Source organism: Paenibacillus sp. FSL W8-0187, assembly GCF_037969755.1.
GTDB lineage: Bacteria > Bacillota > Bacilli > Paenibacillales > Paenibacillaceae > Paenibacillus_AQ.
Map to the genome: position 1 here is coordinate 837,058 of NZ_CP150206.1, position 115,343 is coordinate 952,400.

The following is a 115,343-nucleotide window of genomic DNA, read 5'->3' on the forward strand; positions in this document are numbered from 1 at the left end:
TATGCTGCGAACCGATGCTAGAAATTTGCAGGTGATGGGGAAGAACGGCGCCCTCCGCCAACTGCCTCGATTTAACGGCCCCCGGCTGTAAATGATCGACGCCAACACTGTCCGGCTGCAGGTGGACATGACCGACAGACTGATTTCCTAGATGTGCTGCGTTGACCGAGTACGGCGCCAAATGATGGCTCTGAATCGAGAACAATTCAACATGCTTGGAGCTCACAGCACCTTCGGCGATATGTCCGCTCTGGATCGATTCTCCGGCGACATGCTCAGGAAGGACGGCGCCGTTTGTAATATGTGCGGATTCTATGCTCTCGGCTTGAATGTGCCGGGCAGTGACAGAGCCGGAAGCAAGATGGCGGCCGGTCACAGATCCTTCATCCATATGCTGTGATTTGACAATATCCACGCCCAGGTGGTCAGACTGGACGCTCGCTTCTTGCAGATGCACTGCTGAAATGGAGAGAGGCTTGATCTTATCGCCGCTCACGGCATTCGCTTGCAATGCGGTTCCCGAGACCGACGAAGGCGAGAGATGGGCTTCTGAAATGGATTGTGATCTGATTTTTACGCCCGGGATGCTGCCGTCTGCAAACAACGCTTCTGCAGAGCGGCTTTCGTCAGCCAGATGGCTTAACGTGATGGATTTTTTCTTCAAGTGATAGCCATGAATGGCTTCCTGCACGATATGTTTGCCCAGGATGGATTCCAGTCCCAGATGCGCGCCCTCTACAGCTTGCGGAGCAATTTTCTCCGAAGTAACGGCCTTATTCTGAATCGCTTCTGAAGTTACCGAATACGGCGAGAAGTGAGTGGATTGAACCGCTTTTGGAGCTATTTTGCCAGCGGAGACACTGCTCTCAGCTAGTTTATTTGAAGTTACAGCCAGGTCTGTCAATTTATCCGTGGACACGCTTTCCGGAGACAGCTTCAGCGAGGTTACCGCATGGTCCCCCAAATGTCGTGGTGCAATGACCCCATCGCCGATTGAGGACTCCACAATGCTGCCTGCAGCAATTTTATCTGTTGTTACCGCTCCCTGGGCGAGCGCTTGTGACCGTACGCTTCCCTTCTGCAGATGGCGGCTGGCCACAGAGCCATCGGTCAGATGCGGCTCGCGAACCGCACCATTTTGCAGGGCTTCAGCACCTACACTGCCTGCTGACAAGTGCTGCTGTTGAATGGCTTCGCTGGCAATATTTCCGGAGGTTACGCCATGTTTAGCAATAATGGCTCCGCCAACCGATCCAAGCGCAAGCTTTTGGCTGGTCACGCTTTCGGGTGCCAGCATCTCTTCGCCGACGGATGCAGGCTGAAGATGCTGCTTCCCGATCGCTCCGTCTGCCAGATGTTGTTCTGCGATCGTTTTGGGCTGAATGGCACGCCCTATGACGCTCTGAGGCGCGAAATGCTGAGGTAAGATGCTGCCCTCTGCAATATGCTCTGCATTTACAGTATCCGCAGCGAGATGCCGGGTTTGAATGGCATCCGATGCAATCTGATCCGATTCTACCGCACCCTTAGCCAAATGGCGTGTTTGAACGGCTTCATTGGCAATTTTGTTAGGGAGTATGCTCTGATCCGCGATTTTCGAAGCCGTAACCGCTTGTTCAACCAGCTTTACCGTGTGGACGGATTGATCGGCAAGCTTGGAACTGGTGACACTGGAATCAGACAGATGGCGGGCGGATACAGCGTTGATGTTGATCTGATCGGAACCGATGGAGCCGGGCTGGATTTGCTCTGATCCTATGGCTCTGTCCGCTAAATGTCGGGAGCTGAGCGAGCCTTCTTTAATATGCCCGGCGTTGATGGCACCGTCTGCAATTAGGCCTGGCCCGATGCTGCCGGCAGCAATGTGCTTCGCAGTTACGGCCTCGCTGGTCAAATGTTTGCTTTCGATGCTTTGCGGTTTTATGTGAGAACCTGAGATGGTGTCATCGGCGATTTTTTTGCCTGTTACGGCTTCGTCACGGATTTTGGTTGAAGTGACTGCATCCTCTGCAATCTTGGAGCTATGGACGCTCTCATTAGCGAGATGTCGGGTTTCTACGGCGCTGGATGCGATTTTGTCCCCTTGAACCGATTGGTCTTCGAGCAGGTCGCTTGTCACGAGGAGCTGTTGCAGATGACGTGCAGTAATAGCCCCATCTGCGATTTTGTCGCTGACCACGGCGTGGTCTGCCAGTTTTTGTGAAGTTACACTACCATCCTTGATCTTGCTAGCATTTACGGAACCGTCCCGAAACTTGCGCGTAGATAAGATGCCATCCATCAAATGTTCTCCTGTGACTGATAATGGTGCGATTTTTCCGGAAGTTACAGATTCATCGGCAAGGTGCAGACTAGTGATGCTGTAATCCTGTATAGCTTCAGGTCCGACGGCACCACGTGACAGCTTGGATGCTGTGACAGCTCTCGAAGCGATCCGGCTTTCGGTTACCGCATATTCCCCTATGTCCTCTGTATATATGAATGCGCCCTTAATTTCAGGCATTTCCTTTTCCAAAATCAACTGCACATGCTCGTTCTCCATCTCTGGAAGGGATGGGGGATCGTTAGGCATGGTCGGGGGTTCAGCGGCTACAGCATCTTCTGTAGGTATGATAGCCTCTTCGTCAGAAGTCGATAGTGGGGTGTTTTCTTTATTTTCTTTGTTTTCTTCTTGTTTTAATTCCATGAGGCCGATAAGATCCTCATCCAGATCCATAATGGTTGCTGCTGAGAGGATATGGGCATCTTTATCTTTTTTGTGGCTGCGTCCTTTATTTCGCTCAAGCAGATCGAATTCCCTTGTAGTGGGATCTACCCTGTAGGGCTGGGAAGAGGAAGATGATGGGCTTTTCTTCTTTTTCTTCAAAACAACACGCTCCTTCCGAATACTCATCGTCTTCGGTATCATATGCAGCCGTTTAGGCGGCTGTCACTGGTCTTTTGGGATTCGACACACGAAAGGGCAGCGTAACATGGAAAAGGACCCGGCCAAAGGCCGAGTCCTTGATTGAGCGCTAAAAAGCACATATAAAATTTAACCCCTGACGGCCGATAACGGCTGTACAGTCGGTTCCGTATTTGAAGTATTTTCAAGAATCTTTGCTTCTAAAACGACAAAAGCCCTGCCTCTCTTTCGTCCTTGCGGCTCCGATGACCGCGCCAGTGTGAATCAGAAATCCGTTCCATAAAACTCATACTCTAGGGTCATAAAATAGGAATTTGCACTTCAACAGAGATGTAAATAACCATGTTTCGAGGAACTAACGGGGTTAAACTTCATGTAACAATTACTTATTATAGCACAGTTGCTCGCAATAAGCAAAGATATTCAAATGTATATTAGAATGTTATGCAAAAACGCTTGATTTTTTCTGGAAATCCAACGATATTCATATTAACAGTTTTTTCTTGCAAATTCTGCTGTTGGGCTCTTAAGCTTGTAGCATCATGTCGAATACGTTCGGATTCACACCTGCCTTGCCGATGTTTATTATCTGTTAATGAAAGTAGGCGTTCCATGCAACTGTATAAGTCTTTTCTTAAACAGCTAATCCGGAACTATATGATCGGGTCCATTGCAGCTGTGCTTGTTGTGGGTGGCGTATTAATGGTAACAACTCTGGAAATTCCTTTTGAGGAAGGCGCGCGTCTTGTGGTCATACTGGCTATTTCGTTCATGGTGATGATGGCGTCGGAGCTGACCGTCTTTCTTCGGTATTTACGACCGATTCACGCGGGCTTTGATGAAGGCCATACGGATTTGGAAACGTTGGAAAAAGCATATTTGAGTATACACCGCATGCCGCGTATGGTGGTATACCGCATATTCGGACCTCATCTGCTCGGTTTGTCACTTCCGGCTATACTGCTTACGGTTTGGATGATGGAGCAGGGAAAACTGAATTTTCCGCCGTTCTATATATGGCTGGCTTGCCTGGGGGCGGTCTTGCTAGCCAGCTGTCATGCCATGATCGAATTCTTCCTGACGATTGCTGCTATCCGTCCGCTGATCAAGGAGATCCGGCGGCAGGCGTTGTCGCGATATGGCGTGGATTTTTCCCTTGAGGGCCATGTATTCATGGCGATTCGGACGAAGTTTCTGCTGAGCACGATGCTGATCGGCACCTTTCCGCTGTTTCTGTTCAGTCTAGCGGTGCAGATCCGCCTGGAGGGGCTCAGTCAGATTGTAGCTCAGCAGTACTGGGGTTGGGCGGGATTTATATTGCTGCTGGGTGTCGGTTTTGCTTATATCGGCGCTTGGCTCTTGACCCAGGATTTACAGCGGCCGATCCGGCAGCTGTACCGGGCGATGAATGAGATTAAGGAAGGACGTCTGATCCAGACCTCCAATCTCTATTCCGATGAATTTTCCAATTTGATCGCTGGTTTCAATATGATGGTTCGCGGTCTGCAGGTGCGGGAGGAGCGGAACCGCAAGCTGCTGGACAGCTACTTTGCTGCCCTGGCAGCGGCGCTGGATGCCAGAGATCCTTACACAGCAGGACATTCGCTTCGGGTGGCGGAATACTCGGTATTAATCGGCCAGCTGGCGGGACTCAGCGAAGTGCAGGTTGATCTTTTGCACAAGACGGCATTGCTGCATGATATCGGTAAAATCGGGGTCCGGGACAACATTTTGCTGAAGGAAGGAAAGCTGACGGCAGAGGAGTTCGATCAGGTAAAGGCCCACCCGGCTCAAGGAGAGAACATTCTGCTGCAGATCGAGCCTGCCGATGCGATGGCGCCTTATCTGGAGGGAGTGCGATCCCATCATGAGCGTTATGACGGGGGCGGATATCCTGATGGGTTGAAGGGGAAGGAAATCCCGCTGTTTGGCCGGATTATTGCTGTTGCCGATGCCTATGATGCCATGACGTCGGATCGGCCCTACCGCAGCGGCATGAAATCCGTTGATGCCTTGAACATATTAGAAGCCGGTAGGGGAACCCAGTGGGATCCCGATTATGCGGGCATGTTCGTTAAATATATGAAAGCGGAGAAGAAGGTCATTACGATCCGCTAGAGGTGACAAGCAGGGAATCGCAGCTGGGTCTGTGGAATAGGAATAAGAAGGAGACCGTACCTTGCAGGTAAACGGCCTCTTTTTTGTGTGGCTGTCGTTAACATATCACTGGACCCCAGGGCAGCCAGACAAGTGTTGCGATTTTCATGCTGCTTCTGCCAGTTGGCTAGAGATGAATGAAATATGGATATCATATCATCTGGTGAGTCGCATACCGTCTCATCGTGATGACATCGTTTGCCAGGATTCAGAGAAACTTCTACGGGGTATACACAAGTACAGGCAATTCTACATTTCATCATTCATTACTCTAAGAGGAGCTGATATTTATGGATAGCAACGTATTTAAAGGGAAATGGAAACAGATGAAGGGTGAAGCGAAGAAGCAATGGGGCAAATTGACGGATGACGATCTTGATGTGATCGACGGCGAGAAAGATAAATTGGTTGGCAAGCTGCAGGAACGCTACGGACATACGAAGGATGCGGCGGAGCGTGAATATACGGATTGGAGTTCAAGATACCGCGACTAGTCTTGAGGAAGATAAGGGAGGCAGAACGAATCATGTTGGAATCCCGGGTTGTGACCGGCAAGGTGATCGATATTCGTGACGGCAAGGTGTTTACCTTACACGGAGACATGGTCAGCACCTATCATTTGGGATACTATGAGATGATGAATGAGGAAGTTCTCCCTGTCGCAGACAGTCAGCAGGCGGCATTGTCCACCGCGGGGCTTATGGCGGAGGAAACGGCCGAATCCTCCGGCCGGCTCCGCAGGGAGTGGAAACCGCTGACCAGCTTCATAACCGCTTGGAGAAAGAGTGCAAATCGAGCCTGATTTGCGCTCTTTTTTTTTGTCTTTTTATGCTTGGATGTTCAGGTTATGCGCCATGAGAAATTCATGTGAGTTTTATATTTAAAAAGTCATATTGACTTGGGTCCGATGCGGTGTAGAATGGGGTCAAAAGGAAGTATGATCAGCCCATTTGAAGTCATCGAAGGAGTGTATCACCATCAAGGCTGTCCAGGTTATTCACAAGCCGCACAAACAGGTTTCGCATCAGCGTAAACATTTGATGACGGCCACATGGGAAGGGGTGCCGGCTGTCATCTTGCAGACACTGTTGGGCGGTCCCTTCTTGACAGGGTATTTATTGTACTTAGGTGCGGAATCCAGTGAGGTTGGGTTTGTTCTGGCTGTCACTACGCTGTTCAACGTACTTCAGATTCTGGTTGCGTACCTGATCCAGCGCCTGCAGTACCGCAAGAAGGCGATGATTGTCTTCACCTTTATGCACCGCATTTTGTGGGGGGCCACGGGGATCATCCCGTTGATCTTCCCGGAACGATGGTGGATTCCGGTGTTTATGATCCTCTATATGGCCGCCTTTATTGCCAATACCGTATCCGGTATGCTCTGGACCTCGCTGATCAGCGATATGGTGCCGTCCAAGGTCCGGGGACGTTATTTTGGCATACGTAATACCATCTTGAATGCGCTCGGCGCCTTGACCCTGTTTGTTGGCGGGATCATCCTGGACCGTGTTCCCGGCGGCGGGGGCTTTCTTATTCTGTTCATCATCTCTTGGATCGCCATTGCTTCGAACTTATCCTTATTCTTTTTATACCCTGACCCTCCCTTCGAGCACTCGAGCGAGCGTCAGTTTAAGGCGATGATCCGAAAGCCGCTGTCGGATACCACATTTATCAAATCTACACTGTTTCTGGCGGGCTGGCTCTTTCTGCAGACGTTGATTGTTCCGCTCTACTCGTATGCCATGCTGGACATCCTGCATATCTCGTATTCGGTCGTATCCATTATGACCGTTGCACAGACCGTGATCATGATGATCGGTTTCTACGTATGGGGGAATTTGAATGCGCGCTACCGCAACAGAACCTTGCTCTATTGGACATTGCCGCTAATTGCGGGGTCATGCTTGACATGGGGCTTGCTGTCCGTCCTGCCCATGATTCCGGTGCTGCTGCTGTCTCATATGCTGCTTGGTGCCGGCGTAGGTGGCTTTAACCAGCTTGCCTTTAACTTTATGATCGGGGATACGCCGAAAAGCGAACGACCAATGTTTATCGCCGTATACTCCGCCATCACGGGGTTTACCTCTTTTCTAGGTCCCGTGCTGGGCGGGTTCATATTCAAAAGGATCGCAGATGCACCGGACTGGGTAGCCCGATATGGCTTCCAAACCACAGTGGGCCTGCTGATGGTGCTCATTGCTTTGACGGTGGGGCGGAGAGTGCTTCGTGCTGCTTAGAAGAGCGGCAGGCTGCAGAGGCCTTTCATGTTATTCATATTTCATATCATGAATTGAGGGAGGGTGTGAGGTGGAGTGGTTGCACTCGTAGTCGGGGCCACAGGGCTTGTGGGTCGTATGGTAGCCGAAGAACTGCTGGGCCGTGAGGAGGTGGAGGAGGTCCGCGTGCTGGTACGAAGACTTCCTGATGTTGCGCATCCCAAGCTGTTGCCTATTCTGGTGGAATGGGATCAGCTAGATCGATATAGCGAAGCTTTTTCCGGCGTCCATAGCGTGTATTGCTGCCTGGGAACAACGATCAAAAGGGCCGGTTCCCAGCAGCAGTTCCATAAAGTGGATGTGGACTATGTCATCAAGACAGCGGAGCTGGCTAAGCGGCACGGGGTAAGACAATTTATGGCGGTCAGCTCCGCAGGCGCCAATCCGAAGGTGCGTAATTTTTATCTTCGGACCAAGGGAGAGGTTGAAGAGAAGCTGGCGAAGATTGGTTTTTGGGGGCTGCATCTGTTCAGACCGTCATTACTGCTGGGCGAGCGGCCCGAGTGGCGGTTTGGAGAGCGGGTGGCATCGGTTCTCATGACTTCCCTCGACTTTGCATTCAAAGGTCCGAAGCTGGCCCCATACCGGGCTATACCTGCGAGAAAAGTAGCCAAGTCGATGGTGAATATCGGCTTAACGGATATGAAAGGCCACCATGTGTATACCAATGAAGTCATCCATGTTCTCGGCGAGGCTGCCGATTAAATTTGCCAGAGTACCTGTGGCAGATTACAATGTACACAGATAGGAATACATAGAAAGGGTGACAAAACATGAGTAAACATATCATATCGACCAACAAAGCCCCTGGAGCTATCGGACCATACAGCCAAGCTGTTGAAATCAATGGATTTGTGTATACTTCAGGCCAACTGGGATTGAATCCGGAAACAGGGGAATTCGGTGAAGGGGTTCAGGAGCAAGCGAAGTTGTCGCTCAACAACGTAAAGGCGATTCTTGAAGCAGCCGGGACAAGCCTCGACCACGTGGTGAAAACCACCGTATTTTTGAAGGATATGAACGATTTTGCAGCGGTGAACGAAGTGTACGGCAGCTTCTTCTCCGAGCCATACCCAGCACGCAGCGCCGTTGAGGTTGCTCGTTTGCCGAAGGACGGACTGGTTGAGATTGAGGTCATCGCCGTTAAGCAATAAGCGATTATCAATGTAAAAAGGAGCTTTGCCTGCATTGGCAAAGCTCCTTTTTTAAGAGACAAGAAAGTATAAAGATCCGAGGCTCAGCATCCTTATCTCGCAAGAAAAACTTCCTGTCTTCTGAGAAAGTACGTCGATGGACGTTTTTCTTATGTTTATTGGAGATCGTGCACATTGAGTAATACGAACCTACGTTCTATAATAAACGGAGAAGCAAGTATATAGGTCAAACTAATAATAGGGAGGGGATATCTTGGGGATGGAGCCTAATATGAATAAGAATATTCGAGAATGGATGGAGCAATATCAGGTATCCGGTTTAAGCATGGCACGGATTGCTGAAGGTCATATTCGGGTGGCAGAAAGCTACGGCACTTTGGAAGCTGGAACCGGCAACATGGTAACCGGACATTCAATATTTAATGCTTGTTCGATCAGTAAATTCGTTACCTCGATGCTCGTTATGAAGCTGGTTGGTCAAGGGCTGCTGGATTTGGATGAAGATGTTAATGTTAAACTTACCACCTGGAAAGTTCCAGAGAACGAATTCACCCGGCATAGCAAAGTGACCCTCCGAACATTATTGTGCCATCAGTCGGGAATCATGGATCCTGAAGGCAGTTTTGGCGAATGGGACTCCGCGCATGGTTTCCCTTCTATGGTAGAACTGTTGGAGGGAAGGACGCCATATTGCAATGAAGCGATTCGTGTCACATATGAGCCCGGGAGTGAATTTGCATACTCGGATGCCGGTTTTTGCATCATTCAATTGCTGATCGAAGACGTGTCTCGTAAGCCATTTCAGGTGCTGATGAAGGAGCAGGTATTTGAACCGTTAAATATGAAGGACAGTATACTGAATCCGACCATTTCCCAATCCATAAGCGGACAGTTATCATGTGGCCATAACAAGAACGGGGAGTTAGTTCAGGGCAAATATCCGATGTACCCCTACGCGGCAGCATCCGGTTTATGGACCACACCATCCGATCTAGCCATCTTGGCGATTGAATTCATGGATTCTTTAAATGGCAGAAGCAGAATAGGGTTATCCGAGGATAGAGCGAAGGAATGGATTACTCCTCAATGCAGCAAGGAATGGACCGGGCTGGGTGTTTTTTTGGGTGAGTCTGATCAAGAGGTTGAGGTTTCATCACTCGGATGGGGTGTAGGATTTCAATGCATGATGACCATGCGGCCGTATTCAGGGAAGGGGATCATAATCATGACAAATACAGATCTGGGTGTTCATCAATCCAAGGGGATTATAGGAGATATTCAAAGATCAATGGAATAGAACCCTTTCAACCCCTTGGATTAGATCAACAACAGTCTTTACGTTTGATCGAGTAGGAAGCGAATCGAAAGCAAGAAACTTCTCTTTTGCGTAAGATCCGGTCTCGGTTTAATACCGGGATCTTCTCCGATTGCGCGTAAAGAAGAGCCATATGGCATATACAAGCAGGACGATAGAGAGTACAAAGGCGGTCATTAAGATGCTGTCGGTCTCCCGGTGCTCGGCTGCGATGGCGATGTAAGCCCAGGTGAAGACCAGCGGCACGATGCTGTCCCGGTAACGTTGACCGATCAATATGGCGAGTAATGCACCAATACAGAGCAGCACAATCCCCAAAGTGGTCTCGCGCAGGCCAAAGAGGCTCCAGTCATTCTTCTGAAACACGATCCCGACATTGACGATAAAGGCAGGGCACACCCAGCCGATATATAGGCTGAACGGCAATTTCAGACAGAACTTCTCGCCTGTCGTCGGATAATCTATCGTATGCGTACGCACATACAGAACCCACAGGGTTAACAGCAGTAAGAACATCATCACGACAGACCATTCAATATACAAATAGTGCCACAATACAAGCCACGCCATATTAAATACACAGCTAAGTATAAACCATGGTCCGATGGATCTTACGGAATCGCGGTTTCCGGTATCACGACGCAGCTGGTAGATGACAAAAAAGAACAGCAGCACATAGATGACGGACCATATGGAAAAGGCATATCCTGCGGGGGTGATCGCCGTATAATACATATCCGATATCTCCCCGGTTGTTCTGCCGCCAAGCGGCAGCATGCCTGATAACACATTCATGGCGATTACCCCGGCGAAAAACAGCAGATTCCACCAGCGGTACGGGTTGTTGCGGTACATATAATCTCCTCCTGATATCAGTCTGGAATATATAGAATATACCCAAAAGAATGAATATCGAGCCAGCAGCTAAGAAAGGGGCACCGGCCCTTCACTTAACTCATATGTTTCTTGCGGTATTCGTTGGGCGTGAACCCCTCCATCTTCTTGAACACTTTGCTGAAATACTTCTCATCCTGGTAACCGACCATCTCCGCGATTTGGGCGATCCGGATCTGGGGATTGAGCAGCAGCGTTTTAGCCTTGTCGATTCGAATCCTCCCGAGAAAATCCGATAGCGTCACACCGAATTCCTGCTTGAATTTGCGCGAAATGTATTCCCTGCTAAGAAAGAACTTCCCCGCAATTTGCTGAAGTGAAATCTCCTCATGATAGTGCTGCTCCAAATAGCGGGCAATGTCATGAATGATATGATTGTCCTTGGAATGAATCTGAGTAAGAACGCGGGATGCCGCATAAAGCCTTCCGCTGATCTGTTCGCGCCAGCGATCCCAGCAGATCATGCCATCCTCGCTGTAAGGAAGCGGGAAGGGAGGGTCTTGCGAGATTTCAGCGTCTTCGACGGGTTCTTGCGTGCTGCTTACCTCATTTTCCGTCCAGTGATACTGAATCCAGTCCCATTCTGAATTCCACCTTGCCAGATGCTCAGGCGATACGAGATCCCTCTCCCGAACATCCTGCAGCCACTCTTCCGTGGCTGTCTCGATGCGTTCCTTACTCCCGCTGAGTGCAGCCAGCTTGAATTTCTCCTCGTAGGAGGAGAGCCGCAGGGTGCGCGAGCCTTCGCTTTCAACGGCACGTTCGCGATGAATACGGCATTTGCCGGTTAATAAATTGCGGCTGTATAAGGCTTGGACGGCATTTAGATAAGCCTTCGGCAGATCGTCGGGAAAGGCGCCTGCTTTGGCGGCACCGAAATGGCTCCGCCTGCGAAGGGTAGAGAAGAACCCGTCATTTATTCGATCCAGTACGTCGTTAAAGGGAAGCCGCGGATTCCAACAGAGAATAATGATTTCCCCGGGTTTGTCGATATGTCGAAAGGCAACCCCCTGATCCATTAACAGCTCATTGCAAATATTAATGAGCGTGAAGGATAACAGATGGCGCCTGTTGCGGAATTTGGACAGCAAAGCTTCGTCAAATTGATCATCGCGTAGCACCGCAACATTATAGACCATGCTGGTTACTGGCAGCGTCATCCGGTTCCGCAATTGAGAAACCACGCTGTCCTTGTTGCCATAGCCGTTAACTAGATCCGAGAGCAGGCGGTCCATATAGAAAGGGGTCATCTGATTCATTTCGATATTCTGATTGGTAATCTGCTGCCGTTTCTCTTCCTCGAGCTGCCAGGTTTGAACCGCTTTGGTCAGTGCCTCGTTCAAGCTGTCCGGTTCAACGGGCTTGAGAATATAGTCAATGCCTCCCGAACGGATCGTATGACGTACATATTCAAAATCATCATATCCGCTAATGACGAGCACTTTAATATCCGGTTTCGTGTTATGCAGCCAGGTGAGCAGCTCCAGTCCGTTTTTGCGGGGCATTCGCATGTCGGTCATGACAATTTGCGGTTTGTTCTCCTCGATTAAGCGCACCGCTTCCTCACCGTCAGCGGCCTGATCGATTTCCGTGATTCCATGCCGCTCCCAGTCTGCCAGGAGCCCTATAGCCTCCCGCACATGCTGTTCGTCATCTACGATCAATACTCTCATTCTACTGTTCACTCTCCCATATGTTGATATCGAGCGTGACCCTGACGCCGTGTGGCACTACATTCTCTATCGTTAACCCAGCCTTGTTGTCGGAGTATAAGTTCAAACGCATCAATACGTTTAAGAGCCCGATCGAATCATTGCCGGCATCGTGTCGGTCAGGGTGGCCGTAAGCAGTTGCAAGCTTGCTGCGAATCGAAGCGAGCTCGGCCTCTTCGATGGATGACCCGTTATTTTCAACGACGACGATCAAGCGGAGATCTTCCGAGATGAGGGAAGATATGGATATATGTCCGACGCCGGCGTGTGTATTCATGCCATGCTTGAAATAATTCTCGACAATCGGCTGCAGGATCATTTTTGGAACCGGAGCCGTAAGGCTCTCCGGATCCAAATCCCATGTGATGTCCAGTTGGTCCCGGAACCGTTGCTTCTGCAGCTCAAGGTACAGCCGCACATGGTTGATCTCATCCTGGAGCGTTACTTTGCCCTCGCTGTTGCGCATATTGTAGCGCATCATATTCGCCAGTGAAGAGAGCAGGGAATAGATTCGCGGCACATTGTGCTGCAGGGCCAAGGTACCAATCGACTGAAGCGAATTGTATAGGAAATGCGGATCGATCTGAGCTTGGAGTGCCTTCAACTGATTGGTTTTATTGGCGATTTCCAGCCGGTACTCACGCAGGATCAGGTTGTTGATGGTGTCCATCATGGTTCGGAAGCGGCGGGAGAGAATCCCGATCTCATCCGGGCTTGTAACCTCAATATCCACGTCAAGCCGCCCGGTTTTCACCTGATTCATATAGCTTGTGAGTTGTTTAATGGGTTTTGTAATCCGAATGGATATCCATAGCGTGCCGAATATGACAATGAACAGTGCTAATATCGCAATAATCGCGTTAATGCTCGTTAGTTCTGTCGAATGTTTGTACAGCGTTTGATGCGGGATTTGTTTGACTAGCGTCCAGGGAGCATAGGGCAAATCCAGCTTCTCGTAGACGATCATCGCGTCTGCGCCATCGTAATATCCATGATCCGCTTGAGCGATTTTGCCCATAAGCACAGGGTCGTCCAGACGTTGCCCTCTCTGCTGCGGATCCGGACCGTAGATGATGCTTCCCTTGTCATCAATCAAGTATAGCTGTTCTTCCCCTTTAGCATACAGCTGATCGCAAATAGCCAAAATACTGTCAAGTTTCACATCGATGGCCATAAGGGCATATTGGTCGGGTGACGGTACGTTGGTGATGGATCGATAGAAGGTGAAAACTTCAAAATTCAGAATGTCCGCAGGCCGCGGTGGGAACCCGTAACTGTGCACCTGATGGACGGGCTCGATGGCCGTATTGCCCGTGCCGAACTCTTCAATTTTGTGATAGGGCGCCTGTCGGAATTCCCTGCGAGGCAGATTGCTGGATACTTGGGTGGACTGTCCAGTCAAATTATTGTGCAGATAGATTTGATGCACGTCTTGCGTGCCCGTTTGAATGGCCTGCAAGGTCGTATATAGCTCGGCTACAACCCGGTGATTATCGGGATCCAGAGCAAGATTGCGCAGAAAATGGGGATCGGAATATACGGACAGGGAGGCGCGGTCGATGCCGCGCAAATAGTTCATCAGATTGGTCGCTCCTTGATAAATCAACCGTATATTTTCATTCACCGTCTGCTCCTTCACGGACTCGCGGGTATGCGTAAAAGTAATGAATAGCGAGAGCAGGAGCGGAATGGTAGTGACAGCGAGCATGAACGTGATCAGCCGGGTCTGGATGCTGCGGTATTTCATGAAGGATCACCCCCTGGATTATCGAATGGGCATAAGCGCGTATGGTCAATATTTTACACCTAACGGTTCATGATTCTCCGTGTTTATTGTTTACAGGTTACCGCATAATGGCTGTACATCATACAACAACTTAACGAAAAGGGGAGATCAAGGGATGAATCGAAAAAAATCTTCGGCGCTGCTGCAGCAGTTTCTTTTCGTGGGACCTTCCACTATTTTTTTCATCCTGATCATGATCATTCCGTTCCTTCTGGGTCTTTATTATTCCTTCACGAACTGGAATGGCGTGTCAAGCAAAATCGACTTTGTCGGCTTTGATAATTTTGTTACCATCTTTACCAATGATGATAAATTCCGTGATGCCTTCTGGTTCACAACCCGGTTTACGGTGCTTGGCGTCATCCTGACGAATCTGCTCGGATTTTTACTGGCTTACTTCCTGACCAAGCCGCTTAAGACGCGAAACATCCTCAGGACGATCTTCTTCATGCCAAACGTGATCGGCGGCTTGCTGCTCGGTTTCATATGGCAGTTTATCTTTGTCAAAGGGTTTGCAGCGATCGGCAATGCCACGAACCTGGGATTCTTTAACCTGCCGTGGCTTGGCACCAAGGGGACTGCCTTCTGGGCAATTGTAATCGTTTTCGTCTGGCAGACGGCCGGTTACCTGATGGTTATCTACATCTCCTCACTTAACAACGTGCCGAAGGATATTCTGGAGGCTGCCGAAATTGACGGTGCGAGCAGAGGGCAGGTCCTGCGGTCCATTATTATCCCGCTTGTCATGCCGGCGGTTACGGTATGTTTGTTCCTGGCGATTTCCTGGTCCTTCAAAATGTTCGATTTGAACCTATCCTTAACTAAAGGCGGGCCGTTCGGTTCCACGGAGTCGGTGGCCATGAATATTTACAACGAGGCTTATACGAATAACCGTCTCGGACTCGGAACGGCGAAGGCAGTCATCTTCTTCATCGTGGTTGCCATCATAACAAGTCTGCAGGTTCGATTCACGAAGAGCAAGGAGGTTGAGGCGTAATGGAGACCACGAGAAAATACCGGCTGAACACCATGGCCACCGAGATCATCATGATCATCGTAGCCTTGCTCTTCCTGGTCCCGTTCTACTTCCTGTTCGTGAACTCCGTCAAAACCTTCGGCGATCTGTTGACGGACTCAGCAGGGCTTCCGACCACTCTTGAATGGAGCAACTATTCGCGGGCGTGGGATATCACCAACTTTCCGCAGGCGTTCTGGAACTCGCTGGTCGTTACGATTGCGAGCAATCTGCTGCTGGCGATGTTAAGTGCCATGACCGCCTACCAGATGGTTCGCCGGAACACGCGATTTAACCAGATCATGTTTGCACTGTTTGTGGCGGCGATGGTCATTCCGTTCCAATCGATCATGATTCCGCTCGTGAAAGTGACGGCAACGCTTGGGATTAACAACAGCTTGTATGGACTTATTATCTGTTACTTGGGCTTTGGAGTTCCGCTGAGCGTATTCCTGTTCCATGGGTTCGTGAAATCGATTCCGATGGAGATCGAAGAAGCCGCAACTGTAGATGGATCCAGCGGATACGGCGTCTTCTTCCGGGTGGTATTCCCGCTGATGAAGCCGATGTTCGTTACAGTCATCATCCTGAACACCCTGTGGATCTGGAATGACTATCTGCTACCATCCTTGATCCTGCAGTCCGCAGAGCTTCGGACCATTCCAATTGCTACTTTTGCCTTTTTTGGGCAGTATACGAAGCAGTGGGATTTGGCTCTTCCGGCGCTGGTGCTGGGGATCATGCCGGTCATTATTTTCTTCCTGGCCATGCAGAAATACATCATTGAAGGCATCACGCAAGGAGCGGTGAAGGGATAGCCGTCAATCGGTCAATTCCCTCCCCCTCAAAGATCAATATAATACCTGATTTAACGAAAAAAGGTTGATTATACTGAAAAAGAAAACGCTATCAATGAATGCTGCACACAATTTATAGAAAAAAAAAGGGAGGATTCACAATGAAGAAATACGGTAAGCTGCTCCTGGTCATGGTTCTGGCTTTCTCCACGCTTCTTGCGGCCTGCGGCGGCAAGAGTGAGGACAATCAAGGCGCTGATGGTGGCGCCGAAGGCGGAACGAAAACAATTAAGATTTTCCAATTTAAAGTCGAAATCGCCGAGGCTCTGAATAAACTGAAAGCTGAATACGAAAAAGAACATCCCGGCATTAAGCTGGACATTCAAACCGTTGGCGGCGGCTCCGATTATGGCGCGGCGCTGAAAGCGAAGTTCGCTTCCGGCGATGAGCCGGACATTTTCAACGTTGGCGGATATCGCGATCTCGAAACGTGGTTCGAGAATGTCGAGGATCTCTCGGATCAGCCATGGGTCAAGGACGTGGTTGACGTTGCCAAAGAGCCTATGACCAAAGACGGTAAACTTTACGGACAACCGATGACTATCGAGGGTTATGGATTCATTTATAATAAAGACTTGTTTGAGAAAGCGGGTATTACCGAGCTTCCTAAGACGCTTACGGAGCTTGAGGAAGCGGCCAAAAAACTGCAAGCGGCTGGCATTACGCCATTCGTTAATGGATACCAAGAGACCTGGATTTTGGCCAACCACTTGTTGAACATTCCATTCGCCCATCAAGAAGATCCGGGTTCATTCGTCAAAGGAATGAATGAAGGTACGGAGAAACTGGTAGGCAACGCGAAATTCGACGAATGGATGAGACTGTTCGACCTTACTGTTCAGTACGGTCAGAAGAACCCGCTGACGACAGATTACAACACGGAAATCACGACCTTTGCCAGCGGTGAAGCAGCCATGACCCAGAACGGGAACTGGACGCAAGTGCAAATCGACGGCATTAATCCGGATCTGAACATTGGCCTTCTGCCAATGCCGATCAATGACAATGCCGAAGAGAATGACAAGCTTCCGATCGGTGTGCCAAACAACTGGGTCGTGAACAACAAATCCAAGGTGAAGGATGAAGCCAAGGAATTCCTGAACTGGCTCGTTACTTCGGAGACCGGTAAACGTTATATTACAGAAGAGTTCAAGTTCATCCCGGCACTGACCAGCATCGAGGCGAATAGCGAGACGCTTGGCGATCTGGGTAACGATGTCGTGAAATACAGTAAAGAAAACAAAGCGCTCAGCTGGGAGTTCAACAAATTCCCTGATGGCGGTATGAATGAATTCGGCAGCCAGATGCAGGGTTATGTTGCTGGCAATGTGGACAAGAACCAATTGTTCGAAGGCATTCAGAAATCATGGGAAAGCTTGAAGGCGAAGTAATCACGAAGGTGACGTCTACCATGCTATACCATCGAAATGATCCATTGACGTGAATAGGGGCTGTCTCAAAGATATATCGTCTTTTTGAAAACAGTCCCGACGTCATTCATGCATCATAAAAGGTCGAAGACAGACTCATTTAGAGCGCTGGTCTTCGACCTTTTTGTTTGTCACATACCTTAGCTTTGGGGCAACGTCTTTATAGTTGATAAGTATGCCCCGTCCCAAGGGGAAGAAGAAGCGGAGCATGGTTATTACTAATAATTATTTCGGATCAGTAAATAAATAATGAGACCGACAATAGGGAAGAACAACAAGCCCAGCACAACCAGAATCGCAAATTCGGGGCTGCGGCCTTTTCGCCTGGCGTCATTATAACCCCATACGCAGACGGCAATGTGAAGAAAGAACAAGAAGAATCCCAGTAATAACGTCACAATTCCTAAGATACCAAAGCCAACAAAACTCATAATAAAATACCCTCCCGAACTCTAAATGTATGATTTACATACGGTCGATCAGCAGAAGGGTCGCAAAAAAACAAAAAGATTTGGAATTTTCCTGCCGGGGGTAACCGGAGATTGCATAAGAATAGGGATATTTTATTAACCTATATAGGAGAATTCTGCAATACATAGATCACAACGAAATAGTAAATACATGGTATGATAAAGGTTGACGTTATTTTGGCGTGGGAACGATTTCGCCATCGTTTTGAAATGTTGAAGCTATCGTATAAGATAGTAATAATATCTATAAAGCAGGAAAAGACGGGAGACAACGATGAATCAACCGCTCTATGGCGTATGGCTAGGTGACGTATTCTTTTGTTTTTCCGGTGAGGTTTCGGAACCGAGAGTGGATGCTTGGAGCCGCGTGGTCCGTACCTTTCGCAAACCGGATGGAACCCGTCCCTTCGCTAACGCTTCCCTCCGGCTTGCCGAGCTCAGATATCCGGCCAAAGTCCTCGGATCGAAAAGCACACGGCGTCCGGAACGGAAGACACTTGGCGGACGGACGATGGAAGGGCTTGCTCTGACACCGGGAGACGCATTTCAATTGCTGATCTCGCTGGATTCTGAGTATTATCAGACTCAGGGACTAAACGTCGGTGAAGAAATGGAATATTGGGTACAAGTGAGCAGATTTGCATTGGAGCTGCTCCTGCAAGGGAAGTTTGCACCGGGGACAGCCGAGGTGCCTTCCGTGGGCAGGCGCCGGACAACGATGCAAAATATAAAAGCGGTATGGAAGCCGCAGCTGTCTGCCGAGGATACAGCACGCTTTTTGCAGCTGGCAGCGAATATCCCGCCCATTGCGATTGGGACGCCCGCAGCTCTTGCCGGATTCGATCCTTCAACCCGTGAGGAAGCAGGGGCTATTGTGCTGTATTCTTTTCTGTGCGGCGTGATCGACAGCCAGGCCCGGGCAGCTGTCCGTGAATCGGAGGATAAGCTTCGGACCTATCTGGCGAATTACCGGCGGGGACAATCTCCCCTGGCCGAGCTGTGGTGGAACAGCCTGTTGACCGTCAGTCGGGATATTCCCATTCAAGGGACGGCTGAGGAAGTTAGCGAGCTGGAGGAAGCTGTTGAACGTGTTGGAGGGACAACGTTTCCTTATGCCAGCGGGGAGGATCAGCCTCCCGAGAACGGAACCGTTGGACTAGGACTGCGGCTTGAGCCGCCTTTGGACGAGACCCAGAAGGACTGGAAGGTGTCCTTCTGGGTACGAAGCCAGGAGGACGAAGGCTTATCAATGCCAGTCCGCAGCATTTGGGGAAATCCGGAATCGGATCAGCTGATCCGTGGGCGGATGTATTCTAGGATTCAGCTGCAGCTGTTAATGAAGCTGGGAGAAGCAGTAGAACTGGCACCGGAGCTGGCCGCAGGCTTGTACGGGCGTGCTCCCGAGAGCGTGTCGCTATCGCTTGACCGCTTGTCCACGTTTATGAAGGAATCGGTTCCGAAATTAACGGCGAGCGGAGTCACGGTCCAAATGCCTTCACGATGGAGCAGGGAAGGGCGCCGCCGCGTCGGCTTATCTCTCAAAATGATGCCGGATGCAAAATCATCCGGTGAAGCGCATCGACTGCCGGTGTTAGGCATGGAGCATCTAGTCAGCTTTCAGATATCTGCAGCGATGGGAGGCCAATCCCTGACGCGCGAAGAGTTAAAGTTTCTGGCCGAACAGAATCTGCCCTATGTCCAGTTCCGCGGGGAATGGGTTGAGGTGGATCTGAAGGAGATCAACCAAGTGCTGCGGTTCATGAAGCGCCATGAGAAGGGCGAGATGGAGCTTGCGGAATGGATGCACCTTAGCGCTGATATGGATGGAGAACGCCTGTGGAAGGGTCTCTTTATCGAAGAAGTGGAGACAACGGGTTTGCTATCTTCTTTACTGGATGGAGAGACGTCCCGCAAGCTGCCATCCCGCCCGATTCCTTCCTCGCTTCACGGCGAACTGAGACCGTATCAGGAACGGGGATATCAGTGGCTAAGCGTGATGCGCGATTTGGGATTTGGTGTTTGCCTTGCCGACGATATGGGACTTGGAAAAACGGTACAGGTCATCACCTGTCTGCTGGAGCGTCTCAATACGGAATCCGCTGGCGGTCCGGTGCTGATTATTTGCCCGACCTCGCTTCTGGGTAACTGGCAGCGGGAAATTCAGCGATTTGCACCGGATCTGACCTTGCATGTGCACCATGGCGTTCGACGCCTGCGTGGCGAAGACTTTTTGCAGGAAGCGGCCAATCATGATATCGTGCTGACCACCTATCACTTGGCGGGAAGAGACGGCGGTGATTTATCCGCTATCCAGTGGTCGAGTGTGGTGCTCGACGAAGCACAATATATTAAGAATTACCGTACGAAGCAAGCGCAGAGCGTCATGAAATTATCCGCGCCTCACCGTATTGCCATGACCGGAACACCGGTGGAGAACCGTTTGGCGGAGCTGTGGTCGATCTTTCATTTTCTCAATCCGGGATATCTCGGCTCCTTTAACACCTTCCGTCAGCGCTATGCGCCAGGAGAGGGGCAGCAGGAGAGATTCCGTGAGCTTCATAAGCTGGTATCTCCATTCATGCTGCGCAGACTCAAGAGCGATCCGGATATCCGCAAGGATCTGCCGGAGAAGCTGGAATTGAAATCATATTGCCCGCTGACCGAGGTTCAAGGCGCGATGTACCAAGCGGTTGTCGATGAGATGATGGGGCAGATCGAGAGCCGATCGGGCATAGCCCGCAAGGGACTCGTGCTTTCGTCCCTCACCAAGCTGAAGCAAATATGCGATCATCCGCAGCTGCTTCGACATGACGAAGGACGCGCGGTGCGTGCGGAGTCCTCGGGCAAAATGGAGCGTATGCTTGAAATTCTCGACAACATCGCAGATGTCGGAGAATCGGCGTTGATCTTTACCCAGTATGTGGGCATGGGTGAACTGCTGGTAAGCATGCTTGGACGTAAATACGGGAAGGAGCCGTATTTCCTTCACGGAGGGGTGCCCAAGCGGGAACGGGATGAGATGGTACGGGCATTCCAGGCAGGCGAGGGGCCCGAGTTCTTTGTTCTCTCGTTAAAAGCCGGGGGCGTAGGCCTGAATTTGACCCGCGCGAACCATGTGCTTCACTATGACCGGTGGTGGAACCCGGCGGTCGAGAATCAGGCGACGGACCGTGTATTCCGGATCGGGCAGCACCGTAACGTTCAGGTGCACAAGCTGATTTCTCAGGGAACGCTGGAGGAGCGGATTGACGAGCTGATCGAACAGAAGAAGGCGCTATCCGAGCAGGTTGTCGGGTCAGGCGAAACATGGCTGACAGAAATGTCGGACGGTGAGCTCCGCCAGCTGATTGAGCTGCAGGAGCAAGACTGGATGTAACCGGATTGCGTACGGCGCATGGAGCAGCTGATAAGACATACAAAAATGGATGCCAGGGAGGTGTGGGCTATGGAATCTGCGGAATCGGCCGAACGAATCAGGCTGGAGATCGAACCTGGATGGTTAAAGGGGAAAGTGGATGGAGCCGATGAATCATCGGGGACGTATGAGGTCAGCGTTCAGGTGAAGACGCTGAACCCCGCTGCCCGTGAGGCGGTGCTGGCTTATCTGGAGGAAGACCCGCAGGCGCTGTACCGCCTGCTTGCAGGGCAGGACGCCCTTTGGCTGGCCGAGCTGGCGCCATCGCCCCTGCAGGGCGAAGAGCCGGCCGCCGATGCCCGCTGCACCTGCGGCCAAAGGGCCTGCGGGCATGCCGCAGCCTTGCTGGCTGCCGCGGCCCTGCGGCTTGCGGCAGAGCCGCTCCAGCAGCTGACGCTGCTGGGGCTGCCGCGGGAAGCGCTGCTGGCCGGCGTCTTCGACGCCTGGGCCAAAGCAGCCCCGCCGCCAGCAGGCGGCTCTGCCGCAGAGCAGGCCACCCGGGCGAAGGAGAAGGGACCGTCCGGTCCTTCTCCGGGCGAATGGGTGGCCGAAGCGGCGGCCGAGGGCCGACTGCACCGGCCCGGCCCGCAGCTTAGCGAGCTGGCGGTGCAGCTATCACCGCCGCCTCCGGCAGATCAGCTAGGTCCAGTCGGCGACTGGACAAGCTTACTGCCTGGCGTTCGCGGCGCTTCCAAAGCGCTCAGCGTGATTGCCCGCGGAGCGGCCAAGCAAGCCGAGCAGAAGCGTCGCAATTTGAAGTCGCCGTAAGGTTGGAAATCCATCACAGAATTGTAATGGATTTGATAGAAGCGGCGCCATAAATCGAGGGAAACGGCCGGATATTTGACGTAAACGGAGATTATCCGGCAGGATTCGACAGCCGCTCGTTTGTTCTGTTCATTCTGAATAAGGTACAATGGGGTCAGGACAAACCGTGGGAAAGGAAGAAGTAATAGATGAATGCATTTTCGGGAAAACGAACACGATTTACAAGCGTAATGCTGTCATCCTTGATGTTAGCAGGAGCCATTCTGGCAGGATGTCAATCGAATGATACCGGTTCCGGTAAGGAACAGGGTCAGGAATTGCAGTCGCCGGCCGAGGGCCAGGAAGGAAACACAATTCCTGAGGGTGGCGCGGGTAATGGACAGGCAGGGGCTGAGAATCAGCCAGCGGATCCGGTTATGGCGAAGCGCAGCGAGAATGCACTTCAAGCCACGATCCAGGAGAGCGGCGGCAAGCAGGTCGTAACCAACGCGGAGGCTATGACGGTGGTTGTAAATAAGCAGCGCAGCTTGCCTGATGGTTATGAACCAAGTGATCTCGTGGAGCCGAATGTCCCATTTTCTTTTGATGAGCCGCATGAAAAACGGCATCTGAGAAAAGAAGCGGCTGACGCGCTCGAGGAATTGTTCGATGCGGCCAAAGCGGATGGCATCGAACTGCGCGCCGTATCGGGATACCGTTCCTATGCCCGTCAGAAAAGTATATATGAGAATAATGTTCGTACCAAAGGGGAAGTCGAGGCTAATCGTGTAAGCGCGGTGCCGGGTACGAGTGAGCATCAGACAGGCCTTACGATTGACGTGTCCAGTCCAAGCGCAGGTAATGCGCTGGAGGAAACGTTCGGTCATACGGCGGAAGGGCAGTGGCTGGCGCAACACGCGTCGGAATTCGGCTTCATCATTCGTTATCCGGAAGGAGCCGAGAATATTACCGGTTATGTATACGAGCCATGGCATATCCGTTATGTAGGCAAGGATCTGGCGCCGGATATTGCCGACAGCGGCATGACGCTGGAAGAATACCTCGATGAGGCGAACATTAAACTGTAAGCTGTGCTAATAGTCGTAGGATAAACGGGACTTTTTATCCTTGTACACCGGCTTGCGAATCTATAAAGTAGAACAGGACCTGCGCAAGGCCGGGCGATGTTCTTGTTATACGAATGAATCCCGGGGCCGCTTGGCTCCGGGATTCATTCGTATTTTAAGAGATAAGAAAGCATCAACTTCAGAGGCTTACCATCCTGATCTCGCAAGAAAAACTTCCGCTAAATACGGTCTGTCATCTGAGAAAGTTTGTCGATATACGTACGGACTGATAGTCTTTACTTATTTAATGGCGAGTCCTCATAACCGGGATCATCGTAGCCGGTGTCGGTCAGCTTGCCGAGGATATTCATGTCCTCAATGGTTTTGCGCGTGCGTTCATCACCATGTTCATGGAGAAAGTGGTAGAGGTTCATCGTTCGTTCATCATATTGCTCGGCAGCATCGTCATGATCCGCCGACTTGTAAGGGACGAAAGTACGTTTAAACGCATACCGATCGCTGCTGCTGACTTCATACAGCAGCCCCCTCAGCTTGGAGACCTCTTCATCATCCATATATACGACATATTCATTCGTATCGTTCGGTACATCCTGGATCAGATTGTGATTGACTGAAACATAATACGTCTTTTTATCGTTTCTCATATTAAATCCCTCCAGACTTCGGCAGCTAAGGGCTGCTCGGAATAGGACGAGGCTGCAAGCCGACAGTATAATGGCATGGTACTGACCAGTTTTCTAATCATATACACGTTCGGGACACGGATGAATCAGCAGCGGGGTTGGAAGGTGCTTCCTTTTTCACATGGGGCAAGGAATTTGGTATGATAGAATCACCATGGTGGCAGTATACTGGACGATGAGGAGCATATCATCACAATGAGTAGTATGCGAAACGGTAAAAAAACATGGGATAGCCGGTTTATGGCTAGCTAAAAATCGTTAATAACCTTAATGAAGAGATATGACAATGCGCCGGCGGCTCGCTGGTGAATCGGGATATGAGAAAGAGGAGGATTCATAAATGAATATTTTACAAAAGCTCAAGGATGGAGCCAACCGCGCAACGGAAAAGGCTCAGCACGTGGTGGAAGTGAATAAGCTCAACAGCCAAATTTCCGAAATCGAACAGCAGAAGAACACATATTACTTGCAGATGGGTAAAGTGTTCTATGAGGGCTACCGTCAGCAGGACATGGCGATGGCTGAAAAAGAAATGGTCGAGCTTGCGCAAACCTGCGATGGATTGCAGGAGCAAATCGAAGCAATTCGGAACCGCATTGCGGTCCTCAAGAATGAGCGGGTCTGTGAATGCGGGCGGGTGGTCGCGCTGGATGCAAATTTCTGTCCATACTGTGGGAATAAGCTTGATAATTTAATTCACCCTGAGAAGTCAACAGCGGAAGAACCAAGGGAGCCTGAGCGTAAGATCATGTTTGATAAACATGAATATGCAGCGGCTGAAGAACAACAGGAGCAGGACGAATTGCATACCTATGATTTCCGTTCGAATCCGGATCCATACGAGCCGGATATGTATGAACCGGAGCCGGAGCGGCAGCACGAGGAAATGGAGCTGTCTGAACCGGAGGTTGATCCGGAACAGCTGCGTATCGAGCAGGAGGAGCAGGAGAAGGAGCGTCGTCACTGGGAAGAACTCGAGCGGGAGCGGGAGAGGCAGCTGGAACTGGACCGCCGCATTCGTTTCTGGCAGGAGAATAACCAAAGTCAGGACTATGTTGGTGATGATGAGGCGGTGCGCGATATGGTGAAGTGCCAGATTTGCAGTGTCGACCTGCCAAAAGGCTCAAAATGGTGTCCGCGCTGCGGAGCTGAACAGATTTAAGATATAGGGATTCGGACGATCATGCCCTTAACGCGAGTGTTAATATGACAGTATGAATGATAGAGCAAGCGTTCGAGCATCTTGGGAGGACTAATATTATGGAACAATTGCTGCATCATTTGCGGAATTTGGGATTTACGGAGATTGAATCGAAAATTATGGTGGACCTTGCCGAGTATGGGCCGGCGGGTGGTTATGAGGTAGCTAAACGACTTGGAGCTTCGCGCTCTAATGTCTATGCAGCCATGCAGCGTTTGGAGCGGCAAGGGGCACTTGAGCGAATGGACGGGGAACCCGTCCGTTACCGTTCGTTGAAACCGGAGGAACTGACGCGAATGATATCCGGCCGTGTGGAGGCATCACTCGCTTTTGTTGAGAAGAGCTTGCCGCGAGGAAGCGGTACCGCTGCTCCCTTCCTTAGTATGGAAGGAGATCAGGCGGTGCTTGATGTGCTCGTCCGGGAATTGAAGCGAGCGAAACAAGAGATCGTGGTTGACGTCTGGCGTGAAGAGGCATCGCTTCTGCGTGAACCGCTGGCGGAAGCGGAGGCTAGGGGAGTCAAGGTGCTGTGGGCTTGTGACGGCCCGGACCAGGGACTCTCAAGAACGCTGGCATGGTCTGGCTGGAACGGCCTTGCGGAGCGCAGAGGAGGCGGCCGGAAATTTTCCTTTGTTGTGGACCGGCAGTGGTGCATATTAGGGATGCGCGGCGGGGAATATGATACAGGAGCGGTCATCACGGAGCATCCGGTACTAGCGGAGCTCCTGCTGCATCATTTTACTCAGGAGATGGTATTGTTCCAGCTGGAACAGGACATGGGTGAGCAGCTGGAGGCGCGTTATGGAGAGCACTTTGGTCTGATCCAGAGCCTGTATCTTAATGCGGAAGCCGATGCCGAAGCTCAGGAAGACCAGGCTCCAGAACCGAAATCCAAACTAGTGGAGTATGAAGCTGATTCTAACTCAATGGACGGGGATAGCAGTCGAAATACGGCCTAGGGTTTCGGCTCAGCTCATGGGAAGCTTTTCTAGAAGTGACTTTTGTCACAGTTAGACATTATGGTTCATCGTACAATGTAATAAACATATAGATAAGGAACGCCGGGATTTATCTTGGCGTTTATTTGCTTAAGATCCAGCAACACGTGGGAATGAAGGTATGTAGCTGGTAGGAGAGCATGAATGAGACGGTTTTTAATCGCAATCATGACAACCAAGAGAAGGGGGATGAATGAGCATGGAATGCATCGTTCATTTTACAGTGGGACATAAGGAAGAACCTAAGAAGCTTCGGGGATTGATTTTTGTGGATAAAGGAGAGAATCCTACAGGTCAGCAGCTGCTCGATATGTTTCATGAAATGGAGTATAAGGTGGTACCTGACCCGCATGATGAACTTCTTTTTAAACCGGAGAATCCCACGGAAAGTTATACTTATATACGTGTGAATGAACTCGATATGGGTCAAGAAAAATATACGGAAGACCGCAATCTGAAATCACTGCTAAACGAGCTGCTGCCTAAACAGCGCACCGGCTTGTAACGGCTTGCTGGAGACATCATACTTGCGAAGAAATGAATAACCCCATCTGCCTTTCGTAACGTCCGCTGGGATTCGCAAAATCCGCTTGTTATAATGGATGTACGGAAGGGGATGGAGATGTTTATTTTTGCAGGAATCGTTGCAATATTGATTTACGGCTTGCTGGTTTATTATATTGGTCGAAGCGTATGGAGCTGGATGAAACCGGGTCCATCCCTTGTGCTCAAATGGACATACATAGTCGTACTGACGGTGGCATCGACATCGTTTATTTCAGGACGGTTCTTTGGTAACCTCACCTTGCTGAGTGTGATAGGATCGTATTGGATGGCTATTTTCTATGTCCTGATCATCCTTCTCCCGTTGATGCATATCATGTTGTGGCTGCTGAGATTGACGGCATTGCGAAGAGATGGCCTGGAGAAGGCGGCGGGTTCTATCGTGTTGGTGCTCATGGTGATTGTGATCGGTTTCGGCTCATTTAATGCGTATAGTCCAACGGTTCGAGCTTATGATATTCACGTAGATAAGAACGCCGGCACACTTGAGCAGCTGAATATCGTTATGGCATCCGACATGCACTTCGGCGTCTTGTCAGGTAAAGCCCATGCTGCGCGCATGGTGAAGGAGATCAATGACTTAAAGCCGGATCTGGTATTGTTTCCAGGCGATATCATCGATGACGACCTGGATGCTTATTTACGCCAGGGAATCGATCAGATTCTGACCGGTATCCAGGCAACGTATGGTGTGTATGCCTCACTGGGCAATCATGACCGATTCGAAGGGGAAATTCCGGAACTGATCGCAGCACTTGAGCATAGCGGCATGACCGTGCTGTATGATGAGAAATTGACGGTGGAGGGCCTGACGCTGGTTGGCAGACGGGATAAACAGGATCAGGAGCGGGCCGAATTGTCCACGATCATGGATGGGACCGATCTATCCCAGCCGATCCTTCTGCTTGATCATCAGCCGAATGCGCTGGAGGAAGCACAGCAGCAGGGCGTAGACCTTATCGTTTCTGGGCATACGCACCGTGGGCAGGTATTCCCGACACATCTGATTACGGAGGCCATGTTCGAGAATGATTGGGGATATCTGCAAAAAGGCCAGATGCATTCCATCGTGTCCTCGGGCTACGGCTTCTGGGGACCGCCGATTCGTCTGGGTTCCCGCTCCGAGATTGTTCAAATCCATGTTACATTTCAATAGATGATATTGAGGGTTGAGGGGTATACCGAGTGAACGCAGGTTTAACCGCTGGTGACATGGAAATGGAAGGGAATGGGAATGATATCTTATTCCCCTAGCAGCAAGCTCATGGTGGAACTTATACGCTCCGTATCCAGCTGGTTGATCTAAACGGCGATGTGTCGGTGCCCATCGGTGATCCTATGGAATCGATTATGGAGGTTTTTTAGCGGATTTAGTGCCTCTGCAGGCTGTCCCATGAAACTTATGGGGCAGCTTTTTTTCCTTTAATTGACCGGCAGTTTATTATTTCCGTAAATTTTCACTTTATTTTTTCATAGGGAATGCGTTATACTTCATTCATTCGGAAATATACCATTTACACGTAAGCATTCTAAGGAATTTGGATATTATACATTTTCTCGTATAGGTGCAGGAATTGGCCTGCATGTCTCTACCCGATCACCGGAAATGATTGGACTACGGGTTATAGCAGCAGCGGACAAGCCAGGTCAATTCCATTTGACCTCAGGTGGCTCACGGTGCGTTTTTGTTGCTTATGCCCACTTGTTTCTTTCCCGGCGATTCGGTGAAAGGAGGAAGTGGGCTTTTTTTGCTTGGAATGTAAACAAATTTAAGGGGGAGCATCATGCAATTACTGCAGAACAAAGTGAAAGAGGAAGGCATTGTATTAAGCGGACAGGTACTTAAGGTGGATTCATTCCTGAACCACCAGATGGACCCGGTATTGATGAAAGAGGTGGGGAAGGAATTTACGCGATTGTTTAAGGAAGCGAACGTGACTCGTGTATTGACCATTGAATCCTCCGGCATCGCGCCCGGCATTATGACCGCCCTTGAGATGGAAGTGCCTCTCATCTTTGCACGGAAGCAGAAGTCGCTGACCCTCCGTGAGGATATATTCGTGGAGAAGGTGTATTCCTTCACCAAGCAGGAGACGAACGAAATTACGGTCGCGAAGAAATTCATCAAACCCGGCGATAAAGTGCTGATCGTGGATGACTTCCTTGCTAACGGCGAGGCGGCATTCGGGCTTGCTCGAATCGTAGAGCAGGCGGGCGCCGAGGTGGTAGGCATCGGGATCGTCATTGAAAAGGCATTTCAACCAGGAGGACGCTTGTTAGCCGAAGCGGGCTACCGGGTAGAATCGCTCGTACGGATTGCATCACTTGAAGATGGCGTAGTGACATTCGCATAGACCGAAAGCTGACAATTTAATTGGGGGGAATCAAGGAGCCATGGAACAACAGAAACAAGCGGTGCAAGAACCGATTTTTGATAAAAATCGGAGTCCGGGCAAAACCTTTTCACTGGGTTTACAGCATGTATTGGCAATGTACGCAGGGGCTATCATCGTACCGCTTATCGTTGGCGGGCAGCTCGGCTTAACGACGGAGCAGCTGACGTATCTCATCGCCATCGACCTGCTTGCTTGCGGGGTTGCAACCTTGCTGCAGGTATTCGGCAACAAGTACTTCGGTATCGGTCTTCCGGTCATGCTCGGCTGCGCATTCCAGGCTGTAGGTCCGATGATCATTATCGGGCAGAAGCACGGGATGTCGGCAATTTATGGAGCGATTATCGCTTCCGGTTTATTTGTCATTCTGTTCTCCGGTTTATTCGGTAAGCTGATTAAGGTATTCCCGCCTGTCGTGACGGGCTCGGTTGTTACAATTATCGGGTTGACGCTGATTCCCGTAGCTTTGAATGACCTTGGCGGCGGTCAAGGCAGCGAGGATTTTGGCAGTGTGCTCAACATTTCCCTTGGCTTCGGCGTTCTTGCCTTCATCATTATCATGAATCGGTTTGCCAAAGGTTTCTTGCGTTCGATATCGGTACTTCTAGGTCTTATTCTAGGCACCTTGGTAGCGGCATTCTACGGTGGAGTGGATTTAACCCCGCTGCGCGAAGCCGGCTGGTTCCGTGCTCCGCAGCCTTTCTTTTTTGGTACGCCGGAGTTTAAGATCGTTCCGATCATGACAATGATTCTGGTAGCGATTGTCAGTGTTGCCGAATCGACAGGCGTATTTATGGCGCTTGGCAAAATCGTGGATCGTGACATTACCTCCAAGGATTTGTCCCGTGGTTACCGTGCGGAGGGTCTTGCGATTGTGGTAGGCGGTATTTTCAATTCGTTCCCTTATACCACATACTCTCAAAACGTGGGTCTGATTCAGATGAGCCGTGTGAAGACGCGTGACGTGATCGTTGTGGCAGGCGGCTTGCTGGTCTTGATCGGATTTGTTCCGAAGATTGCCGCCATGACACAGCTTGTACCAACATCCGTTCTGGGTGGAGCCATGGTAGCCCTGTTCGGCATGGTTGTATCTTCTGGTATTCGGATGTTAGGGGATCAAGTAGACCTTAACCGACACGAGAACCTGTTTATTATTGCATGTTCCGTCGGCATGGGCCTTGGTGTGACAACCGTACCGGGTCTGTTCGCGAGTCTGCCTGACAACCTGCGTATTCTTGCCGATAACGGCATTGTGGCGGGCAGCTTGACAGCGATTGTGCTAAACCTGATCTTCAATGGTTTGAGAAATACCAAGCCCACTTCCACAGAGCAAGGTGATTCAGCAGAAGGACACGCCGCATAACGAATGTCTTTCAAAGCAGCCGGATGAACTCCGGCTGCTTTTTTTGTCCGGTCCTGTTAGTTCGAACCCCAACAAAACGGCTACCTTCATAGAGTGAAGGTAGCCGTTTTTACGTGAGGTACAAAATCTTTATACGCGCTGCATTTGTTTCTCTGCAATATTGCCGATCCAGGGCAGCTTGAACCATTTTCCCTGAATGGCGTTGGCCATAAGCACCAGCCACATCAAGACGCCGACCAGCGCCAGGAGGGCGGAGGCCAGTAGGCCGATGATGGGCACCGCGCTCGACAGCAGGTGAGCGACGGCCAGGATGCCGAAGGCCAGCAAGGACTGCAGAGCATGGAATATGACGTAGCGGCTTCTTTTTTCTAATGATAGAAACAGAATTCCTCCGACCATCGGAAATAGATAGCACAGCGTAGCCGCCAGATTCTCGGGAAGTCCTGTGGACGATTTGAAAGGGGACATCTCATCAACTCCTTGTCTTAGACCGGTACTGGGGTAGGGCAAGCTTTATACCTTACCTTATGAGCCGATGGGACAAAGTATGATGGTTAAATCCCGAACTTATTTCATTTTTAATTGCAGCAGATACTTCACGAGAGCATCCTGCTGCTCTTGCGTGAAACCGCTGCTTTCGTCCACCCAATACTCATGCCCCTGACCGGTGACATGGGTGTCTCTCAGCCTTGAATCCTTGCGGTTCGCCTCGATGACCTGCAGTCTCAGCTTGCGGTCAATCAGGGCTTTCAGGCTGTTGTATGGGTCCGGGTGAATCCCTTTCATAAGCGTCTGCGAGACGCCGGTTTGTGTCAGCTCAGGCCCAACTGCTACGCCGCCGTCGTGCAAATACGGTGCGGACCAGCGAAGACCGATCAACCCTTTGACCTTATAACCGCCGCCCAACTGTTTATGGCCGAAGCCCAACTCGATCTGCTCGGGGGCGATATCATCCAGCGGGATTTTGGTTACCTTGGCATCCGGAGGGATCGGCACAGGCGTGTTGGGTGGATAGAACTCTGCTTCGCCAAAAGCGTTCTGCGTACGATGGAAAGCCTTGGCCCTAGCAGGCTCGGTACCAATTTCGGTCGCGCGCATAACGCGATTATTCGTAAAGAAGTCGCCAGCATGGCAAGTGATGCATTGTGCTTTTTTGAAGACTTCCGCTCCGAGGTTGATCGTTTTGGCATCCGAGATTTCCTTGGGATCCGTTTCAGGCGGACGGATGGTATTCTGATAGGCGGACATGGCATTAACCTGCTCCCCAGCCTTGAATCCCGGAGAACTGACGTACAGCCCGTTCGGTGCGATGGCTGAAACCTTCGGGAAATTCGGAATCTTAATCACCTCATTCACGCCGGGGGTTCCAGGATTGGGATCCAGCCGGTTAAAGAATTCGGTTGGCTTCAGCCCGCTGCTCGGATCATAGCGAAATTTACGATGGGCTGCATTTTGCAGAATGGTGCCCACATAAATCTCTTTATCGATCCCCCATAACGGTTCGCTAACCTCAGTTTGACTCAGGGTGTCCGTATTCTGGGCGTGAACATTGTTGCTGAAGGTACTAAGTCCCTTGAAGGGACCCATGGTAGCGAAGCCGCTCCAACTGTAGGGATGATCGCCCTTCGTAAACATATCGGGAATTTGGGTCACGTCGCTCACCAGATCCACGGTTGTATCGAAAGTGCCGGGCATCCATTTGATCAGATTTTCGTCAACGGCTTTCTCTAGTAGGGTGGGATCGGGCAGCGCTTCGGTTTTTCCTTTAGAGTTTACAACCGTACGCTGCTCATTCTTAACATAATCCACCAGACTCGTAATGTCAGTATGGGTAAAATACGCCGCGCTATTCGGGGCCAGTGCCAGCATTAAACCGAGGTTTAGATCGGAATTGGGCGCTCCTTCCACAACCATTCCCGTTTCCCGGTTTACGGTCGCATGGCAGGCCATGCAGCTAACGCCGATGCGGGCTTTGCCTTCGGCATATTTAACCGTAACGCCAATGGGGGAATAGGCGCCTTTGGCTACGTCAAAGCCGGTATCAATCTTATCTCCCTTACGGAAGGATTTGTCGCCGATCGTAACATCCTGATCGAGTTCAACGCGTAGATTGGTTGTTCCGCGTCCCTTTAACTCGACGATAGCTTTTGCCACGTTTTTCAGCTTCATCGGACCATCGACGATCCCCAAGATATCCGTTAAAAACACCTCATTGCCAAAGGACTCCTCATACAGTGTACGGCGCCCTAAGGCAAGCAGCTCTTTCGTCACCTCAACGGCGCCATGGGCGGCTGTTAATCTGGGGTCCTGATCCTTCAAGGCGGTACCGGGAACCGTAAGCGTCTTGCCCCAGATATCATACTGACGAATGAAACCCGTTTGCTGGGCTTGGAGCTGCGTGGTATTCTCAAGCTTATGTGCCGGTGGTATATAGGCGTATTCCGGCTCCACGATAGAAGCTGCAAGCCATATGGCTCCTACGATGGCGATCGGGATCAGCCATAGCAGAAGACGCTTCGATTTTCGCATGTCATATCACCCTTTTATAAGCAGGTCTGATGAATCATCTCTTCACTGCCGATATGCAAGGGTTTTAATCTACTTCCACATCATGCCGCAGCGGAGATTCGGCATTCACCTGTTTATCAGGACCTTTTTCCTTCGGAACCAGTCGCTCATCTGTCATGCCTCGATGGTGGTTTTCAAAATCATACTCCGCCAGCCGCCACTCCGTGGAACCCTTCTGGGGATCGAACGGAAATTCCTCGCCGCGTTTCAAATATTCCTCCCGTCCCCATTCATTCGTGTAGGTTCCGTCTACTTCAACCTCTTCTCGTGAAATAGGGTGGAGATCCTTGTCTTTACCGGACATGTCGCATGCTCCTCTCAGGCTTGATTTTAGAAATGATTCATATCGCATAAAGTAACCAGAAAGAGGAGGTACTATCCGCTGAAATTTGCATGAAAGGTCAGGTTATAGGCGTGCCAACGAATCGAGTGCTTCTTGCACAGAGTCCGACGCTGGCGATCTGTCAGCTATTTGGCGAAGACGTTGCGGATATTGATTTTAGAGCATCGAGAATATAGCGCTCCAGCAGAAACCGCGGGTTCTTCCAGCGGCTGACCTTGCTGTCGGCCGTAAATACGGCGACTGTACCCAATTGGGGGAAAAGGTAGATTTGCTGTCCTCCATGGCCGTGTGCGAGTGCAAAGGGAGTCCCGTTCTGAACTCCGGTCCACCACTGGAATCCGTAATCGCCAAACGCGGGATAGCCCTCAACCTGCGGAGCGAGTGCTTGCTTAAGCCATGATTCCGGGATGAGTGTTGCACCTTGCCAACGTCCCCCATTCAGGCAGCAAAGACCGAATTTGGCCATGTCGCGTGAGGTAAGATAGAGGCCAATGTGACCCATACTGTGGCCCTCGGGGCTTGGGGACCAGGCGGTATGACGAATGCCGAGCGGCTCGAATACATGTTGTCTGGCATAGGCGTAAGCATCCATTCCTGTAGCCTCGCTAATGGCAACGGAGAGCAGATGGGAATCAATGCTCCGGTATTGAAAGAGGCCCATTTCCTGTTCAATGACAGGGAGGGATAGCGCGAAGCTCGTCCATTTTCGGTTGCGGTGGAACCGGTGAATGAGCGGTTCCCCGAGCTTTTTACCAGTTTGCCACGCAAAGCCTGAGGTCATCGTCAGCAGATGATGAAGGGAAACCTTTTGCAATAGGGGATGGGCTCGTTCGGGAACATATCGCTGGAAGATGTCAATTACTGAGGAATTCAGGTCAGGTAATTCGCCGCGTGAGTGGGCGATGCCGCATAATACCGACGTAAAACTCTTGGTAGCGGACCTGAGATCATTCAGCGAAGTAATGCCATGACCGTTGTAATAGCGTTCGTAGATGAGTTTGCCGGCATGGAGCAGAAGAAAGCTGCGCATTTTCGGGTATTGTTTCTGAATAATCTGATCGACCTGATCGAGCACATCGCGCTGAAGGCCTGCGTCTTCAGGCTCCGCGACAGGAATAGGCGAGCTTATGTCAACAGAGGAGTGGAGAAAAGACTGGGTATTCGACATCATATTTAAAAGCCTCCTTGTATCTTACATATGTTATTCTGAGTATCAATTTGTGATATTCACTGATTTCTAGAGTTGGCGGGAGGTTCGATTGAATGTATCTTAACCAATTCCGGGCACAAAGAATGACCTGATGAAAAAACATAGGACATAAAAACATTTTTTGGGAAAGATGAAACAAACAGAAGAATATGATATAATATATTAATGATTCAGTTGCATGCTGTTAGGGTATGTATAGTGTCAGGTGCATTGGTAAGTTGCTGAATATCAACCTAATCATCACCGTAAGAACTGCAATATGGCTTCAACTTAATGAGGTAGATCTTTTCGGCATTCTCTTTAAACGGAGTAATTTTATTCCACACGTTTTGGGAGGGATCCATCATGGCAACGAAAGGTCACAATGAGGTTAAGGAAAGTCTGCGGGAAATGACACGAATTTTCCGGCCTAAAGATCCGAAAAAATTTGTAAAGGAGTATGTCCGGAAGTACCATATTATGGGAGGCTATGAAGAAGAGCTTACTCTTGTTGTTGAGCATGAACTTGGCAAGCTGAATTCCTCCGTTTCGTAACCTGTAATAGCACCTGGTCTATAGAAATATCACCAACACGCATCGCATCTTCACCTTGTTAATGACTAATGACATGAACCATTTAGATTCTATGGTTAAACCGTTTTTGGGACTAATGTCCCGAAAGCGGTTTTTTTGCGTTTGTCAGCCTCCGTTTTTAGTCAACAGGCTCCTACTTCCTCGAAAAGTCCATTTTCTAGGGGTATTTTGCAATTGTCCCCACATATATTGTTAGCAATCGATCCGATTAGGATATAAGGGAGTGGACAGATGTGAGGATACAGCTGAGACGGAAGGAAGAGATCGGACATATCCGCGAGGCGGGACGTATATTGGCTGCGTGTCATCGTGAAATAGCGAAAGTTATTAAACCGGGGATCACAACGAGCGAGATCGATGCCAGGGTCGAGAAGTTTCTGGAGAAGAACGGAGCCTTTCCCGAGCAAAAGGGCTATAAAGGATTTCCATACGCCACTTGTGCATCAGTAAATGATGTGGTGTGTCACGGTTTTCCCGACCAGAGGCAGCTGAAAGCGGGGGATGTCGTGACCATAGATATGGTGGTGAACAAGAACGGATGGCTGGCGGACTCCGGCTGGACCTATGCGGTAGAAACGGTTTCCCCAGAAGTAAAGCAGCTGATGAAACATACGCATGAAGCGTTGTTTAAAGGGATCGAGGCGGTACGGCATGGGGCAACCTTGGGTGACGTGGGCTATGCGATCGAGCAGGTTGCCGAAAGGGAAGGCTACGGGATTGTAAAATCGCTAGTCGGTCATGGCATCGGCCGGGCCATTCACGAACCGCCCGATGTGCTGAACTATGGAATTCCGGGAAGGGGACTCAAACTCAAACAAGGAATGGTGATTACCATCGAGCCGGTGTTCACCCTGGGACCTTCGGGTGCCGTGTTCTGGGGGGATGACGGCTGGACCATATCCAGTGCGGATGGATCGGTAGGCGTACAGTATGAGCATACCATTGCGGTTACTCGTGAAGGTGCTGTTATTCTGACGGATTAAGATCACGAAAAATATACCATAATAATAGAAGGTATTCTTTGCGATGTTGCCTAGGCTTGCGGAGAACACCTCCTTTATCATGGGGGCTCAGATGAACGTGGAGTGGCTGCAAACAGATTCAAAATGGCGGAAATGACTGTATATATAGCTATGAAGGCTGTCGCTGACGGGTTGCAGAGGATGTCGAATGATAGGTCGTCGGGTGGGGGATACTGCTTGAAAGCGATTGCAAAATCAGTAACGGCGCGACTTTGACGACTTTTCGAACAATTTGTGAACTCCCTGTGAATGATTGACAAAAGCAACCCATGAACTTATATTTAATAAGTGATTGCTTTAATTGACAGGATTACTTCATCCGTGATTGTGCAGGTAGATTACCGCTGTTTGCGCCGGATGGTAGTCTACGAAAATCGGAAAAGTGGGGTAGATCAATGATGAAACGGTGGCAGGCTGTAAAGCGTCTTCTTCCTTTGATGGCCATGTTTGCTTTGGTGTTATCCGGCTGCGGCCGAGAGGATTTGTCGGTCTTAAGACCACAAGGTCCGGTAGCACAAGGTCAACTGGATTTAATTAAGCTCTCCATTTCGATTATGACCGTCGTAATGGTTGTGGTATTTGGAATTGCCGCATACGTGCTTGTTAAATTCCGTAGAAAAAAGGGACAAGATGAAATTCCTGAGCAAGTAGAAGGTAACCATAAGCTGGAGATTATTTGGACGGCGATTCCGCTGCTCTTGGTTCTCGTGCTTGCAGTTCCTACTATTCAAAAGGTATTTGCTTACGGAGAGAACGACTGGAACAATCCAGAAGCAGTTAAGGTGGAAGTTACTTCTCATCAGTTCTGGTGGGAGTTCAATTATCCAGACTACGGCGTAAGAACCGCTCAAGAGCTGGTTATTCCTGTAGGCAAGAAAATTGCGTTCCAATTAAAAACGAATGATGTGCTTCACTCCTTCTGGGTACCATCGCTCGGCGGTAAGATGGATACAAACACAGAAGGCAGCGTTAACTACATGACTCTGGTTGCTGACAAAGCGGATACATACATTGGTAAATGCGCAGAGTTGTGCGGTCCTTCTCACGGCTTCATGGAATTCCGGGTGAAAGCGGTTGACGATGCGGCATTTGACAAATGGGTTGCGGCATTTAAAGAACCTGCAGTGCTTCCTGCGGATGCGGCACTCGCCGAGAAATTCAAGACCAACTGCCTTTCTTGCCACGCTGTGGGCGACCAAGGCGGAGCGATGGGTCCTAACCTGACCGGCATTGGATCACGTGAGACGATTGCGAGTATCTTGCTGAACGACATAAGCGGCAAACCAGGCACAAAGCCGACGAAAGACAACCTGGTGGAATGGCTGATGGAGCCTCAGGCTGTAAAACCTGGCAACACGATGCCTAATCCGAAGGATCTCGGCTTCAGTGATGAAGAAATCGAGCAGATCGCCGATTACTTGGCCAATTATAAGTTGGATAATTAATACAGCAGCAAGAACTTTAAAAGGGGGTACAAACCTTGGCTCACGCTCATGCTCAAAGCCATAGCGTCAAACGCTACACGGGGTTAATGGATTGGCTTACAACCGTTGACCACAAGAAAATCGGTATATTATACCTGATAGCGGGCGGCTTATTCTTCGGGATTGGCGGTATTGAAGCGATTCTGATTCGCTTGCAGCTGATCAAGCCGATGAACGATCTAGTATCAGCTCAGGTATTTAACGAATTGATTACCATGCACGGAACGACGATGATCTTCCTTGGCGTAATGCCAGTTATCTTTGCCGTGATGAATGCGGTCATTCCGCTTCAGATCGGTGCACGTGACGTCGCGTTTCCATTTTTGAACTCGCTCGGATTCTGGACATTTTTGTTCGGTGGAATTTTGCTTAACCTTAGCTGGATTATGGGCGGAGCCCCTGATGCGGGCTGGACATCCTATACGCCGCTATCCACAACGGACTATTCATCTACACATGGTGTAGACTTCTATACGATAGGTCTTCAGATTGCAGGTCTGGGTACGTTGATCGGTGGTATCAACTTCCTGGCTACCATCATAACGATGCGTGCACCTGGAATGTCATTCATGAGAATGCCAATGTTTACATGGACGGCTTTCATTACATCGGCCATGATCCTGTTCGCATTCCCTGCAGTTACGGTAGGTCTCGTATTGCTCAGCTTTGACCGTTTGCTCGGTGCCAATTTCTTTGATGTTGCGGCTGGCGGTAGCCCCGTGTTGTGGCAACATATTTTCTGGATCTTCGGTCACCCTGAAGTTTACATTCTGATTTTGCCGGCATTCGGTATTATCTCAGAAGTAATTCCGACATTCTCCCGTAAACGTTTGTTCGGATACAGCTCCATGGTATTTGCAACCATCCTGATCGCCTTCTTGGGCTTCATGGTTTGGGCTCACCATATGTTTACGACAGGTCTTGGACCTGTAGCGAATGCGCTCTTCTCCATCGCAACGATGCTGATCGCCGTTCCTACCGGTATCAAAATCTTTAACTGGCTGTTTACAATGTGGGGCGGTCAAATCCGCTTTACCAGTGCAAACCTGTTCGCGATCGGTTTCGTACCGACGTTCGTTATGGGTGGGGTTACCGGTGTCATGCTGGCATCTGCTCCTGCAGACTTCCAGTACCATGATACGTATTTCGTTGTAGCTCACTTCCACTACGTTATCGTTGGTGGTCTGGTATTCGGTTTGTTTGCCGGACTCCACTACTGGTGGCCAAAAATGTTCGGTCGCGTACTGAACGAAACGCTTGGCAAATGGACGTTCTGGTTGTTCGCAATCGGCTTCCATTTGACATTCTTCGTACAGCATTTCCTTGGACTGCTAGGTATGCAGCGGCGGATTGTCTCATACTTGCCGAACCAGAATTTTGACGAACTTAACTTTATAAGTACCATCGGCGCAATCTTGATGGGTATCGGCGTTTTGGCTTTCCTGGCAAACGTTGTTGCCACTTCGAGAAAACCGGTTGGTGCTCCGAACGATCCATGGGAAGATGGCCGTACGCTCGAGTGGAGTATTCCTTCTCCACCGCCAGAGTACAACTTCAAGCAAATTCCGCTTGTTCGCGGCATTGACGCTTATTGGAAAGAGAAGATGGCAGGCAATAAAGAGATGACACCATCCGAACCGGTTGGTCCGATTCACATGCCTTCGCCAAGTATTCTACCGTTTGTAATGTCACTGGGTCTGTTTATCGCGGGTCTTGGTTTCATGTTTAGCACGGAGGACTTCTCGAATTCGTTCATGAGCTTAATCTTCAATAAATATATTGTTCTGATTGTTGGTCTTCTGATTACGTTCGCGGCTATGATCGCTCGTTCCCTGTACGATGATCATGGATATCACATCGAAGTTGAAGAACTGGAAGGGGAGGGGAAAGCATGAGTCACGCTGAACATGTAAACGGCGAACTTCCTCACGAGCCGGAGAAGGCAACACTCGAAGGCCGTAATAAGGTTCTTGGTTTCTGGCTCTTCCTCGGTGGAGAGGCCGTGCTCTTCGGTACGTTGTTTGCAACGTTCCTGGCGCTTCGCGGCCAGAACAACGAAGGCCCAACCGCAGCCGAGCTGTTCTCTCTGCCAATTACGGCAGCAGCAACGCTGATATTGCTTGTCAGTTCCTTGACCAGTGTGTTCGCCATTCAGGCGCTTCACCGTCACAATATCGAGAAGCTGAAGTTGTGGCTGATCGTAACCGTTGTTCTGGGTCTTGGGTTCCTTGGCCTTGAGATTTATGAGTTCTATGAATATGTTGTGCATGAATCGTTTAACATGAAGACGAGTGCATTCTCGTCTGCATTCTATACGCTGGTTGGCTTCCACGGTGCCCACGTTGCTTTCGGGGTTGTGTGGATCAGCCTGTTGATCGCTCAGCTGTACAGAAAAGGGTTAACCGTGGTTACAGCACCTAAGGTATATGTTTCTGCCATGTACTGGCACTTTATCGACGTTGTATGGGTGTTCATCTTCTCGGTCGTATACCTTCTTGGAAAGGTGGGCTAAGGAATGACTGCGAATCAACAATCTAATGAGGGGCCTACAGTTAAACACCGCCATCGTGTGGAAGGCCCTGAGAAACACATTGTTGTCTTTATTTTCTCCATTGTCCTGACTGCGATTGCTTTTGCGGCTGTCGCAGCCGGTGGCATCAACACAGCATTTACGATCATCATTTTGCTGGTTATGGCTGTGTTGCAGGTGTTCGTACAAATGGGTTACTGGATGCACTTGAAGGACAAAGGGCATCTAATGCCAATCCTGTTTATGATTGGCGGCTTCTTCGTAGCTAGTACCTGTATTGTCATGGCACTGTTCTGGGTTTGGTGGTAGAATGAAAAAGAGGTGGGCTACTTTCAGCCCCCTCTTTTTTTAAATCGTAGGTAGGTGTCACAATTTGGACAGAATTTAACCCGTTATGGGGAGGTTTTTGCATGCTGGGCTTAGAATATTTTAGTTTTGCAGATAAATGGAGTCCCTTGTTCCTAGCATTTATGCTGCTCGTAACAGCAGGTTACTTCCTGTTGACCGGGCCGCTGAGCAATCGATTCGAAGGGAGTGCTCCGGTTTCCGCAGGGAGGAGAACACTGTTTGTAGGCGGTATGCTTGCGTTCTATCTTGCACAGGGTGGACCCATTGAACTGCTGGGGCATACGATGTTCTCGTTTCACATGGTCAGTATGGCAATGTCCTATTTAATGGCGATGCCGCTCTTGATTCTGGGTATTCCTGTTTGGATGTGGCGTGCCTTCGATAAGGTCAATCCGTTTAAGAATCTCGGTTTCCTTGCACGTCCGATTGTTGCCGCGGTTCTGTTTAACGGCTTATTTTCTTTTTATCACATTCCGGTTATCCATGATTTTGTTATGTTGAATTTCTGGGTGCACCGTTTGTACTATTCAATCCTGTTTATCGCCTCGCTGCTGATGTGGTGGGCCATTATTAACCCGATCCCGGAGAAGGACAAGTCCTCAGGGCTTTTGAAAATGGGGTATATTTTTCTCAATATGGTCTTGCTGACACCGGCATGTGCGCTCATTATTTTCTCGAGCGAGCCGATGTACGCAACTTATAGCGATCCGGTGGTATGGGCAAAGGCGATGGGGTACTGCGTAGCTGGCGATACCTCGGCGTTGCTTAGTAAATTCGGCGGACCTGAGTTCTTTGGTTATCTAGAGCCTGCAATTGACCAGCGAGTGGGCGGGATCATCATGAAGTTTTTCCAAGAGATTATTTTTGCTTCGATGCTGGCCTATGTGTTCTTTCATTGGTACAAACGAGAAAATCAGGAAGACGATCCTTTGCCTGGCGAGATTCCTCCCGGCAAGCTCAATCAGGCGTAACAGGATTATTGAAGGGGGATCCATATGGATTGGTTTTTTATATTTCCCACGGTCAGTACAACGTTTATTGTCATCAGCGCCGTGCTGGTAGCGATTGGCTGGGGTCTTATTATTAAGGGGAAGCGCGAAGCCCACAAGAAAGTGATGATCTGGGCGGCCGTCGCGGCTGTCATCTTCTTTATCATCTATTCCTCGCGCACCGTATTCATCGGCAACACGTCATGGGGTGGTCCCGATGATCTAAAGCCGTATTATCAGGTATTCCTGGTCTTCCACATTGTACTGGCTACCGTAGCAGCGGTCTTTGGGATCACGACATTGACCCTCGGCTTTAAGGAGAAGTATTCCAAGCACCGCAAGTGGGGCAGAGTTACGTCGATCATCTGGTTCTTTACCGCCATTACCGGCGTAGCCGTGTATACCTTGCTTTACTTGTTATATCCGGGCGGGCATACTCAGCCTGTATGGAAAGTGATATTTGGAATGTAAGCGTGGGAGAACACCCGTCAGAGAGATCTGGCGGGTGTTTTTTAATTGGCAGGGCGGCTCATTATTCAAGAGCAATTTGAGGGCGGGGGTGGGGGAGTGTATCCGTTCCGGTCGCTGTTGAAACCAGGAAACTTGGGAATAGATGAGGTGGTTGTTTCCCGGTTTCAAAGGCGAACGCCAGGTCTCCTCCACGGCTACACTCCCTTGTGCATGGAAGCTCTGGAATGAGCCGCAGTAGGGGAAGGTGACACCCGGCAGGAAACCTCTGCCGGGAATTTTTTTACAACTTCTATTGACACTGTTTATATACACACTATATACTGTGTATAAAGATATACACAGTGAGCACAGTAATCACACTAAGCACAGTGAAACTTAGACTGCGATGATAAAACGAAATGAATATATGAAGGAATGAAAGGATGAGACGCATTGCAACAGGTTTTCCATAATGCGATGAAGATCGTGAAGAAAGACTTCGCAAGCGATAAGTTCCAACTCATATGGACGATACTGTTCATGCTGTATCTGGGGCTTTCCACGAGTTTCGTCATAAACGTTCAGTTTGAGCATCTAGAGGAATACAACAACCCATTTGTCGATTTTATCATGGTGCTTTTTGCTCCTTTTGTAGGTTTTGTATTTAACAGAAGGTCCTTCAAATATTTGAACGAGGATTCATACACCCGAATGCTGTACTTTTACCGGAGCATACCGGTGCCGGCTTCCGCGATTTTTGTTAGTCGGATCATAAATAGCCTGATCGCTTTTGCCATCAACAGCATCGTGTTTTATGGATTCATCTACGCAATGGGGAATCACCTAAGAAGTGCGATGGCTATTCCCGAATATATCGCCTTTATGCTGACGTGGGTCGGTGTCGGATTTTTATTAACGGGGCCTTATATTTACTGGGAAAACATGTGCAGCGGCAAGGTGTATCTCAGGAATACCGCTCTTCTGAATCCGCTCATTGCCGGATCGGTAGCCGTACTAAGCCTTCTGGGATACAGCATATTCGAATTCGTAGCGGATGCCGCCATGAAATGGGGACTGTTATCCCCGGTGATGTGGGGCTCGTTGATTGCGGGATTGGTGTCTATGATGCTTATGAGCAAATTAACATACATTCGGCAGCAGACCCGGGATTTATCATGAAGAATATGAAGATGAATCCGTATGGCATGCGACGGCACGGGTTTATGTTCTTAGAAAAGCGAGGTGGTAAAAGGTGCGACTTCTGATACAGATCAATGAAAATAGCGCAGAGCCTTTATATCACCAGATTGAAACACAGCTGCGCTCGCTCATTATTAGCGGTCAGATCGAGGAGGGAACGCTATTGCCATCCATTAGGGAATTTGCCGGGAATCTGAAGTGTAGCGTTATTACGGTGCGCAGGGTGTATCAGGATCTTGAGAATGAAGGGTTGCTGCGAACGAGACAAGGTACGGGAACTTTTGTTGCTGGTGTCGGCGACCAGGCCCGAGAACAATATAAACGCGATGCGGTTATAGAGGCATTAAGGATTGCTGTAGATAAAGGGCTTGCCGTTCAATTCAATGAAGATGAGATGAAAGAGATGTTCATGGAAGTTGTCCGCGAAAAATATGACACAAAAGGAGGTCGCTAACATTCCATGGAACCGCATGTTATTGAGTTTCGTAATGTCATTAAACGACGGAAAACGAAAACCATCGGTCCGATACAATTATCGATCCCTCAAGGATATATTGTTGCTCTGGTGGGGCCTAATGGCTCGGGGAAAAGCACCTTGCTGAACATGATGATGCAGACCGTGTTTCCGGACGAAGGTGAGATTACTTGGTTCGGCGAGCCTTACCGGGGAGAGCTTCCCGTCTCCATCCGTAAACAAATGGGCTTCGTACCTGAACAGCTGAGCGTAGAGGAACAGAATATGTCGGTGGATGAAGCGGCCAGCTTTCGCGCATCCTGGTATGACACTTGGGACGGTTATTTTTTCGATGAGCTGTTATCCCGGTTCGATGTCCCGCGGGGCGTAAAACTTCGCAAGATGTCCAAAGGGGAACGACGCAAATTTGAGATTGCCGCTGCACTTGCGCCAAGGCCCAAGTTCTTGCTGCTGGATGAACCTTCTTCCGGTCTTGATCCTTTCGCTTGGAAGCTGATGATCGATCAGCTGCACAAAGTGATGAAGTCCATGGACACAACAATCGTGCTCTCAACCCATGTGGTGGATGAAATTCGTCGTCTGGCGGACTACGTCATTCTAATCCATCATGGGAAGCTGCTGGGCATGGTGGAGAAGGACTCGCTGCTGGATAACTGGAAGGAGTGCTGGATTCAAGAGGATGCCTCCATTGTCGAGGAGCTGCCGGGTATTCTGAGTTTCAAACAAGAGACAGCGACTACGATTTCTTTTATAACGACGGAATGCTTGGAAGTGGAGAAGATCCTGCAGTCTGCAGGCATACCGTTTATTCAGACCCGTTCCCTGGAGCTGGATGAAGTGCTTCGATTATGGATTGACGGAAACATTCCTGCCAACGTGCAGAACTAGGATAGAGAGGGGTTTTTACGATATGCAACGCTTGCAATTAGACAATGTAGTTAAGATTTATGCGGACAAAACGGCGGTAAACCGGATTTCGCTTCAGGTTGAGGAAGGTGAAATCTACGGACTGCTGGGTGCGAACGGCGCCGGCAAAACAACCACCATGCGAATGGTGCTTGGATTGATCTACCCGGATGACGGAACCATTCTGTATAACGGAAAGCCGTATAACAAGGAACTGCGCCACATTATGGGTTACTTGCCGGAGGAGCGCGGGTTATACCCGAAAGTGAAAGTCAGTGAGCAGATTTCCTACTTGGCACAGCTGCGGGGCATGTCCGCGAAAGACGCGGATAAGAGTCTGAAATACTGGTTGGAACGGTTTGAAGTACCTGACTATTACGATAAGAAGATTGAGGAACTGTCCAAGGGTAACCAGCAAAAAATGGGCTTTATCGCAGCGGTTGTTCATGACCCGCAAATTCTGATTCTGGACGAAGCCTTCAGCGGACTGGATCCGGTGAACGTCGAACTTCTGAAATCAACAGTAAAAGAACTCCGCGACAAGGGCACAAGCATTCTGTTCTCCACCCACCGGATGGAACATGTTGAGGAGTTGTGTAAGAACATTACCATTCTGCATCGCTCCAATACGGTAGTGAAGGGGAATCTGAAGGATATCAAATCCAAGTATCCTCGTGAAGAAGTGGTGCTCGGCACGTCCGGTGAAGTCGGGGGTCTTGAAGCCCTGCCTGGCGTAACGGCTGTGGAGCGAACAGAAGACGGCTACTCCATCCGGATCAGCCAGGTTGAGGCAGCGCAAAACATTTTGAATACAGCCATGTCGCAAAGCACGATCCATCGGTTTGAAGTGAAGGAGCCGACACTCAATCAAATCTTCATAAAGGCGGTAGGTGAATCCAATGAATAATATGTGGACCGTTATCCGATTTACGTTCATGAATAAAATAAGAACAAAGTCCTTTCTCGTTTCAACCTTGATTTTTGCACTCATTATTACGATCGGGATCAATCTTCCTTTTCTGATCCAAATGTTTACGGGAGATAAAGCAGGCTCTGAAGAAACCACCCGCATCGGTCTGGTATACGGACAGGAGCAGACGCTCGCTGAACAACTCGAGACTACCTGGAGTAACCTGCCGACAACCTCCTATGAATTGGTAAAATACGAAACAGCTGATGAAGCCGCTCTGAATAAGGATATTAAAGATGGCGTAATCGAAGGTTATCTGAAATTCGAAGCACAAGAAGGCAATACGTTCCCGACCGTGGTCTACAGCTCTGAAGATGAGGCTATGAGCCCGGAACTGCAATCCAATCTGCAAGCAGCTCTGCAAGTGGCAAAGACACGCAGCATTGTAGACGGACTTGATTTGTCCGATGCGCAGATTAATGAACTGAATCAACCGGTTCAAATTGACGCTCGGAGTATCGATCCTACAGAAACAGGTAACGCTGACGGAGCTTCCGGAGAGAAGGAAGGAGCTTCCGAGGTTATTAACTACATTGTTGTGTATGCACTGATTATTCTCTTCTTCTTCACTTTGATGGGGACAGGTAACATGATCGCTTCGGAAGTAACAACAGAGAAGAGCTCCCGCATTATGGAGATTTTGATTACAAGCGTATCTCCGCTGAGCCAAATGTTTGGTAAGGTTATTGGCATGTTCCTGCTGGGACTGTCCCAGATCGCGGCATTTGGAGTTGTAGTTGTTGTGAACTTGATACTGCCGCACAATATAGATACATTGAAGGACATGAATCTCGATCTGACAGCCATAGATCCGATGCTGCTGGTGTTCGGTTTAATCTTCTACATCCTTGGCTATTTCTTGTATGCGATGCTCTACGCGGCTATCGGTTCGATTGTCAGCCGTACCGAGGATTTGGGGCAGGCGGTCATGCCGATTACGATGCTGTCCCTGGTGGCATTCTATATCGCCATCTTTAGCCTAAGCGCTCCGAATTCGATGCTGATGAAGGTATCCACCTACATTCCGTTCATCTCGCCGACCACGATTCTGGTTCGTATCGGCCTTGGCAGTATCCCATTCTGGGAGATCCTGCTTTCGCTGGCGATCCTGATCGTATCCATCCTCGTTTTCGGTTGGCTGGCTGCGAAAATCTATCGGACCGGTGTCCTGATGTACGGCAAGCGCCCTACATTCAAGGAGCTTAGAAAAGCGATGAAGGCTTATAAGATGTAAGCATAGATAGTACAAATATGTGTGGTGTCACTATGAATATATAAACTGCATTCATGGTTTATGGTTAATATGTAAGGAGAAACGGAGAGGTGACTCTCCGTTTTTTTTTGATTTTTATATGTATTTTCCAAGTCATGCTTAACAGGCTTCGTTCGCAGCCTATGAATTTCCTATGTTACGACGTACAATGGGTATTTAACGTCTAGCATCCATAGGGCTCGGCTGTATATATTTTTGTGTGCTGTCAGTTGAAATCAGATTTTACAACTTCTATACAAGATGATCTAACTTATCATATATCGACTTGCTACACTTGTTGAGTCATTGAAGATATCAGCATGTACCGATTAATCGGAGTAAGGAGATCGTATGAAAAGGAAAAACAGAAAACAGAGTCAACGCCGCCAAGCGATATTGGTGGTCATTGTTGTTGCTTTGATAGGAATGATTTGGTCGATCCATGAGCAATTTTCACCCTCGGTTTCCGCGGAGCTAAAAGTTGCACTGTTCCCAAAAACGGCAGTGCCACAAGAAATATCCCAACGCTACAAAATCGTGATCGATCCAGGGCATGGAGGTAAGGATCCTGGTGCGGAAGGAGTCAGCGGAAACCATGAGAGAGCGTACACACTAGCGCTGTCACAGAAGGTATTCGACCTGCTCCAGCAAGAGCCAATGTTCGAGGCGTACATGACACGTACGGACGATACTTTTGTCGATCTAGAGGATCGTAACCAATTCGCAAACGATCTTGATGTGGATGCAATGGTCTCCATTCATGGGAACACCTATGCAGATCCCGATGTATCTGGCACCGAAACATATTATTACGCGGACGATAGTATTCCGTTCGCACGCGAGGTGCACGAGCACTTGGTGGAGGCCACTGGATTCAGGGATCGCGGTGTGAGAAAGGAAAGTTGGAAGGTACTGACGGGAAGCAACAATCTCGCAATTCTGTTGGAGGTAGGGTTCCTCACGAACCCGAGCGATGAAATGGAGATGCTTAGCGAAAGCCATCAGGATCGAACCGCTCAGGGCATAGTGGAAGGGATCAAAGATTATTTTACGGGTAGAGAAGATTGGAAAGGGGTTCGTGACACAACTGAAACTTCATAGAAGGGCTAGATAAATAATGAGAATATCACGAAATGATAATAAAAAAAGCAGGGTAATCAAGGCGAGAAGAAGATTAGTCGTTGTTCTAGCAGCTAGCTTCCTAATGATCTTTTTAATAGGGAAACTCACTGCTGCTCCTGAAGAAGATGTCGTAGCCAAAGAAAATATCGTACAAAGTACCGAACAACCAGCCAAACAAAAAAGGTCAGATGGAAAGCTTGGGGACAAAGTTGTTTATTTAACATTTGATGATGGTCCTACTACGTTAACGGATCAATTCTTAGATTTATTAAAAGAGCAAGATATACAAGCTACCTTTTTTATGCAAGGGACGAATTTACAAAAAACCGACTTACAGGAAAGTGTCAAACGAGCCACAGAAGAAGGCCATTATGTTGGAGCTCATAGTATGTCGCATGATTACAAAAAGTTATACCATAACGGACAGTTTGTATCAGAGATGAAAGAAACACTGTCTCTAATTGAAGATATTACAGGTACAAATCCTAAGTTGGTTCGTCCACCTTATGGATCAGCACCCGGATTGGAAAGTGAACAGGTTCGTAATCAAGTTGTGAAATCTGGAATTAAGGTTTGGGATTGGACCATTGATTCTAAAGACTGGGATTTAAAAGATAATCCAAGCCAAATTGTAGAAAACATTAAAAGGCAAACTAGAATTGACAGAGAAGTGATACTCATGCATGAAAAACCACAAACCTTACAAGCGCTTCCCGAAATCATTGCATTTTACGAGGGAAAAGGATATGAGTTTGCTGTATATAATGACGCAGACCATTTTTCGGTTAACTTCCAAAATGACAAACGTTTGTAAAAGGTATTTGGCTCTCGCCAAGTTAGTGCTTGAGCCTAGGACACGGTTGCAATTTTAATGTGGCTTCGTTATCGTAGCTTTAAGATCGTGACTATTATTTGTGTTAGGAGATTCAGAGGCATGAGCAAAAAGATTTTGATTGTTGAGGACGATGTTCATATATCCAAAATCATTAAAATGAATCTCAATATTGTGAGCTACGAAACGATGGAGGTTTACGATGGCGAAGCTGCGCTTGAGCTGGTGCAACAGGAAAAGTTCGATCTTATTTTGTTGGATGTCATGATTCCGAAACTGGACGGTTTTGAGCTTATGAAACGCATAAAGCCGTACAATATTCCGGTTATTTTTTTGACGGCGAGAAACTCGGTTTATGATAAGGTGGACGGGTTGAAGCTGGGGGCTGATGATTACATGGTCAAGCCTTTCGAAGCGATTGAGCTGCTGGCCCGTATAGAAACGGTACTGCGAAGATATGAAAAGGAAGAACAGGTGATGGCATTCCAAAACCTGCTCGTCGATCTGGACAAACGGGAAGTAACCAAACAGGGGAAAGTTGTAGAGCTAACGCCCAAAGAATATGATTTGCTTGTCGTTCTGTTGAAAAACAAGAACATCGCCTTATCCAGAGAGCAGTTCATCGATAAAGTATGGGGCGGCGATTATTATGGCGAAACAAGAACGGTTGATATGCATATTAAATCACTGCGCAAAAAACTAGAGCTGCAAGATCATATCAAGACCATTTATAAACTCGGCTATCGGCTGGAGGATTGAGGGGAATGAAATTTTGGCAAAAAATTTATGTCTTCTCGATTCTAGTTTTCGTCATTATCTTTAACGCAGCCTCCATTATGGTTATCGAGCGCAGCCATAATAGGATGCTTGAGCAGGAGATCAATAGCGCGTTAAGCCAAAATATGAGTATTCAATCCAGTGTTAACGCGATTGTGCCGATCCTTCGCATCTATGATTCGATTGATTACGAGAAAACCGTATTAACGAGAATCGGTAATGAATTTGTGGGTACCAATCATGAACAGCGTGTGTATTTGGATATCAGAAATCAGAAAAATCGGGTAGTCTTCAGTAATACCGATTTCCCAATACCGACACAACGTGAGGAACTGGGCAAGCTGGGCACGGATGAAATCCATTATGTTTTACGGGATATCGGTGAGCGAACGATCCTGTTCACGTCAAGTATGGTGGATGTTAACCGTACAAGCTATCTATTTACTTATATGGTAGATGTCACCTCGTTATATCAGGACCGTGTAGATCAGTATCGGTTCTTTGTGCAAGTGGATGTGGTGGCTTGTTTCCTCTATATGTTGATCATGTTTTTTGTAAGCCGGGGACTGACGAGATCGATTGATCGGCTGGGTCGAACTGCTCAGGTTATCGCACAGGGGAATTTCTCCGAACGCGTCCAGTTAAAATCAAAAGACGAAATCGGGATGCTGGCCTACAATTTCAACAATATGGCCGCTGTTGTGGAGGACACCATCACAGAACTTGAGCGGAACAATCAAGAGAAACAACGGTTTATCAATAATTTCACACATGAATTAAATACGCCGCTGACTTCGATTATCGCCTATGCGAATTTTATGAGAACAACCAAATATGATGAGGAAACGTTTCTGGACGGTCTCAATGTGATTTATTCAGAAGGCAAGCGATTACAGATGTTGTCCATGAAGCTGATGAATTTGATTGTGTTGCAAGAGGATCAATTCGAAATGGAGCCGCACGATTTGGGAGCGATTATAGCTGAAATCAAGCCTGCGCTGGACATGATGGCCAAAGAAAAGCAGGTGACGATCGTCGCGAAGTGCGAGCCGGGCGAGCTGAGATTGGAGAAGGATTTGATCAAAGTTCTGATCTTCAATCTGGTGGACAATGCAATCAAAGCTTCGGATGAACAGCAGACCATTACGCTGCGCGTCGTATGGCACAACGGAGATTGTGTGCTTGAAGTGACGGATCAGGGCATTGGGATCGCTAAGGAACATCAGGATAAAATTTTTGAACCTTTTTACATGGTGGATAAATCGAGGACAAGAAACGGTAAAGGGGCAGGTCTCGGTCTTGCGTTATGTCAAAATGTCGCGAGTGTCCATAATGCCGTCATTCGGGTAACCAGCAATGAAAACCAGGGTACTACCGTAGAAGTCGTATTCTCGCTTACCCATCCGAAAGGTGGGATAAAGGAATGAACAAACTTATTTTAGTTATCATTTGTGTGTCGTTCATCATCCTGACGACAGGGTGCCAGAGCGTTTTCAATACGATTCCCAAAGATACCGTCATGGTTAAAAAAATAATCAGAGAGAACGAGAATATGGAGGAGGAATATGAGGGCGTTCTGTCCCAGGATGCGGTGAAGACACTTAGTCTTAATGCAGTAAATAAGTACTTCGATGAAAACTTGACGAAGGACGAGCTTCAATTTGAGTTGGCGGTTATTGACCAGAACAAGTTTAAAGTTATGCTAAATGAGGCGGAAAAGGGCCTCGTTGTTACACCAACAGGGGTTTCAGCAGCGGTTCCAGAACTAAAGGTGAACGATCAAATTGATTTTGCTTCGTATTCTAGCGGCGTATATTATACGACGCTGACCAAACCAACCGATCCTGATCAAGGCTATCAAATCGTGCTGAATGCGAGGGACGGCGATGTCATCAGAGCTGTCAGAAGGCGAGAAACGATGCAGGATCATGCCAAGTCTACGGTGGAAGACGATCGAATGGTAAAATATCATATGAACGAAGTTGAACCTCTCGCAACAGAGTTTATTCAGGATAAAGGGAGCTATCCGTTGTCCGATATAACGCTGAATGAGGACATGACGCGCTCGGGCGGTGTTGTGGAATTGTATTACATGAGCAAGGACGGGGAGAAGTTAAAATATAATGTTACAGTCGATTTGAAACGAAATGAAATTATCGGATTCAGTAAGGATGTCATGGCGCTGCTTAGTTACTATTCCAGGCTCTAAGCAGACCTGCCCGCCTAACCCAGTGCTGCAAGACCACACCAAACGCTTTTAGCGGCGATAAGCAAAGGACTGTCAGGGAATCATTTATCTCTGACGGTTCTTTTTTTTACTTTTACAACTTCATTACAAGTCGATCTAACTCCTCATATATCCCTGTACTACACTTAATGGAGTAACTTTCGCGGGATGATCGCGGAGAGATCGATTATGGGAAGGAAGAGAAACAATGAAAAAAGCGATGATAATTCTATTCACGTTCATCATGGTCATGGTCTCTGCTTGCAGTGCCCCTACTGGCGGCAATCAAGGGGGAGCACAGACGACAGATAAAACCAGCAGTAACAGTAATAATCAAGCTAAAGAAGATGAAGGAATGCCGGTTGATGAAACGAAGGACGGCAAGAAAACCGTTGTTGTCTCGCTGCTTGCAGCGGACGATTTCTTCCTGCAAGCGAAACAAAAATACGAAGCCCAGCATCCGAATACGACGATTGAGTTCAAAGAGTTTCCTGCTGAGGGGGCCATGCTGTCCCCGGCTGAAGTGGAAAGATATGCAAAACAGACCACTACGGAGGTTTTATCAGGTAAGGGAGCGGATTTATATGCTGTTTCAGTTGTTCCCCTGCCCATTGAGAAGTTTGTTAACAAAAAGGCTTTTGTTAATTTAGAAGAGCTAATTAAGAGGGATAACACTTTTGATCCCAGCCTGTACGAATTGAATATTATTGAAAATTCCCGAATGAATGACGGTATTTATACCCTTCCATTAGAGTTTCACTTAGAAGTTTTGTTTGGGGATGCTGCAAATATCGAGAATGCTGGTGTCACCATCGATGATAAGAAGTGGACATGGAGCGATTTTGCAGAAATAAGCAAAGAGTTGGCTAATAAGGGAGGGTATTCCGTCTCCATGGACAATTGGCCTCCGGAACAGCTGTTAAATAACCTTGTATCCGACAATTATGCCAAATTGGTCAATGGGCGGACCGCATCGTTTGACTCCGCGTTATTCATAGATTTGCTGAAGCAAGTGAAATCATTGTATGACGACAATATTATCACGTCGGAAGTCATGGGCGGTTCGCAAAAAACTAATTTCTTACATTCTAGAATCCTCTCCCCTTCAGATTATCTTGTCCGTCTCAGTTTATATTATGATAACGCAAAAATCTATCAGAAGCCGCATTCAGCCGACCAACAATCAGGTGTATCCTTTAGCGTGACCAGAGAGCTAGCGATGAATGCAAATTCTACGGTCAAAGGGGAAGCGTGGAATTTCATGAAGTTCTTAATGTCGGAAGAGATGCAGTCCTACTCGAAGCTATCTTATATTTCTATAAATAAGGCGGTCAATGATAAAGCTATTCAAGATGTAGTGGAGAAAGGGATTAATGATCCTAAGGCTGGCAAGGTCATTAAAGCAACCGAAGAGAATCTTCAACCATTTAAGGAATTGGTATCGGAGGCTCGTTTAAGAAATTATGGATACGATGACGAACACAACATGTTTTCAAAGATCATCGCCGAGGAGGCCACAGCATTCTTCACGGGTCAGAAATCTGCCGAAGCCACTGCTGAGCTCATACAGAACCGGATAACGACCTATTTGAATGAATAAGTCCCACGCTTATTTCACTGGGCAAAAATCGCCCGAAGAGGTGGCAGCGCTTATTCAAAACAGGGTGACCACTGTATTAAACGAATAGGAAAGCAAAGAGGGATGGCCCTAAACAGTTGGTGCAGGGTTCATTCTCTCTTTTTCGAAATGGTGAAGGAGGTACAAGGTGAAAGGCAATCTATTCTGGAGAAAAATGAGGGGCAAGCTGCGTCAAGACTGGACCATTGCAGCTCTGTTTCTGGCACCAAGTCTGATCGGTTTTTTAATCTTTTATCTCGTTCCGTTCGGCATGGGATTTCTCTATTCGTTTCAGGATAGTACGATCGATGGTTCATTTGTTGGATTGGATAATTACAATACATTGCTTGCAAGTTCTTCCTTCCGCAAGGCAGCGACGAATACGTTCCTGTTCACAAGTGTGAGCGTGCCCCTTATGATCTTGGTGTCATTGTTGCTTGCGCAGTTGTTAAACAAAAAGTTATTTTTTCGGAATTGGCTGCAAACGGCTTTTGTATTGCCACTTGTCGTACCCGTAGCATCAATCGTTATGATCTGGCAAATTGTATTTGACTGGAACGGAACCTTAAATGCATGGTTGCAGAACTTCAATGTGGAGCGGATCGATTGGATGAAATCGGAGTGGTCCATTGGTGTACTGGCCATCGTCTATACGTGGAAAAATATTGGCTACAACATCATATTGTTTCTAGCGGGGCTGCAGAGCATTCCCAAAGACTACTATGAAACGGCAGATATCGAAGGAGCGGGCAGATTTCATAAATGGTTCCATATTACCCTGGTTTATCTGACTCCAACGATGGTATTTGTTTTTCTGATGTCGATTATTAATTCATTCAAAGTGTTCCGCGAAACATACCTGATTGCAGGCGATTATCCACATGACCGCATTTATATGTTGCAACATTATATGAACAACATGTTTCTTTCTCTCGATGTTCAGAAATTGACAGCTGCTGCTGTGTTAATGGTAGTTTGCATTCTTATTTTCGTCATAATGATGTTAGCTGTCGAACGTCGTTTTAGGAATTCCATGGAATAGGCAAGGTGGTTGGGAAATTGACTTTCATTCAAAAGCTTAGTCTATCGTTAATGATGGGTGTGCTGGCTTTGATGATGCTGTTACCGATTGTGATCACGGTCTCCAATTCATTCATGACGGAGGCCGAAATCGAATATAACTATCATCTCATTGGCCAATTGATCAATATTGAAGCAGGGGAAAAGGATGGATTTATTAATGTAAAGCTGCTTCCTGATTGGGTATCTTTCCGCCAATATGCGGAGGTACTGGTTCACAAACCTGTGTTTCTCCAAATGTTTTGGAATTCTGTGTTTATGGTCGTACCTATTATTGTTTTGCAAGTGCTGGTTGCGTCATTAGCTGCCTATGCGTTTGCAAAGCTGAGATTTCCGGGACGAGACAAGTTGTTCTTTCTATATGTTTTAACGATGCTTATGCCATTTCAGGTGACACTCGTGCCCAATTATATCATTGCCGATAAGCTGGGACTTATCAATACAACCTCAGCCATTATATTGCCGGGTATATTCAGTGCTTTCGGTGTATTTATGCTCAGACAGTTCGTGATGCATATTCCGAATTCTTATATTGAAGCGGCCAAAATCGATGGCGCGGGGCATTTGAGAATTTTTTATCAAATTATTGTCCCGCTTGTCCAGCCGGGAATGGCTGCGCTCGTCGTTTTACTATTCGTTGATAATTGGAATATGGTTGAGCAGCCGCTTATTTTTCTTGAGGATGCATTTAAACAACCGCTGTCTCTGTATTTGTCGCACATTAATAAAGATGCAAGGGGCGTCGCCTTTGCTGCATCCGTCTTATATATGACTCCGATGGTGCTGTTGTATTTGTACGCTGAGTCATATTTTGTACAGGGCATTCAGCTATCAGGAGTTAAAGGTTAGTTTATTACGGGGGGATATGAATGGAAGTGCAACTTGCTAGTAAAACGATATCTGGACGCAAACGGAGGATTCGCATCTTCTTTGGCTTATTTGTGTTGCTACTCGTTGCATTGACGTTGTTTAGCAATACTCTTAAGGCGTTAACGCTCCCTAAGGTTGCAGTTACAACACCGGAAAGAGGGGAGTTAAATCATACTTTTCAAGGTATGGGAATTGTGAAGTGGCGAGAGACCGCAGCTTTATCGGGCGCTGTCGGAGGCAAAGTTGAGAAGGTCCATGCCAAGGAAGGCAAAACGGTTAAGAAAGGAGCGATCCTGGTTGTTTACAACCAACGGACCCTCCAGCGTCAGATTGAGGATGAAGAGACGCAATTGAGCCAGTTCATGCTTACGCTAAAGGAGCAGCAAGATAGTTATAAGGAAGCTTCACTAAGCGACGATGAGAAAACAATCGTAAAAGCTAAAAACGATATGAAGAGGACTCAAATGGATATCGATGTCCAAAGACGGAAAGTTCATAGATTGCAGGAGGATTTGCAAGAAAACAGCACATTGATTGCACCTTTTGACGGGATCGTTACGAAGATTAATGCAGTGGAGGGGCTTGAGTCGAAAAGGGAAGAGTTCGATGTCATGATCGCCAATTCGAAACTCGGCTTTGAGTTTGAGTTTACTGCTCCAGCGACATTAATGGATAATCTGGAAAAAGGAGCAAAATTGAATGTTCGAATAGGTGGCAGTAATGCCAGACAAGTCGAGGGGAGCATTGAGGATATTAAAGATACCGAACAACCGCTTGGTGAACCGGAAAACGGCGGAAACACACCTGCTTACACAACACCTATGAAGCAACTGGTGATTGCTATTGTGGATAAGGAGCTAAAGGGCGGAGAGCCGGCAGAGACTCAGTTGATCAAAACGGTGAATGATTTGATCCTAGTACCGAATGAAGCTATCCACAAAGAAGGAGACCAATCGTACGTATTGGGTGTCGAGGAAAGAAATGGACCGTTAGGCAACAGCTTTGTTGTTAAAAAAACCTATATTACGATCATGGATTCGAATGAAAACCAATCGGCAGTAGACGGTTTAATGGAGCATCAACCGATCATTGTAGAGAGCAGTGCTCCGCTGCAAGAAGGCGATAAGATTCGTTTGCACTAAATTATTTTTATCGGGAGGTACATTGATGTACAGGCCAAAAAAGATATGTATGACCATGATGCTCAGCGCTGCGGTGTTGAGTCAATTCGTTGCCGTTAATACATATGGGGCATCTGCGGCTAATGCGTCCGGTTCCAAATCCGCTGCAGCTGCTTCTATGTTCACACTGGATAAACTCGGTTCGGTCACATTGAAGCAAAACGTCAGTGTGAAGCTGACGGGGATGGATATGATGACTGCGCCTGACGGCAATATTCTGGTATACACGCTTCATTACAGTAACCGTAGTAACAACAGAATAGATCTGATCGATTATTTCTCCAAGGTTTCCACGCCGAGTGGCGCCATTGTAAAAGGAAAAACAGTCACGGGTGATGCTGGTAAAAGAACGCTGCATGCAAATAGCAGTCAATCCGTGACGTACTATGTGAATATTGGAAAATCGTCACAGATAAACGGAATTAAGGTTTCCATGTTCGGATGGGATTTTAGCAGCCCCACTTATGATAAAAGACTGGGTGGTTTCACGATTCCTGCCCATTATTCATCTGTTGTTCCTGTAGGCAAGAGCAAGCAGATTAAGATGAATAATTATTCCGTTACGGCCAAGGCAGATACCGCGCAGAGGTATAAAATCAATGGAAAAGTATATATAAAACTGGGGATGAAACTCTCGAATGGAGGAACCACGGTACTTAGCGATCCCGGATATAAAGCATATCTAAAATCGGCCGGCGGCTCGGCATTCGAGCTCTTGCCTGATTCAGCCAGCACCAGCTACAAGCTCCAGCCTCAGGAGAGCAGAATCATCTACTATTGGACAGAGGTTCCTTCCACGATGAAGACGAATGGCATGACATTACAGCTCGCGCTAGAAGACAAAGAGTTGAACATAAATCTTCCGGTGCAATCGTTCAAACTTCCTGCGGCAGCTTCCGATCATGCTGTTGCTAATGGCAAAAGCGCAAAGGTTATGATGAAACAGCTGCCCGTTACGGTCAAGGCTGAAAGTTTGCAACGAATGAAAGATAATGGAAAAGTGTATATGAAGGTCGGGGTTCATCTCGCAAACGGAGGAAAGAGGGTGCTAAGCGATCCTGGATTTAAAGCACAACTGAAGTCAGTCGGCGGCTCGGTGATCGAGCTTGAGCCTGAGGATGATACAGGAGGAAGCTTTAAGATCCAGCCAGGGCAGAAAAGAACGATATACTATCTGGCTGAGGTGCCTTCCAATCTGAAAACGGACCATTTGACGATGCAATTCACCCAGGAAGACGAAGGTTTGAAAATGACGCTCCCGGTAAAAACCTTCAAGCTTCCTGCCGTTAGCGCTGACGTGCCTGCGGCTAATAATGCCGTCAAAAAAATATCCATTAATAACAGTACGATTGAAACGCAATTGAAGAGTGCTTCCGTATTTGCTGAGAATGATACCGGGAAATGGAGCCTTCAATTCCGCGTTAAAAATCTCGGTCAAAAATCAGTGAAGCTGCCAGCTTACGAACTTTCCATCCGAACTGCGGAGGGTTACAGCATACCGGTAAATACGAAGGCGTTTGAGAATGTTACGTTGAAGCCGCTGGAGGAGAAACTTATTGATCTCGAGGCAGATGTACCCTTGCACATGAAACAGAATATGCTGCAGCTGCAATTAATGGAGCCTGCTATGGAAGGGAAGATCCGTTTCCCGACGGCTTTTTATAAAATTCCTTATGCTCAAGAAGAGAAGAGCCATCTGGGCTTGGAGAACATCATGGAGAACAGTCATGGAACATTCGGCGTAAAGCTAAGCTTGTATCAACGGCTGCCTTGGGGAGACGGCGATCAAATTGCCGCCCGGATTAGTATTCGCAACACCAAAGACTCGACCGTACAGCTGCCTGAGCTAAAAGCCAAGGTTAAGGCTGATATGCGTGATTTGAGCAGTACGGCTCAAATGGTGGTGCCAACGGATCAAACGACCTTGGCGCCTAATGAAACCGTAGAGATGTATGTGCTTGCCAAGGTGCCATATTCCTATAATTTCAATCAATTACGAATGGAGCTGCAGGAAGTATCAGAAGAGAAGGTCACGAAATTTCTGTCGCTCAATACCAAAGCGCTCAACAATGTAATGAATCAGGTCGCTGCAGGCGAATCATACCGTATTTCTACTCCAGGCAAGAAAGCGGAAATCCGTGAACGCATGTCTACGGTTTACCAGGGAAGCAGCTCCAATTTGATGTATACGGAACTGGAGATGACCAGTCAGGAAACACGTTACTCCAGGCAGGCACAGTTGGTGGCGTACTACAAAACACCGGACAACGAGTATTTTGAAGCAGAAATCAATCAATCGACCGACAAGACAAGTCCGAATGGGAAAAATCTGGTTACGGTTTGGAGCAAGCTTCCGCTGGATGTGAATACTTCAGAACTTGTGCTTTATATCGGCGAAGGTGTGGCCGACGGAAAACTGACAGCTTTAGGGGAAGAATCAACAGGATCGATCAATACCATGGGATTAGCCTTAAGGCCTAGAGCTATAGATCCGGGAGCGAGTTTAGGAAATGTGGAATTGTTCCCGTACAGACTGTCCATAACGAGAGGGGAAGCTGAGCTTAGCAAAGGGAAGGATCGGCTTGATACTGTCATTCATTATAACCTCTCCAGAGATGGCGATTACGAGACAGGCGAATATGAACACAAGCTCATCATGGAGATGATTGACCCGACCGGACAATCCACAGAGAAGACGTTGACACTCGGCACCGATTTGACCATCGGCAGCAATAAATCATACGCCATTACATTGAATAACAACTTCGGCAAAAATGTAAGCGGAGGGACTGTTCGCATCAACCTGTATGATGAGTTCCAGGGGCGGAGAATGCTGCTTGGAAGTCAGTCGTATCCCATTATTTATGAAGAGACCCCAAGCGAAGGAACTGACAAGGCGAACGATTAAAGAATGAGCGGCACATATACCTGTTAAAACAACCCCGAAATAAAATTCGGGGTTGTTTTTATTAAAGAGGCAGCCAGTTCGTAGTGTAAGAAATGCATCATGCCGCGAACCTTTGGAGGGCGAGTTATTGCATAAAAATAGTAAAAGATATTCACGAGTTTCTTTCTAATTATGATATCATAGAAAGAGTTGTGAGTTGCTGGAGTAAGAAAGCGGAAGACAAAGGGTGTCAAATCGGTATGGCGCAAACTATCAACTCACATTGAAAATAAAGGAGATTACATAAATGAAAAATTGGAAAAAAATGCTCTTGTCCCTCGCGATTTCGGTTGGGCTAATCGCTTCGGCAGTACCTGCCATGGCTGCCCCACAACAACAGCCGGCAGTAAAAGTGGATAACCAAGTTGTTCAATATTCGCTTGGCACACCGATTATAGATAAGGGCACAACGCTTGTTCCGCTCAGAACAACGCTTCAGGCTCTGGACGTGAAACTGAAGGGTACAGCAGATGACACGATCCATGTCGTTGTGGATGGCAAAACCATTACCCTAAAAGGTAAGCTGAAACAAATCAATGGCGTAACCTATGCGCCAATTCGAGTTGTTGGGGACGCTGCCGGTTATAAGGTTAGCTGGGATGCGAAGACTCGCGCCGTTCTGCTGGTTTCCAAGGAAACAGAAACCGCACAAGCTGGCGGCCGCGGCTTCATGTGGGAAGTGGAGAGCAACGGGAATACAGTGTACCTTGTAGGCTCCATGCATATCGCGGATGATAGCTTCTACCCGTTACGTCCGGAATTTGAAGAAGCATTTGCCGAGGCCGACTATCTCGGTGTCGAAATTGATATCAGCAAAGCGGCTGATGAAAAGCAGCAGAAACTGATCATGGATCTGGGAATGTATCAGGATGGGACAACCTTGAAGGACCATGTATCCAGTGAGACCTATGCTAAGCTTGGCGGAATTCTGAAGCAAAGTGGCATGCAGCCGAATGCACTTGATGCATTCAAGCCTTGGGTTGCCGAAACCACGATCAGTAGTCTGAAATCCGTAAAAGCCGGGTACGAAGCATCAGCTGGGATCGACCTGTATTTCATCCAGAAGGCCATCGAACGCAAAGTTCCGATTCTGGAGCTGGAATCCTACGAATCCCAGCTGGGTATGTTTGATGGCTTCTCCAAGGAGCTGCAGGAGAAAAACCTCAATATCGCCCTCGATAACTTCGACGTACTGGACGAGAGCGTGAACCAGATGGCCGAAATGTGGAAAACAGGCAATGACGAGCAGCTGCTCGAGTTAACAAACAGCATGTCGGGTGACGAGGAATATAACAAAGCAATGCTGATCGACCGCAACATCGGCATGGCAGACAAAATCGACGGATATTTGAAAAACGGCAAAAACGAAGAGTATTTCATTGTGGTAGGGTCAGCTCATTATCTGGGTGAGCATGGCATTGTGAAGCTGCTTAAGGATAAAGGCTATACGGTTGTTCGCAAGTAAAATAACTGCAGGGTGGTAGTCTTCGGGAAACAAAAAACCTTCCAATGATCGTCATTCGATCATTGAAGGTTTTTTGTTGTTCTTGCAGGTATATCCGTGACAAATGATGAGTAGAGCAAAACTTGCTCCCTCTGTGTAAGTTGATCTTGGAAGGGGGGCGATTACCTTCCAGCGTAGGTATTTTCCCAACCAAAAATTTCATGATGTTTCAGAGTCTGGATATCGGCTACAAACCGTTCTGTATCAGCTTTTGGCAGACTTCCCGTCAAATGGTTTCAGCAGCGGCAATCAATGCAGCGCTTTCATTTTTCCAAAAAAACAGTTGATAATTGAGAAATCATCCTCTATGATAATGTCATCAGACCGGATATGAAAATTAAAGCACTTTAACTTTTATACATACATCATCCTATGAACCCTGAAAACAGGGGGAACTTTATATTGAAAGTTAAAGCGTTATAATTTTCAAAATAAAAAGAAAGGTTGGTGTTTCCGTGACCCATCGCGAAAGCCGACGGCAGACGTTATACATGTACCTCTTCATCGCTCCATGGCTTATCGGTTTCCTGGTGTTTGCCTTGTATCCGATTCTGTCATCCCTTTATTACAGTTTCACGGACTATGACATTATCCACCCACCGAAATATGTCGGCCTGGCGAACTACACCGAAATGTTTCAAGATGATCTGTTTTGGAAATCCGTTGTGGTAACGGTGCGGTATACGTTTATAAGCGTACCGATCCAACTGTTGCTGGCACTAGGGTTTGCGCTCCTGCTCAATACGAAAATACCGTTCCGTGGATTTTTCCGGACCGCCATGTATTTTCCGAGCATGGTATCCGGCGTAGCGATGTCACTGCTGTGGTACTGGATTTTCAATCCATCGATCGGTCTGTTCAACTACGTTCTGTCCTGGTTCGGCATCAGTGGCCCGTCCTGGCTTATGAGTCCGGATTATGCGCTTTACGCTCTGATGATTATGTCCTTCTGGACAGTAGGTTCAGGCATGATTCTGTTCCTCGCAGGACTCATGAGCGTGCCTGCAAGTCTCGTGGAAGCCGCCAAGCTTGACGGTGCGGGGCGCTTCCGGATTTTTCTGAATGTGACACTCCCCATGATATCACCAGTGCTGTTGTTCCAGCTGATTATGGGTGTCATTGACTCCTTCCAGGTATTTACGCAAGCGTACGTCATGACCCAGGGCGGTCCTAACTACTCGACATGGTTCTATGTTTACAACCTGTACACCAGCGCCTTCAAAGAATACCGGGCTGGATACTCATCCGCTCTCGCGTGGGTTCTGCTGATCGTTGTCATGCTGTTTACGGCACTAATTATGAAATTCTCGAACCGTTATGTTCACTATGAAGGAGGCGGACGCAAATGAGAACCATTCCGACAGCCAGTCCTTCGGCTTCACCTTCTACGAATAAACGCCGGCGCAAAATCGATGTCGTAAGCATTGCCAGCTTTATTGCCTTAGTGGTTACTACCTTTCTCATGCTCCTGCCTTTGTTTTTCATGGTTTCGACCTCGTTGAAATCGAAGAAGGAACTCCTGAAGTTTCCTCCAACCTTTTTACCAGATTCCTGGCAGTGGAGCAACTACAAGGAAATTTTCGAAACGCTAAACTTCGGTCAAATGTACATGAACAGTCTCATTATCGGCACTTTGACCGTGGTCGGCACTCTGTTGTCGTCGGCGCTGGCAGCCTACGGCTTTGCCAGATACCGGGGCAAGGGCAGCAACCTGTGGTTCATGTTGATGCTCAGCACCATGATGCTTCCTTATCCAGCGATTATGATCCCGCAGTTCATTCTTTTTTCCAAGCTGAACTGGATCGATACGTTCTTGCCGCTGATCGTACCTGCATTTTTCGGCTCGGCATACAACATCTTTTTGCTGCGCCAGTTCTTCTCCACGCTGCCGGATGAGTTGTTTGACGCCGGACGCATGGACGGTTGCAGCGAGCTGCGGATGTGGTGGCGGATTGCCTTGCCTCTGTCTGGTCCAGCACTTGCAACCGTTGCCATCTTTGCCTTCATTTACAGCTGGAACGACCTGCTGACACCCGTGCTCTACCTAAGCTCATCGGATAAATTTACGCTTCCGGTCGGTATGTCTTCCTTCACCTCGTCACGGTTTCGCATACCGCCGTGGCATCTGCTCATGGTTGCCTCCGTGCTCGCCATGCTGCCGATTGTCACCTTATTTGCGATAGCCCAGAAACGATTTGTTGAAGGAATTGTACTTACAGGCATCAAGTGAAGACCCTGCCGCAGCGGCGGCAAACAAACTTGAGTATATGGGGGACTGTAGTTCATGAAAAAAAGAAGGATTAAAAAGACCTATGCACTTCTGCTTGCGTTCAGCATGCTCGTCGTATTGGCATTGTCCGGCTGCACCGGCGGCAAATCAGCGGGAGAAGTGGCTCCCGAAGGCAAAGGCGACAGCGGCGGTTCTTCAGGCGAGCAAGTAACCATTACGCATTACACGATGGATTCGGAAGACCGGACTTTTATTGAGAAGCTGGTTCCGGACTTTGAAGCCAAGCACCCTAACATCAAGGTCCGAATAGAAAAGGCTCCTTACGAGCAGTTTGATAGCAAGCTGCAAACGCTGATCGCTGGCGGTAAATCGCCTGACGTGACAAGCCATTATGGCTACGGCGGCTTTGCGGAATATTTCAACAAAGATATGCTGCTTGACATGAACGACATTATAAAGGAAGACGGCTTTAAGGCATCCGATTACAGCATCCCGGAAGACCTCATGGACATCTATACCATCAAAGACCATGTATACGGGATTCCGGTCAATATGTATGTGACCCTCATGCTCTATAACAAAGACATGTTTGATGCTGCCAATGTTCCTTATCCTCCAAGCGATTACGAGGACAAGAGCTGGACGTTTGACAAAATGGTTGAAGAAGCCAAGAAAATGACGCATGTATCCGACGATATCGCTAAAACACAGTATGGCGTCGACTTCACATGGTCCGAACGCGATATGCGCCCGCTGTATTTCGGCGTTGAGCCTTACTCCCAGGATACCTGGACCAACGGCGGTGTGCCTTCGGAGACTCATTTTGATTCTCCTGAAGTGATGGCAACCTACAACAAACTGTTTGACTTGATTTTGAAGGATAAGGTTTCCCCGACGACGGAATGGAGTAAGAGCGTAGCCGGGCAAAATGGCGATGCATTCGTAACCGGCAAGGTTGGCATGACCGTCAGCGGCTCCTGGAGCCTTGCAGGCTCCAATGACTTTCCGTTCGAGGTCGGCGTGGCTGCAGTTCCTGCCGGCGGCAACGACAAGATCCGCAGCGTGCTGTTCGTCGATCCACTCTTTATTCTGAAAGGTTCCAAGCATCCGAAGGAAGCTTTTGAATGGATCAAATATCTGGTCAGCGAAGAAGTTCAGGAAAAATCCATTGACCTGAGCGGCGGCAATCCACCTGTCAATACGAAGGCAGCTGAAGTTTATTACAAGCATTTTGAGGGCATCGATCCGGAAGATGTGAAAAAGGTGTATGAAGGCGCTGTGAAATACGGCTTTGAATCCTATAATCACTTGATCACCAACTACTCGCAAATCAATGACATGTTCATCAACGAAATGCAGCCGATCGATACCGGACACAAGACCGTTGAAGAAGTGATGCCAACGATTCAGAAAAAAGTCATGGAAATTATCAAACGTTAATGCAGACTATGGTACCGCCCCGAAAGGGGCGGTGCATCTGTTAATTTAGCTTCGCGGCCAGGCCTCCGTCCATGTATACTAGTGTTAAGCCAATGTAAACGTACGGAAAATCCGCCGCAAGGAGTATAAACAATGAAGGTTAGTATATTTGACGTAGCAAAAAAATCAGGCCTGTCCGTTGTAACGGTGTCACGTGTCTTAAACGGTGCCGAATCTGTTCGAGAGAAAAACAGACAAAAGGTTCTGGAAGCCATCAAGGAGCTTGATTACCGTCCTAATGCTGCCGCTCGGAGTTTAGCCCGCGGTAAGACAGGGATTGTCGGTTTGATCGTGACCACCCTTCAGGACTCCTTCTTCGACGCTGTGGTCAAGGAGTTGAATGAAGTGCTGGCACTTCACGGTTATTTCCTGGCCATTTCGGTCTCTACGGGCATAGGTTCTGACGAAGCCCATTATCTGATTCAGGAAGACCGCGTGGACGGACTGATTCTGCTCTCGCCAATGGAAGAAGACAACTATATCGTGGAATTGAAACGGCGCAATATCCCTTATGTCCTGATTGACAACCAGAAGCCGGATAATGACGCTTTTTCCGTCACCATAGACAACTACAAAGGCGGTTATACCGCAACGAAGCACCTGCTCGATCTCGGCCATACTTCCATTGCGCATTTAAGCGGGCAGGATATGTTCCGCAGTACGAGGGAACGCCGAAGCGGCTTTCTGCAGGCACTTAAGGAAAAGAGCCTGGCGCCGTTCGAAATGATTACGGGCGATTTCGAAATCGACTTTGGTTATGATATTTGCCGCAAATGGCTGCAGGAAGGGCGACTTCCTTCCGCCGTATTCGCAGGCGATGACAATATCGCGCTCGGGGTCATAAACGCTCTTCTGGAAGAAGGCATCCGGATTCCAGAACAGGTAGCCATTGTCGGCTATGACGATCAGTATATCTCATCCAAGCTGCGCCCACATTTGACAACGGTCCGGCAGCCTACTGACCGGATTGGGCTTGCCGCAGCGGAAATGCTGCTGAAGCGTATGGATGGTACGATGAAACGCGGGGGCAATGTTCGGATTGACCCTGAACTTATCGTGAGAGAATCTACGGTTATACCTGCAGAATAGTCAGTTGTTTCATTCAAAGAAGAGTGCCTGGTCCCCGTATTTACGGGGACTTTTTCTTTTTATCGAGTGTATGAGTAGATAAGCATGCAGCTTCAAATACCATACATCGGTTAATAGTACAATGACTCGATGGGGTGATTTTTTTGTTTTTCACCGAGTTGTCGGAAAGATACGATTGTTTGTTGAACGAGAGGCTTTCGTGATTCATTTGAGACATTGCTTCGTTATAATAACGTTTAAATATCGGGTATGTACTTATTAGGGTCAATCCCGATCAACGAATGAACAGGGTTTGAAAGGAGGCAGTATCTCGTGGTTATAGATACGGTGCTGTGGAGCAAATGGCTGACAGGGCTAACCTTGGCGTTTCATGTCATTTTTGCCACAGTTGGCGTCGGTGTTCCGTTAATGATTGCCATTGCCGAATTTGTCGGTATACGTAAGAAGGATCCCCATTACATGCTCATGGCCAAAAGATGGACGCGAGGATTCGTTATTTCGGTGGCGGTTGGCGTGGTGACTGGAACGGCGATCTCCTTGCTGCTCGCGCTTGTTTGGCCGAACTTTATGCAAGTGGCGGGGAATGTTATCGCCCTCCCGTTATTTATGGAGGTTTTTGCATTCTTTTTTGAAGCCATTTTCCTGGGGATATATATGTACACGTGGGATCGGTTCCGCAACCCGTATATCCATTGGCTGCTGACGATTCCGATTGTTGCCGGGGCAGGCATGTCCGCTGTTTTTATTACGACGGTGAACGGATTCATGAATCAGCCTGGAGGCTTTGTCATGGAGGCAGGCCACTTTACGGCGGTTAACCCGCTGCAAGCGATGTTGAATACGGCGACGCCTTCAAAAGTATTCCATGTACTAACCTCGGCCTATTTGACGGGAGCTGCCCTGCTGGCGGGAATCGCAGCCTACGTTATTCTGAGAAAAGGGCCCTCGGCATATTACAAGAAAGCATTGAAGCTCATGATGGCGGTTGTTCTGGTGTTCAGCTTGCTGACAACCTTAGCCGGGGATATGTCGGCCAAGTTTTTGGCGGAGCATCAACCGGAGAAGCTGGCCGCTGCAGAATGGCATTTTGAAACGGAAAGCGGTGCGGATTTGATATTACTGGGCTGGCTTAATGCGGAGCAGAAGGTAATGGGAGCCATCCACATTCCGAAAGCACTCAGCTTCCTGGCCTTTGGGGACTTTGATGCCGAGGTAAAGGGGCTGGAGGAGTTTCCGCTTGATGAAAGGCCGCCTCTGCTGGTCCATTATTTGTTTGATTTCATGGCCGGGATCGGTTTTGTTATGTTAGCCGTTGCTGTCCTGTATTTCCTGTTTTTGTTCTGGAAGAGACGCAATGAGCTCAACAAGTGGCTGCTTCGGGCCATTGTTTTTAGTGCGCCTCTCGCATTTTTGGGCGTTGAAATGGGCTGGTTCTATGCGGAGCTCGGGCGGCAGCCGTGGATTATCCGCGGATATATGCGCGTAGAGGAGGCGGCTACGACTTCACCGAATGTGAGGATTCTCTTTTTCCTCTTCCTGCTACTGTATATTGTTCTTGGGACCATGTGTGTCTTTGTCCTGAGACGTTTGTTCCGTAACAAACCGGCAGAAGCCGAGCTGGACGAGTTCGTGAAAGAGAAACGCGATCAATCCACGGGAAAGGGTGAGCCGGTATGATCCATTACGAGTTGATAGGCATCTCTGTTCTTTGGCTGTTTTTATACGGCTATTTAATTATAGCTTCCATTGATTACGGCGCCGGTTTTTTTGCCTTCTATGCCCGTCTGACGAAGCAGGACCACCTGATCAATCGATTGATATCCCGTTATTTATCGCCGGTCTGGGAGATTACCAATGTGTTTTTTGTTTTTTTCTTTATCGGCATCGTCGGTTTTTTCCCGGACACGGCCTATTATTATGGCTCTGCGCTGCTTATACCGGGAAGCATCGCCATTATTCTGCTGGCGATCCGCGGCTCCTTTTACGCGTTTGAAAATTACGGCTCCAAAGAAAACATCGTGTATCTGTTTTTATATGGGGCCACAGGTTTGCTCATTCCGGCCTCCTTGTCGGTAGCATTAACGCTTTCCGAAGGCGGTTTTATTGTGGAAAGAGGTGGAGCTGTTTCTCTGGAATATTGGACGCTGATGACGAGCCCGTTGTCGTGGAGCATCGTCGCATTGGCCATCGTATCGGTACTGTTTATAAGCGGGTCGTTCCTGGCCTTCTACGCCTCCCGAGCGGACGATCAGCCAGCGCTAAAGCTGGTGCGGACATATGCCCTGTTCTGGAGTACGCCAACCATTATTGCCGCGCTCACGGCATTTATTTTCCTCAGTCAACATAATGAGCGGCATTTTCAAAACATGATGGATTTATGGTGGCTGCTGGCGCTTTCCGTTGGTTTTTTCATGATAGCCATATGGCTGCTGTACAAAGGACGCCGCTACGGACTCGCTTTTATTTGTGTCATGCTGCAATTTTTCTGTGCATTTTTTGCATACGGTATCGGGCAATATCCTTATATTCTGGATCCGTACATTACCATTCAAAGCGGAGCCACGCATGAGTCGATGGGTGCTGCGCTTGTGGCGGCCTTTATCGGCGGCCTCTGCCTGCTGATTCCGTCCCTTATACTGGTCTTCAGGCTATTCCTGTTTGATGCGGATTATGTAAAAGGCAAAAAATAATAATCGTGCGTGGGTATCACTTCATTTAGGAGTACCTTGCAGTGGTTTGGTATAAAGGAGGGGAGTTACTTGAAGGGGAAAACCAGTCTGCTGTCTCAGCAAATGTCCGCGCAAAGGAATCGTTTGATTCTCTTGGGGTTCATGTCGCTTGCGCTCGGTGCAGCCATGATAGGCCAGGCCGCGCTGCTCGCCGAAGCGGTCCAGAGGATTTTTGTGCAGCGGGCTTCCTTTTCGTCGGTTGTTGTCATACTTGGCGCATTGCTGGCTGTGATGGCTGCGCGGACGCTGCTGTCTTATGGAAACGGGATCATTGGCTTGCACATGGCTGCAAGCGCCAAGACGGAGATGCGAGCAGCGGTGCTGCGTAAGCTGGCCCATGCTTCCGTAGCTTCAACGCTTCGTGGACAAACGGGCGGAAAGGTCAGTGTGGCGCTGGATGCGGTGGATGAGGCGGACAGTTATTTCAGCCAGTATATGCCGCGTATGATAGAAGCCGCCATCATTCCCGTCCTGATTCTGGTCATTGTTTTTACTAAGCATATGAATTCCGGCTTGATTATGCTGGTTACCGCCCCCTTTATCCCGATATTTATGGTGCTTGTGGGGCTGAAAACGAAGAACAAATCGGAGGAGAAATTCGCACAGCTGGCCGAGTTTTCCGGTACGTTTCTCGACTCTCTTCAAGGGCTGGTTTCGCTCAAACTGTTTGGTCGGACAGATCATCAGCAACAGGAAATTGAACGCAGCAGCCTGGGCTATCGGGATGCAACGATGGGCATTTTACGGATTGCGTTTACCAACACCTTCATGCTGGAATCCATCGTTATGCTTAGCATTGGCGTTGTCGCACTTGAGCTGGCGCTGCAGCTGCTGGTTTTCAAATCGCTTTCCTTCCACACTGCCTTTTTGATCCTGCTGCTGGTGCCCGAGTTTTATAGCCTGCTAAAAAACACGGGAACTGCTTTTCATAGCGGTCGTACCAGCATGGGGGCTGTCCGAAAAGTAGAGGAGATGCTCACGGAAACAAGGGAAGCAGGAGCAGTGACAGATGGGCAAGAGGGCGCCGGGAAAAAGGGCAGAACAAACAGGGGTGATCAGATTGATACGGCGGATAAGCCTGAGACAGCCGACTTGGGTTTGATTCGGATGCCGCCATCCATCGAACTGAGGGATGTCCGGTTTCGGTATGGGCCGGATTCGTTCGAGCTTGCAGCCGGCTCCATGTCGTTTGGACCAGGGGAGCAAATCGCCATTGTTGGTAAAAGCGGATCCGGTAAAACCACTTTGCTGCATGTGATTGCCGGGCTGCTTGCGCCGACGTCGGGAGAAGTGCTGGTGAACGGACGTCCGCTTGCGGGGTACGATGAGGCTCACTGGTTTGATCATGTTAGCTACATTACCCAGCATCCGTATATTTTTGCCGGCACGTTTGCCGACAATATTGCGATTGGTGCGGGCAGGGACGCCTCCAGGGGCGAAGTCGTGCAGGCGGCGGAGGCCGCCGGACTAGCTGCGGTTGCAGCCGAGTTGGAACAGGGCTATGACACCTTTGTCGGCGAAGGGGGCCGGGGGTTGTCGGGCGGTGAGAAGCAGAGGCTAGCGCTGGCGCGTGCTTTTTTGAAGCGGCCTGCCGTTATTTTGTTTGATGAACCCACCGTCGGATTGGACTTGCACACCGAACGCGTCTTACAGCGGTCCATTGCCGAGCTTGCAAGCAAGGCGACCATGATTACCGTGGCGCACCGCTTGTACACGATACGACATGCCGACCGAATATTGTTTATGGACAACGGAGTGCTGCTGGACAGCGGGTGCCATGATGAGCTTCTTGCGCGTCTGCCCCAATATGCTGAAATGGTGGATGCCCAGCGGAAAGGGGGACTCGCATGAATGAGCTGGCTATTTTAACCAAGGCGATGATTCAGGAACGGAAGGATATTGCCATCGCCATCATCGGAGGATTCGTTGCCGGCATCGCAGGTGTATGTCTCTTCGCCGCAAGCGGGTATCTGATCTCCCAGACTGTATTTGCCCCGCCGCTCTATACCTTGATTGTGCTGACGTCCCTGGTAAAAATACTTGGTCTGCTGCGGGCGGCAAGCCGCTACGCGGAACGCTTGTATTCCCATCGGGCGACATTCTCTCTGCTCAGCCGTTTGCGTACATCCTTTTTTGCCAAGCTTGTTCCTTTGACGCCAGGGATATTGGGCAAAAAACGGAGCGGAGAACTGCTCGCACGGATCGTCGGGGATGTAGAGAGCTTACAGCATTACTTTCTGCGTGTCGCCTATCCGCCTGTCATTGTTGTCATGGTCTTTCTGGCTACGATTTTGTTTACTTCCGCCTTTTCATTCTGGATTGCCTGTTTGTTTGTGTTGGGGATGCTGGCAACGGCTTTTGTGGTTCCTGCACTTGTTCTTCTTGGACAGAGAAGGATATATGGCCGCGTTCGCCAAGAGCGAGCGGCGCTTTCCACAGAAGTGACCGAATTGCTTTACGGTTTCCGCGATTTGAAAGTATACGGGCAAATGAACAAGCGCGAGCAGCAGCTGCAGCGTACCTCCGCCGCATTGGCAGCGGAACAGCAAGCGGCAGCCCGGCACTTGCTGCGCGGGCAATCACTGCATATTTTTGTAACGTATCTGATTTCGTGGGGCGTACTGATTCTTGGCGCCTATTTGATTATGGACGGCTCGCTTGCCGGCGTGTTTCTCGCCATGCTGGTCATGGCTTCGCTTACGGTGTTTGAAGAAGCAGCGCCAATGGCCACACTGCCCGCTTATAAGCTGGATAGCGAACATGCGGCTAAGCGGCTTGCGGAAACGGTTCTTGCCGCAGATAGGCAGCCGCCGCAGCCAAGCGGTGTCCTTTCCGTCGAGAAAGCCGTTTCCATTGAGCTAAGCGGTGTTTCATTTCAATATGAAGATGAATGGCGTCCAGCGCTGAAGGACATTTCCCTCTATCTTCCGCCGGGGTCTAAAACCGCTATTGTCGGTCCGAGTGGATCAGGGAAAACAACCCTCATCGAATTGCTGCTCAAGCTGCGCACACCGACAGACGGCCAGATTCGTTTAAATGATACATCGATTAAGGAACTGGATGAAGCGAGCATTTGGCAAGCCTCAAAGGTAGTGCTGCAGCACAGTCATTTCTTTCGGGGCACCGTTCGGGACAACCTGCTGTTGAATGAGGAACATCATTCCGATCAGGCGTTGTCGGTTATGCTGGATAAAGTACAGCTGCCGAATAAGTCCCTGGACGATATGGTATATGAAAAAGGGGAGAACTTGTCGGATGGAGAGAAGCAGCGCTTAGCCTTGGCCCGGGCGATGCTCCGAGAAGGACGGTTATGGCTTCTGGACGAACCGACGTCTTCACTGGATTACGTTACGGAGCAGCGTGTTTTTCGGCATCTGTTGGCGCAAGCGGATAACGATACGCTTCTTCTGATTTGCCATCGGCTGACCGGCTTGGAAGAGATGGACCGGATTCTGGTGATGGACCAAGGCAGAGTCATTGAAGCGGGCACGTATTTAGAGCTGATGGAGCAAAAGGGATATTTTTATGAAATGAAACAAATTGAGCTGCAAATGATCGGCGAAGACGGGTAGATCAGTACAACAAAATGATTAAGTTAACGAGATTCACTTCCGAACACTCCTCTTGGCAAAGAATTATTCGATCTCCACCATGACATGTATCAGAAATCGTGCGGAGTAGAAGATGCGAATATACAACGTTAAGAAAGCCCAAATATATAAAGCCTAATTTCTCGTTTACAACACCGAGAAATTAGGCTTTAGTAAGTTATTAACTGCTATTCTGGTTATCTGTAGATCCTATGCTGAGATTTGAAATTGTCATTGATTATTCTCGGTCATAGACGCGTGCTTTAACACTTCGCCCAGCTTATCCACGATTGGTATTATAAACTCTTTCCACAACAAAGGTATCATGCGTAGCAAATCGATCATTAATTCCTTTAAGGCAAGAATTTGCTGCAAACGTGAAATATCTGACTCATTTTATGGCCGGTATCCTCCTTTTGAATAGCCTGATAGATAACGTGATTGACATTATCCACTTCGTTAACGATACGAACTGAAGTTTTTTCCGGAATGTCCCAATGAATGCGTACCCAATTGGCCATACCGAACCCTCCTAAATAGTTTTTAATGAGATTCGTTCTGAGGGAACATCTGAGTACATCGCTTGACTTATTTTTCCTGAAATGCTAATCTGATTTTTAGACTTGCAAGTCAGTTTTTTTTGTGATTTGAGTTCCCCGAATTTTCAGCGAAAGGTAGATCCTATTTTGAGTAAAGATAGAATTATTAAAGCTGCCATTGAGGTGTTTTCTGAGAATGAATACCACCGCGCAAGCATGGATGAAATTGCACTACGTGCGCAGGTAGCCAAAGGCACTCTATACTACAATTTCCCAGGGAAATCCCAATTGTTTAAAACGGTTGTCAAGAGTACTTTTGAGGACTTTATTCGGCGGATTGAGGCTGACCTACATTCTTCCATCCCACTCAAGGATAAAATTCAGCAAACGATTCGTCACCATCTTGATTTGTTTCTGGAATCCCGCCATTTGTCACATGTTGTTTTCAATGATACTTCCAACGGATTTGAGGAAGACGTTCTGGATGAATTAAAACTGCTCAGACAGGAGCATCTCAACTTCTTGGCAAAGATCCTGGAAGAAGGAAAGTGCGATGAAAATTATCTCCGTGATCTTGACTCGAATTTGGCTGCGGTCAGTATTATCGGTACGCTGGAGAGCACTTCGAAGTACTATCTTAGCCATCAGGATGAATATTCCCGCAATGACTTGGAACGTCAAGTCTTTACGATGATTACCATGAGCCTGTTTAATTCGATCGAATAGCACTATTGTACCTTGAAGACTGTCAAAGATATCAAAATGTTAAATCACACAAATATATAGGAGTTATTTAAAATTATGGGCATAAACAATAAATCCTCAAATCATACTCCTTGGATCTTTTTCTTGTTGGTTTTCATTCTCTCCATTCCGTTCTGGTTGATCGGAATGGCAGCCGAACATTGGCAACAAGAAATTCCGATAAATCTTCCTTTTAGTGCTCTTATGTTTGTGTGTCCTATGATCGCGGCTGTCATCCTCGTCTATAGGAATGACGGTTCAGGCGGCATCAAACAACTATTGAAGAAGTCATTTCATATGAGCATGAAGAACAAGATCTGGTTTGTCCCTCTCTTTCTCTTGATGCCTGTCATTATGATCTGTGTATATGGATTCATGAAATTAATGGGAGAACCGCTTCCTGACTTGCACTTTTCCATCCTGACGGTATTGACCTTCTTCGCGGTATTTTTCATCGCAGCTATATGCGAGGAGATTGGTTGGCAAGGCTATGTTTTCGACATACTGGAAAAACGGTGGCACGCATTAGGGGCCAGCATCGTTCTCGGGGTTATTTGGCAGCTATGGCACGTTATTCCCCATTTTCAAAACCATCATTCGCCAGCATGGATCCTATGGCAGTGCGCGGGTTCCGTTTTTTTGCGGATACTGATCGTTTGGTTTTATAAAAATACGGGCAAAAGTGTACTTGCAGCAGCCATATTTCATGCAATGAATAACGTTTGTTCATTTTTGCTTCCCAATTACGATTCAAGTATCACCCTATTCTCGATCTTTATCGTCACAGCATTAGTAGCTTTAATCGTTACATTTTTATGGGGTTCTAAAACGTTAGCTCAATTTAGATTCATGCGTAATAGCTAACAGGATGAATCATCAGTTCTATATAATCAAAAATACAAAAAAGAAGTCGATTAATCGGGCTTCTTTTTTTTGTTACTGATGCAATTGAAAGCTTCCTTCCATTACCATATATACTTATTATTTATATATCGGACATATAATATATTATTTCTTAATGACTTGTCTCTGTATACTTAGGATGCACCACGAGATTTGGACTATACGAGATTTGGAGATGATTCGTGTGAGAAGAAGTGTGCTGCCCTTGATTGCAATTGTATGTTTATTGATCTCTGCCGCCTGTTCCGGCGTTGGCGGGGGAGAAGCCAAAGAATCGGAAAAGCTGCAAGTTGAAGTGAATCCTGTTCAAGACGTCCTCGTATCCGGCCGCGCCATTCTCATAGATGCCCATATAACGAAGGGAAGCGATCCAATCGTCGATACCGCGCGAGTCGAATTCGAAATATGGAAAAAAGACAGCGCCGAACATGATATGATCACTGCCATTCCAGACCAGGATGGGAATTACCGGATTAAAACGCTGTTCTCTGAAGGCGGGGAGTATTTCGTCAAAGTCCACGTGGAAAATGAAGGGGCGTCGGTAACGACGAGTGAAAAGAAACTGGTCGTTCAAAACGATGAGATGAGCTAAGAATCACCGCTTATTAATGGATAGTACCATTTGGAGGAAGCCGAAAAAAAACGGCTTCCTTTTTTAATCGATAGACGACCATTGACCATTTCAGAGTGGATCTAGCCTTTTTTTGCGATCGAAATAAAATCGCGGATGAATCCCTCCAGATCATCTTTATCATGAGAACAGAGCACGATTTTGTTGGTAAAACTGACGCCAATGACATCCACTTTAGCTAATTCTCCCCGTTTGATGAATGGACTGGCCACAAGAGAGGATACAAAACTGACGCCATATCCGGCGACCACAGCCTGGATGGTTTCATTAAGGCCGTTAAATTGCAGTTCGATCTTTGGTGGGCTGACATCTTGAACGCTGCACAGCTCAAGGAGCCTCTTTCGGGTCGTGCTGCCTTCCTCTCGCATAATAAATGGCTCTTTCACCATGTCTTCCATGGAAATTTGCCTGTTGGCATACTTATGATTTGGCGCAACCACAAATTTGAATTCGTCTTGATATAATTCCAGGCAATGGAGGGAATGGTCATTCTGATTTGTAATTTCGCTATTTCCAAAGATGGCGATATCCGCCTCGTAATTCGTCAATCTTTCAAGTGCAACTTGTGAATTCACCGTCGTAATTTCCACTTCCACTTTCGGATACCTTTGCTTGAATAAGGAAGCCCACTTGGGGATCAAAACGCTGGTCGCTAGGTAATTTCCGGAGAGCCGAAGTTTTCCCTGCGGATGTTTATGATAGTCTTCAATCATGGTTTCGATTTGCTCTTCGAGAAGAAACAGCTTTTCGGTGGGTTTAAACAGCTTTTGGCCAAAAGAGGTCAAAACCAGGTTTCTTCCTTTTTTCTCAAATAAAATGATTTTGTACTGCTTTTCAAAATTCCGAATTTGGGCAGAGATGGCAGGCTGGCTGATATTCAGCCTCTTGGAGGCCTCGGTAACGCTTCCGGCAAGAGCAACGTTATAGAACAGCATCAATGCATGCAGATTGAGAGACAATCCCATCACCTTCTATACATTTTGTTAATACATAATATAAAACATATATTTTTATTTTATACATTACGGACGTATACTTCAATTACCAACAAAGGAGGGAGCAACATGACGACCACCACCATTTATTTCGTAAGACACGGCCAGACCCAGTGGAATGTGGAACAGAAGATGCAGGGGCATATGGACTCACCGTTAACACCTGAAGGCAGACGGCAGGCTGCACGGTTGCGTGACCGGTTACAGACGGTTACGTTTGATGCGATTTTTTCTAGTCCCAGTCCGAGAGCGTTGACAACGGCCCAGATGATTTGCGGAAGCAAATCGGAAAGTATCATTAAATTAGATGAACTGAAGGAAATTCACATGGGGCTGTGGGAAGGACAAAACGTACCAACAATACAGAATGAGCATACCGTTGAGTTTGATCATTTTTTGCATAAGCCTCATTTATACCGTCCAACAGGACAGGGAGAGACCTTCCCGGAGCTGCTGGATCGGGCGGTAATCGCTGTGGAAAGAATCCTGCTAAGCTGCCCAGGAGGAACCGTTCTGATCGTAACCCACCGCATGACCTTAAAAACGTTAATGAACCATTATTCCGGAATGCAGTTGAGCGACATGGGGAATTTGCCGGATGTTCCTTCAGCGAGCTTAAGCAAAATTGTATTTCATGATTCTCATCCATTCATCGAGTTGTACGGAGACACCTCTCATTACGAGGTAAGCGCAGAAGTGTTACCGGAATAAGGGGAGGATGCATGAACACGAAGAAAAGGAAAAATCTCTTGGCTTACACGATGGCCTTCGCCATGATTATCCTGATGGCCGCGGCTTCGGAACTTAGTCATAATCATGAGTTCATCCTACCCGAAATCGCAGCCATGGTGATCGCCATGTGGGTCTACCGGGATCCGAATTGGCTCAGGCATCCGCTTCAGATTTTCCTTGCTCCCACACTCACATCCGTGATCGGTTTTACCGTCAATCATCTTCCTGCTGCTTATCTCTGTAAAGTGGGTATCGATTTCATCTTGATTATGGCCTGTTTGCGTTTGATCCAATCCAACTTCGCCCCGTCCCGGTGCGGGAAATCCGCGCGCCGGGTTCTGTGGGGGTTCGGGCCACCAGTTGGGTGGTCCTTACAGCAATAGAATGGCAGCACCAATCATTGGGGTGAGGACCATGCAGGTTTTCAGCCAGACAACGGGTACCCGCTTCGTAAACTTTGCCCCCACATACGAGCCGGACATCGTACCGATCACAACAGCGGCGAGCAGTTGAACATCCAGGTACCCGATCGAGAAGTACCCGGCTCCTCCAGCCAGTGCGATTGGCATAATGACCAGCATGGTCGTGCCTGCGGCAAAACGCATCGACATGCCGAGGATCAGCATAAGCCCTAACTGGATGAAAGGGGTGGAGCCGATTCCGAACAGCCCCGATAAGGCGCCGGTGATGAGTCCGATGAGCAGCGCCTGCAGCCAGTATCGGAAGTCATGGACGACGGATGGCATCGAGTTCCCGGAAGCCTTCGACCGACGTGAGACGTACAGCATCCTGAACCATAAGGCTAGTCCAGAGGCGAACAGCATACCGGATGTCATGAAGCCCAGCTTATCCTCGGGAATAAGCGAGGACCAGCCCGAGCTGACCCATGCCCCTGCCGCACCGGCCAAGCCGACGACGGCCCCCGTCTTCAGTACCATGTTCCCTTCCCGGTAATGGCTGACAGAACCGGAAAGCGACGAGAAGAACATCGCAGCCAGTGCGGTACCCAGCGCGGTATGAATGGGATAACCGAATACGACGGTTAGGATGGAGATAATGAAACCTGAGCCGCCTGCACCTACAAAACCGAGAAGGAGTCCGAGCAGCACCATAACGAGGGCAATATCGACCAACTGCATCAGACTATCCTCAAAACCTGATGAGGAACGCCGATCCCAGCCGGAACCGGCAGGTCATAGCGAACGCAGCAGTTTTGGTCCAGTACCATGGTGGGGTGCCCGCTCCCATAGACGGTCCAAACCGGCAGCGCACGGATATTTGGGTCTCCGCTCTGTATGAATGCAACCCATGCTTCCCGCATGGCGCGTGCCAGCGCATAGCTCTCAGCTGCTACAGCATACGGATCCTCATTGGTGGGCATTTCGGACATAGGATTGCGGGTTACCACCGCATGGATGAGACTGCCTTCATAACCATGTATCGCGCCTAGCGAGCCGCCGCCTTGGAGCCGATACATCCATACCGATGTTCCGGACGATGCCACGGCTTCTGCGAACTGCATCGCTCCAATCGTATAGAGATGTTCGGTCAATGCTTTGCTCCACGCTTCACCCGATGCCATCGATTGCTCATAACGAGCATAAGTATTCCACGCCACAGCGGCATTCCCTCCGAAGAATCGTTCGAGCGTCTCGAAAGCCGGAGACTGAAGCACGGGATCGTTATGGATAAAAATAGCCGCTTCATTCTCATTCGTGCCGATCAGCAGCGGTGGAAGGTCGGCGTTCCCGGCTAGACTCGCCAGCGGATCCAACGGAATGACATGGCCATCGGCAACCGGGCCGAACATATGCAGACTGCGCGAGGTGTCGGAGCCGATCGCCGACTGCGCTTCGATGATTCTCTCCGCAGGCAGTTCAAGCAGCTGATGCGCCTGCGCTTGCGATAACCCCAGCTCTTCAAGCAGCCGGAGAGTCGTGACATTGGCGGTTTGGCAATCCCGTATCGACTGCGTTGCGCCGCTTTGGGCAATGGCCCGGTGAAATAAGCCCTGTGCCGCTTCCATCACGTAGAGGGTGGCGGTACACTTGGCCCCGGCAGAGTTGCCAATGACGGTTACGCGCGACGGGTCGCCGCCGAAAGCGGCAATATTAAGCTGGACCCATTGGAGGGCAGCAGCGATATCCAGCATTCCATTGTTACCGGAGGTTTCATACTTTTTGCCCAGCACTCCTCCCAAATATAAGAAACCTAGCGCACCAAGCCGATAATTGATCGATACGTAGACGATTCCATCCTCTGCTGCATATCGTGATCCATCACACTCCGCTCCGTTGCCCGATACGAAACCGCCGCCATGGATATAGACCATGACTGGCTTTAGCTTATCGCTTGCACCTGAAGTCCACACGTTCAAGTTTAGGCAGTCTTCGGACTGCACAAGCTCCGGCATGCAGCTTTGCGGATTATGCTTCTGCGGTGCGATAGGTCCGAATTGATTGCACTGCCTCACGCCCGGCCAGGAGAGCGGAGGTGCCGGAGGCTTGAATCTTCGCTTACCGATTGGCGGGGCTGCATAAGGGATGCCCCGGAATACATACGAACCTTTTAATCTTTCGCCTGCAACTTTTCCTGATAATATCTGTACGATCAAGTTGATTGTCCCCTATCCTTACGATTTGAGACTATTATATCTTGTATATTTCATGAACCCTAATATATATTGAATTATATTAATAATAACTTACAGGTTATGTATTGTGGAAAGTGGGGATCGGAATGGAACTGTTGCAATTAAAGTATTTTCAGACTGCCGCCCGCATGCAGCACATGACAAAAGCAGCCCATAGCCTACATATCTCTCAGCCGGCACTTAGCAAAATGATCGCGTCGCTTGAAGCCGAGCTGGGAACCAAGCTGTTCAAACGGGAGCGTAAAACGATACGGCTGAACGAGCACGGCAAGCTGTTTCTGCATCAAGTGGATATCGCGCTGCAAGCGCTGGAGGATGGAAAGCTGCAGCTGCAGGATGCTAATGGCAGCGTCCCCGCCGCCATCACGCTTGATGTTCGCGTCTCCTCGCATTTACTGCCGGATCTATTGGCTGATTTCCGCAAAGAATGGCCGAATGCAGAGTTTCAATTACAGCAGCATGTTTCGTCATTCGAAGGTATGCCGAGCTTCGATTTGTGCCTATCCGATGGCGCAACACCACCAAAGGGAACAGCGTCGGTCTGCTTGCTCGAAGAGGATATCGTGGTTGCCGTTCCCGCCGGGCACCCGCTCGCGGATCGGAACCATGTCAGCTTGCAGGAGCTTAAGGAAGAGAGCTTCATTACCCTGCCTCCGGGAAAATCGTTGCGTGAAACAACCGATGCCTTTTGCCGTCTTGCCGGATTTATCCCCCATATCCGATTTGAGAGCGACGATCCCGCCACCGTCCGAGGATTAATTCGAGCCGGTCAGGGTGTTGCCTTCCTGCCAGCCGTTACGTGGGGCGGATCAACCGGACCGGATGTCGTCCAACTGCGGCTCGAAGAAAGCTGGTGCAAACGCTCAATCTCCTTGTCTTGGCCCGAGGACCGATACCTCATGCATACTGCGGTACTGTTCAGGGATTTCATCATTCGATACTTCGCAAGACTGGCCGAATCGCACCGGCAGGACATCGCTCGAAGAGGATTCTAGCCTGTTTTTCTTATCCGTGTTGGAATTATTGTAAAAATCAAAAGCGAGAAGGAGGCGTCTTAAGTGGCAACCAAGCAGCCTCCCAGGCTAACCAATGAGGATTACCAATTGCAGCCCCACGCGCCTGTTCAGGTGTTCCACGGCATTCATCCGGGGACAATTCCGCTGCATTGGCATGAATTTTACGAGCTGAGTTATGTGGTTTCCGGAAAAGGCGAACACAGGCTCAACGGTTCGTCGTATCCGTTGTCTTCTGGAACCATCTTCTTGCTGACGCCAGCCGATTTTCATGAGCTGGCTTCCGTGGAAGAGGAACCACTTGAAATTTATAATGTCATTTTCACCGAGGCTATGATGGATGATAACGTCTACCATTGGTTATTCGGCGGGAAACTTTTGCTGCAAGCACAGCTTGAGGAGAAGCGGCTCTCAGGGGTATTCGCTGACTATGAACGGATGAGGGAGGAAAACGGAACCTGGCGGGAAGGCAGCGAGATCGTGATCCGGGCTACGCTTCAGCGGCTGTTGGTGGATCTGTATCGTGGCAGCGCCGCAAATCGCATTCAGCCCACGAACGGGACGAGAGATCGGCAGCTCAACTTAAACCTGCAAAAAGCTCTGATCTACATTCATCATCATTTCCGTGAGGATTTGAGATTGGAGGATGCAGCTGGCCAGGCCCAATACTCGGCTACTTATTTCAGCGAGTGTTTCTCGAAATCTGTGGGGCAATCTTTTCAACGTTATCTGCAAAATGTCAGAATGCAATTCGCCGAATCGCTGCTTCAGGCATCCTCGCTGCCCGTTACCGAAATTTGTTATGTCTCCGGCTTTAATACATTGGGGCATTTTGAAAGGGTGTTTCGTCAGCGAAAAGGAATGTCCCCCCGACAGTACCGCAACAAGGCAGAGATAACCGAAGATATGCAGCATTTATCCTAACGAATGCGCAGTATGGCTCTGATCGTCCGGGATATAATGACCACAGTTAACGAAATCCCTACTTGACTGGAGGTTATGATGATGACAACGCAAGCCCTTTCGAAGCAAGAAGTTGAGTTTTATAAGGAAAATGGGTACTACTTGTACAAGAAACCGCTCTTTAGTGCCGAAAAAATGCAGGTTCTGACATCGATCTTTGAAGAGCAGCTGGAGGAGAAGGGCAGTAAATTATCCGACGAGCTGGATACGCCGCATTTCCGTGACGAAAGGCTGCTCGATTTTCTGTTATCCGATGAGGTACTGGATCTGGTTGAACCGATCATTGGTCCGAACATCGGGTTGTGGTCCAGCCACTTTATCTGTAAAGATCCGCATGTCGGACGTGCTACGCCATGGCATGAGGATTCGGCTTACTGGAACGGCAGATTAAGCAGCTTCGACAAAATTATCACCGTATGGTTGGCGATCGACCGCAGTTGGAAGGAAAACGGATGCATGCGGGTCATTCCAGGTACGCACCGTAACGGTTTCTCGGACTATGAGGAAGTAGATCGGGCGAGCAATTTGTTCGACACCCAAATTAAGAGCGGTTCCGTCGATGAGTCTCAAGCGGTTTACTTCGAGTTGGAAGCGGGAGAATGCTCACTTCACGATTCGCGCATCATTCATGGCGCAGCCCCGAATACTAGCCCGTACCGTCGCTGCGGCTACACCATGCGGTATTTCTCGACGGAAGCGCTGGTCTATCCGGATAAGAACCCGGGCTTTAAAGTGTGGCTGGCCCGCGGAAAGAATATAGCCGGAACGAAATTCGTCAACGAATAACCTGAAGGGGAAAAGGAGACTTCGCGAATTGAATATTCAGCTGTATAAAGCCCTATGGGGCATGGAAGGAAGCTACAGGGACCAATTGACGCGGGCTGCACAAGCCGGTTACGCGGGGATTGAAGCCCCGCTGCCTCCTCGGGATCTGGAACGCGAATTCAAAGACCTGCTTGCCGAACTGCAGCTTCACTATATTGCACAGGTGGTCACTGCCGTTCCCCATCAAGAAACCTTCGCTGAGCAGGTTCGCCGGGCAACCGATTTCGATCCGAAGCTGATTGTATCCCATAGTGCCCGCGACGGCATGAAGATAGAGGACCAGTTGCGTTTTTTCGAAGCTGCGTTGAAGATCGAGCAAGGGGTCGGCATTACCATCGGACACGAAACCCACCGATCGCGGGCGATGTTCACGCCATGGACGACGCGCCGCTTGCTGGAGGAATTCCCTGAGCTGAGCATTACGGCTGATTTCAGCCATTGGTGCTGTGTGACGGAGACCATGCTGGAGGATTATGCGGAAGACATGGAGGTCGCTATTCGCCGTGCCGTCCATATACACGCGCGCATAGGTTACGCTCAGGGGCCGCAGGTTCCCCATCCCGGAGCGCCCGAATATAGCCGGGAACTGGCCGCATTTGAAACGTGGTGGAAACGAATTATCCAATACCGGAGCGAGCAAGGGTTCAGCTATACCAGCATGACGCCTGAATTCGGGCCTGCCAATTCCGGTTACATGCATACGCTGCCCTTCACAGGAGCTCCTGTTACTGATCTATGGGAAGTAAACGAGTGGATGGCCAAGAGGATTTCGGAACGGATGACACCATAAAAAAAGAAACCAAAACAAGCCGGACCATGAAGGTTCCGGCTTGTTATTCGTGCTTTGGAAAGGCAACCTTGTCCAATCCTTCACGTACGGCCGACAGCCATCCAACTTATTAGAATAAAACAATACCGGCAGCGCCGGCCATGAGAAGTATCAACAACGGGTGAAGTTTATACTTCAGCAAGAGAAATAAACAGGCTCCGCAAATCAGCAGTGTAGGAATGAGGCCCTGAATGAGCCCTTCACCCTCATCGGGATACCCAAAATGAATAGCTGCATATATAATGAGTCCTGTCGTTACGGGACGCAGGCCATATAAAGAAGATTGTACATATGGATTGCCCCGCATGCGATAGAAGAGGGCGGACAGCAGCACGATGACGACCAACGACGGCAGGATGATGCCCGCAGTTGCGACGGCGGCTCCGATATAGCCGGCGGACTGATAGCCAATCAGCGTAGCGGCATTGGTGGCGATCGAACCGGGCGCCATGCCGGCCAGCGCCACAGTCTGCTGGAATTCCGCAGCAGTCAGCAGTCCTTTTTCCGCTACCTCCTTCTGAATGACCGGGATTACCGCATAACCGCCGCCAAAGGACACGAGGCCTACACTTATGAACATCATGAACAAGTCCCAATACATGTTTCAATCGCCCCGATTCGTTTCGCTCAAATGTAATATTCCAGTTCCGGGCAGCTGTTGATCCCTGCCTTCTTCTCTGTATTCGCTTGAAGGCCCAGCCGTTTTTTTATCTGAATGACAGCCATTCCGCATAGTAAGCTTAGCGCAATAAGATAGAGGGGGTGCACCCCTGTAAACAGCATCACGGATACGGTGGCTAGGGCGGATATCGTTGTCGTTGCATCAAAGACGGCATGTTTGGCCATCCGGTAAGCCGCGACAGCGATCAACGCAATAACGGCGCCATGCATCCCCTTTAAGGCAGCTTCAACCTTGGGTTGATCCCGAAAATACACGGCACCTACGCTGATCAGGATCACAATCAAAAACGTGGGGCATGTCACGCCAAGCACGGCCGAAACAGCCCCGGCAATGCCGGCTTGCCGGTGGCCGATCATCGCGGCCGCATTTACGCCGACTCCTCCAGGAGCGGAACCGGCAAGCGAGATAAGTTCACCGATTTCCTCCTCGTTTACCCACTTTTTCTTGCTCACCACTTCGTGCTCAATTATGGGCAGCATCGCATATCCGCCTCCGAAGGTGGAAGGCCCGATGCGAAAGAAGGCCCAAAATAGCCGGGCCAGCAGCGTTAACCGTTCTTTCAGCCTGCTAAAGTATGCGTTTTTCCTTTCCATTAGGCGTGATGAATTCTCGGCATCGGCATCGGCTCCTTGCCAAGCTCGGCCCAGATGTATTTGAGCAGAAGCTCTGCCTTCAGCTGCTCGTACCCCGCTTCGTCCCATAAATTGCGCAGCTCGCCGGGATCTGCATCTAGGTCAAAGAGCTCGCCGTAGGTTTGATTGTAATAAACGGTGATTTTATAGCGCTGCTCGATGTACGTTTTTTGATGAATTGTCGAAGGCTCGTGCCGGAATTCGCAGATAGCGTGCTGCCGCGCGGCGTCCGCGTTACCGAGCCACACTTCCTTTTGGTCGATGCCCGTCATCGCTGGCGGGATCGGTATATTGCAGAAGGAGAGGAAGGTAGGGGCCAGGTCGACCAGGGACTGCATTGCAGTTGTCCTTTTTCCGGCAGGCACCCGTCCTGGATATCGTGCAATGAATGGAAGCTTGATCAAATCCTCGTAATGGAATCCGCCCTTGGCTTGAAGGCCATGCTGGCCGAAGAAATGTCCATGATCAGTGGTGAAGACAACGATTGTATCCTCGGTCAGTCCCAGTTCATCCAGTTTATCGAGAATGCTGCCGATATATTTATCCATCATGCTGATCATGCCGTAATACACGGCGACCAGCTTCTTCTTGTCGTACTCCGTTAACCTGGATTTCGAACCGTATTCGTAATAGTGATGGGAACGGTAGCCGTGAATGCCGAACCCGGTTTCAGCGAGATGTGAAAAATCCGGATCTTCTTCCTGCGTCAAGCGGAAGTGCGGCGGATTGCGGTCATGCTCACCTGGCGTCAGGGATGGGATCGTGAGTTGTTCCGGATCGTACATCGAAGCCCATGGTTCCGGTACCAGATATTCCGGGTGCGGGTCGAAGAAACTAGCCCACATAAAGAAATGATCATCTGCCTTCTTATATTGGTCCAAAAGCGAATTGGTTCGCTCGGCGATCCAGGTGTTGTAGTGGTATTTTTCCGGGATGGGCCAGGTGTATGTTTTGGAAGGATCCATGGTTCCCGTAGGCGGCAGGAAGTACTCCCGCCAATTGACGCATCCTTGCTCCTCGAGCCATAGGGCATAATGTTGTCCGACATGGGCCTCATTCGTATGGTTGCGGGCCAGCTCGACGTGATCGAATCCGTAAAATGGCCCGTTAAAATTCCGCCAATACTCCAAATCTTGAAGAATCGGGTAGGCCTCCACGGATGGGTAATCTTCCGTTGATTTCAACGGCTGAAAATGCGCTTTTCCCACCAGTGCGGTCCGGTAGCCTGCGTCTTGGAAGCTCTCTCCTACGGTATGGCGGTCTTCCAGCAGTTTTGTCCCCAAGGTCCATGCTCCATGCTGGCTCGGGTACTGCCCCGTAATGATGGAGGCTCGACTCGGCGTGCAGGTGGGATTGGGGCAATACGCCCGATCGAACGTTGTCCCTTGACGCGCAAGACGGTCCAGGTTGGGCGTAGAGATTTCAGGCTGAAATGCTCCGATTGTATTCCAATGCTGCTGATCGCTTGTGATTAGCAAAATGTTAGGTCTTCTCGACAAGTGTAATCCCCTCCTAGTATGATGATATTGAAAATAACGGGTTATAAAAATAGCTGTGTGTTATATTTTTGTTGTCATTTTGTTATTCTTAATAGAAAAATGAAGGAAGAGGAGGGAGTCATGATGCAGGAATACGAATATGAATATGCGGAATTCATCTATTATACGCCGGGATATTTGGATAAAGAGGAACAGATCTGGCCTGTCCGGGCGGGGCGAAGCATTGCCAAGCCCAATTACAGAGTCGGACCGAAGCGAATCGAGTGTTATAGCCTGCATTTTGTACATGAAGGCATGGTGCGGCTAGAGTTCGATGACAAACGAGTGGATCTGCAAAAGAATGATCTGTTCTGCCTGTTTCCGGGCCGGACCTATTATTATCACATGCTTCCCGCGGATACACCGCTTCAGATGAGCTGGTTGGCAGTGGACGGGAACAGGGTCAATCCATTGCTTGCGCTGGCCGGCTTATTTCCGGAAAGCCCGTTCGGCAAACAGATGATATCCTCTAAGGTCAAAGAATCCTCCGAACGCGTGATTGATGCCCTGGCCGGTGTCGAGCGCTGGAAACCGGCGGTATCGCTGGAGCTGCACGGCTTGATTTATGGACTGCTCGCCGGCATGGTCCCGGATATGGCTTCCGCACAGCCGACGGAACTAGCGGGATGGATTCACGAGTGTTTGGATTATATGGAGCTGCATGCTACCGAGGGGATTTCCGTACAACAGGTTGCCGAATTCGCGGGGGTGCATCGGTCGTACTTCTCCAATATGTTCACCCATCAGGTAGGAATGCCGCCGTTAAAATACCTTCAGCGCATACGAATGGAAAAGGCAAAACGGTTGTTACAAGAAACGGACGCAACGATTACCGAGATTGCGTTGTCTCTCGGCTATCCGAATTTGTATTCGTTCACCAGGGCTTTCAAGATCTATTATAAGGTGCCTCCCATAACCATGCGCGGAGCTCGATGCTGACCTTATGGACGGCAATATGTTTTTGTAAACGTTTACGAACTATTTCTTCTGATCTGGAAAAAGGAGACACGCGCCATGAAACTCTCTACGATTCAAAGGTGGATATCACCCAGACGAAGTATTCAGGGGAAAATTTTCATTGCGTTCAGTGCGGTTACGCTCGTGTCCATCGTCTCCATTACGGTCATCGTATATATGAGCATGCGCGAGACGATCATGCAAAATGCGATCACCTCGGTTTCGGACAGCATCAGGCAGGCGGATGAATCACTGAATATGATGCTGGAAGAGATCGACCGGCTGAACACCGTCGTGGTGACCAACAAAAATACGGTGATCGACACCTTACTGAGCCCTCATGAAGAAATTAGCTATGAATGGTTTCAAGAGCAGAAACGGATCGATGAGTTTCTATCCGTGCTGATCGATTACAAGCCTTATATTTCACGGATTGCCGTGGTCGGTTTGAACGGCAAGGTGTTTTTCTCGGGTGGTCCGTGGCTGGACAAGACGGTCTTGGGGAGCGGAATGATGGATTACATGCTCCAGAATGGATCGCGTCATGCGTATTTCAAGCAGACCGGGGTGTCGGATGCCATCACGATCGGGCGGGAGATCCGATATAACCGGGAACCGATCGGGGTTGTCATGGTGGATTTGAATTATGATTTCATCCAAAAAACATACGGGGTGAAGCCTACCACCGATAGCATGATCTACGTGCTGGACAAGCAGGGCGGGTTTGTCTATGAGGCCGAATCGGCGCCGTCCTTTGCCCCGTCGTTCGAGAAGATCCTCAGCATCCACGGAGAACTCGCAGGGAATGGGGATGCCATCAAGCAAGCCATTGACGGCAGAGACTACATCGTTGTCAGCCGCCAATCCGGTTATACGGGATGGACTACCCTGGCTTTGATACCGATGGATTCGCTGCTTAGCGAATCGACAAAGCTCCGTAAACTGTTGGCGGAGGTATCGGTTATCGTCTTCATCGTTGTCCTGATCGGTTCGCTGCAGGTATCTTCCCGAATCACCCTTAATATCCGGAGGTTGAAGTCATTAATGATGTTTGTGAAGGAAGGGAATCTGACGTTTCCGAGAAAAGAGATAACAAGCGAAGACGAGACCGGGCAGCTGTACCGCGTCTTTATCAGCATGGTGGAGGAATTGAAGCGACTGCTGGAAGGGATCCGGGTCAGCGAGAAGGAGAAGCGGGCGGCTGAGTTAACGGCGCTTCAGGCGCAAATTCATCCCCATTTTTTATACAACTCGCTGAACACGATCAAGTATTTGGCCAAGATGAATGGCGTGCCGAATATCGAAGAGGTGTCCGGATCGCTGATTGAGCTCATGCGCGGCGTTCTGGGCAATTCGAGTGAATTTCTGACGGTGAGGGAGGAGCTGGATTATGTTGAACGCTATATCTCGATCGTGAAGTACAGGTATATGGAGCCGATCCGAATGGTCACCCAGATCGAGGACGACGTTTTGCTGGAATGCCGGGTGCTGAAGCTGATGCTGCAGCCCCTTGTGGAGAATGCCATCATTCATGGAATCGGAGCGATGGAGCAGGAAGGGCTCGTGCTGATACGCGTATGCGATGAGGGGAGCGATCTGAGGATTGAAGTGATCGACAATGGCAAGGGCATAACGGAAGGGCAAAGGGCACACCTGCTGGGTGAGACGGGCAAGAAGGGGGAAACCTCCCGTTTTAGCGGTATGGGCGTGCGCAATGTGCATGAGCGGATCGTTCACATGTACGGCGATTCGTACGGCGTCAAGCTGTACAGTGAGCCGGGTTTATATACAAAGGCCGAGATCCGGCTGCCGAAAACAATGGAGAGTAAGGACAAATCCCGACAAGAGGTGATATAAAGCTATGTTTCAAGTGCTGCTCGTTGATGATGAGCCGCTCGTGCGGCATGATCTGCGAACGTTATTGGACTGGAATGAGCATGGATTCGAATTATGCGGCCAAGCGCATAACGGATTGATGGCCTTGGCCATGATTGAGCAGTCTCCCCCGCATATTGCGATCATTGACGTGAATATGCCCGAAATGAACGGCGTAGAGCTCAACCGGGCAATTAAAGAACGGTTTCCGTTCATTCAGACGATTATGCTCAGTAGCTTTGATGATTATGACTACGTGCGGGAGTGCCTGAAGAACGGCTCCATCGATTATCTGTTGAAGCATCGGCTGGACGGTGCAGCGCTAGTCACCTTATTAAACAAAGCGGTCCTGGAATTGCGGCAGGAAGATCGGTTGCTGGAAGAACGCATGACTCACGAGGCCGTGGCCGAAAGGCCGAGTCCCGTGCTGCTCCGTGATTATATCGTGTATCTCGTTAGCGGGAGGAAGGATGCAACCATGGAGGTTAAGGCTTTCTCACAAAAAAACCGCCTGTACCCCCACGCCTTAAGCTATGCGGCAGCGGCTGTGCAGATTGTTCCGTTTCTGCTGCTGACGGAGTCATACAGCGACGTGCAAACGAACCGGCTGGTTCAGCAGGTGGTCGATATGATGCAGCAGAGCTTGGGTGATATTCAGGAGCGGACGGCAGCTTACGTGGAGGATGGACGGTTTATTGTCGTGTTTGCGTTCAAGGAGCGGAGCGAACATGCCATAAAGAATGAGATAGCCGGACGGATGAGGAAGCTTCAGCATGCGCTTGAGCTGTTCCTTAATCTAAAATGCGTGGTCTCCGTCGGACATGTATGCACCAGCTTGTCACAACTTGGCTCAAGTTATAGCTCCTCTGAGCGGATGCTCGACGCTTCCACCATGGAGCCGTCCGGAAGCCATGCGGCACCAAGGATGCCGGGCCGGGCGGGGGGACTTGCAGGCGGCAACCATCAGCGCGTATCTTTGACGATCGAGGAACACAAACAGCTGCTGCTTTCGATTGAACGACTGGACATCGAAGGCGTGCACGGTTTAATCGCCTCTGTTTTTGCTTCGATCCGTCATCTTCCGGTCCATTCGCATACGATCCAGATGATCGTCAGTGAGCTCATGCAAACCGGGGATAAGGCGTGGAAGACATGGATGCCATCTGTTGGAGCCGCGAAGGAGAAGCTTCCTTCAAGAAGCGAGCTCGGAAGAATCGGCAGTGTCGGGGAGCTGGTGCAATGGCTGCAATCCTACTATGCGGACTTGCTTGCCCTGCTGAAGCAGCATCGTGCGGCGGGACCGTATTCCCGCCATGTCACGCAGGCTGTTCATTTTATTCTGGAGAGGTATCCGGGTTATGTCACGCTGGAGCTTGCCGCGGGTGCCATCGGCCTGAACTCTTCTTATTTAAGCCGAATCTTCAAGGAAGAAACGCAGCGAACGTTCTCGGAGTATCTGAATCAAGTTCGGATCGACGCAGGGCGGAAGCTGCTGGAAAGCGGCAAATACTCGATCAAGGAAATCAGCAATCAAGTGGGTTTTACGACCCATAACTATTTTTTTAAAGTATTCAAGGAAATAACGGGGGTAACCCCACAGGAGTATTTGAACCGCTTGGGAAGAGGATAGGCCAAAAACCAAGTATTCAGATCGGCAGAAGAGCCGTGCGGGGAGGCCGCCTCTCACAAACCGTAAAATATGTGGAGTAAATGGTCATATTTTTGTAATGGGCCGTCTTGAAGGGTGAATTATAATAATCACACACCAATAGTAAACGCTTACAAATGGCGTTTGGTGAATGAAGGGATATGGGGGTCGCTTATTTATGCGTAAACGCTGGGGAAGAAACGCGGTCATCACAATGATCGCTTCCAGCTTGATGCTGGCTGGATGCAGTTCCGATGGAGGTTCGAAGAAAGAGGCAACACCCGAAGGTACAGAGAATGTGGTTCATGCTACAGGGTTTCCGATTGTAGAGCAGCCCGTGGATCTCAAGATGTTCACCCGGATTGCACCCGTGAACGGTCCGTTCAAAGAGATGCCGGTATTTCAGGATTACGAGAAATTGAGCAATGTGAAGGTTGAATTCATTGAAGCGCCGACGGATGGTTTCCAGGAGAAGAAAAATCTGTTGTTCGCCTCCAATGAGCTGCCTGATGCCTTGTTCCGTTCCGGCCTATCCCCGCTCGAGGCCGTTCGCTACGGATCGGCAGGGCAATTGATTCCGCTGGAAGGCCTTATCGATGAATATGCGCCGAATCTGAAAAAATTGATGGAGCAATATCCCGAAATTCGCTCGGGCATCACGACGCCGGAGGGGCATATCTATGCGATTCCGGGCATTGTAACACTGGGCGCGGCACGGACGGATAAGAAATGGATCAACCAGATGTGGCTGGAGAAGCTGAATCTGGAGGTGCCGGAGACGACGGAAGAATTGTATGAAGTGCTGCTGGCCTTCCGTGACGGGGACCCGAACGGCAACGGTAAACAGGACGAAATCCCGATGACGGCTCGGCTCGGATTGCCGGTTGTGGCCGCAATGAGCGGATCATTCGGACTGGATTCCCAGCTCGGCTATAACGTCAATATCGAGAATGACAAAGTCAGCATCTGGATGGGCAGCGACAAGAATAAAGAGATGCTCATGTACTTAAACAAGCTTTACAAGGAGAAGCTTCTGGATCCTGAGATATTCTCACACACCGAAGCGCAATATTTGGCCAAGCAGGGGTCGGGCAATGCGGGATTCTTCTTTGACCAGACCAACAATAATTTCTTGTCGATCCAGGACCAGTATACCGGAATCGCGCCTCCGGCTGGCCCGAACGGAGATCGGATGCAAAGCCAGGCCTTGCCGATTGCGCGGGATTTTGGAGCCTTTGCCATCACGTCCATTAATAAGTACCCGGAAGTAACGATGCGCTGGATCGACTATTTCTATAGTGACGAAGGATCGACGCTTCTGAGGTTCGGCAGGGAAGGAGAGCATTATGAGCTCAAGGACGGGATTCCGTTCTATACCGAGGATTTCCTGAAGGATATTACCAATCAGGCCAAAATCACGCCTTACGCCGGGGGAGGGGCACCTCATCTCATCAGCGAGCAGGTTTCTTCTTTCATCAATCCGCCGCAGGTACAGGAGGCGCAGCAGAAGCTGGATCCGTTCATGCCGGAGGTTCGTTATGCGGCTCCGATGTTTGATGAGCAAACCGCACAGCAGGTCAACATCCTGCGAAACGATATCGACAAATATTACGAAGAGCAAAGCACGAAATTCATTGTTGGCGCGCTTAGCTTCGACAAATGGGGAGAATTCCAATCCACGCTCAAGAAGATGAAAGTAGACGAGCTGGAGAAATTGTATCAGGATGCCTATGACAAGATGCAGAAATAATGCTGGTACATCATGGATAAGGAGTGGATGCCCTTGAAGCGTGTCAAAGCCGATACATCAATGGCTCTGCCTCGAAGCGATTCGAGGCGGGGTTCCCGTCTTTTAAGGCAAATGGCCAAGCGATATGACCTATATCTCATGCTGCTTCTGCCAGTCATCTGGTATCTGGTCTTTCATTATGGTCCGTTGTACGGGCTGCAAATCGCGTTTAAAAATTTTAATCCGGCAAAAGGTATCCTCGGCAGCAGCTGGGAGGGCTTCGGGCATTTCGAACGTTTCTTTGATTCGTATTATTTTTGGCGGCTGCTGTGGAATACGCTGTCCATCAATTTGTTTTCCTTGTTGATCGCCTTCCCGATTCCGATCTTGCTGGCGTTGATCATCAATGAAATACGCAACAAGACTTTCAGCAAATGGCTGCAGAACATTACGTACATTCCGCATTTTATTTCGGTGGTTGTGATCGTGGGCATTCTGAACGTGTTCCTCTCGCCCAATAGCGGTCCGATCAATCAGTTGATTGAGGCCGTTGGCGGTACGCCGATCCGCTTTCTTGAGGAAGCCGGCTGGTTCAAGACCATCTTTATCGGTTCTAATATCTGGCAGAACATGGGGTGGCAGTCCATCATCTATATAGCGGCACTGAGCGGGGTGAACCCGCAGCTCTACGAGGCGGCCAAGATGGACGGGGCATCGAGGCTGCGGCGCATTTGGCACATCTCTTTACCGGGAATCGCGCCTGTCGTTATCATTTTGCTTATTTTGGATATCGGCCATTTCATGAACATTGGCTTTGAGAAAATATTGTTGATGCAGAACAACTTGAATCTGGAATCGAGCGACGTCATTTCCACGTTTGTCTACACGACAGGCATTTTAAAGGGAGAATACAGTTACACGGCAGCGATCGGGCTGTTTAATTCGGTCATCAATCTGATCCTGCTGCTGTTCGTAAACCGGATTGCGCGCAAGACGTCAGAGACAAGCTTATGGTAAAGGAGGGGACGCGCCATGCCCAAGCCGTCGATAGTAAAAGAAGCCGCGAATGAGCGGGTATTCGATGTCATTATATACGTGATTGCCTCGATCATTATCGTCATTGTGCTGTACCCGTTGATTTTTATTGTCAGCGCTTCGTTCAGTGATCCGACAAGGGTATTGAATGGCGAAGTTTGGCTGCTGCCGAAAAGCGTCACGCTGGATGCCTACACGAATATATTGCAAAACGAAAAGATTTGGATAGGATATCGCAACACGATCTTCTATACGATCGTCGGTACAGTGATCAATATTATCATGACGATCTTGGCGGCCTACCCGCTATCGAGGCCTGACCTTCCGGGGCGCAATGCCATCATGGTGTTTATCACGCTGACCATGTTCTTCAGCGGAGGGTTGATTCCAACGTATCTGCTGGTCAAGGATTTGGGAATGGTCGATACGATGTGGGCGCTGATTGTTCCCGGCGCCATTGCGACTTACAATCTGATTGTGATGAGGACCTATTTCCAATCGAGCATTCCCTGGGAGCTGCAGGAGGCCGCCCATATCGACGGCTGCTCCAACTGGAGGCTGCTTTTCAGTATCATTCTGCCTCTGTCCAAGCCGATCCTGGCAGTCATGGTTTTGTTTTATGCGGTAGGTCACTGGAATTCATTCTTTAATGCGCTCATCTATATTCGCAACGAGAATTTGCACCCGCTTCAACTGGTGCTGCGCGAAATTTTGCTGATCAGCCAATCCGCTTCCGTGGACGGTAGCGTTGGACTGGAGGATAAAATTTTACTTGCCGAGAGTATTAAATACGCGGTAATTATCGTCTCAAGTTTACCTGTACTGTTGATGTATCCGTTCGTGCAGCGGCATTTCGTTAAAGGCGTCATGATTGGCTCGATTAAAGGTTGATTTCCGATACCGATCGTACGGGCCAGCCTAAAATTCCTTTGGGAGGTTTTATGTTGAAAACGAACGCAACGATTACCATTAATTGCAGCCGAAAGAGCGATCATACGATCAATCCTTATCTGTTCGGGCATTTTGTGGAGGATATTCGGGACCATATGGAGGCGATGCTCGCGTTTCCGCTGAAGGACATGGATTTTGAAAGCGATGCAGAAACGAAGACACCGGTATCGGGAAGCTGGCGCCCCTATACCAACGGGCGTAACACCAGGTACGCGATGGAAGCCCCGGCACCCCGGCATTCGGGACGCGCCCAGCGCATCCGCATCCTGAGCGATGACGAAGCCTATGCCGGCATTGCGCAGAAAGCGGCATTAAAGGGTCCGATGAAGTATACGGTCCGGCTTGTTGCCCGCGCTTCCATTGAGCTTCAATACGTAACGGTCGATGTCGTGGACCGGCGCACGGAAGAAACGCTTGGACAGCTTCGCGTGGAGCTGGGCAGCCACAACTGGCAGGAATACGAGGGAGAGCTGTCCATAACACGCGCTTGCAGCGATGCCGAGATCCGGGTGTATGTTCCGGCCGAGCATCCAAGGTGGATCGATCACGTATCCACCGGCATGCTCTGGATCGATCACGTGTCTCTGCTGCCGATCGATAGCATTGCGATGGTGAAGCGTGAAGTGATCGAGATGACGAGAGGACTGAATGCGGGCATGATGAGGCTCGCGGGCAATTACATCAGCGCATACCATTGGGAGCATGGCATCGGCCCGGTTCTGGAGCGACCGGTCATGTACAATGAGGCTTGGGGAGGATGGACCAGCAAATATTTCGGAACGGACGAATTCATCCGCTTTTGCCGCGAGCTGCAGGTGGAACCTTTGATATGCGTGAACGATGGATCGGGTACACCTGAAGAAGCCGCACAGTGGATCGAATACTGCAACGGAAGCGCGGAAACGCCGATGGGGGCTTTACGAACCCAAAACGGCTTCCCTGAGCCGTATAACGTCAAGTATTGGGAAATCGGCAACGAAGTATGGGGCCAATGGCAGGTCGGCACTTGTACGGCAGACCGGTTTGCGAAGCGGACGATCTCGTTTGCCAAGGCTATGAAGGAGGCGGACGCTTCCATCGTGCTGCTGGCCTGCGGGCATTACGAGCAGGAATGGAACCGAACCGTGCTGGATCTGGCAGGCGAGTATATGGATTATTTGACACTGCATTTGTATCACGGCTACGGACCTTTCGGCATGAACCGCGAAACGCCGGCGGAGGAACGCTATAAGGCGATTGCCTCTTATCCCGAGTGGACCCGGCACCATATCCGTCAAACGACGGAGTTGATCCGATCCCAGTCGAAGCACAGCCACGTGAAGCTGGCGATCACCGAATACAACACGATGTACTATCCGAATACGGTGCGAAAAGGGCTGCCTAACGAACATACGCTGGGAGCCGCGGTGGCCAATGCCGCCAACCTGAACGAAATGATTCGCTGCAGCGACATGGTGCATATCGGCAGCTTCTCCGATCTTGTGAATGGCTGGCTTGGAGGATGCATCCGGGTCGGGGACTACTATGCGGATCAGTATTGCGGCAAGGAGCCCGGATGGAGCGGGCTTCCGCTCACGGTATACGGGACGCCGACCTATGAAGTGTTAAAGCTTTACGCGAATCGGGACGTCCGGCGTATTCTCCCCGTCCAAGCGGAATGCGGAACTTTCTCCGTGGCATCAAGCAAGAAGACGCCTGTGGAGCTTGGCGCGCTTTTGGACCTGGACATTGTGGCCGGGACGAATGACGACGGCAGCAAAGTAACCGTATTTATCGTTAACCGAAGTCTGGAGGAGGTAACGGCCGTGCTGGATCTGCAGGCCTTCGAGGCTTCCGGGGAAACGATCCTTTATGAAATCACCGGCAATTCTTACGATGATATTAACTCCGTATTCCAGCCGGATCATATTGTGTGCAAGGAAAGCAGGGTGCCGGTAGAAGCATGGCGCCAAGGTTACAACTTGCGGCCTTCATCCGTTTACGCGCTTGAATTCAAAGCGAGTGTATAGTGGCGGAAGGTACAGAGGAATGATGTAAGCTCCATAACAAATCGTTGCACCAAAAAAGTCGGACTGCGCTGGCAGTTTCCGGCTTTTTGTGGTGCAGGTGGATGGTTTAGGCTCCGCCTGGATCATGATAGATGACCCTGCAAAGGAAAACGGAATTATAAAGGATTCATCGTTTAACTTATTTTGGGGAAGTGTAAATACAGACTAAACACAAGGATGGGGTGATTCAGATGTCAAACGAAACCGTAGTGAACCAAGAAGCGGTCGAGACCGTGAAGGATATTATTAAGGATATTGAAACAGCGATGTTCTCCACGATATCGGAGGGCGGGATCAATTCCAGACCGATGCAAACGCAGGATATCGAATTCGACGGCGATTTGTGGTTTTTAACGAAAAGGGACACCAGCAAATATCAAGAAATTATGGCTAATCCCAACGTCAATGTCGCTTATGTCGGCAACTCCTATGTATCGATTCGGGGAACGGCCCAAGTCGTGGATGACCTTGAGCGGAAAAAGGCGCTTTGGAATGCGGCATATGAGAAGTTTCTGCAAACGTCCTACGACGATCCCAACATTATTTTGATCAAGGTGGATACAGATACTGCGGAGTATTGGGAAACCGGGAACAAAACGAAAACGGTGAAAGCCTTCTTCAAAAAAATGGTGGGCCAACAGCCGGAGGGTGACTCGGATATTAACAAAACCGTCGATCTCCATGGATAACGAAATACGTAACAACATGATGGAAAAACCGCAGGATCCAGCCACGATCCTGCGGTTTTTTCCTGTAAGTTGAACCAGCCTGCACGGATCCCTCTAGACGAATGCCATTATGGTTATGAATGGATGAACAATAGATGAAGCGTACATTTTAATACATAACAGGGTATATTTAGTACCGCCTGGGAATATACCTCATCAAACAAGTGAGAATTATGTGAATTCGTGCTGGGACCCGCCCTCAACCATAACGTGCAACTGGATGGTTTGAGGGCTGCCATGATATAATTTTTTCATAAATATGAAAAATAGATTCCAGGAGAGGAGGTAGTACATTGGGAAGGCGTTATTGCAAATGGATCAAATTGCGGAATTAGGCTGTAATATTCTCATCTGCGAACTACCTCTTTTTCATGGAAATATCGTATATAGACATGACCTGTTCTGATGCACAACATATGGCCTTTAATTCAATCTGGAGGTGAATCCCTCTGAAGAGGGAAATCATTGGACATTATTACCATCACTAATTTAATCATACTTGCCATACTGATTGCGTTGACCGCTTTTTTCGTAGCGTCCGAGTTTGCTATCGTTAAAATCCGCATGTCGCGGATCGATCAATTGATAACGGAAGGAAACAAAAAGGCGGTTGTTGCCAAAAAGGTAGCCGGGGATCTCGATTACTATCTCTCGGCCTGCCAGCTCGGCATTACGGTTACAGCGCTGGGGCTCGGGGCCATCGGCAAGCCGGCCGTTGAACGTTTCATGTACCCGGTATTCGATTGGTTTGACGTATCGGCTTCAACGGCCTCGATTGCCTCTTACGCCATTGCGTTTATTCTCGTGACATTTTTGCATGTCGTGGTGGGGGAGATGGCGCCCAAGACCTTGGCTATTCAATTCTCGGAAAAGACGACGCTGCTCCTTGCAGCCCCGCTGTATTGGTTCGGAAAGTTGATGTATCCGTTCATTTGGGCGTTAAATGGAGCCTCGCGCGTGCTGCTTCGCTTGTTCGGCGTGAAACCTACGCCCCATGAGCAGGCCTACTCGGAAGAGGAACTGCGCATCGTCATGGCGCAGAGTTTTCAGGGTGGCGAGATTAATGAGACCAAGCTGGCTTACATGGAAAACGTGTTTTCGTTTGATGAGCGGGTGGCTAAAGACATTATGGTACCGAGAACGGATCTGATCACACTTGATAAAGGCATGAAACACCCGGACATCGTCCGCATCCTGGATGAGCACAACTATACGCGGTACCCTGTCATCGAGGATGGCAGCAAGGATCGGGTGGTTGGCGTCGTCAACGTCAAAAAGATGCTGCCCCACATCGTGGCCGGACGAGACCGCAAGCTGGAAGAATTCGTTCTGGATCTCCCGGTCGTCCTTGAATTTACGCCGATCCAGGATGCCATGCTGAAGATGCAGCAGGAGCAGATGCATATGGCTTTGGTGATTGATGAATACGGCGGTACGGCGGGGATTCTGACCCTGGAGGATATCTTGGAAGAGATCGTAGGGGAAATTCGCGACGAATTCGATGAAGATGAAGTAGCGGATATCCGCAAGATCGGTGAACGGGAATACCTGATAAACGGACGGGTTCTCTTGGAGGAGCTTGAGAAGCGCTTCGGCTTGGTATTCGAGGATAACGAGGAGATGGATACGATCGGCGGCTGGATACAGTATCAGAAAGGCACGACGGCTCAAGACGGCGATGAGATCCAGCATGGCGAGCATGTATGGGCCGTAGCCGAAACGGATAATTTTCAGATCAAACACGTCATTCTCAGACACGGGTGATCAAGGGCATAGCGTGATCCCGTGTACATTCAGACCATAACTTTTTTGGAGGTGAATCCCTCGCAAGAGGGAAATCATTGGACGGAATAATCGTGTTAAATTTATTTTTGGTAGCTGTGTTTATAGGACTGACTGCATTTTTCGTGGGCGCCGAATTCGCCATCTTGAAGGTGCGGCTGTCCCGAATCGATCAATTGATCGCAGAGGGGAATAAACGGGCGGTCACGGCCAGGAAGGTAGCCCATGAACTGGATTACTACTTGTCCGCTTGCCAGCTTGGAATCACCATTACGGCCCTCGTGCTCGGCGCGCTGGGCGAACCGACCGTCGAAAGAATGCTGCATCCGCTGTTTGATCGATTCGACGTGCCGGCGGCGGTGGCAACGGTACTCTCTTATGCCATTGCGCTTGGGATCATTACGTTCCTGCACGTCGTCATCGGGGAACTGGCACCTAAAACATTAGCGATCCAATTTGCCGAGAAAATGACGTTACTGCTGGCATCTCCCTTGTATTGGTTCGGGAAGATCATGTATCCGTTTATCTATGCACTGAATGGAGCTTCGCGTCTTCTGCTTCGATTATTCGGCGTAAAGCCGGCAGGGCATGAAACGGTCCATTCCGAAGAGGAATTGAAGTGGATCGTGGATCAGAGTTACGAGAGCGGCGAAATTAACCAAACCGAAATGGGTTATTTGACCAATATATTTGCTTTTGAGGAGCGCACCTTGCGGGAAATCATGGTCCCAAGAGATCGCATCGTAACATTAGAACGAGGGTGGCCCCTTGCCAATATCCTGGAAGTTCTCGGCGAGTACGACTATACCCGTTACCCGGTGACGGAAGCGGGACGCGCAGAGGATTTCATCGGGTTTATCAATACGAAGGAGATGCTGACGGGCATAGCGGCCGGAAGAAACTGCAGCGTGAATGACTTTATTCATGACATGCCGCGTTTTCCGGAATCGTCTTCGATCAAGGACGTCCTGATCAAGATGCAGCAAATCCGCGTTCATATGGCCGTCGTCGCGAACGAATCCGGCGCGGCAATTGGGCTGGTGACGATGGAGGATATCCTGGAGGAAATCGTGGGCGACATTCGGGACGAATCGGATCGTCACGAGCTGCAGGGTGCACAGGCCTAAGCAATGGCGAATTAGCATCGGGCACGATCTAAGAATATGAAAATGCCATTTGCACCGTTCGGTGGTGAGAGGGCATGATCTTGAATCATGGAAAGAGCAGCTTCTAATCTTAGAAGCTGCTCTTTTTTGCTTTTGTTCTATAGACTAGGTCAGCGTGCTGCCCCCATCGTAAAGCCGAAGCTGTACGTGCGGTTGGAAGGCAGCGTGAATTCTTCATGGATCGGCGCTCCCCAGCTGTCGTCGCCGCCGACGCCCATCTGCTTGTAGTTGACGCGCAGGACGGTTTTATCGCTTGGTGGGAGCTTGTACGCATGGTCGCTGCCCTCCAGTTCCTCCGGCGTCCACGGCAGGGCGCATACCTCCATGAGGGAGGAGCTCTCGAATTCCAGGCCGTCCCCGCTATGCTCCCCGGTTAGCAGCGCGAAGCGCACATCCGTTTTGTTCCCGCACTCTTGAGGCCTCAGATAAGGGACGAACTGATCGGCGACCTTGCCCGCGTATCGGCCGATTTTGGCTCCTGTCTTCCGGTCCCAATAATTATCATGTGGTCCCCGTCCATACCAGCTGAGCATATCGAGACTTTCATCCAGCAAGAACAGCATGCCGATTTCCGGAATGTCAGGCAAGCCGCTGCCCGGGACAAAGGTTTCTTGCACGCGGATGGTTCCATCCGGGAAGATTCGATACTCCAAGGTCAGTCCGGATATAGGAGCGGTCTCGATCTGATAGTGACTGGTGACCACGACGGCAGGACCTTCTGCATGCCAGCTTAGAGCCAGCAGCTTCCGCTGATCATGGGCTGTTCTCCATACGCCGCAGCGTTCTGAGAGCCGGTTGCCCAGATCGTTATCCGTGACGGCTCGCCAGAAATTCGGTCTGGCGGGTGCCAGCAGGAATTCCTTACCGGATCGCGCGTAAGATGTCAGATCACCGGTGCCAAGGTGGAAGCGTAACGAAACGGCAGGACCCGTGATGAGGAGCTCTTCATCCGATTCGGTAACTTCTAGGATCTCCGCGTTTGAAAGAGAGTCTGTTTCCGATTGGCTCGCTATATAAGGCGTTAGCGCGAACTGCTCCCAAGCCTCTTCATGTCCTGCGGGTGCCCACTTGGTGCTCTCCTTCCGAACCAGGGAGACGGTGAGAATCGTTTCTTTTCCATCGTCCTCTATAGGAGAATAAGGAATCTTGATTTCGGTATGGTCACCGGGCTGGAGCGAGAGCTGGAGCGTGCCGGATTGGCTTTCTTCTCCGTTCAGTTGGATCTCCCATTTTATAAGATACTGATCGAGATTAGTGAACAAGAAACGGTTGCTGACCCGAATCCGGCCTGCAGCAGGGTCCAAACATTCGAACTTGACGTTCTGGTAGCATTTTTTCACTTCGTCCAGCTTGGGGGTTTTGCTGCGGTCGGCGAAGATCAGGCCGTTTCCGCTGAAATTGCCGTCATGCGGCGTTTCGTTAAAGTCCCCACCATACGCTAAATATTCGATACCATCGGCCGTTTGGGTGCGGATCGCTTGATCGATCCAGTCCCATATAAAAGCTCCCTGTAAAATGTCATACTTCTCAAACAGCTCCCAATACAGGTGAAGCCCGCCGCAGGAATTGCCCATCGCGTGACTGTATTCGCAAATGATGTAAGGCTTGCTCGGGTTGCTGATTGCATACTTCTCCACTTCCTGAGGTTTTGCATACATGGTGGACTCCATATCGCTAGCCGCCTCGGACGCCCTGTAATGAAAGATCCCTTCATAGTGAACGAGCCGTGACGGATCGGCCTCCTTCAGGAAATCGTGCATCGCAATGAAGTTGTCGCCTCCGAAGGATTCGTTGCCAAGCGACCAGATGATGACGGAGGGGTGATTCTTGTCGCGTTGAAACATCGAATTGCAGCGGTCCAAAACATTGTCCCGCCACTCGAGCTTGCTGCCGGGGATCGTTTCTTTCAGTTCCTGCTGCCCATACTCCCACGTTCCGTGCGTCTCCAGATTCGTCTCATCGATCACATATAATCCATATTCATCGCAGAGGTCATACCATACGGATTGATTCGGGTAATGGGAAGTCCGTACCGCATTGATGTTATGCGTCTTCATCAGCTCAATATCGGTGATCATGTCTTCGCGGCTAAGCGCCCGTCCGGTATCCGGGGAGAATTCATGCCGGTTCACGCCTTTGAACAGAATGCGCTGACCATTAATCCGCATCAATCCGTCCTTCAGCTCGAAGCGGCGGAAGCCGGTGCGGCAGCTTACGGCCCCAAGGCAAACTCCGTCCGTGTCCTTTAATGCCAGAACGACGGTATACAGATAAGGCGATTCCGCGCTCCATTTTTTAGGTTCGGGTACGTTCATGCTAAGGGTGAAGGTGCTCTCCTCCATAATGTAATCCGCTATGGTGAGCGTTTGTTTCCGAACCAGCTGACGGTCCTGGTCGTATAGAAGCGCCTCAAGCTGAAGCTTGTCCTTATCAATGGTTTCATGAAAGTAATTCGTAACGGTTGCATCGATCTCCAGCTCGGCATCCCGGTATTCGTCATCCAGAACCGGCCGGACGAAGAAATCGGAGATATGGATGGCAGGGACGGTATAGAGGTAGACCTCGCGGAAGATCCCGCTAAGCCTCCAGAAATCCTGATCCTCGAGCCAACTCGCATCACACCAGCGATACACTTCAACAGCCAATTTATTCTCGCCTTCAATCAGATAGGGGGTAATGTCGAACTCGGCCGGCGTAAATGTATCTTCGCTGTATCCGACCATCTCGCCATTCACCCATACATAGAAAGCGGATTCAACACCTTGGAAGCTAATATAAACGGGCTGTTCCTTCCATGTGTCCGGTACCGTGAATTCACGAATGTAGGAGCCCACGGGATTGTATCGTGTTGGCGCGAAGGGGGTTTTCAATTCAGGCTCCGATTCGGACCAGGGGTATCTAACATTCGTATATTGAGGATAGTCATAGCCTTGAAGCTGCCAATGGGAAGGGACGGGCATATCGGCCCAGCTGCTGGAATCATAATCGGTCTCGTAGAAATGTTGGATGCGCTTGTCAGGGGTTTCGGCAAATGCAAACTTCCACATCCCGTTCAATGACTGATACCAGGGAGACATGGAGTGGGCATGGCTCAGCGCCTCAGACTCCGACGGGAACGTCATCATGTAAGCATGGGCTTTGTGGCGGTTTAGCTGAAAAATATTCGGATTATTATTCCATTCGGGATAACCGTTTGCAGGTGACTGGTAAATGAATTTGGTACGCAATGTGCTCAGCTCCTCCTAGATTATGGTTTCCTTCTACTGTCAGTATAGAGGGTAATTCAGTCCAAGAGTATAAGGAAGTTGTGTTGTTCTATTAAAAACGACAGCCGGATTAAACACTAGAGCGGTCAGCAGAGGAGGACAGAGCCTTTTTGCAGGAGGCAGGCCGTATTTTGATGTGCGTATTCACCTCTGGGCATTTCACGGTTTACATTTGAGAAGGTTTATGAAACAATGGTTAGTAAATGATCATTCACTAACTGTAGGGAGGCAATCACGCATGGTAAGACCTCGCGAATTTCAAGATGAGGCTATCTTCTACGGTGTCTACCAGGCACTGTCCAAAAAAGGATACGGTCAAGCAGCATTAACCGACATCACGCATGAAGTGAATATTTCGCCGGCAGCTTTAATGAAGCGATTCGGTTCGAAGAAGAATTTGTTCCTGGCCTATAGCGATTATGTTATTGAACTAACCAGGCATGCCTTCCAGGAGGCCAGCCTATCCGATCAATCCAGACTTGATGCACTAAAGGCCGTGTTTAAGCATGCGGTTTTACATATGAAAGATCCTGTTGAATTGGCTAACCATACTTCCTTCTATCTGGAAGGGACGAATGATCCGGATTTGTTGGAGAAGACCCGGTACCGACTGCAGCTGATCGATGAGTTTACCCGGCAGATGCTCAGCCAGGCGATTACGAACAAAGAAATCGCTGAATGCGACGTGGCTATGGTTAGCAGGGTACTGCAAGCCTCCATCAGCGGGGCTATGATGATCTGGATTAAAGAATCTAACCGAACGTTGGATGAACTGTTTGATGAGTGCTTTCAGGTGATATTCGCTCCGTTATGGAATGTCGGTACACAATAATTTCAACATAGGAAGGAGGATGGTTATATGCCGATTTTTAAAGGAAGGGAAGTCGATCTGTACTATGAAGTAAAGGGAGAAGGAAAACCGCTTGTTTTTACGCATGGGGCCTCATGGAATCATGAACAATGGCGGCCGCAAGTCGATTATTTCTCTCGTCAGTACCAAACCGTGGTGTGGGATGTTCGAGGACATGGTTCGTCTTCCTTGCCGGACGGAAAAGTGGATTCGGAGGATTTCAGCAGGGATCTGGCGGATTTGCTAAGCGGACTGGGCATTGAAAAAGCGATTCTTTGCGGGCTGTCCCTGGGCGGGCATATTTCGCTGCAGACTGCCGTTCGCCATCCAGACAAGGTCGCAGCCCTTGTACTGATCGGTACGCCGTTCACGAATGCGTTCAATTGGTATGAGCGAATGTTCGTGCCGCTAAATCGCTGGTCAAGTTACTTGATGCCGATGTCCTTATCGGGAAAAATGCAAGGGAAAATGCTATCCAAGTACAATAAGAGCAATCAAGCTTATATAGAGAAAGCCTTTCGTTCCATCCCGCATTCCAACTGGGTTCGGATATGGGATGCGGTGACCCGGATGGAGAGCACGCAGGATCTGCATAAGATCCATTGTCCAACCTTGCTTCTTCAAGGAGAGAGCGACACGATGATCCGAAGGCAGCAGGAATACATGCAGGAGGGAATTGCGAATTCGCGATTAAGAATCATCCGGAACGCTCACCATGCAACGAATTTGGATAACCCGGATGAAGTCAATGAAGCCATCGCTTCATTTCTGACAGAGAACGCGGTGTAGACTATCCTATTTGCGTCTTGGATCCGCGTAGTTTCTGCAGCGCGGATTTTTTTGCGAGAAAAACTTCATCTAAACGCGGTCTGTCTTCTATGATTCGGAATTCATACACTGGATATATCCGAACTAAAGGGGGGAGCGGCGATCGGTGAGCCCCCTCATTGACACCCCAAAATAGGGTTGCTACAATTTTATGTATATATCTATCGGAATACAAGGGTTAGCAAGGAGGGGACGAACTTGAATCGATCCGGTTCCACAGATCCATTCATACGTAATGAACGCGAAGCCATGATCGCAGCTCGGGCCGATAAGCTTGGAGCGAAATTCGCGGAAAGAGCTCCACGGCACGACTTGGAGGGATCGTTTCCGTTCGAGAATTTTGATGACTTGAAGGAGTCGGGCTATCTGAAGCTGACCGTCCCGGCATCCTTTGGAGGAGAAGAAGCCTCCGTATACGAGATGGTGCTTGCCCAGGAACGACTCGCTAGAGGTGACGGCTCTACGGCGCTGGCGGTCGGTTGGCATATCGGGCAAATACTCCAGCTGCGCCTATCCGAGGCTTGGCCGGAGCCTTTATTTGAGAGACTGTGCAAAGACGTTGTAGCTGAAGGCGTGGTTATTAATGAGCTGGCGAGTGAACCTGCGACAGGGAGTCCCAGCCGGGGCGGAAGGCCGGAGACCACGGCGCGGCGGGTGCCTGGCGGCTGGCGCATTAACGGACGCAAAACCTTCAGCACGTTAAGCCCGATCTTGAAGCAATTTGTGGTTACGGCAGGTATCGAGCATAGCGAGAAGGTCGGTGCGTTCCTCGTGCGCAGCGGGCCCGGGGTTAAGGTCGAGGAAACCTGGAATACGATGGGCATGCGGGCAACGGGAAGCCATGACATGATTCTGGAGGACGTCTTCGTGCCGGAGACGGAAGTGATTCGGGGACTCGATTATGAAAAACCTGAGTTTCCCGTATCGACGGAAGGCATTCTGCTTCACATCCCGGCATGTTATATGGGGATTGCTTATGCCGCACGCAATTTTGCCATCGATTTTGCCCGTCATCATAAACCGAATTCCTTGACTGTCCCCATTGCCGAATTGCCGAATATCCAAAGACATATCGCCCAAATCGAAGTGGATCTGCTTACGGCCCGCAGTTATTTGTATCAAACCGCCGACCGCTGGGACAAGGAAGTGGAGAACCGCGCTGCGCTCAAGCCTGAGCTGGGTCTTGCCAAATATGTCGTGACCAATGCAGCGGTCCGGATTGTCGATCACGCCATGCGGATCGTTGGAGGATTGAGTCTCTCCCGGCAGCTCCCGTTGGAACGAATGTACAGGGATGTCCGGGCGGGTCTTCATAATCCGCCGATGGACGATGTCGTGCTGACGAATCTCGCTCGTCGAGCCATTTCGGAAGTGGAGGAGTAGGGGAACTAAAGCTCGATATGATGGGATGAGGCCATTTCGAGAATAGTTGCTTATTGAATCGTGAAGGAATAACAGACAGGAACCGCTGAAGAGGCTGCCTCCGGCGGTTTTTTTTCGTTGTCTTTTTGATTGGGAATAGCTGTAAACCGCGTCCGCGATCCTGGTGAGCACGGTATGTTGTGTCTAGCATTCAGCAAACCTTCAGCTTAGCCTAAGCCTGGCATAACGTTCCCCTAAGTTTACTTTCAGATTCCCTCTCTATACTTCAAATTGTAAGACAAACCATAACCCTAAAAGGAGAGATGAAGATGAATCCGATAAGTAAAAAAGTATTAGTAAGCAGCATGGCAGCAGCGATTGTGCTGGGGGGAGCCGGGTACCTTCAGAACAAGGTTTTTGCAGCGGCGAGCACGGACGCTTCCACCTCGGTATCCGAGGATGGACAGACGGGGACAGACTCATCGGCTGCGGATGCAGCGAAGAACCGAGCTGGAAAGTGGATGGATCGTAAAGCGGGTGGACCTCGGGGTGGTAACATCGTCAAAGAGACGGCCGAGGTCCTTGGGCTCACGGAGGCTGAGATCCGTATGGCGCTTGAAGCGGGCAGCACATTTGCCGAAATTGCCGAAGGCAAAGGAATGACCCAATCCGTGTTCGTGCAGAAGCTGACCGAGCTGGAAACCTCCAAGATCGATGAGCGCCTGAGTGAAGGCAGTATAACGGAAACTGAAGCAGCCGAATGGAAAGAGGGACTGAGTGCTCGCCTTACGCAAATGGTAGAGAGCAGCGAAGCCGGTTTTGGAAAAGGTCATGGCAAAGGCGGCCGAGGTTTCGGCAAATTCGGTAATCCGGAGGAAATTGCAGCTTTACTCGGATTATCGGAGGACGAACTGAAGGCGGAAATGAAGGAAGGGCAATCGCTAGCCGAGATAGCCGCCTCGAAGGGGATTGCAGAGGATCAATTGGTTCAGAAGTTGAAGGATCAAATGACCGAGCCCTTGAAGCAGTGGATTAACGAGAAGCATACAGATGCCGATAAATCCGCAGCCGCTGCAGCGGATACGGAAGAGGAAGCGAACTAACATACTGAATGGGATCGTTGGGGAGACTGGATGATATTCTGTTAAGAATACATTCAGTTTCTTTTTTATTTTGTATGCTGAGGATGGCGGGCATCATTTTTTTCGCGAAAAGTGTTGACCTTAACGTTACGTAAAGGTGTACATTGATGTTGTCAGGAGGTGAAACCATGGAATACACGGTGCAGAAGCTTGGAAAGTTGGCAGGAATAAGTACCCGGACGCTCCGTTATTACGATGAGATTGGCATTCTGAAGCCGGCCAGAATCAACTCGTCAGGATATCGGATTTATGGGCAGGAGGAGGTCGATCAATTGCAGCAGATCTTGTTTTACCGGGAGCTCGGGCTTCCATTGGACGGGATCAAAGAGATTATGACCTCACCATCCTTCAACCGGGCCCAGGCGCTCCAGGAACACCATGCGCAGCTCCTAGACAAAAGAAGGCAATTGGATTTGCTGATTACCAATGTGGAGAACACGATCGCCTCCGCCGAAGGGAGAAAGACCATGAGTGACCAAGAGAAATTCGAAGGATTCAAGCAGAAGCTGATTGATGATAATGAGAAGAAATACGGTAAGGAAATTCGCGAGAAGTATGGCGAAGAGACTGTAAATAAATCCAATGCCAAGCTGAAAAACATGACGCAAGCGCAGCATGAGGAAGTAACGCGTCTGGCTGATGAGCTGTACGAGACGCTGGTAGAAGCGTTTAAGCAAGGCGACCCTGCCAGTGAGCTGGCCCAGAAGGCGGCCGATCTTCACAAGCGTTGGCTCACCTATTATTGGAACGATTACAGCAAAGAGGCCCACGCGGGCCTTGCTCAGATGTACGTTGATGATGAGCGCTTTACCGCCCATTACGATGAGAAGCAGCCCGGAACAGCAGTGTTCCTACGCGATGCGATTCTGATCTACACAGGTATGAATCCCTCGTAACAGGGATGAATAGAGGATTATCATATTTTTTGTAAAGGCCCTTCCACTGCGGTTAATCCGCCTCGGAAGGGCTTTTTCATTTGGAATTTCTTGAGCATTTCATGCCAAGTTGTCTTTAGAGCAGAGGAAACTGATGTACGACCTCGTATTTCAGATAGATTTTATTGCGCATTTCACAGAGACTTATTATTTCTCAAGGTTGAGAGAGATAATAAGCATATTCCAATGGTCTACTATAAATTTTGCGTTTTATACTTTTAAAGTCTTTGTATATATTTTTTTGGGGTTTTCCGTTAAGTTCAATAATCCATAACTCTCTTTGCTCGTCTAACACAAAATCGACACTCAATTCTCCCAATGAACCCATATGAATGTCTGCTTCATGTGCGGCCGTTACACTTACCTCATACAGAGATCGGAGGATTTTATTCATTTTCTCCGGCGAAAATAATCGCGGAAGAATTTCTGAAACTTCATAAATGCTTTCACACATACTCGTGTTAAAGTAATGTTCATAAGCCACTCTACATGTAATTATGGAAACCGTCCATTCTCCAAGAATATCTTTTTGAACAAGGACCCGGATATCAAAATACTGATGATCAAATTGACTCATATGGATCCCTTGCTGAACCATGTATTTCGTTAGTCCGAGAAGTTCATCCAATTTTTCCTGAATGCTTTCGTTTTTTCTGCAAATATATCTTGGAGCCAAGCTGTGCAAAGAGATGTGAATATCTCCATTATCCGTTAGTTCAACCCGATACACAGACTTCCCCTTAGATCCGTATAAAGGCTTAATGTATAGTAGTTTATATTTCTCTAATAGTTCTGATACATTCACTTCATTATATAAAAATGTGTCCGGCACATAAGCTTTAAGATCTGACTGTTGTAATAGGTTATAGAGATCCCATTTATTAAAAAAATTGATATTGTTGAAACATTTGTTTCTACCAATCGCCTTCTCTAGTCGTTGAATGGTTATTAATTTTTTGTTAAAACACCGGTTATAGACCACATGAGGAAATGGGAACGAACTTTGTTTCCATATGCCCTTTTTCAGGCTAAGTCCAATAATACGTTGTTCATCCCAAAGAATATCTGCCGGTGTAAAGGCGTAAAGTTTCAGGTTTAGATTGTGATAACGTTCATAAAGCTCCAAAATTCTTTTTCTGCTGTTCCTTTTAGCTACCAGAATACCTATTAAAGGGCCATTCTCCAATCTCATCACTCCCATGACTTCGATATCTCGTATTATCTAATGCCATCAGAGACAAAATGCTATGGGACAAGAGCATAGGTGAACAGAAAATCAGCGATTGTAGTGCTCTATTTGCCTATATTTTCAGTTGATAGGTATTTGCCGTGTTTACCTTTTTAAGCTTTTAATATGATAAATTACTTTTGATAACAGGGAGATGAGACCATGGGAAGGTGTAATTGTCCACCAGGACCTCCAGGACCTCCGGGACCTCCGGGACCTCCAGGACCCCAAGGACCGCAATTGCTTCAAGAACTTGGAGGAGCAATTGCAGCAGCTGGACCCGCAGGACTTGCAGGAGCACTTGGACCAGCTGGATTAGAAGGACTTGTAGGAGCAATTGGCGAAGCTGGACCTGAGGGACTTGCAGGGGCACTTGGACCCGCAGGACTTGCAGGAATCGCAGGAGCACTTGGACCCGCAGGACTTGCAGGGATTGCAGGAGCAATTGGACCCGCAGGACTTGAAGGGATTGCAGGAGCAATTGGACCCGCAGGACTTGCAGGAATTGCAGGAGCAATTGGACCCGCAGGACTTGCAGGAATTGCAGGAGCAATTGGACCCGCAGGACTTGCAGGAATTGCAGGGGCAATTGGACCCGAAGGACTTGCAGGGATTGCAGGAGCAATTGGACCCGAAGGACTTGCAGGGATTGCAGGAGCAATTGGACCCGCAGGACTTACAGGGCCAGCAGGACCAGCAGGGCCAGCAGGGCCAGTAGGACCAGCAGGGCCAGTAGGGCCAGTAGGACCAGCAGGACCAGCAGGACCAGCAGGACCAGCAGGACCAGCAGGACCAGCAGGACCAGCAGGACCAGCAGGAGCTGCGGGTGCAACAGGAGCAGCAGGGCCAGCAGGGCCAGCAGGAGGTGGAGGATTAATTCCATTTTCAACGGGTATCATCCTCGTTGGAGCTGAAGTAGTATCGGCTGCTCCAATTTTAATGGGTTTTGGTAGTAGCACGGTTGAAGTTATTAACGCTTCTGGAGAATCAACTATGCCACCCGAAGCAGGTGGTTTTGCTTTCCCAATTCCCTTTGCGGGCACCGTTCAAGATTTACAAATAAGTGTAGATTTATTGGTTGCTTCTGAGGTTTCTATAAATACTCTTGGTCTTCAATATGATTTTACAGTATTCCGCGCACCTTCAGTTCCTAATAATGGCATTGATCATAGTTCTTCACCTTACGTGACGACTTCGCTGACTAGTTCGGTTAGATTCGGAGCTCCGAATACGGTCATTACACCTGGTAACCCAACCGGTTTCCGTACCGCAACGAATAGAAATGTTGGGGGATCATTGGTAGTCGCTGAGGGTGATCGTATTGGTATTCGTGTAAGGACGCTTGCTGAGACTGATCCCTCAGCAGCTGATATTACCCAACTTTCATTCAGCGCTAGTCTATCTTATACTCCTTTTTAATAAGCCTCTGTATTGTACTCCTCTATTTGTTCGGGGGAGGTAAACGATTCAGGAAGTGAACCGCCACTGCCTTTGTATAATATAGATATCATACAAAGGCGGTAATCCCCTATGTTACACAATCCATCCTCTAATGAGCAATGATATATAATGAAAGCGGAATCGTTACGGTTGCAACGTGTTGCAGCTGCTGTAACGATTTTTTTTGATTTTATCGTAACATTTGCGGGATCGAACCGTTGTCTAAATGAGAAGGGGGAGAGGAGATGGATGCAGAGTGATGAATAGGATGATCTGGCGGACGAGGGTGAGGCTGATTGTGTATGCTTTGTCGGCTGTGTTGATGGTTCTTTTTATTTATGCCGTGTATTACTCAGACGTCCAGATTTACTATGATAAATCCTGCTAGTGAGCTGGCCCAGAAGGCGGCCGATCTTCACAAGCGCTGGCTCACCTATTATTGGAACGATTACAGTAAAGAGGCCCACGTAGGCCTCGCCCAGATGTATGTTGACGAGCGTTTTACCGCTCATTACGATGAGAAGCAGCCCGGAACGGCAGCATTCCTCCGCGATGCGATTCTGATCTACACGGGCATGAACTCTTCATCATAGAAAGGCTGGTGGTAGGTAGGCAGCCTTAGCATTATGACAGGACCCTTTCCCTGCGTTTTAACACGCAGAGAAGAGGGTCTTTTCTTATATGAATGTCCAAAAACCCCACCTTGAGATCAACAAAGAATCGCCGCGAATAAGAAATGAGGTCACCGCCCAGTTAGAGTGCAGCATTTTCCACAATTAACCTCTTGTGTTTGAAGGGGAAGTAATGGTTAGATGAAACGTGGACTATTGTACACAAAAACCTACACCATGGGTGATGACTTCTATAGCGAGGGTAGATTATGGATCAAATTGTACAGCATGTAGTGAATATCTTTAATGATTTTTTATGGTCTAAGCTGCTCATCGTATTGCTGATTGCCGTTGGCCTGTATTTCACGGTAGGGACCAAGTTTCTGCAGTTTCGCCTGATCGGTGAGATGTTCCGGGTAATCCGCGAACCCAAGAGTAAAGCGAAGGGAAGCATTTCACCCTTTCAGGCATTTGCCATCAGTATGGCAGCCCGTGTCGGGACAGGGAATATAACCGGGGTGGCTCTGGCCATCTCGCTTGGAGGACCCGGGGCCGTATTCTGGATGTGGATTATTGCGCTTATCGGTTCGGCATCCAGCTTTATCGAGAGTACGCTGGCTCAGATCTATAAAGTAAAAGATGGGGCGGGCGGTTATCGCGGCGGTCCCGCTTATTACATGCAGCAAGGATTGAAGAAACGGTGGATGGGCGTATTGTTTGCGATCCTGATCACCTTGTCCTTCGGGCTTGTCTTTAATGCCGTCCAGTCCAACACGATTACAATTGCTTTCGAGAATTCATTCGGAACCGACCGTTTAACCCTCGGAATTATCATGGCGGTTATCTTCGCCGTTATTATCTTTGGCGGCGTGAAGCGGATTGCCAAGATGTCGGAGCTGATCGTTGTCGTATTGGCGGTGGTGTATGTCGGTGCCGCGCTGTTTATCGTATTAGCCAACATCACTAAGCTGCCGGAAGTTTTTGCTCTTATTGTCAAAAGCGCGTTCGGCTATGAGCAGGTCGTTGGCGGATCGATCGGTGCCGCTCTCATGAACGGAATCAAAAGAGGGCTGTTCTCCAACGAAGCCGGCATGGGGAGCGCACCTAACGCAGCGGCTACCGCAACAACAAGCCATCCTGCCAAGCAAGGGCTGGTGCAGGCGCTGGGCGTAATGATTGATACGCTGGTCATATGTACAAGTACCGCCTTCATTATTCTTTTTACCGGTGCCTACCAGCAGACCGGACTTGATGGAATCGCCCTGACTCAGGCTGCGCTGGGCATGGAGATGGGGGCATGGGCGTCCGACTTCCTGGCGATCATGGTCTTCCTGTTTGCGTTTAGCACGCTGATTGGCAATTATTATTACGGTGAAACCAATATTGAATTTTTGAAGTCGAATCGGGCATGGATATGGGCCTATCGGGCTTGTGTGCTGGCCATGGTCATCTTCGGCTCCGTTACCAGCGTGAAGCTGGTGTGGGATTTGGCCGACCTGTTCATGGGATTGATGGTGATTGTGAATCTTGTGGCCATCACGCTGCTTTCCCGAACGGCCTTTGCAGCGCTTCAAGATTACTTGAAGCAGAAGCGGGCTGGCGTGAACCCTGTCTTCACCAAGGACAGCATCAAAGGGCTGCAGGATGTGGAATGCTGGGATGGACACAACACCCCATCCACTGAAGCGAAATAATATAGAATTTTGTGTGATATGGAATCGTTACAGTAGCTGCGTGTTTTTAGCTGCTGTAGCGATTTTTCTTGTTCTACCGTAACATTTGCGCGATTAAACCGTTGTCTACATGAGAAGGTAAAGAGGAGATGGATACAAAAGTGATGAATCGGATGATCTGGCGAACGCCCTTGAGGCTGTTTGCGAAAATTTTATCAGCTGCGTTGATGGTATTTTTGATTTATGGCATGTATTATTCAGCCGCCTACATATATCATGAACAATCCGGCCTGAACGATAAATTCTTAAGGTCTGTCATGACAACGGTTGAATTGCATGAGAGTGGACTTATAGTAGATAAACGAAGCTCGCCTTTGGGTGAAGTGACGCCCTTCCTCACTCAGAAGACAAATCTGAAAGTGTATAAGAATGTGGGGGAATGGCAGGTAATTGTCGGAGAGCTTCACGCGAAGAAGCAATTAGGGGGAAAACTGACGTATTCTATTGAGGAACTTAATCCTTATTTGAATCGTGAGGAAAGAAATCCTTATATCCTGAACTCTGCGCTGCTGGAGGGTAGGGGGATTAAAGACGATCCTCACCCTACTGGTGCAATGAACCAGTTAGGGAGACTTGAAGACGGAAACGTAGCGGAATTATTCTTCTCGCTTCGAACGCTTAGGTCACCGGAGGAGGTCTTGGAGCTCTTGTCGGACTATGACGTTAAAGCAACCAGTATGGCTGTTTTTGCAGGAGAACTGAAGGATTTCAAGCTGGGTACTTATAGCTCTAGCGGCGCAGATTACACGATCCCACATCTCACATTGAGGCCCAAGGTTCAGTTTAGCGATAATCATTTTCTTTCAAGTTGGCATACTTTCTTCTCACAGGATGACGGGATAACGGATCATGTGCAGCAACTGATCGCCGACGTTGAATGGATGACCAACAATATCAAATATAACGGTGTGGATGATGACAAACGCCGGCTGGCCTACTTGAAGAAAAATGGAGTTCAAGTTTACGGAGCGACCGTTACCGGACCTGTGCGGGAGTTGGAGAAGCTGAAGGAGGAGCAGGAATTTTGGGAGTTCCGTTTGGGCCGGATCGAGGTATGGAATTGGAGTTAAGACAGCTTGCGCTGCCAACCTTTACATCATACAAGAATGAGTTGGTGGGTCGCGCTTCCATTTTACCAAGAAACGGTCTCCTTTTGTATTTCTAGCGGAAAGGACGAAACGATTCGTACGCGGAGCGTCTCCTAACAGAAAAAGGGGGATCCCGTCAGATCTAAGATCTTTATGGACACCCCCATTTTGTTAAGAATAAGCAATATTAGATCATTGCTAAGCAATCTTCATAAACTACGTTAAATATTTATCCCGCAGAATATTCAGGTGATGAAGCTCATGCCCAGCTATGACATAGGCGGCTGCCCGGGCGGAGAGCGGGTAATTGTTGAATGTACCTTGACGCAGCAGAGCTTCCTCCGTCAAGCTTCCAACCAGTGTAATGGTAGACTGCCTGACGGCAGCATAATCCTTAAGGGCTTCCCGTAACGGGAGATGGCTGAAAGGAGAATTCTGGACAAAAATCTCCCGGTCGTATCCCGAAAATTCACGGGCATCCCCACGCGCGATGTAGAGAATGCGGTAGTTCCATAAGCGCTCTACATCGGCGATGTGTCCGACCACCTGTTTTAGACTCCATTTCCCTTCCGCATAACGAACATTCGCTTGTTCTTCCGTCAGATCGCTGAGCGATCTCAACGTTTCATCATGCTGCCGCTGCAATACCTCAGCAATATGGCCTTCGGGGACAAGAGAGACGTATTTTTCGGCGAGGAGCAAATATTCATTAGAATCAGGCCTTGTATTCATAACAAGTTCCTCCAGATCAATTAATAAGAGCTTACATAAAAAATTATGCAGACAGGTCAAAATCAATGAATGGATCAAGTTGCTTGTGCCCAGATTAGATGGACGATGCCATTCCAATAGCGCTCCGTCTTCATGATATTCAGTTCCGAGGCATTCGCGATCTGGATCATGTCCCTATTATAATGACAGCCGGATATCCGCCGTGCTGCGGGGTTGATCAGATGCTGCATGGCGCCAAGGAGCCGGTTCGTGCTCATGCCATGCTCCAATAAATAAATGCGGCCGCCGGGTTTGGCCCAGCGGTTGATTTTATTCAAGGCTTTGACCGGATCCTCATAGCCGCATAGCGACAGGGTGGATACAACGCAATCATAGGAACGTTCCGGCAGCTCCAGCGTCTCGATATCCCGTTCCAGGAAACTGGCCCGAATGCCAAGCTCGGAGGCCATCCGCCGCGCACGGCTTAGCATCTCGGGACTGAAATCGACAGCCGTTACGTTCACCTTATCGCG

General features: G+C 49.1%; 102 protein-coding genes, 1 pseudogene and 1 riboswitch (2 of these 104 only partly in view). Of the genes and pseudogenes, 81 read left to right on the plus strand and 22 right to left on the minus strand.

Features of this window, described 5'->3' with window-relative positions; translation table 11 throughout:
* Window positions 1-2,866, minus strand: the 5' portion of a protein-coding gene (locus MKY48_RS03690) for a WIAG-tail domain (RefSeq protein WP_339292296.1). 3,977 nt of this gene lie to the left of the window's left edge; 2,866 of the gene's 6,843 nt are visible here — the first part of the coding sequence; it begins with the start codon at window positions 2,864-2,866; its stop codon lies off the left edge, out of view.
* A gap of 651 nt (window positions 2,867-3,517) precedes the next feature.
* Between MKY48_RS03690 and MKY48_RS03695 the strand changes: the two genes are divergently transcribed.
* The 7 genes from MKY48_RS03695 (at window position 3,518) to MKY48_RS03725 (ending at window position 9,789) form a co-directional block, all read left to right on the plus strand.
* Window positions 3,518-5,023, plus strand: a complete 1,506-nt coding sequence (locus MKY48_RS03695) for an HD domain-containing phosphohydrolase (protein WP_076326030.1) — start codon at window positions 3,518-3,520, stop codon at window positions 5,021-5,023.
* Between the two features lie 329 nt (window positions 5,024-5,352).
* Complete coding sequence (locus tag MKY48_RS03700) at window positions 5,353-5,556, plus strand: CsbD family protein (RefSeq protein WP_076326026.1); 204 nt, start codon at window positions 5,353-5,355, stop codon at window positions 5,554-5,556.
* A 32-nt stretch (window positions 5,557-5,588) separates the two neighbouring features.
* Complete coding sequence (locus MKY48_RS03705) at window positions 5,589-5,864, plus strand: hypothetical protein (RefSeq protein ID WP_339270128.1); 276 nt, start codon at window positions 5,589-5,591, stop codon at window positions 5,862-5,864.
* A 148-nt stretch (window positions 5,865-6,012) separates the two neighbouring features.
* Entirely contained in the window at window positions 6,013-7,299 is a 1,287-nt protein-coding gene (locus MKY48_RS03710) for an MFS transporter (RefSeq protein WP_339292297.1), read from the plus strand.
* A gap of 117 nt (window positions 7,300-7,416) precedes the next feature.
* Entirely contained in the window at window positions 7,417-8,043 is a 627-nt protein-coding gene (locus tag MKY48_RS03715) for an NAD(P)H-binding protein (RefSeq protein WP_339273383.1), read from the plus strand.
* Window positions 8,044-8,111: 68 nt separating this feature from the next.
* A complete protein-coding gene (locus MKY48_RS03720; protein WP_213647915.1) occupies window positions 8,112-8,492 on the plus strand; it encodes a RidA family protein in 381 nt (126 codons plus the stop codon).
* A 271-nt stretch (window positions 8,493-8,763) separates the two neighbouring features.
* Window positions 8,764-9,789 carry a serine hydrolase domain-containing protein gene (locus MKY48_RS03725; protein WP_339270132.1) on the plus strand — a complete coding sequence of 342 codons (1,026 nt, stop codon included), beginning with the start codon at window positions 8,764-8,766 and terminating at the stop codon, window positions 9,787-9,789.
* 108 nt (window positions 9,790-9,897) lie between these two features.
* Here MKY48_RS03725 and MKY48_RS03730 read toward each other — a convergent pair whose 3' ends face one another.
* The 3 genes from MKY48_RS03730 to MKY48_RS03740 all read right to left on the minus strand — a co-directional run bounded on the left by MKY48_RS03730 (window position 9,898) and on the right by MKY48_RS03740 (window position 14,160).
* A complete protein-coding gene (locus MKY48_RS03730) occupies window positions 9,898-10,662 on the minus strand; it encodes a tryptophan-rich sensory protein (protein WP_339270134.1) in 765 nt (254 codons plus the stop codon).
* A 95-nt stretch (window positions 10,663-10,757) separates the two neighbouring features.
* Window positions 10,758-12,374 (minus strand): response regulator, encoded by a 1,617-nt coding sequence (locus MKY48_RS03735; RefSeq protein WP_339270136.1) that lies wholly within the window; start codon window positions 12,372-12,374, stop codon window positions 10,758-10,760.
* A 1-nt stretch (window position 12,375) separates the two neighbouring features.
* Entirely contained in the window at window positions 12,376-14,160 is a 1,785-nt protein-coding gene (locus MKY48_RS03740; protein ID WP_339270137.1) for a sensor histidine kinase, read from the minus strand.
* A gap of 154 nt (window positions 14,161-14,314) precedes the next feature.
* Between MKY48_RS03740 and MKY48_RS03745 the strand changes: the two genes are divergently transcribed.
* The 3 genes from MKY48_RS03745 to MKY48_RS03755 all read left to right on the plus strand — a co-directional run bounded on the left by MKY48_RS03745 (window position 14,315) and on the right by MKY48_RS03755 (window position 17,462).
* Window positions 14,315-15,196, plus strand: coding sequence for a sugar ABC transporter permease (locus MKY48_RS03745; protein ID WP_076326018.1), 882 nt, complete (start codon window positions 14,315-14,317; stop codon window positions 15,194-15,196).
* Complete coding sequence (locus MKY48_RS03750) at window positions 15,196-16,032, plus strand: carbohydrate ABC transporter permease (protein WP_339270139.1); 837 nt, start codon at window positions 15,196-15,198, stop codon at window positions 16,030-16,032. The genes MKY48_RS03745 and MKY48_RS03750 overlap by 1 nt, the downstream gene beginning before the upstream one ends.
* A gap of 140 nt (window positions 16,033-16,172) precedes the next feature.
* Entirely contained in the window at window positions 16,173-17,462 is a 1,290-nt protein-coding gene (locus MKY48_RS03755) for an ABC transporter substrate-binding protein (RefSeq protein WP_339292298.1), read from the plus strand.
* Window positions 17,463-17,719: 257 nt separating this feature from the next.
* Here the strand turns inward: MKY48_RS03755 and MKY48_RS03760 are convergent, their stop codons facing one another.
* A complete protein-coding gene (locus tag MKY48_RS03760; RefSeq protein WP_339292299.1) occupies window positions 17,720-17,932 on the minus strand; it encodes a PLDc N-terminal domain-containing protein in 213 nt (70 codons plus the stop codon).
* Window positions 17,933-18,245: 313 nt separating this feature from the next.
* Between MKY48_RS03760 and MKY48_RS03765 the strand changes: the two genes are divergently transcribed.
* The 3 genes from MKY48_RS03765 (at window position 18,246) to MKY48_RS03775 (ending at window position 23,221) form a co-directional block, all read left to right on the plus strand.
* Complete coding sequence (locus MKY48_RS03765; RefSeq protein ID WP_339292300.1) at window positions 18,246-21,347, plus strand: DEAD/DEAH box helicase; 3,102 nt, start codon at window positions 18,246-18,248, stop codon at window positions 21,345-21,347.
* Window positions 21,348-21,416: 69 nt separating this feature from the next.
* Window positions 21,417-22,154, plus strand: coding sequence for a hypothetical protein (locus tag MKY48_RS03770; protein WP_339292301.1), 738 nt, complete (start codon window positions 21,417-21,419; stop codon window positions 22,152-22,154).
* Window positions 22,155-22,342: 188 nt separating this feature from the next.
* On the plus strand, window positions 22,343-23,221 hold the full coding sequence (locus MKY48_RS03775; RefSeq protein ID WP_339292302.1) for a M15 family metallopeptidase: 879 nt from the start codon (window positions 22,343-22,345) through the stop codon (window positions 23,219-23,221).
* A gap of 275 nt (window positions 23,222-23,496) precedes the next feature.
* Here MKY48_RS03775 and MKY48_RS03780 read toward each other — a convergent pair whose 3' ends face one another.
* Window positions 23,497-23,865 (minus strand): hypothetical protein, encoded by a 369-nt coding sequence (locus MKY48_RS03780; protein WP_076326011.1) that lies wholly within the window; start codon window positions 23,863-23,865, stop codon window positions 23,497-23,499.
* Window positions 23,866-24,244: 379 nt separating this feature from the next.
* On the opposite strand from MKY48_RS03780, the gene MKY48_RS03785 reads away from it, so the two are divergent.
* The 6 genes from MKY48_RS03785 to MKY48_RS03810 all read left to right on the plus strand — a co-directional run bounded on the left by MKY48_RS03785 (window position 24,245) and on the right by MKY48_RS03810 (window position 30,423).
* A complete protein-coding gene (locus MKY48_RS03785) occupies window positions 24,245-25,066 on the plus strand; it encodes a zinc ribbon domain-containing protein (RefSeq protein ID WP_339270150.1) in 822 nt (273 codons plus the stop codon).
* A 98-nt stretch (window positions 25,067-25,164) separates the two neighbouring features.
* On the plus strand, window positions 25,165-26,064 hold the full coding sequence (locus tag MKY48_RS03790) for a helix-turn-helix domain-containing protein (RefSeq protein ID WP_339270152.1): 900 nt from the start codon (window positions 25,165-25,167) through the stop codon (window positions 26,062-26,064).
* 238 nt (window positions 26,065-26,302) lie between these two features.
* A complete protein-coding gene (locus MKY48_RS03795) occupies window positions 26,303-26,608 on the plus strand; it encodes a hypothetical protein (protein WP_179090732.1) in 306 nt (101 codons plus the stop codon).
* Window positions 26,609-26,725: 117 nt separating this feature from the next.
* Window positions 26,726-27,823: a metallophosphoesterase gene (locus MKY48_RS03800; RefSeq protein WP_339292303.1), complete on the plus strand. Its 1,098-nt coding sequence runs from the start codon at window positions 26,726-26,728 to the stop codon at window positions 27,821-27,823.
* 381 nt (window positions 27,824-28,204) lie between these two features.
* Window positions 28,205-28,305, plus strand: a riboswitch (purine riboswitch).
* Window positions 28,306-28,451: 146 nt separating this feature from the next.
* On the plus strand, window positions 28,452-29,021 hold the full coding sequence (locus MKY48_RS03805; RefSeq protein WP_009593434.1) for a xanthine phosphoribosyltransferase: 570 nt from the start codon (window positions 28,452-28,454) through the stop codon (window positions 29,019-29,021).
* Between the two features lie 40 nt (window positions 29,022-29,061).
* A complete protein-coding gene (locus tag MKY48_RS03810; RefSeq protein ID WP_339292304.1) occupies window positions 29,062-30,423 on the plus strand; it encodes a nucleobase:cation symporter-2 family protein in 1,362 nt (453 codons plus the stop codon).
* Window positions 30,424-30,552: 129 nt separating this feature from the next.
* Here MKY48_RS03810 and MKY48_RS03815 read toward each other — a convergent pair whose 3' ends face one another.
* The 4 genes from MKY48_RS03815 to MKY48_RS03830 all read right to left on the minus strand — a co-directional run bounded on the left by MKY48_RS03815 (window position 30,553) and on the right by MKY48_RS03830 (window position 34,502).
* Window positions 30,553-30,891 carry a hypothetical protein gene (locus MKY48_RS03815; protein ID WP_076326004.1) on the minus strand — a complete coding sequence of 113 codons (339 nt, stop codon included), beginning with the start codon at window positions 30,889-30,891 and terminating at the stop codon, window positions 30,553-30,555.
* Between the two features lie 99 nt (window positions 30,892-30,990).
* Window positions 30,991-32,952 (minus strand): electron transport protein, encoded by a 1,962-nt coding sequence (locus tag MKY48_RS03820; protein WP_339292305.1) that lies wholly within the window; start codon window positions 32,950-32,952, stop codon window positions 30,991-30,993.
* A 64-nt stretch (window positions 32,953-33,016) separates the two neighbouring features.
* Window positions 33,017-33,295 (minus strand): transposase, encoded by a 279-nt coding sequence (locus MKY48_RS03825; RefSeq protein WP_076326002.1) that lies wholly within the window; start codon window positions 33,293-33,295, stop codon window positions 33,017-33,019.
* Between the two features lie 160 nt (window positions 33,296-33,455).
* Complete coding sequence (locus MKY48_RS03830) at window positions 33,456-34,502, minus strand: serine hydrolase (RefSeq protein ID WP_339293469.1); 1,047 nt, start codon at window positions 34,500-34,502, stop codon at window positions 33,456-33,458.
* 387 nt (window positions 34,503-34,889) lie between these two features.
* On the opposite strand from MKY48_RS03830, the gene MKY48_RS03835 reads away from it, so the two are divergent.
* The 32 genes from MKY48_RS03835 to cydC all read left to right on the plus strand — a co-directional run bounded on the left by MKY48_RS03835 (window position 34,890) and on the right by cydC (window position 72,000).
* Entirely contained in the window at window positions 34,890-35,078 is a 189-nt protein-coding gene (locus MKY48_RS03835) for a hypothetical protein (protein WP_006208082.1), read from the plus strand.
* Window positions 35,079-35,350: 272 nt separating this feature from the next.
* Entirely contained in the window at window positions 35,351-36,100 is a 750-nt protein-coding gene (map, locus tag MKY48_RS03840; protein ID WP_339292306.1) for a type I methionyl aminopeptidase, read from the plus strand.
* A gap of 434 nt (window positions 36,101-36,534) precedes the next feature.
* A complete protein-coding gene (gene coxB, locus MKY48_RS03845) occupies window positions 36,535-37,584 on the plus strand; it encodes a cytochrome c oxidase subunit II (protein ID WP_215163281.1) in 1,050 nt (349 codons plus the stop codon).
* 35 nt (window positions 37,585-37,619) lie between these two features.
* Window positions 37,620-39,518, plus strand: coding sequence for a cytochrome c oxidase subunit I (ctaD, locus tag MKY48_RS03850; RefSeq protein WP_215163282.1), 1,899 nt, complete (start codon window positions 37,620-37,622; stop codon window positions 39,516-39,518).
* The gene (locus tag MKY48_RS03855; RefSeq protein ID WP_009590523.1) at window positions 39,515-40,135 is read left to right on the plus strand and encodes a cytochrome (ubi)quinol oxidase subunit III; all 621 of its coding nucleotides are present in this window, start codon (window positions 39,515-39,517) and stop codon (window positions 40,133-40,135) included. Before ctaD ends, MKY48_RS03855 begins: the two co-directional genes overlap by 4 nt.
* A 3-nt stretch (window positions 40,136-40,138) precedes the next feature.
* Window positions 40,139-40,462 (plus strand): cytochrome C oxidase subunit IV family protein, encoded by a 324-nt coding sequence (locus MKY48_RS03860; protein ID WP_071222061.1) that lies wholly within the window; start codon window positions 40,139-40,141, stop codon window positions 40,460-40,462.
* 101 nt (window positions 40,463-40,563) lie between these two features.
* Window positions 40,564-41,472, plus strand: a complete 909-nt coding sequence (ctaG, locus tag MKY48_RS03865; RefSeq protein WP_076325997.1) for a cytochrome c oxidase assembly factor CtaG — start codon at window positions 40,564-40,566, stop codon at window positions 41,470-41,472.
* 24 nt (window positions 41,473-41,496) lie between these two features.
* Window positions 41,497-41,961 carry a DUF420 domain-containing protein gene (locus MKY48_RS03870; protein ID WP_339270169.1) on the plus strand — a complete coding sequence of 155 codons (465 nt, stop codon included), beginning with the start codon at window positions 41,497-41,499 and terminating at the stop codon, window positions 41,959-41,961.
* Window positions 41,962-42,393: 432 nt separating this feature from the next.
* The gene (locus MKY48_RS03875; RefSeq protein ID WP_339292307.1) at window positions 42,394-43,119 is read left to right on the plus strand and encodes a hypothetical protein; all 726 of its coding nucleotides are present in this window, start codon (window positions 42,394-42,396) and stop codon (window positions 43,117-43,119) included.
* A gap of 73 nt (window positions 43,120-43,192) precedes the next feature.
* Window positions 43,193-43,594 carry a GntR family transcriptional regulator gene (locus MKY48_RS03880; protein ID WP_098741842.1) on the plus strand — a complete coding sequence of 134 codons (402 nt, stop codon included), beginning with the start codon at window positions 43,193-43,195 and terminating at the stop codon, window positions 43,592-43,594.
* A gap of 6 nt (window positions 43,595-43,600) precedes the next feature.
* Complete coding sequence (locus tag MKY48_RS03885; protein ID WP_076325993.1) at window positions 43,601-44,503, plus strand: ABC transporter ATP-binding protein; 903 nt, start codon at window positions 43,601-43,603, stop codon at window positions 44,501-44,503.
* Between the two features lie 22 nt (window positions 44,504-44,525).
* Entirely contained in the window at window positions 44,526-45,428 is a 903-nt protein-coding gene (locus MKY48_RS03890) for an ATP-binding cassette domain-containing protein (RefSeq protein WP_339270175.1), read from the plus strand.
* A complete protein-coding gene (locus MKY48_RS03895; protein ID WP_339292308.1) occupies window positions 45,421-46,725 on the plus strand; it encodes an ABC transporter permease in 1,305 nt (434 codons plus the stop codon). The genes MKY48_RS03890 and MKY48_RS03895 overlap by 8 nt, the downstream gene beginning before the upstream one ends.
* A 369-nt stretch (window positions 46,726-47,094) precedes the next feature.
* Window positions 47,095-47,844, plus strand: coding sequence for an N-acetylmuramoyl-L-alanine amidase (locus MKY48_RS03900; RefSeq protein ID WP_339292309.1), 750 nt, complete (start codon window positions 47,095-47,097; stop codon window positions 47,842-47,844).
* A gap of 16 nt (window positions 47,845-47,860) precedes the next feature.
* Window positions 47,861-48,679, plus strand: a complete 819-nt coding sequence (locus MKY48_RS03905) for a polysaccharide deacetylase family protein (protein ID WP_339292310.1) — start codon at window positions 47,861-47,863, stop codon at window positions 48,677-48,679.
* Between the two features lie 120 nt (window positions 48,680-48,799).
* Window positions 48,800-49,456: a response regulator transcription factor gene (locus MKY48_RS03910; RefSeq protein WP_213647895.1), complete on the plus strand. Its 657-nt coding sequence runs from the start codon at window positions 48,800-48,802 to the stop codon at window positions 49,454-49,456.
* Between the two features lie 5 nt (window positions 49,457-49,461).
* The gene (locus MKY48_RS03915) at window positions 49,462-50,901 is read left to right on the plus strand and encodes a HAMP domain-containing sensor histidine kinase (protein WP_339292311.1); all 1,440 of its coding nucleotides are present in this window, start codon (window positions 49,462-49,464) and stop codon (window positions 50,899-50,901) included.
* Window positions 50,898-51,683: a hypothetical protein gene (locus MKY48_RS03920; protein ID WP_339292313.1), complete on the plus strand. Its 786-nt coding sequence runs from the start codon at window positions 50,898-50,900 to the stop codon at window positions 51,681-51,683. The genes MKY48_RS03915 and MKY48_RS03920 overlap by 4 nt, the downstream gene beginning before the upstream one ends.
* A 226-nt stretch (window positions 51,684-51,909) precedes the next feature.
* Window positions 51,910-53,301: an ABC transporter substrate-binding protein gene (locus MKY48_RS03925; RefSeq protein ID WP_339292314.1), complete on the plus strand. Its 1,392-nt coding sequence runs from the start codon at window positions 51,910-51,912 to the stop codon at window positions 53,299-53,301.
* A 193-nt stretch (window positions 53,302-53,494) separates the two neighbouring features.
* Window positions 53,495-54,361, plus strand: coding sequence for a sugar ABC transporter permease (locus tag MKY48_RS03930; protein WP_339293470.1), 867 nt, complete (start codon window positions 53,495-53,497; stop codon window positions 54,359-54,361).
* Between the two features lie 50 nt (window positions 54,362-54,411).
* A complete protein-coding gene (locus MKY48_RS03935; RefSeq protein WP_339293471.1) occupies window positions 54,412-55,248 on the plus strand; it encodes a carbohydrate ABC transporter permease in 837 nt (278 codons plus the stop codon).
* 20 nt (window positions 55,249-55,268) lie between these two features.
* Entirely contained in the window at window positions 55,269-56,411 is a 1,143-nt protein-coding gene (locus MKY48_RS03940; protein ID WP_339292315.1) for an efflux RND transporter periplasmic adaptor subunit, read from the plus strand.
* A gap of 25 nt (window positions 56,412-56,436) precedes the next feature.
* On the plus strand, window positions 56,437-59,358 hold the full coding sequence (locus MKY48_RS03945; protein ID WP_339292316.1) for a hypothetical protein: 2,922 nt from the start codon (window positions 56,437-56,439) through the stop codon (window positions 59,356-59,358).
* A 286-nt stretch (window positions 59,359-59,644) separates the two neighbouring features.
* Window positions 59,645-60,862, plus strand: coding sequence for a TraB/GumN family protein (locus MKY48_RS03950; RefSeq protein ID WP_339292317.1), 1,218 nt, complete (start codon window positions 59,645-59,647; stop codon window positions 60,860-60,862).
* A gap of 494 nt (window positions 60,863-61,356) precedes the next feature.
* Window positions 61,357-62,250 carry a sugar ABC transporter permease gene (locus MKY48_RS03955; RefSeq protein ID WP_256720821.1) on the plus strand — a complete coding sequence of 298 codons (894 nt, stop codon included), beginning with the start codon at window positions 61,357-61,359 and terminating at the stop codon, window positions 62,248-62,250.
* Window positions 62,247-63,131 carry a carbohydrate ABC transporter permease gene (locus tag MKY48_RS03960; RefSeq protein WP_098741848.1) on the plus strand — a complete coding sequence of 295 codons (885 nt, stop codon included), beginning with the start codon at window positions 62,247-62,249 and terminating at the stop codon, window positions 63,129-63,131. The genes MKY48_RS03955 and MKY48_RS03960 overlap by 4 nt, the downstream gene beginning before the upstream one ends.
* 54 nt (window positions 63,132-63,185) lie before the next feature.
* On the plus strand, window positions 63,186-64,571 hold the full coding sequence (locus tag MKY48_RS03965; protein WP_339292318.1) for a sugar ABC transporter substrate-binding protein: 1,386 nt from the start codon (window positions 63,186-63,188) through the stop codon (window positions 64,569-64,571).
* 132 nt (window positions 64,572-64,703) lie between these two features.
* Window positions 64,704-65,699: a LacI family DNA-binding transcriptional regulator gene (locus MKY48_RS03970; RefSeq protein ID WP_215163307.1), complete on the plus strand. Its 996-nt coding sequence runs from the start codon at window positions 64,704-64,706 to the stop codon at window positions 65,697-65,699.
* A 312-nt stretch (window positions 65,700-66,011) separates the two neighbouring features.
* The gene (locus MKY48_RS03975; RefSeq protein WP_339292319.1) at window positions 66,012-67,376 is read left to right on the plus strand and encodes a cytochrome ubiquinol oxidase subunit I; all 1,365 of its coding nucleotides are present in this window, start codon (window positions 66,012-66,014) and stop codon (window positions 67,374-67,376) included.
* Window positions 67,373-68,389, plus strand: coding sequence for a cytochrome d ubiquinol oxidase subunit II (locus tag MKY48_RS03980; RefSeq protein ID WP_215163309.1), 1,017 nt, complete (start codon window positions 67,373-67,375; stop codon window positions 68,387-68,389). The genes MKY48_RS03975 and MKY48_RS03980 overlap by 4 nt, the downstream gene beginning before the upstream one ends.
* 69 nt (window positions 68,390-68,458) lie before the next feature.
* Window positions 68,459-70,279, plus strand: a complete 1,821-nt coding sequence (gene cydD, locus MKY48_RS03985) for a thiol reductant ABC exporter subunit CydD (RefSeq protein WP_339292320.1) — start codon at window positions 68,459-68,461, stop codon at window positions 70,277-70,279.
* Entirely contained in the window at window positions 70,276-72,000 is a 1,725-nt protein-coding gene (cydC, locus tag MKY48_RS03990) for a thiol reductant ABC exporter subunit CydC (RefSeq protein ID WP_339292321.1), read from the plus strand. Before cydD ends, cydC begins: the two co-directional genes overlap by 4 nt.
* Before the next feature lie 371 nt (window positions 72,001-72,371).
* Here the strand turns inward: cydC and MKY48_RS03995 are convergent, their stop codons facing one another.
* The gene (locus tag MKY48_RS03995; RefSeq protein ID WP_339292322.1) at window positions 72,372-72,539 is read right to left on the minus strand and encodes a hypothetical protein; all 168 of its coding nucleotides are present in this window, start codon (window positions 72,537-72,539) and stop codon (window positions 72,372-72,374) included.
* Window positions 72,540-72,704: 165 nt separating this feature from the next.
* Here MKY48_RS03995 and MKY48_RS04000 point away from each other — a divergent pair, with 165 nt between their 5' ends.
* The 3 genes from MKY48_RS04000 (at window position 72,705) to MKY48_RS04010 (ending at window position 74,796) form a co-directional block, all read left to right on the plus strand.
* Window positions 72,705-73,283, plus strand: a complete 579-nt coding sequence (locus MKY48_RS04000) for a TetR/AcrR family transcriptional regulator (protein WP_339292323.1) — start codon at window positions 72,705-72,707, stop codon at window positions 73,281-73,283.
* A 75-nt stretch (window positions 73,284-73,358) separates the two neighbouring features.
* Window positions 73,359-74,165 (plus strand): type II CAAX endopeptidase family protein, encoded by an 807-nt coding sequence (locus MKY48_RS04005; protein ID WP_339292324.1) that lies wholly within the window; start codon window positions 73,359-73,361, stop codon window positions 74,163-74,165.
* Between the two features lie 223 nt (window positions 74,166-74,388).
* Complete coding sequence (locus tag MKY48_RS04010; protein ID WP_339292325.1) at window positions 74,389-74,796, plus strand: FixH family protein; 408 nt, start codon at window positions 74,389-74,391, stop codon at window positions 74,794-74,796.
* Between the two features lie 101 nt (window positions 74,797-74,897).
* Here the strand turns inward: MKY48_RS04010 and MKY48_RS04015 are convergent, their stop codons facing one another.
* Complete coding sequence (locus MKY48_RS04015) at window positions 74,898-75,794, minus strand: LysR family transcriptional regulator (protein WP_339292326.1); 897 nt, start codon at window positions 75,792-75,794, stop codon at window positions 74,898-74,900.
* A 105-nt stretch (window positions 75,795-75,899) separates the two neighbouring features.
* Here MKY48_RS04015 and MKY48_RS04020 point away from each other — a divergent pair, with 105 nt between their 5' ends.
* Together MKY48_RS04020 and MKY48_RS04025 are read left to right on the plus strand one after the other, a co-directional pair.
* A complete protein-coding gene (locus MKY48_RS04020) occupies window positions 75,900-76,541 on the plus strand; it encodes a histidine phosphatase family protein (protein WP_339292327.1) in 642 nt (213 codons plus the stop codon).
* Window positions 76,542-76,552: 11 nt separating this feature from the next.
* Complete coding sequence (locus MKY48_RS04025) at window positions 76,553-76,945, plus strand: hypothetical protein (protein WP_339270216.1); 393 nt, start codon at window positions 76,553-76,555, stop codon at window positions 76,943-76,945.
* Here the strand turns inward: MKY48_RS04025 and MKY48_RS04030 are convergent.
* Together MKY48_RS04030 and MKY48_RS04035 are read right to left on the minus strand one after the other, a co-directional pair.
* A complete protein-coding gene (locus MKY48_RS04030) occupies window positions 76,934-77,701 on the minus strand; it encodes a sulfite exporter TauE/SafE family protein (RefSeq protein WP_339292328.1) in 768 nt (255 codons plus the stop codon). The genes MKY48_RS04025 and MKY48_RS04030 overlap by 12 nt on opposite strands.
* Window positions 77,701-79,176 carry a carboxylesterase family protein gene (locus MKY48_RS04035; protein WP_339292329.1) on the minus strand — a complete coding sequence of 492 codons (1,476 nt, stop codon included), beginning with the start codon at window positions 79,174-79,176 and terminating at the stop codon, window positions 77,701-77,703. Before MKY48_RS04035 ends, MKY48_RS04030 begins: the two co-directional genes overlap by 1 nt.
* 125 nt (window positions 79,177-79,301) lie before the next feature.
* Here MKY48_RS04035 and MKY48_RS04040 point away from each other — a divergent pair, with 125 nt between their 5' ends.
* The 4 genes from MKY48_RS04040 (at window position 79,302) to MKY48_RS04055 (ending at window position 82,806) form a co-directional block, all read left to right on the plus strand.
* Complete coding sequence (locus MKY48_RS04040) at window positions 79,302-80,210, plus strand: LysR family transcriptional regulator (RefSeq protein WP_339270221.1); 909 nt, start codon at window positions 79,302-79,304, stop codon at window positions 80,208-80,210.
* Window positions 80,211-80,273: 63 nt separating this feature from the next.
* A complete protein-coding gene (locus MKY48_RS04045) occupies window positions 80,274-81,152 on the plus strand; it encodes an AraC family transcriptional regulator (protein ID WP_339292330.1) in 879 nt (292 codons plus the stop codon).
* Window positions 81,153-81,230: 78 nt separating this feature from the next.
* Window positions 81,231-81,977, plus strand: a complete 747-nt coding sequence (locus MKY48_RS04050) for a phytanoyl-CoA dioxygenase family protein (protein WP_076325975.1) — start codon at window positions 81,231-81,233, stop codon at window positions 81,975-81,977.
* A gap of 28 nt (window positions 81,978-82,005) precedes the next feature.
* Window positions 82,006-82,806: a TIM barrel protein gene (locus MKY48_RS04055; protein ID WP_339292331.1), complete on the plus strand. Its 801-nt coding sequence runs from the start codon at window positions 82,006-82,008 to the stop codon at window positions 82,804-82,806.
* Between the two features lie 109 nt (window positions 82,807-82,915).
* Here MKY48_RS04055 and MKY48_RS04060 read toward each other — a convergent pair whose 3' ends face one another.
* The 3 genes from MKY48_RS04060 to MKY48_RS04070 are packed head-to-tail and all read right to left on the minus strand — an operon-like array spanning window position 82,916 to window position 85,658.
* Window positions 82,916-83,446 (minus strand): chromate transporter, encoded by a 531-nt coding sequence (locus MKY48_RS04060; RefSeq protein ID WP_339292332.1) that lies wholly within the window; start codon window positions 83,444-83,446, stop codon window positions 82,916-82,918.
* Window positions 83,447-83,472: 26 nt separating this feature from the next.
* Window positions 83,473-84,120, minus strand: a complete 648-nt coding sequence (locus MKY48_RS04065) for a chromate transporter (protein WP_339292333.1) — start codon at window positions 84,118-84,120, stop codon at window positions 83,473-83,475.
* Complete coding sequence (locus MKY48_RS04070) at window positions 84,120-85,658, minus strand: sulfatase-like hydrolase/transferase (RefSeq protein ID WP_339292334.1); 1,539 nt, start codon at window positions 85,656-85,658, stop codon at window positions 84,120-84,122. Before MKY48_RS04070 ends, MKY48_RS04065 begins: the two co-directional genes overlap by 1 nt.
* A 123-nt stretch (window positions 85,659-85,781) precedes the next feature.
* On the opposite strand from MKY48_RS04070, the gene MKY48_RS04075 reads away from it, so the two are divergent.
* From MKY48_RS04075 to MKY48_RS04120, 10 genes are all read left to right on the plus strand, one after another.
* Window positions 85,782-86,636 (plus strand): AraC family transcriptional regulator, encoded by an 855-nt coding sequence (locus tag MKY48_RS04075; protein WP_339292335.1) that lies wholly within the window; start codon window positions 85,782-85,784, stop codon window positions 86,634-86,636.
* Between the two features lie 75 nt (window positions 86,637-86,711).
* Window positions 86,712-88,511, plus strand: coding sequence for a sensor histidine kinase (locus MKY48_RS04080; protein WP_339292336.1), 1,800 nt, complete (start codon window positions 86,712-86,714; stop codon window positions 88,509-88,511).
* A 4-nt stretch (window positions 88,512-88,515) separates the two neighbouring features.
* Window positions 88,516-90,159, plus strand: coding sequence for a response regulator (locus MKY48_RS04085; protein WP_339292337.1), 1,644 nt, complete (start codon window positions 88,516-88,518; stop codon window positions 90,157-90,159).
* 196 nt (window positions 90,160-90,355) lie between these two features.
* Window positions 90,356-91,927, plus strand: coding sequence for an extracellular solute-binding protein (locus MKY48_RS04090; RefSeq protein ID WP_339292338.1), 1,572 nt, complete (start codon window positions 90,356-90,358; stop codon window positions 91,925-91,927).
* A gap of 33 nt (window positions 91,928-91,960) precedes the next feature.
* Window positions 91,961-92,923, plus strand: a complete 963-nt coding sequence (locus MKY48_RS04095; RefSeq protein WP_339292339.1) for an ABC transporter permease subunit — start codon at window positions 91,961-91,963, stop codon at window positions 92,921-92,923.
* A gap of 15 nt (window positions 92,924-92,938) precedes the next feature.
* The gene (locus tag MKY48_RS04100; RefSeq protein WP_339270239.1) at window positions 92,939-93,832 is read left to right on the plus strand and encodes a carbohydrate ABC transporter permease; all 894 of its coding nucleotides are present in this window, start codon (window positions 92,939-92,941) and stop codon (window positions 93,830-93,832) included.
* Between the two features lie 53 nt (window positions 93,833-93,885).
* Window positions 93,886-95,901, plus strand: a complete 2,016-nt coding sequence (locus MKY48_RS04105) for an alpha-L-arabinofuranosidase C-terminal domain-containing protein (protein WP_339273390.1) — start codon at window positions 93,886-93,888, stop codon at window positions 95,899-95,901.
* A 230-nt stretch (window positions 95,902-96,131) separates the two neighbouring features.
* Window positions 96,132-96,629 carry a pyridoxamine 5'-phosphate oxidase family protein gene (locus tag MKY48_RS04110; RefSeq protein WP_339270241.1) on the plus strand — a complete coding sequence of 166 codons (498 nt, stop codon included), beginning with the start codon at window positions 96,132-96,134 and terminating at the stop codon, window positions 96,627-96,629.
* Window positions 96,630-97,133: 504 nt separating this feature from the next.
* Window positions 97,134-98,432 (plus strand): hemolysin family protein, encoded by a 1,299-nt coding sequence (locus tag MKY48_RS04115; RefSeq protein ID WP_339270243.1) that lies wholly within the window; start codon window positions 97,134-97,136, stop codon window positions 98,430-98,432.
* Between the two features lie 77 nt (window positions 98,433-98,509).
* Window positions 98,510-99,577, plus strand: coding sequence for a hemolysin family protein (locus MKY48_RS04120; RefSeq protein WP_339270244.1), 1,068 nt, complete (start codon window positions 98,510-98,512; stop codon window positions 99,575-99,577).
* Between the two features lie 149 nt (window positions 99,578-99,726).
* Here MKY48_RS04120 and MKY48_RS04125 read toward each other — a convergent pair whose 3' ends face one another.
* Window positions 99,727-102,843 carry a glycoside hydrolase family 2 TIM barrel-domain containing protein gene (locus tag MKY48_RS04125; RefSeq protein WP_339292340.1) on the minus strand — a complete coding sequence of 1,039 codons (3,117 nt, stop codon included), beginning with the start codon at window positions 102,841-102,843 and terminating at the stop codon, window positions 99,727-99,729.
* Between the two features lie 277 nt (window positions 102,844-103,120).
* Here MKY48_RS04125 and MKY48_RS04130 point away from each other — a divergent pair, with 277 nt between their 5' ends.
* From MKY48_RS04130 to MKY48_RS04150, 5 genes are all read left to right on the plus strand, one after another.
* Complete coding sequence (locus MKY48_RS04130) at window positions 103,121-103,714, plus strand: TetR/AcrR family transcriptional regulator (RefSeq protein ID WP_339292341.1); 594 nt, start codon at window positions 103,121-103,123, stop codon at window positions 103,712-103,714.
* Window positions 103,715-103,741: 27 nt separating this feature from the next.
* Window positions 103,742-104,521, plus strand: coding sequence for an alpha/beta hydrolase (locus MKY48_RS04135; RefSeq protein WP_339292342.1), 780 nt, complete (start codon window positions 103,742-103,744; stop codon window positions 104,519-104,521).
* Window positions 104,522-104,758: 237 nt separating this feature from the next.
* Entirely contained in the window at window positions 104,759-105,943 is a 1,185-nt protein-coding gene (locus tag MKY48_RS04140) for an acyl-CoA dehydrogenase family protein (protein ID WP_339292343.1), read from the plus strand.
* A gap of 308 nt (window positions 105,944-106,251) precedes the next feature.
* Window positions 106,252-107,025 carry a hypothetical protein gene (locus MKY48_RS04145; protein ID WP_339292344.1) on the plus strand — a complete coding sequence of 258 codons (774 nt, stop codon included), beginning with the start codon at window positions 106,252-106,254 and terminating at the stop codon, window positions 107,023-107,025.
* Between the two features lie 167 nt (window positions 107,026-107,192).
* On the plus strand, window positions 107,193-107,960 hold the full coding sequence (locus MKY48_RS04150; RefSeq protein ID WP_339292345.1) for a MerR family transcriptional regulator: 768 nt from the start codon (window positions 107,193-107,195) through the stop codon (window positions 107,958-107,960).
* A 193-nt stretch (window positions 107,961-108,153) separates the two neighbouring features.
* Here the strand turns inward: MKY48_RS04150 and MKY48_RS04155 are convergent, their stop codons facing one another.
* Entirely contained in the window at window positions 108,154-109,200 is a 1,047-nt protein-coding gene (locus tag MKY48_RS04155) for a YheC/YheD family protein (RefSeq protein WP_339292346.1), read from the minus strand.
* Window positions 109,201-109,381: 181 nt separating this feature from the next.
* On the opposite strand from MKY48_RS04155, the gene MKY48_RS04160 reads away from it, so the two are divergent.
* Window positions 109,382-109,546, plus strand: a complete 165-nt coding sequence (locus MKY48_RS04160) for a hypothetical protein (protein ID WP_339270257.1) — start codon at window positions 109,382-109,384, stop codon at window positions 109,544-109,546.
* Window positions 109,547-109,564: 18 nt separating this feature from the next.
* Window positions 109,565-109,945 (plus strand): hypothetical protein, encoded by a 381-nt coding sequence (locus tag MKY48_RS04165; RefSeq protein WP_339292347.1) that lies wholly within the window; start codon window positions 109,565-109,567, stop codon window positions 109,943-109,945.
* On the opposite strand, the gene MKY48_RS04170 is transcribed toward MKY48_RS04165, so the two are convergent.
* The gene (locus MKY48_RS04170) at window positions 109,904-110,116 is read right to left on the minus strand and encodes a hypothetical protein (protein WP_339270260.1); all 213 of its coding nucleotides are present in this window, start codon (window positions 110,114-110,116) and stop codon (window positions 109,904-109,906) included. The genes MKY48_RS04165 and MKY48_RS04170 overlap by 42 nt on opposite strands.
* Window positions 110,117-110,220: 104 nt before the next feature.
* Here MKY48_RS04170 and MKY48_RS04175 point away from each other — a divergent pair, with 104 nt between their 5' ends.
* The 4 genes and pseudogenes from MKY48_RS04175 to MKY48_RS04190 all read left to right on the plus strand — a co-directional run bounded on the left by MKY48_RS04175 (window position 110,221) and on the right by MKY48_RS04190 (window position 114,081).
* Window positions 110,221-110,646: a hypothetical protein gene (locus MKY48_RS04175; RefSeq protein ID WP_053490059.1), complete on the plus strand. Its 426-nt coding sequence runs from the start codon at window positions 110,221-110,223 to the stop codon at window positions 110,644-110,646.
* A 398-nt stretch (window positions 110,647-111,044) separates the two neighbouring features.
* Window positions 111,045-111,260: pseudogene (locus MKY48_RS04180) on the plus strand (TipAS antibiotic-recognition domain-containing protein); the annotation flags it as partial.
* A 287-nt stretch (window positions 111,261-111,547) separates the two neighbouring features.
* Window positions 111,548-112,972: an alanine/glycine:cation symporter family protein gene (locus MKY48_RS04185; protein WP_339292348.1), complete on the plus strand. Its 1,425-nt coding sequence runs from the start codon at window positions 111,548-111,550 to the stop codon at window positions 112,970-112,972.
* 128 nt (window positions 112,973-113,100) lie between these two features.
* Entirely contained in the window at window positions 113,101-114,081 is a 981-nt protein-coding gene (locus MKY48_RS04190) for an anti sigma factor C-terminal domain-containing protein (RefSeq protein WP_339292349.1), read from the plus strand.
* A 234-nt stretch (window positions 114,082-114,315) separates the two neighbouring features.
* Here MKY48_RS04190 and MKY48_RS04195 read toward each other — a convergent pair whose 3' ends face one another.
* Both MKY48_RS04195 and MKY48_RS04200 read right to left on the minus strand, forming a co-directional pair.
* Window positions 114,316-114,831 carry a DinB family protein gene (locus tag MKY48_RS04195; protein WP_076325955.1) on the minus strand — a complete coding sequence of 172 codons (516 nt, stop codon included), beginning with the start codon at window positions 114,829-114,831 and terminating at the stop codon, window positions 114,316-114,318.
* A gap of 74 nt (window positions 114,832-114,905) precedes the next feature.
* Window positions 114,906-115,343: the 3' portion of a class I SAM-dependent methyltransferase gene (locus tag MKY48_RS04200; protein ID WP_339270267.1), read on the minus strand. The gene runs 168 nt beyond the window's last position; only the last 438 of its 606 coding nucleotides appear in the window; its start codon lies off the right edge, out of view; its stop codon occupies window positions 114,906-114,908.

Coding starts and splice junctions, on each gene's coding strand:
- MKY48_RS03780 (WP_076326011.1), bottom strand. CDS start 23,865: ATGAGAAACGATAAAAAGACGTATTATGTTTCAGTCAATCACAATCTG.
- MKY48_RS03790 (WP_339270152.1), top strand. CDS start 25,165: ATGGAACAATTGCTGCATCATTTGCGGAATTTGGGATTTACGGAGATT.
- MKY48_RS03770 (WP_339292301.1), top strand. CDS start 21,417: ATGGAATCTGCGGAATCGGCCGAACGAATCAGGCTGGAGATCGAACCT.
- MKY48_RS03920 (WP_339292313.1), top strand. CDS start 50,898: ATGAACAAACTTATTTTAGTTATCATTTGTGTGTCGTTCATCATCCTG.
- MKY48_RS03720 (WP_213647915.1), top strand. CDS start 8,112: ATGAGTAAACATATCATATCGACCAACAAAGCCCCTGGAGCTATCGGA.
- MKY48_RS03730 (WP_339270134.1), bottom strand. CDS start 10,662: ATGTACCGCAACAACCCGTACCGCTGGTGGAATCTGCTGTTTTTCGCC.
- MKY48_RS03835 (WP_006208082.1), top strand. CDS start 34,890: ATGGCAACGAAAGGTCACAATGAGGTTAAGGAAAGTCTGCGGGAAATG.
- MKY48_RS04195 (WP_076325955.1), bottom strand. CDS start 114,831: ATGAATACAAGGCCTGATTCTAATGAATATTTGCTCCTCGCCGAAAAA.
- MKY48_RS03830 (WP_339293469.1), bottom strand. CDS start 34,502: ATGTCGAATACCCAGTCTTTTCTCCACTCCTCTGTTGACATAAGCTCG.
- MKY48_RS03885 (WP_076325993.1), top strand. CDS start 43,601: ATGGAACCGCATGTTATTGAGTTTCGTAATGTCATTAAACGACGGAAA.
- MKY48_RS04090 (WP_339292338.1), top strand. CDS start 90,356: ATGCGTAAACGCTGGGGAAGAAACGCGGTCATCACAATGATCGCTTCC.
- MKY48_RS03715 (WP_339273383.1), top strand. CDS start 7,417: ATGGTAGCCGAAGAACTGCTGGGCCGTGAGGAGGTGGAGGAGGTCCGC.
- MKY48_RS03925 (WP_339292314.1), top strand. CDS start 51,910: ATGAAAAAAGCGATGATAATTCTATTCACGTTCATCATGGTCATGGTC.
- cydC (WP_339292321.1), top strand. CDS start 70,276: ATGAATGAGCTGGCTATTTTAACCAAGGCGATGATTCAGGAACGGAAG.
- MKY48_RS03935 (WP_339293471.1), top strand. CDS start 54,412: ATGATGGGTGTGCTGGCTTTGATGATGCTGTTACCGATTGTGATCACG.
- MKY48_RS03915 (WP_339292311.1), top strand. CDS start 49,462: ATGAAATTTTGGCAAAAAATTTATGTCTTCTCGATTCTAGTTTTCGTC.
- coxB (WP_215163281.1), top strand. CDS start 36,535: ATGATGAAACGGTGGCAGGCTGTAAAGCGTCTTCTTCCTTTGATGGCC.
- MKY48_RS03970 (WP_215163307.1), top strand. CDS start 64,704: ATGAAGGTTAGTATATTTGACGTAGCAAAAAAATCAGGCCTGTCCGTT.
- MKY48_RS03735 (WP_339270136.1), bottom strand. CDS start 12,374: ATGAGAGTATTGATCGTAGATGACGAACAGCATGTGCGGGAGGCTATA.
- MKY48_RS03785 (WP_339270150.1), top strand. CDS start 24,245: ATGAATATTTTACAAAAGCTCAAGGATGGAGCCAACCGCGCAACGGAA.
- MKY48_RS03815 (WP_076326004.1), bottom strand. CDS start 30,891: ATGTCCCCTTTCAAATCGTCCACAGGACTTCCCGAGAATCTGGCGGCT.
- MKY48_RS03995 (WP_339292322.1), bottom strand. CDS start 72,539: ATGGCCAATTGGGTACGCATTCATTGGGACATTCCGGAAAAAACTTCA.
- MKY48_RS03890 (WP_339270175.1), top strand. CDS start 44,526: ATGCAACGCTTGCAATTAGACAATGTAGTTAAGATTTATGCGGACAAA.
- MKY48_RS03870 (WP_339270169.1), top strand. CDS start 41,497: ATGGATTGGTTTTTTATATTTCCCACGGTCAGTACAACGTTTATTGTC.
- MKY48_RS04160 (WP_339270257.1), top strand. CDS start 109,382: ATGAGACCATGGGAAGGTGTAATTGTCCACCAGGACCTCCAGGACCTC.
- MKY48_RS03945 (WP_339292316.1), top strand. CDS start 56,437: ATGTACAGGCCAAAAAAGATATGTATGACCATGATGCTCAGCGCTGCG.
- MKY48_RS04175 (WP_053490059.1), top strand. CDS start 110,221: ATGCCACCCGAAGCAGGTGGTTTTGCTTTCCCAATTCCCTTTGCGGGC.
- MKY48_RS03705 (WP_339270128.1), top strand. CDS start 5,589: ATGTTGGAATCCCGGGTTGTGACCGGCAAGGTGATCGATATTCGTGAC.
- MKY48_RS03950 (WP_339292317.1), top strand. CDS start 59,645: ATGAAAAATTGGAAAAAAATGCTCTTGTCCCTCGCGATTTCGGTTGGG.
- MKY48_RS03980 (WP_215163309.1), top strand. CDS start 67,373: ATGATCCATTACGAGTTGATAGGCATCTCTGTTCTTTGGCTGTTTTTA.
- MKY48_RS04155 (WP_339292346.1), bottom strand. CDS start 109,200: ATGGGAGTGATGAGATTGGAGAATGGCCCTTTAATAGGTATTCTGGTA.
- MKY48_RS03820 (WP_339292305.1), bottom strand. CDS start 32,952: ATGCGAAAATCGAAGCGTCTTCTGCTATGGCTGATCCCGATCGCCATC.
- MKY48_RS04100 (WP_339270239.1), top strand. CDS start 92,939: ATGCCCAAGCCGTCGATAGTAAAAGAAGCCGCGAATGAGCGGGTATTC.
- MKY48_RS03930 (WP_339293470.1), top strand. CDS start 53,495: ATGAGGGGCAAGCTGCGTCAAGACTGGACCATTGCAGCTCTGTTTCTG.
- MKY48_RS04020 (WP_339292327.1), top strand. CDS start 75,900: ATGACGACCACCACCATTTATTTCGTAAGACACGGCCAGACCCAGTGG.
- MKY48_RS03775 (WP_339292302.1), top strand. CDS start 22,343: ATGAATGCATTTTCGGGAAAACGAACACGATTTACAAGCGTAATGCTG.
- MKY48_RS03765 (WP_339292300.1), top strand. CDS start 18,246: ATGAATCAACCGCTCTATGGCGTATGGCTAGGTGACGTATTCTTTTGT.
- MKY48_RS04050 (WP_076325975.1), top strand. CDS start 81,231: ATGATGACAACGCAAGCCCTTTCGAAGCAAGAAGTTGAGTTTTATAAG.
- MKY48_RS03795 (WP_179090732.1), top strand. CDS start 26,303: ATGGAATGCATCGTTCATTTTACAGTGGGACATAAGGAAGAACCTAAG.
- MKY48_RS04080 (WP_339292336.1), top strand. CDS start 86,712: ATGAAACTCTCTACGATTCAAAGGTGGATATCACCCAGACGAAGTATT.
- MKY48_RS03740 (WP_339270137.1), bottom strand. CDS start 14,160: ATGAAATACCGCAGCATCCAGACCCGGCTGATCACGTTCATGCTCGCT.
- MKY48_RS04075 (WP_339292335.1), top strand. CDS start 85,782: ATGCAGGAATACGAATATGAATATGCGGAATTCATCTATTATACGCCG.
- MKY48_RS03800 (WP_339292303.1), top strand. CDS start 26,726: ATGTTTATTTTTGCAGGAATCGTTGCAATATTGATTTACGGCTTGCTG.
- MKY48_RS04040 (WP_339270221.1), top strand. CDS start 79,302: ATGGAACTGTTGCAATTAAAGTATTTTCAGACTGCCGCCCGCATGCAG.
- MKY48_RS03900 (WP_339292309.1), top strand. CDS start 47,095: ATGAAAAGGAAAAACAGAAAACAGAGTCAACGCCGCCAAGCGATATTG.
- MKY48_RS03725 (WP_339270132.1), top strand. CDS start 8,764: ATGAATAAGAATATTCGAGAATGGATGGAGCAATATCAGGTATCCGGT.
- MKY48_RS03965 (WP_339292318.1), top strand. CDS start 63,186: ATGAAAAAAAGAAGGATTAAAAAGACCTATGCACTTCTGCTTGCGTTC.
- MKY48_RS03905 (WP_339292310.1), top strand. CDS start 47,861: ATGAGAATATCACGAAATGATAATAAAAAAAGCAGGGTAATCAAGGCG.
- MKY48_RS03700 (WP_076326026.1), top strand. CDS start 5,353: ATGGATAGCAACGTATTTAAAGGGAAATGGAAACAGATGAAGGGTGAA.
- ctaG (WP_076325997.1), top strand. CDS start 40,564: ATGCTGGGCTTAGAATATTTTAGTTTTGCAGATAAATGGAGTCCCTTG.
- MKY48_RS03805 (WP_009593434.1), top strand. CDS start 28,452: ATGCAATTACTGCAGAACAAAGTGAAAGAGGAAGGCATTGTATTAAGC.
- MKY48_RS03855 (WP_009590523.1), top strand. CDS start 39,515: ATGAGTCACGCTGAACATGTAAACGGCGAACTTCCTCACGAGCCGGAG.
- MKY48_RS03810 (WP_339292304.1), top strand. CDS start 29,062: ATGGAACAACAGAAACAAGCGGTGCAAGAACCGATTTTTGATAAAAAT.
- MKY48_RS03910 (WP_213647895.1), top strand. CDS start 48,800: ATGAGCAAAAAGATTTTGATTGTTGAGGACGATGTTCATATATCCAAA.
- MKY48_RS04190 (WP_339292349.1), top strand. CDS start 113,101: ATGGATACAAAAGTGATGAATCGGATGATCTGGCGAACGCCCTTGAGG.
- MKY48_RS04005 (WP_339292324.1), top strand. CDS start 73,359: ATGGGCATAAACAATAAATCCTCAAATCATACTCCTTGGATCTTTTTC.
- MKY48_RS04150 (WP_339292345.1), top strand. CDS start 107,193: ATGGAATACACGGTGCAGAAGCTTGGAAAGTTGGCAGGAATAAGTACC.
- MKY48_RS04030 (WP_339292328.1), bottom strand. CDS start 77,701: ATGCAGTTGGTCGATATTGCCCTCGTTATGGTGCTGCTCGGACTCCTT.
- MKY48_RS04145 (WP_339292344.1), top strand. CDS start 106,252: ATGAATCCGATAAGTAAAAAAGTATTAGTAAGCAGCATGGCAGCAGCG.
- MKY48_RS03825 (WP_076326002.1), bottom strand. CDS start 33,295: ATGTCCGGTAAAGACAAGGATCTCCACCCTATTTCACGAGAAGAGGTT.
- MKY48_RS03760 (WP_339292299.1), bottom strand. CDS start 17,932: ATGAGTTTTGTTGGCTTTGGTATCTTAGGAATTGTGACGTTATTACTG.
- MKY48_RS04135 (WP_339292342.1), top strand. CDS start 103,742: ATGCCGATTTTTAAAGGAAGGGAAGTCGATCTGTACTATGAAGTAAAG.
- MKY48_RS03895 (WP_339292308.1), top strand. CDS start 45,421: ATGAATAATATGTGGACCGTTATCCGATTTACGTTCATGAATAAAATA.
- MKY48_RS04110 (WP_339270241.1), top strand. CDS start 96,132: ATGTCAAACGAAACCGTAGTGAACCAAGAAGCGGTCGAGACCGTGAAG.
- MKY48_RS03745 (WP_076326018.1), top strand. CDS start 14,315: ATGAATCGAAAAAAATCTTCGGCGCTGCTGCAGCAGTTTCTTTTCGTG.
- MKY48_RS03750 (WP_339270139.1), top strand. CDS start 15,196: ATGGAGACCACGAGAAAATACCGGCTGAACACCATGGCCACCGAGATC.
- MKY48_RS04130 (WP_339292341.1), top strand. CDS start 103,121: ATGGTAAGACCTCGCGAATTTCAAGATGAGGCTATCTTCTACGGTGTC.
- MKY48_RS03860 (WP_071222061.1), top strand. CDS start 40,139: ATGACTGCGAATCAACAATCTAATGAGGGGCCTACAGTTAAACACCGC.
- MKY48_RS03695 (WP_076326030.1), top strand. CDS start 3,518: ATGCAACTGTATAAGTCTTTTCTTAAACAGCTAATCCGGAACTATATG.
- MKY48_RS03940 (WP_339292315.1), top strand. CDS start 55,269: ATGGAAGTGCAACTTGCTAGTAAAACGATATCTGGACGCAAACGGAGG.
- MKY48_RS04065 (WP_339292333.1), bottom strand. CDS start 84,120: ATGGAAAGGAAAAACGCATACTTTAGCAGGCTGAAAGAACGGTTAACG.
- MKY48_RS03755 (WP_339292298.1), top strand. CDS start 16,173: ATGAAGAAATACGGTAAGCTGCTCCTGGTCATGGTTCTGGCTTTCTCC.
- MKY48_RS04185 (WP_339292348.1), top strand. CDS start 111,548: ATGGATCAAATTGTACAGCATGTAGTGAATATCTTTAATGATTTTTTA.
- MKY48_RS04085 (WP_339292337.1), top strand. CDS start 88,516: ATGTTTCAAGTGCTGCTCGTTGATGATGAGCCGCTCGTGCGGCATGAT.
- MKY48_RS04060 (WP_339292332.1), bottom strand. CDS start 83,446: ATGTATTGGGACTTGTTCATGATGTTCATAAGTGTAGGCCTCGTGTCC.
- MKY48_RS03960 (WP_098741848.1), top strand. CDS start 62,247: ATGAGAACCATTCCGACAGCCAGTCCTTCGGCTTCACCTTCTACGAAT.
- MKY48_RS04025 (WP_339270216.1), top strand. CDS start 76,553: ATGAACACGAAGAAAAGGAAAAATCTCTTGGCTTACACGATGGCCTTC.